Raw genomic sequence first — 114,897 nt, 5'->3', positions numbered from 1 at the left:
ACTACACACAACGCCTGCTCGATTTTTCGCTGGCCGCCGATACTGCATTTGAGCAAGCGGACACTACGTCAGTTCAGGATGGAAGTTCGGAGGTCATGGACACTGTGGACACAACGGAAGACCCGAGCGACATGCCGAGGGTACTCGATTTCCTGAATGCGGAAGGCCTGATCGAACACGAGTTTCCGGCAACGGACGATCCTGCGCCTGCCGATCTGACGCGCGATCCCTTGCGTTTTCCTGCAGCACGCGATACGCGGCTGCAAAATCTGGCACGCGGCGATGAAGGCTTTCTGCTGGCATTGGGTTATTCCACACAGCGCGGTTATGCGAACAACCATCCGTTCGCCGGTGAAATCCGTTTTGGCAGTGTACCGATTGAAGTCGTTCCAGAAGAACTCGGCTTCCCCATCGATATTGGCGACATTGAAGTGACCGAATGCCAGATGGTGAATCAGTTTTCCGGCTCACATGAGGAAGGCGCGAAATTTACGCGTGGCTATGGTCTGAGCTTCGGCCATGGAGAACGGAAGTCCATCGCCATGGCGCTGGTCGATCGTGCATTGCGGGCAGAGGACCTCGGCGAACAGGTCAACTCTCCGGCGCAAATGCCAGAGTTCGTGTTGTACCACTCGGACAATGTGGAAGCTTCCGGCTTTGTGCAGCATCTCAAGCTGCCGCATTACGTGGATTTCCAGTCGGAGCTTAACCTGATCCGCGCATTGAACCTTGAAGCCAGCCGCGCCAAACAGGCTCCCGCCGAAGAAGATGGCAACACAAAGCGTCCCCAGCAGAAAGCAGCATGATGCAGACAACGGTAGAGCACACAACAGGGCACAGCAGCTCGCAAGCCGATCCGGGCTACAACTTTGCGTATCTCGATGAGCAGACCAAGCGCATGATACGGCGCGCCATCCTGAAGGCGGTCGCGATTCCGGGTTATCAGGTGCCTTTCGGCGGGCGCGAAATGCCGTTACCTTATGGTTGGGGTACCGGTGGCATCCAGGTAACGGCAGCGGTGATCGGGCACGAAGATGTACTCAAGGTGATCGACCAGGGCTCCGACGACACGACCAATGCCGTCAACATCCGCCGCTTTTTCCGTCGGACTACCGGCGTAGCGACTACTGAAAAAACGCCTGAAGCGACGCTCATCCAGACCCGCCACCGCATTCCCGAGACGCCGCTGCGCGAAGGCCAGACCATCGTGTACCAGGTGCCCATTCCGGAGCCGCTGCGCTGGCTGGAGTCCAGCGAAGCGCAGACACGCAAGCTGCACGCAATGGCAGATTACGGGCTGATGAGTGTCAAGCTCTATGAAGACATCGCCCGCATGGGCAAGATCGTTACCGCCTATGACTATCCGGTGATCGTTAACGGACGTTACCTGATGCGTCCGTCGCCCATTCCAAAATTCGACAACCCCAAGATGCATTGCAATCCAGCGCTGCAACTGTTCGGTGCTGGTCGGGAAAAGCGGATTTATGCAGTACCGCCCTATACCTCAGTCAAAAGCCTCGACTTCGACGATCACCCGTTTCAGATCGAGCGCTGGGACCAGTGCTGCAGCCTGTGCGGCAGCAAGGAATCGTTTCTCGACGAAATCATCGTCGATGACAAGGGCGGCCGGCAATATGTGTGCAGCGACACCGATTTTTGCCAGGACAACCGGGATCAAGACCATCAACAGGAGCAGCCACAATGAATGCCGAGCAGACCCCTTTTCCTTTGCTGCAGGCGCAACAGGTTACAAGGCGCTTCGGTGCAAGAATAGCCTGCGATAAGGTGAGCCTGTCCTTGTATCCGGGTGAAGTGCTCGGTATCGTGGGTGAGTCGGGTTCCGGCAAGACCACCCTGCTGAACTGCCTTGCAGGTCATCGTGCGCCCGATGAAGGGCAAGTGCTGTTTTCCACGCGCCACGAGGGCGTGGTCGACTTGTACCAGATCAGCGAAGCAAGGCGGCGCCTGCTGTCGCGTACCGACTGGGGCTTTGTGCACCAGAGCGCCCGTGACGGCTTGCGTGCGGACGTATCGGCGGGCGCCAACGTCGGCGAGCGCCTGATGGCTGTAGGTGCCCGGCATTACGGCGACATTCGCAATGAAGCGACGATTTGGCTACAGCGTGTGGAAATCAATCCGGCGCGCATTGATGACCTGCCACGCGATTTTTCCGGTGGCATGCAGCAGCGTCTGCAAATCGCCCGCAACCTGGTTACGCGACCTCGTCTGATCTTCATGGATGAACCTACTGCCAGTCTCGATGTATCGGTGCAGGCCCGTCTGTTGGACTTGCTGCGTCAACTCGTCACGCAACTGCAGCTTGCCGCCGTTATCGTGACGCACGATCTCGCCGTTGCAAGGCTGCTCGCACATCGCCTGATGGTGATGCGCGAAGGGCAGGTTGTCGAAGAAGGCCTGACCGATCAGGTGCTGGACGATCCGCAGCATCCCTATACCCAGTTACTGGTTTCTTCCATTGTTCATGCTTAAGGACCACGCGATGTCGAATCAACTTGAAGCCCGTGGCCTCAGCAAGCATTTCACCCTGCACTTGCAGGATGGTTTGCACTTGCCCATTTTGTCCGACATTGCCCTTGATGTGGCGGCAGGCGAGTGTGTCGTTTTGCATGCCCCGTCGGGCGCGGGGAAAAGTACATTGCTGCGTTGCCTGTATGCTAATTACAAGGCGAGTGGCGGCAGTATCCGAATACGACATGCCGAAGAGTGGATAGACTTGGCTACCGCAACGCCGCGACAGGTGCATGCGGTGCGTCGCACGACACTCGGCTTCGTGACGCAATTCCTGCACGTCATTCCGCGAGTCGCGACGCTCGACCTCGTGGCCGAACCGTTGCTGTCGCGCGGGATCGATGAGCACGAGGCGTTGGACCGGGCCAGGGCCATGCTGACCCGGCTGCGCATACCGCCGCGGCTCTGGCAGATCCCGCCTGCGACGTTTTCCGGCGGCGAGCAGCAGCGCGTCAATATTGCAAGAACCATGATCTGCGATTATCCGGTGCTGCTGCTCGACGAGCCGACCGCCTCGCTGGATGAAGCCAATCGCGATACCGTCGTTGACATGATCAATGTGGCGCGCGAGCGCGGTGCGGCGATCGTGGGCATCTTTCATGATGAGCATGTACGCCATGCGCTTGCTACGCGTCTGTTTTCCATTCAACCGGCCCAGCCGGCCACTCTTGCCTGCATATCATGATAATTATTGCCAATGCACGTGTCGTTACCCGTGACGACGTGTTTACCGGCTCGCTCTCGGTTGATGGCGAACATATTGCCGAAATCTGGCCGGGACCCACGGCAGCCTTGGGCGCCGAGGACTGGGAGGGCGATTACCTGCTTCCCGGTCTGGTGGAGTTGCATACCGACAACCTGGAAAAGCACCTGATGCCCCGCCCCAAGGTAAGCTGGCCGGTGTTGCCAGCGATCCTCGCACATGATGCACAAGTGGCGACTGCCGGCATCACCACCGTGCTTGATGCATTGTCAGTCGGCGACATCGATACCGATTCCGTGCGAATACAGATGCTGGAGGCCTGCAGCGAAGGTTTGCGCACTGCTGCGCAGGCCGGTGTACTGCGTGCCGACCACCTGCTGCATATCCGACTTGAGCTTGCGGAAGAAAACCTGGTGGAGATGTTTGCGCCCTTCCTTGACGATGAGCGCCTTCGTCTGGTCTCGCTGATGGACCATACGCCAGGGCAGAGGCAATGGACGGATATTGGCCATTACCGGACTTATGTGACCGGCAAGCGCGGATGGAGTGAAGAAAAAGTCGAGTCCATGCTGGATCGCTTGCTGGAGCGGCAGGAGCGCTATGTCAACGCCAATCGCGCCGCTGTCGTTGCACAATGCACGCGCCGTGCGTTGCCGGTCCCGCTGGCGACCCACGACGACACGACGACCGACCATGTTGCCGAAGGCGTGGCGGAGGGTGTGTCGATTTCAGAGTTTCCGACGACACTGGCAGCTGCTCGTGCCGCACGGGCTCACGGACTTGGCATCATCATGGGGGCGCCGAACGTGGTGCGGGGTGGTTCACACTCCGGCAACGTGTCCGCCGCCGAACTGGCGCGTCACGATTTGCTGGATGTCCTGTCATCGGATTATGTGCCAGCCAGCCTGTTGCATGCGGCCTTCCTGCTGCAAGCCCAAGGCTTCAGTCTGCCCAAGGCGATTGCAACCGTGTCGCACAACCCTGCGCGCATGATCGGGCTGAGCGACCGGGGCGAAATTGCACCGGGACTGCGAGCCGACCTGGTGCGCGTCCGCATGATGGGTGGTGTGCCGGTCGTACTCGCGGCATGGAAGGCCGGACGAAGGATTGTGTAAAGCAGGCAAGCAGGAGGGCTACCGTTGTTAAGAAGGCGGCACCGGGACCGCCCGCACTAAATCAATAACAACCCGGTATCGATGGCCGGTCTTGACGCCGGCTTGAGCGCCGAAAGCGTCTCGACCGCAGCCTTTGCGTGCAGGAAGCGGGCGCGCATGTCGCGACAGGTCTCTTCCCGCCGTTGCAGTTCCTTGCCATGCAGACCAGGCGCGCCAAGTGCAGTAAGGCTCAATGCATATTCCTGCATCGCACTCCACATTAACGCAGTCATGCCATCCAGCCGTGCCTGACAAAATTGTTCCTTCATGAGCACAGGTTCCGCATGAAACCCGGATGCGTCCGCGGATCGGGTTTCGTCTGCAATCTTTACGTTCATTTTCTAACTCGTCTTCCTCTGCGGAATCCCTGCCGCAATGCGCAATGCGCAATGTGCAACGCGCATGGGGCAGGGCAATTGAGCCAATGAAGGCCATACTGTGCAGCCCTTTCTGCCCCGACCGAATATTGATGGTTCAAGCGGCCTTCTCTGTCAGGTAGCGTTTCGCATAACGGCTATCGAGGTTAGCCAAAGGCAACAGCAAAAGCAGGTCCGCGCAATGGAAGTCAGGATCCCAGGCGGGATCTCCGCAGATCCACGCGCCGCTTCGGAGATAACCTTTCAGCAACGGCGGAATGGCACGACGAGCATCGCTGCTGCATTGCTGCATGGGAAACGGGAGGTGCGGCGTCGCGCGGTATTCGGCCGGGGCGAGATGCTGGCTCGTCGCCAACTGCTGATAGACCGCCGAGGCATTCGCGCCGCCGTCGGCGAGACTGATGCTGGCGCAACCGATCAGATAATCGCATTGATGGCGGCGAAGATAGCTGGCCAGTCCCGCCCACAGCAACATGATCACCGCGCCGCTACGGTAATCCGGATGGATGCAGGCACGGCCGGCCTCGACCATGCGGCCGCGCAGATTTGCAAAGCGCAGCAAGTCAAATTCATTTTCACAATACAGCCGGCCGGTCTCACGTGCTGCTTCAGGCTTCAACAGACGGTAAGTGCCGACGACCTGCAGCGAGCCGGAGTCACGCACGATCAGATGATCGCAATACCGGTCGAATTCATCGCGATCCAGACGCTCCGCATTCATCAGCGAAGACAGCCCACCGGCCTCGATGAAAATCTTGTAACGCAGGCGCTGCACTTCCTCTACTTCTTCAATCGTGCTCGCCATGCTCAGCGTCAGTCTGGGATTATGTTGGTTGGATATGCTAGCGGTGTCCTGCGTGTCGAGTAATTGCATCTGCTATCCTTTCGTGAAAACAACTCCAGCCTAAACACTGATTGCTTCAGTCGTATTACGATTCAATGGCAGTTTCATGACATTGCAACGGCGAGGCGCCTGTCGCTATCACACACAATGCAATCTCAACATATGATCTGTCTGGAGCGAGGAATCAATAGGTCGCTTCATGGCAATGCGCGAAGCCCCTACCATCTCCTGCCATAGCAATATCGCTAGCAATAAGCGCTCATTCTTTGACGAAGTTTTCACAAGGTTTTACGAAACGGACCCGTGCACAAAACGATGCGGATGACCAGCTTGCCCGAAATGGATACTTTTGAACGATTGATCGAAAGCCATTCCTCTTTACTCCAGACGCGCGTCGTGCGAACAGTTCAGTGTGGCGACGTGCGCTATCCGATTTATGCGGCGTCACTCGGCAGTAGCGATCCGCAGGTCCCTGCAGTCGGTTTCTTTGGCGGTGTCCATGGGTTGGAACGCATCGGCACGCAAGTTCTGCTCGCGTTCCTGCAAACACTGCTCGAGCGCGTGCGCTGGGATGCCGTATTGCAAGAACAGCTATCCGCAATACGCTTGGTTTTCATGCCCCTGATAAACCCGATCGGCATGCTGAGAGGGACGCGCTCCAATGCCAGCGGGGTCGACCTGATGCGCAACGCACCAGTGGACTGCGACCAGGCTGTGCCTTTTCTGCTCGGTGGCCAACGCTTCAGTGCGCATCTGCCCTGGTATCGGGGCTCGGCCGTGATGGAAGCGGAAAGTCAGGCCTTGTGCGAACTGGTCGAGCAGGAATTTCTCGGCCGCCCTTTTAGCATCGCGTTGGATTGCCATTCTGGTTTTGGGCTGCGGGACCGCATCTGGTTTCCCTATGCGCACTCCCGCAAACCGGTGCCGCACCTTGCGGAACTGTTCGCATTGCATATGTTATTCAAGCGTGCCTATCCTAATCATGACTACGTATTTGAACCGCAAAGCAGGCAATACCTGACGCACGGCGATCTGTGGGACCATTTGTACCTGAGCGCGACACGATGTGACAACCATCCGGTGTTCCTGCCGCTGACATTGGAGCTCGGTTCATGGCGCTGGATCAAGAAACGCCCGATGCAGCTGTTTTCCAAAGCGGGCATCTTTAACCCGATCGCCAGCCATCGCCTGCAACGGGTACTACGTCGGCATCTGGTATGGCTGGAATTTCTGACGCTTGCAGCACGCGGCTGGCAACAGTGGCTGCCGGCCGGTGCTGCGAGGCTCGACCTCCAAGAACAGGCACTGGCGCATTGGTATGGGGTGGAAAAAACATGAGCGCCTGGATCTTTCTGCGCGGGCTGATGCGGGAAAGCCGGCACTGGGGCGATTTTCCCCAGGTGTTCCAGCATCATCTTCCTGAAGCCAGGGTAATTTTGCAGGATCTTCCCGGAAACGGCAGCCTGAACAAGTTGCAGAGTCCGCTGCACGTCAATGACATGATGGCCTGGTGCCGGCAACACCTGCATGCGCAAGGCCACCGTCCTCCGTATTACGTACTTGGGCTTTCCATGGGGGGCATGGTGGCCGCAGCATGGGCACAGGCCTATCCGGAAGATCTGCGGGGCTGCGTACTCATTAACTCCAGCCTGCGGCCATTCAGCCCTTTCTATTACCGACTGTACTGGCGCAATTATGGCAAGCTGCTGCAACTGTGTATCCAGGGCATGCAGAAGCACGATCTCATGCTGCGCGAACGGTTGGTATGGGAGTTGACCACCAATACCGGATCTGCGATCCCGTCATCCTTACTCGACGCCTGGATGTCATATCAGCACGACCACCCGGTCAGCATGGCAAACGCCTTACGACAGTTATGGGCAGCGAGTCGCTTCCGCGCGCAGGCTTCAGCGCCGAAGGTTCCAGTGCTGGTGCTTGCCAGCGCCGCAGACAGACTGGTGCACCCGAGTTGTTCATTGCGCCTTGCGGACGCATGGCAAGCGCCGTGGCACATCCATCCTGACGCCGGGCACGATTTGCCGCTGCAGGACGGCGCGTGGATTGCACATCAGGTCGCACGCTGGCATGCATGTCACGAAAATTACATCGAGACGTCATTTCGCTGAAGTAATACTTGCGTATTCTCCGGGACATGCTTGAATGCGGCCCATCGGGGAACCACGGCACCACGGCGAGTCTTTCTTCTTGGGTCCATGCAGATCAAACGTCGCTGGTTCTGGGACCAGACGCATAAACGTCGTTCAGAACGTGCTGAAAAAGGCAAGAAGGGCACCGAAGTGATCTTCGTACCCGGCAGTCACGACGAAGCAATATGTCAAGCTCAAGGTCAAGAACGCGGTCAGCTACATTACCTCTTTCGATACCATCATTCTGTATATGCCTGAAGCTTAGGCTACATTTTCAACCAATATAAAATCGCGACGACAATGACTGCGACCACGCACAAGCCCAAACCCGAAAACAACAGCGTCAAGACATCGGAAAGCATAAGTAATACCTTTACAACCAGCGCATAGGATACCAGTCGCGGCAACGGCCTGCACACTGCCTTGACACATGCATTTTGCCTTTAAGGCCTGTCAAACCAACGCATAGGACGGTGTCGATAATGGCTGATGAGCGGCAATGTTAGACTTCTTTAAGGCTTCACTTTATATGTTGGTAACTATCCACTGAGTATCACAGCCTGCTTTAAAAAGGAGAAAGACTGAAGTCTTCCTCCCCACTAGTTACTGAATCGCTTGACTCATTGCACGGTAGATGGCGCGACGTTTGCCAATCTCGTATTGCATTTCCGACGGCGCATCAGGCACACTGAGTTCGCCAAACGCCCGCATGATTTCCCTGTCACGAAAATGACGTTGTATCAACGTTAAAAAAGGCGCCCATCTGTCACGCAGTGGCAGGGCACCGAAGAGCGTGCATACTCCTCAAACTCCCTGCTGAGCTGCGACGCGCTTTAAGTTTCACATAAGGGAATCGCGGTACAGTCGCGGCCTGTTTTTAAAAATTGAGCGGGATGCAGTTTTATTTCTGCCGGCGCTTACCCATCGTGCCTCAAGCACTGTCAATGGAATCACCCAAGAACGCCACCGGCAAGAACGGCGAGTTCAGCGTTGACATCCTTCATACCTGTCAAGGTGCACTGACCTGTACATCGATCTTTATCTCGAACAGCAGGTAGCGGCATAAACGGCTTGGCTGCAGGGATGGCCATGCATATCAGCCGTCAAGCGGCATGGTAAAGATAAGCTTTCATTAAGGTGCCCCCGAGTTGCATTACAGCAGGCATGCGCTTGGGTAGGCTTGCCAAAGGCACGCGACTGCGCCATCGCAATCAGTTTCATCGACGGCTGCACGCTTCGCGCATCCCGTTCGCTACAGGAGATTTCATGCAACTTACTGTTTCTGTTGGATTGATCCTCAGCATCGTGCTTTGGGGCATCCTGTCACCGACTTCACTCTCCGCCGTATTTGATACGGCGCTCGTGTCGATCACAAAGAACTTTGGATGGCTTTATCTTTGGGCGGCCCTGGCACTCGTCATCTTCGCGGTCTACCTGGCATTCAGCCGCTATGGCAACCTCAAGCTGGGAAACGATGAGGACGAGCCAGAATTTTCTCTGGGAGCCTGGTTCGCAATGTTGTTTGCCGCCGGGATGGGGATCGGGCTGGTGTTTTGGGGCGTGGCAGAGCCGATCTCGCATTACAACGCTGCGCCGCCCGGACTCGTATCGGCGACGCCGGAAGCGGCCAATGCCGCAGTCCGCTACAGCTTTTTTCATTGGGGCCTGCACCCTTGGTCCATATATAGCGTCGTCGCGCTGTCCATCGCCTTCTTCCAGTACCGGCGGCAGCGCCCCGCACTGGTCAGCGAGTCCATCGGTACCCTGCCGTGGCGCCCGGTGCGACGTATGGCAGGCCTGTTCGACGGCTTGGCGGTGATCGCAACGGCATTCGGCGTGGCAGCTTCGCTCGGCATGGGTGCTCTGCAGATCAACAGCGGCCTGGAAGTGGTATTCGGGCTCCCGGTCAGCAAGAGCGCGCAGGTGGGCATCATCGTCGTGACCACCGCATTGTTCATCACCTCCGCTGTCACCGGCGTCAGCAAGGGCGTCAAGTGGCTGTCCAACTTCAACATGGTGGTGGCCGCGGTATTGACATTGGCCGTCTTCGTGCTGGGTCCTACCGTTGCCATTATCGATACGTTCACTAATACATTGGGTAGCTATCTCAGTGAATTCGTGCGCATGAGCCTGCGCATGACGCCCTTCCGCGAGAGCAGCTGGGTCAGCGGCTGGACAGTGTTCTACTGGGCATGGTGGGTGTCATGGTCGCCGTTCGTCGGGCTGTTCATTGCTCGCGTTTCACGCGGGCGCACTATCCGCGAATTTATTATCGGGACCGTGCTGGTGCCATCACTGCTTGCGTTTATCTGGTTCTCAGTGTTCGGCGGAACCGCGCTTCACATGGAGATCTGGCAGAACGTACCCATCGCGGCCGCAGTAAAAGAGGACGTATCCACGGCGCTGTTTACCATGTTCGGCGCCATGCCGATGGGATTGGCGATGTCGGTCGTCGCCACGCTGCTGGTGCTGGTGTTCTTCGTCACGTCCGGTGACTCGGCGACCCTGGTATTGGGAATGATGAGCACGCGCGGCGACCCCAATCCTTCAGCGCGGATTAAGATCGTCTGGGGCTCACTGGTCGCAGGCATCGCGATCAGCCTGCTGCTGGCTGGCGGCATCAAGGCGGTGCAGACGGCTACCATCGTCTTCGCCCTGCCGTTCACCCTGGTGATTCTCCTGATGGTGGTGTCGCTGTGGCGAGGGGTCCGCGAAGACTGGCAGCAAGAGCAGCGCAAGGAGCGCGAGCTGCGTCAGCGGCTGCGCCAGCTAATGGCGCAATGAAATAGCGCAGGAAGCATTCGTGAACAATGCACTGTCTGGACGCCGACGGCAGTGGCACGGAAGCAATGCAGGCCACAACAGCGAAAGCGTTTCGCAGGACAGAGTGTTTGATATCATTTAATACAACTTCCCGGCAGAAGCTTTTATATTTGAGATGACCCCTGGCCGGAATGAGTACTTCAACGCCCCTGCAGCCGCATCAGTGGATGCAACATCAGCTCCGGCGCACTGGACTGATTGCACCATAACAACGCATGCTGATCGAATTCAGTCAGAAGGCCTTCGGCTTGGGCACCGCTGATATTGAGCACCAGGTAGGCCTCATCTGAAGCGTCGTTACATCCTTCCCGTTCGGCAGGAAGAGCTGCCAGCTTAAGCCTTTTGATGGCGACAGCAAGCGCAGCATGGCGCGCTTTGTTTTTCGTTGCTGGAAGTTTTTGTCCCGCGGGATTATAGGCCGTTACCACAACCGCAGTTATGGCGTTATGGGTCCTAAGCAGTTGCGTCAGGTCAGAATTACGTACTCCGGCCTGGAGCCTGAGACGGCGTGGTGCGTGAACGGTGAACATTGTCGCGCGGCACACAGCACGCTGCTGGGCAGTCAGCTCTGCGTAGTCAGTGAACGAAATGGTAAGAGCCTTCATGAGCGCCGCTAGGCGGGTTAACGGGGGGAAAACGGAGTGTTAGTTTAATGCTTGTACTGTACAAGCATACAGTATTTTGACATGAATTTCCGTGTGCCGGAAGCGACATCTTTCTCTAAAAGTAGACGGTGGATAAAACGATGCGAGAGAGCCCACACTCTGCTAGGCTCCTACGTCTCGTTTACTTTTACAGGAGTTTGCATGAAGAAATTTTCCATACTGTTCGCCTGCTTCACCATGATGGCCGGCACCGCGGCGGTGGCCGATGAGGCGGTTGAAACACTCGATTCGGGTGTCAAAGTGCAGAAAATCAAGACCGCAAAAGGACCGAGTCCCAAGGCTTCGGATACCGTGAAGGTCCATTACCGGGGAACGCTGCAGAACGGTACCGAGTTTGATAGTTCGTACAAGCGCGGAGAGCCTATCAGCTTTCCTTTGTCGGGGGTCATCCCGTGCTGGACACAGGGCGTTCAGAAATTGAACGTAGGCGAGAAGGCAAAACTATTTTGCCCGGCAAAGACTGCATACGGTGCACGCGGAGCCGGTGGCGTGATTCCGCCAAACGCGGACCTCAACTTTGAAGTTGAACTCCTCGGAATTCAATAAAGTTCTTCGAATTTCGAAGCGATATGGACTACCGCTAAGGCAACGGAATCGAATGCACTGCGACGATGGCGAAACTGGCTTTAGTCACCGTAAGGCCTTTCGTATTGCCCATGGTTCAAGCGCTTGTGGCCGGTGATTGCCCGCCGCTACCGTGCCACAGTGCAGCACGACTACGTTGAATCCGTGCTGATGTGTGCTGCACGAACCGTTGCACATCAGTCCAGCTCATTGGCGACATCGAAAAACTACCTTTAACGCAATTTGAGCAGACCGTGTCTGCTCAAATACATGCGGGCGTTTTCCTGGCCCGACAGGCCAATACTGCAGAATTGCTCTTAGATCGTCTCAGCGATTGCACGTACTTTTCGCATGTCTTCTGCGCTTGGGCGATTGTGATGACTGGCTTTGGCCATTGCGACGGCTTTGTCCAGCGCATCAATGAAGGTTGCCAGGAATGTATAAGAACGGTTAGCGGCGTTGAGTGCGAGAGTTGTCATGGCTTTTTCCTTTAAATGTCTTGTGCTGTTGAAGACAATATAGGCTTCGCCCAACAACATTCCCAATTACAAGTGGTGATGTGAAGTTATTTGATTTGTGAATGGGTGCGAAAAATGCTATAGCGCAATTGCCTGCGGAGGCTGCACATAACAAAATCTTCATCAAGAACAAATGCGGTGAAGGTCATCTTCCGCATGCGAGCAGGTTTATTTGATGAATAACGGATTCTTTTGATACCAAGCCACTAATTTGAAAACCATTGGTCGAATAGTTTCTAAACGGTTTCTATCTAGTCAAACACCTTGTCTAACATGCCTAAGCTACCGAATTCTATTGTCGTTAATTCAACGTTGGCCACATGAAGGCAGAGTTTTGATCGGCAAACGCATTCGTAGGCAATAAGGATGATGACTTCTCCAGAGGAAACAGATGCTGGCGCCGGAAAGCCGGATAACGTTAAGCCAGGCTCCGCTGACAGGATGTTTCTGGCGCCGGAACTATTGGCTGCCCTCATTTTTTTGCTCGGCCTCCTTACCACCATAGGCCTGTGGAGAAATGCGCAAAATGACGCTCGAGGGGCGCTCCAGACAGAATTCGACTTCCAGGTTCGCCAAACATCCCGGCATATCGAAGAGCGCATGGCGACGTACGAACAAGTGCAGCGCGGTGCTCAGGCGTTCTTGCTTGGCTCACCAGATATCCGTCGTGAAGATTTTCGTTTGTACGTTGAATCGTTGCGCCTGCAAGATACTTACCCAGGCATTCAGGGCATCGCGATATCGCAGATCGTGCGCAGCGCCGATAGGCAAGCTCATGAAGAATCCGTGCGAAAAGAAGGATTTCCAAATTACAAAATTTTCCCGGTATCCGAACGTGCTGTTTACTCATCCATTACGCATATTGAACCGTTCTCAGGATTGAATCTGCGCGCCTTGGGGTTTGACATGCTGACCGATCCCATTCGCCGTGAAGCAATGGAGCGTGCCAGGGATACCGGTCAGGCTGCTGCATCGGGAAAGGTAAAACTGATTCAGGAGGATGGCAAAGATGAGCAAGCTGGACTGGTCATGTATTTCCCGGTCTATCGCCGTGGCGCCCCAACGATGACCATTGCGGATAGGCGAGCCAGTCTGTTTGCGTGGATAGGGGCGCCTTTCCGGATGAGGGACTTGATGGCAGGTCTGGGCGGCGAGCGCTCCAGCGACATTATCCTCGCCATCTATGATGGCAACGAAGTTTCAGAGCGTTCAAAACTCTACTATTCGCTTGAAAACGCCTCGGCGCCGACTGTAAGGTATCAGCCGTCCTTTTTTCATACGGAGCGCCGAATACTGGTCGGTGGCCGTCCATGGACGCTTGAAATAAGGTCAAGTCCATCGTTTGAAAAGCGCCTCGGAAGTGCCATGCCGACGATTATTGCACTGGGCGGCGTTCTGACCAGCGTTATGCTCTCTGCGCTGGTGTGGGCGCTCGCTTCAGGGCGTCGGCGTGCCCTCTCGCTGGCAAACATCATGACTCACCATCTAAGTGAAAGCGAGTTTCGCTGGAAGTATGCGCTTGAAGGCGCCGGTGATGGCGTCTGGGACATGAATACAGAAACGGGCGAGATGATGTATTCAAGGCGCTGGAAAGAGATGCTGGGATTTGCAGATACGGACATCGGGAGTCAGATATCTGAGTGGGAGCGGCTCATTCATCCTGACGACAAAGAGCGTGCATTGCGCGTTGTTAAGCAATTCCTTGATGGCAGGGACCAGGGATACTTCAACGAATTCCGGTTGCGTTGTAAGGACGGTAGCTGGAAATGGATATTGGCCCGAGGTACCGCGGTGAGTCGAAAGGCAGACGGTAAGGTGCTTCGTGCAATCGGGACGCATACCGACATCACGCCACGCAAACAGGATGAAGATGCGCTTCGCGAATCGAACAATCGGCTCGCGATCGAGCAACGCCGGATACAGGTGATTCTGGAAAATTCGCACGATGCTTTTGTTGCATGGGATGCTTCAGGTCGTGTCACGGACTGGAATGCGAAGGCTGAAAAGATTTTTGGCTGGACCGCCAGCGAAGCTATTGGCACCGAACTGCCAAAGCTCATCGTTCCACCAAACGCACGCGCGGCACACGGAGCTGAAATATTGCGCATTACCTCATCCGGAGTTGAAAGCGTGATTGGCCAGGTTATCGAAATGGATGCGGTCGATAAGTTTGGAAACCTCATTCCTGTCGAACTGGCAGTCGCCGGAATTCCACAGACTTCCGGCTATGCCGGCAGCGCATTTATCAGGGACATCAGAGAACGGAAGGCGGCGGAGAAAAACGAAGCTGAACGTGCCCGCGCCCTTGAAGAAGCCCGAACAGCACTTCAGCATGCGCAAAAGCTTGAGGCAGTGGGCAAGCTTACCGGTGGCGTTGCACATGACTTCAACAACGTACTTCAGACAGTCGGGGGCAACATTGAGTTGCTCAGACATATTCTGGCCGGCCAGCCCGCAATTGAGAAACGCTTGGATAGTGTTATGGCAGCAGTAGACCGGGGCGCCAAACTTTCATCGCAGCTTCTGGCATTTGCCAGACGTCAGCCACTACAGCCGATCGCGTTAAATCCTTTACGGGTAATACAGGCAATGGATGATCTGTTGCGGCGAGCGTTGGGCGAGACCATCGAACTCGAGACTAGAGCGACCAAAGAACTATGGAATATATTTGCCGACCGCGGGCAGTTAGAGAACGTTGTTCTTAACCTTGCTATAAACGCGCGTGACGCGATGCCGAACGGCGGCAGCTTGCTCATTGAAATGAAGAATGTTCACCACGGACATAAGGGAATATCTCTGTCGACATCTCTTCACTATGGCGAGTATGTGCAAATTGCTGTGACAGACAATGGTACCGGCATGGCGCCCGAAATAGCCGAACAGGCATTTGAGCCCTTCTTTACCACCAAGCCAACCGGTGAAGGCACCGGACTTGGGTTAAGCATGGCCTATGGCTTCGTCACCCAAAGCGGTGGACACATCCGGCTTGATAGTGAAGCAGGTAGAGGGACTACCATCACGATTTATCTGCCAAGGGTGCTACAGCAGGAAGAGCCGGACACGTCGCCAGACCAGGGCCTGATCATTGGAGGTCATGAGACCATCCTCGTGGTGGAAGATGATGCCGAAGTGCGGACGACAGTCGTTGGAATGCTTACGCGCCTCGGATACAAGGTGATGGAGGCCCATGATGGGAACGCCGGTTTGGAAATGTTAAAAAACAACCATAACGTGGATCTGCTATTTACGGATGTTGTTATGCCTGGTCCTGTATCCAGCACGCAATTAGCACAAGAAGCGAGCCGACTTTTGCCGGGGCTCGGAATTCTATTCACGTCAGGCTATACGCGCAATGCCCTAACTACCGGTGGTCGACTGGAAAAAGGTGTGCAGCTACTTAGCAAACCATACAATGAAGAACAGTTAGCCAAGAAAGTACGTCAGGTCCTGGCATCAAGATTCTCCTTATCCGCAGCCTCCACAAAATAGAGATGGCTGATAGAAAGAGAAAGACCTATTAGAGAACGATTAACATGACCTGCAATACCAATATTTTTACTTCGGATCCAAGTCTGAGCTTTCTATTGCGGGAAGGAGAAATGAGGGCGCGCATCAGGGAGTTCGATTGGAGCAAGACGGAGTTGGGCTGTCCGAGCGGTTGGTCGACCAGTCTTAAAATGGCCGTGTCCATCATGCTCGACTGCGCAGTACCGGTCTACATTGCCTTGGGACCGCGTTTCATCCAGCTGTATAACGATGCCTATATCCCTATTCTCGGCGAAGCCAAGCATCCGAAAGCACTCGGTATAACGACCGCCGAAACATGGCATGAGATCCGTGACTTTGTAGAGACGCAGTTCACCGCGGTCATGCGATCCAATCGAGCGGTGTCCATGCAGCACAAGCTATTCCCGATGCTGCGAAAAGGATTTCTGGAAGAATGCTATTTCACGTTTTCGTATAGCCCGCTGGCCGATGAAACCGGGCAAGTCATCGGCGTAATCGTCACGGTCTGGGAAACCACGGAAGAATTCGTCCACAAGCGGCGTGACCATGTCGCGCGGATGCTGGTCGACGATCTGTCAAACGCGGGCGACATGCATAGCGCCTACGCGGCGTTCGAAAAGACGGTGCTTGAATGTGCGGAGGACCTGCCGTTTGGGCTCTGGTATGAAATGAGGCCGGATTGCTCCAGTATGGAACTGGTCGCCGCCGCAGGCATCCAGCGCGGCTCGCCGCTTAGCCCCGAGCTTCTTGATCCGGAAGATGATGGTTTTTACAAAGGCCTGATAGACGTAACGACGCCCGTCAGGCTCACACAGCCCTTGCCAAAAGGCGTACTGCGCTGGGCCAGGGGCAGACTCCCCATGGCCCAGCCGACACAGGTTTGCATCATGCCGTTGTGCGATGTCCAATGTCGCCGTCCTAACGGATACATTGTCCTGGCGTTCAATCCAATGCGGCCAAGTGACGATACGCAGGCGGATTTTCATGAAGCATTGCGATCAAGACTTGAAGACACGGTCCGTCGCGTTAACAGGTTTGACATCGAAAAACGGGAAAGGGAGCATCAACTCCATACAGTCATGGAGGTGTTGCCTTGTATGGTATGGATGTCCGATACGGCAAAGTCATACATCTTCTTCAACCGCGCCTGGCTGGCCTTCAGGGGGCGCTCACTCGCGCAAGAAACCGGCACGGCCTGGATGCAAGGAATACATCCCGACGATATTGAAACAATGGAACGAGCGCAGGCAAATATCGATCAGCGCATCGCGTTTACGACCGAATATCGGCTCGTCGATGCGCAAGGCACTTACCGCTGGGTGCGGGAAGAAGCGACGCCGCGCTACGATATGAATGGCGAATTTCTCGGATATATCGGCACCTGCTTCGACATTTCCGAGCGCAAGCGCAATGAAGAAAATATGGTTGCTTCGCAAAGGGAATTGCGTAGTCTGTATGAACGTCTGCAATCGGCACGCGAGGAAGAGCGACGCGCATTGGCAAGGGAGGTGCATGATCAGCTGGGCCAGATTTTGTCTGCAGCGAAGATCGACATCAAACTGCTGGAGGATGACTTTGCTTCCGAAGCCAGTATCATGTCGCAGCAGGCAGTATTGCAGGAACTGCGGTCTGCCCGCCATACCATCGACAAGTCGATTCAGGTCGTCCGGCGCCTGGCGACAGAACTTCGCCCTCCTGAACTGGAAAGCCAGGGCCTCGCTGCAGCGATCGAGTGGCACACGCGTGACTTCGAACGACGCACGAAAATCCGCTGCAAGCTCGACGCATCGCTGGATGTGCATCAATTGAACGATGCCGGTACGATTGCGTTATTCCGCATATTTCAGGAAGCGATGACCAACGTTCTTCGGCACTCCAATGCATCCCGGGTACACATCATCATCGATTCCCGCGGTAACCGTGCGCGGCTTCATGTGATGGATAATGGGGTCGGTGTTGCGCTGGCCGAGGTGCGCAGCAAGAAGTCGATCGGATTAAAGGGCATGCGCGAACGAGCGACAATCGTGGGAGGGAAGTTGATAGTGGGAGCGCTAAAGAAGAAGCGCGGGACACTGGTCGCCGCGACGGTTCCTCTTGCAGAAAACGGGAACCAATGTTCCGAAGCGGGCACGCTGGATGTTTTGCGCGGAGGGCGAACTTGATACGCGTTGTCATAGCAGATGATCACGAACTTATTCGCGAGGGAATAAGAAAAATCATCCGTCCACAGAAAGACATTCAGATTGTTGCCGATGCTGCCGATCTTGCGCAGACCTTGCGGGTTACCAGCGAATATGCGCCTGATATGGTGATATTGGATATCAGCCTTCCCGAATGCGACGGACTCGAAGGTCTGGAAGAGCTGCGCCGACGGTTTCCACAGACTCCTGTGCTGATTCTGAGCATGTATGCGGAAGAGCGTTTTGCCATTCGAGCCTTGAAGGCCGGAGCTTCCGGCTACATTACCAAAGCCATGGCAGCCGAGGAACTGATCAAGGCGATAAAAAAAATCATGGCCGGCGGGACCTACGTCAGCTCGCGCCTGGCGGAGCTCCTGGCGCTGGATGTGCGACAGCCGGCAAGCGTGGTTCCACATCAGTCTCTCACCGGGCGTGAATTGCAGGTGATGGCGAAGCTGGGCGCCGGCAAGCCGATCAAACAGATTGCCGCGGAACTGGCGATCAGTATCAGTTCTGTCAATACCTATCGCCTACGCATTTTTGACAAGATCGGTCTGACTTCGAATGCGGCGATCATTCGCTATGCCATCGAACACGGAATAGTCGATGAATGCTTCTGAGTTTCCTCCGGCGACATGGCAAGCTTCACCGTGACGCGGCGACGTCTGAGCCAAGCCGATATCCTGTCGTAAAAAATGCGACAGAAGCACGTCACATAGACGACAACCGGTTCAGAAATCACTGATAGTGTATAGAGGCTGCATCTCATAATATTGCGTGGCAACTAGCGGTCAATTCGACGCGCAGACGATTTGTGACCGTCTGCGTGGCGATGCAAGATACTGATTCAACCTAACCATCGCAGTAAGCGTCCTTAGCCATATCGACGGCAGATCAAATTTGAATGCTCAAATGAAAAGAAAGTTGTCGATGGCGGAGGGCTGTTTCGATGAGCGATATGCCTCTCAAAAGCATCGGAGAATGTAGCATCGCATCTCGCGTCCATCCGTATTGCCCGGTTTGTGCTACACGCGTCGGCTTTCCACTATGGCGAAGCGGTTACAGCCGGCGATTATCAGATGCCTTTTCACTTTAACTTCATTCGACTCGATTTGATTGTTGGCATCGTCAGCCCGAAAGCTGGCCGCCCGTATTCATTCGCGGTCATAAAAAAATTCAACGGTATAGGAGACCGTCGTGTCTAACCGGTTTTCACGCATCCTCATTGTCGACGACGAACCTAAAAACATCCGGATGATCCAGGCCATGCTGGCTCCGGAAGGGTATATCCTCGAATCGGCGACCAGCGGACGGGAGGCCCTGTCCATCGTCGCGGAATCGCCGCCGGATCTGATTTTGCTCGATGCCCTGATGCCCGAAATGAACGGCTTTCAGGTGGCGCGCCAGCTCAAGCTGAATCCGGAGACGACATCGATCCCTGTCGTCATGGTAAGCGCGCTTGATGATCGCCAGTCCGGGATGCTAGGCCTGAATGCCGGCGCGATGGAATTTCTATCCAAGCCGGTAGATCGATTTGAGTTATCGACGCGGATACGTAACCTGTTGCGTTTAAAGGAGCACAGCGACATTGTCAGCAACAATAATCGCTTGCTGACACAACAGGTAAACGACCAGAAAGTCCTTCTTACGCATGCCGAACAGCGCTTTCGGGAATTTGCCGATTCCATGCCGCATATTCTGTGGACCGCGAAACCCGACGGATCGCTTGATTACCTGAATCGGGTCTACACAGACTATACCGGCGTGACCCTGGATGAGATCAGCCAAAGCTGGCTGGCGGCGCTGCATCCGGATGATGTTGAGCGCTGCGTGGGAGCGTGGAACGAGGCCGTGAGCACCGGTAATGTGTACGACATTGAATTCCGCGTTATCCATAGCGAATCGGGCCAATATCATTGGTATGCGGTCACAGCCAAACCAGTCATGGATGCAGCGGGAAAAATAACGAAGTGGTATGGCATCGCCACCAATATCCATGAGCGCAAGATCGCCGATCAACGAGCCCGGTCTCTAGCTCATCGCTTGAATACGACACTGGAGAATATGTCGGACGGCTTTGTGTTACTGGATCAGAAGTGGCGCGTCAGTTATATGAACGGCATGGCAGAACGCCTGCTGAAGAAGCCGAGAGCCAGCGTGCTCGGGAAAGTGGCGTGGGATGAATTTCCTGAATTGGTAGAAAGCAGGATATACCGTGAATGCCAACGCGCAGTAGCAACGGCCTGTGCAGTCGAATCGGAATTCTTTTCCCCCCTATTCGATTGTTGGTTTGAAGTAAAGGTCTATCCCTCGGAAGACGGCGTATCCGTCTACGTTCGCGACATTACTGAACGTAAGAACGCGGAATCTGAAATCCTGCGTCTGGCATTCTATGACCAGTTGACGGGGCTGCCTAACCGGCAACTGCTGCGCGACCGCTTGCAGCATGCCATGCTAAAGAGTAAGCGCACTCACCGTACGGGAGCGGTGATGTTTGTCGACCTGGATAACTTCAAGCTTCTCAACGATACGCAGGGCCATCAAAAGGGGGACATGCTGTTACAAGAGTCAGCCAGGCGATTGACCGCGTGCGTAAGGGAAATTGATACGGTGGCGCGTCTTGGCGGTGATGAATTTGTCGTGCTCCTCGAAGAACTGAGCGGTGATGGCATAGAGGCCGCGACGCAGGCTGAGTCGATTGGCGAAAAAATTCTTGCCGCGCTCGGCCAACCCTGTGAAGTTGGCGGATTCCAGCACACCAGTACGGCGAGCATTGGCATCACGCTGCTGGACAGCCAGGTTAGTAGCATCGACGAATTGCTCAAGCGCGCAGACCTCGCGATGTACCGAGCCAAGGCGGCCGGGCGCAATGCAGCCCGCTTTTATGACCCGGCAATGCAGGATGCCGTCAGCATGAAAATGGCGTTGGAAATCGGTTTGCGGGAAAGCATCCAGAACAACATGTTCGTCTTGCATTACCAACCCCAACTGAACAATCAGGGACAGGCTATCGGTGCCGAAGCACTGTTGCGATGGACCCATCCGGCATACAAGAACGTTCCGCCAAACGTGTTTATTCCGATCGCGGAAGACTGCGGGCTCATTCTCCAGTTGGGCCGTTGGGTGCTGGAAGCCGCCTGTTCACAACTGGTTAAATGGGCGCAGGCACCGCATACAGCGCAACTGACGCTCGCGGTGAACGTAAGCGCTCGCCAGTTCCATCAACCTGAATTTGTCAGCGATGTGCTGGATATAGTTCGTCGGAGCGGAGCCAATCCTGAAATGCTCAAACTGGAGCTGACAGAGACCGTTCTTGTAAAGGACATCGAGGATGCAGTCACCAAGATCTCTGCATTGAAAGAACATGGCATCAGGTTTTCCCTCGATGATTTTGGTACAGGATATTCGTCGCTATCCTACCTAAGGTATCTGCCACTGGAGCAGTTAAAACTTGATCGCTCCTTCATCGGCAGGATTCCCGACAATGCGACCGATGCCGCCATCGTGCAAGCCATTATTACAATGGGCCATAACCTTGGTTTGACCATTGTTGCGGAAGGTGTTGAAACCGAGCCCCAACTGGAATTCCTTTCCAGAAATGGCTGCAATGCCTATCAAGGCTTTTTGTTCTCTAAACCTGTCGTCATCGATGAATTCATGATGTACATCCAGAACGGCTCAACCGTGTGAAATCCGCTCTAGCGCTTTAGTACCTGCAGCGATCAGCCTCTCAGGCCCCTTTACGCCGGTTGAGCCACAAACCGGTTATTACCAGAAGCAAGGTGGCCGCTTGCAGGGATAATCCCTGCGAAGTGGGATGGATACCCAGCAGCGGCAGCGTGAAGAAGTTGACAAGGGTGGAGGGCAGCACGCCGGCTTCCTGCAGGGCGGCTACGCCGTTGCCGACAAACACGATCGCCATCAATGCCAGCAGCCCGGATGTCGCCGCAAAGAAGGGGCCGATTGGCAAGCGCACGCTGTAGCGCAGGATGCCGCCACCGAGCAGGACCAGAAGGATTGCCGCCGCGACGATGCCGCCGATGACCGCTCCCTGTCCGTCCGCACCGACCTGCGCCCACAAGGTTTCATAAAACAGGATGACTTCAAACAGTTCACGATAAACGGCAAGAAAGGAAATGCCAGCCATTGCCCATAGCGTCCGTTTGCCCAGTGCCGAGTTCACATGATTACGAATGAAGCTTTGCCACGCCTGCGCATTGGAGCGGCTATGCAGCCAGTAACCGACATATAGCAGCATGGCGGCCGCGAGCAGGGCGGTAAAGCCTTCCGTCAATTCACGGTTGGCACCCGAGATGCGGAGGACATAGCGTGCCACCAGCCACGTGACGACACCCAGCGCTACCGCGCCCATCCAGCCTGCGTGGATGTAGGGCAGCGCGTCACGTCGGCCGGTCTTGACCACAAATGCCGTGATCGCGGACAACACCAGGATGGCTTCCAATCCTTCGCGCAGCAGGATCAGCAGCGAGCTGACAAAGGCAGCGGTGGGCGACAGATTGCCTCTCGAAAGTTTTTCTTCTGCGCGTTCGAGTAATGCATTGACGCGTTTGACCTGCTCCGCAATGGTGTCTGCCGGCTTGCCATCGCCGACCGCGGCGCGAAGCGCCATCATTTCGCGCTCGATGTCCGTGCGTAGCGGTGCATCCACGTTGTCCAGCGCACTTTCTACCAGTTCGAAGCCTTCCAGATAAGCGGCAATTGCAAGTTGACGCGCCGCTTCGCGGTCGCCCGTGCGGTATGCCCGTTCGGTTTCTTCCAGCTTGGCACGCGTGAAGTCAAGCGGCGCCGGCCTGGCCGCTTGGACGGCATCCGGATGGCGCGTCAGATAAGCGCGTACAGCGTCCAGGTTGCCACCTTTGTCAGCGACCTCGTTTGGCGCCAGCGTCACAAGTGGTTGCATGCCCGTGAACAGCGTCTTGCCGTCGCCCTGACGCCAGGCTGCCTCGCCTTTTGCCACGCTGTCGTCACCGCTGCGCAAGCTGCCGACAAAGAACGCCAGCGCCCAGCGGTCAGCTTCGGAAAATTCACTGAATGCGCGCATTGGCGTACCGCCGACACCGAGGCTGATTGTGTTGTACAAGCCGTACAGACTGCGCTGCGTCATCCGTGCTTCGTCATGGAAGTCGCTGGGCGAAGGCTCCAAGCCTTTTGCCAGGGGACCGTCACCGCGACCCTGGGCGCCATGGCATGCCGCGCATTGTGCGGCGAACAGGCGAGCGCCTTGCGCCAGATCGGGCGTCTGCCTTGGGGCGACGCTCAGCTTATAAGCACGGATGATATCGGCACGCAGTTTGCCCGACAGTGCCGAGACTTCTGAACCCGCTGCCTTGGCGTCGATTTTCGCAAGTAGTTGCCGCGCGTCGTTCAGCAGCGCCGCATGGCCTGCCGCCGCCGGCAGTTGCTCAAGCAGCATGAGGGATTGTGTCGCAAATTCGCGCTGCTCCTGGTATTCCTCGGCGTTCATGACCTTGCCGTCCTGAACAAACTCGGGATAGTCCACACCGATATAGTCCAGCATGTGGACGACGGTTTGTGCTTTTTCGTTGTCGCTGGGTGCTGCAACGGCAGGCATGCTGATAACCACCATACAGGCCACGATAAACAGTAGCATGCAGGCTCGCAGCAAAAGCGCATTGCCCGGCAGCGCGCGTCGGACGGACCGGTTCATGGAATGACTTTCTCTGGGTTTGGGTTGACGTGATCTATCTGATCCAGGTAGACGCTCTGGTTGATGATGAACAGGAGGGCGCTTGTCGGAAACGATCCGGCTGTTGCAGGGTGTGCCGCAAGCGAAGTAATGAGCGAGATCATTCTTGCTCGTCCTTCAATGCGGTCGCGGTAATCGATAACTCGTCGAGGCTTTTCGATAGTTTTGACATGCTTGGATTATCAATGAACATGCAGCGCGTTCCCGTGCGCTTGCAATGCTCCTTGACCCGCCAGTACGCGTTGTGACTGATGCAGCCGGTCTGGCAAATGACAAGGTCGGCGGCCGCGAGGCTGTTATCGAGTTGCTTGAGATTGTCTTGCCTTCCACCGTCATGATGCGCGAACCGGCCACCCACGTGTTCGATCAGCTTGCGATAGCCGGCCACGTTGCCGTCGCGCCCACCGACGCATAGCACGTGCTTCCTGGCGAGCGCCACGGCGCCCGTCGCATCCTCATAGGTCGATGCTGGCGGCACGGTGACTTCGCTTTGGGCCGGATTGCTGTAGGCTGTTTCTCCAGGACTCATTGTGCAAGCCATTTTCGCCATCATGTTCTCGCGCTCGAACATGGCAACACGGTCCTGTAACCGTGCAATCTGCTGCTTAAGTTGCAAGCGAGGCAACAGGTCGGGAAGCGCTTGCTTCATGTCGTCGAGTTCCGCGCGCAGGCTGCCAATCAAGGTATCCTTGGCGATGTTGTCAGCTCGTGCACGTATCAATGCGGCATCGAGCCATGCCAGCTTTTCGAGTTTTTCCTTTTGCACACGCTTGCTTCGTTCCTGCGTGCGGCACAACTCATCGGCCAGTTCCTGATTGTCTTTCTTCATGGCGGCAAGCCGGGCACGGCTTTCGCGCATTTCCGCGCCGGCCTGGTGCTGAAGCATATGCATGTCACGACACAAGCGCTCTTCCAGCACCGCATGGCATTGGCCATGCGTAACAGCTGCCCAGAACGCGCCGGCGATATCGCCGGAATCAAGTGACTGCATCCACATGGCTTCCAGTTCTTCTGCCGTTTTCGCCGCTCTGAAGCGCACGATCGTCAAAGCATGCCGTTGGTCCAGTTCGCGCTGCAGAAGCTTGGTAAACGGGCTGCGGGCGGCGCAGGCGGCTACCGCCCTTGTATGCGCCTCGTAATCGGTCAATTCCCTGCACGGTCCCACGGCCTTCGCTAGCAATCTGTGCAGCGCCGCCAGCGGCAGGCACACGCCGATCAACGGACAATGACAATGCGACGACAACTCCCAAAGGCGACGCCGGGAAAATCCGGATGGCGTCGACTGCGGTTGAGGGCAGGAAGTGGAAAGAGTACGTTCTGTACTACACATGAATTGACTCCATTGCAAGGCGTCCAGGGAAAGGTGGCTGGAGGCTTCCTTTGGTATGTCATTATAAATGAGAATGATTCGCATTTGTTTCACTTTGCAGCACAAGTACTGTAAGGCGTTTCCATGAGAACAAGGATTTATACGTGATCGGGAGAGCGTGAGAGATCACGTACACCCCTATCATGAGCTTGCAGGTGCCCAGCGAACGTAAGTAGATAAGTAGAGGTAGAGGCCGGGAAGTCATTCTCGCCGTTCATGAACGGCAAGCATAACGTTCAGGTGATGGAGGATAAGGGCGGCGTCGCCAACATCACCACCTATGTTTTGTTAAGGTAAGGAAAATTGGCGGCAGACCCATGGCCGCGAATTTCCGGAATCAAGAATTGTTTTATAAACCCGTGGTCTATTGTTTCAATAGAAACTTCGTTGAGGTCCATGTATGTTCATTGAAATTGGTGATGGCTGGCATGTCAATCTGGCGCATATCGCGAAAATTCATGTTGTAGACCAAGGTGGTGCCGGCACCATTCTTAAGCTTTATTCGCTGACCAACGACCATCTTGGCGACTTCAATGCGACAAGTCCGGAAGAACTGATGCGGGTGCTTAACCTGGTACATTCCTACGGCAAAATACCGACGCCGGAATAGGCCCGCTCATGTAGACCTGGCATCGAAACCGCTCACTACACCACACGACGTCAGTCATGACAAACGATCTGCTACCGACCTGACGCGCAGCGATATGCGCCGTGATCGCCAAGCTAAGAACCACTAATGTTCACCGTAGGCGGAACTGATTAACGGTGTTGATAACCGATGTTGAAAATAAAAGTGGTGCTGGTATTCCTTCCGACCGCCAGCTCCGGTGGATGCGGCCTGTTCAATGAAGACGCCGGCTCACTCGTCGAGTTGCATGGCGTGGCATGTTACAGAAACGAACGCGGTTACATCCCTGCGCCCGCCGGTTTATTGTTATGAATCAAATATTGCAGAAATTGACAGGTATAAATATCAGGGCCAAAAGACAAGGGCAAAAGACAAGGGCAAAAGACAAGGGCAAAAGACAAGGGCAAAAGACAAGGGCAAAAGACAAGGGCAAAAGACAAGGGCAATGGCGTGTCGACGCTATGCGACGGTAAAGGTAACAAATTGGTACAAATGAGCGATTCCCGGGAATAGGCATCTAAGATAAATAAATTACCCGAGGTCTATGATGAAGCGTCTTTTGATTCCGATTTTGATTGTCATGGCACTTTCCGGATGTGCTGTTGTACCGTATGACCAGCCATACGGCGTTTACTCATCCGCTCCTGTCTATTCCCAACAATCTGCTTATCCACAAGCTTATCCGGTCGAGCCCGTTTATGCTGCGCCCGCGCCAGTCTACGGTGCCCCCGTTTACGTAGGGCCTCCCGTGTATTTTGGTTTCGGCCTGAACTTCCGCAGTGGTGGGGGACACCATCATGGCCATCGACATGGTTATGGACGCGGATACGGCGGCTGGCGGCGTTAAGCTCTATCGCCACGCTTGGCGGAGCACAGCGTGCTGCAGTGGTTCATCGCGCATGTTTGGGCTCAGCAAAACATCATGGCCACCATGGCCGCGTCGTCGGCGACCATGGGCGCAAGGCTCACCATCCAGAACAGTATGTAAGCTTGCAGGCGATATCTGAAATCTAGCATCGTCGAAATTAAATTTGGCAGTCAGGCGATTTTACAGCCTGTTGGCAGAAGACATGAACATGCCATAGGGACCGATTATCATCACGAAGGCTGAAGCGGGAAGTACGCAGGGTAATACCAATCCCAAGCCCATGAGATCGCGTCTTTTTCTGCCTGCCGGCGTTGCACTCGTCGTCAATAGCCCGCTATTGACTCCTCCTGCGCCTTGCCAGTCAAAAAAATCCATCAATCTCATTTGTCACGTTATAGCTTGGGATTGGTATAAGGGCGGAATAGCGCGCCTAAACACAGTCGAAACATGGGTCGAGCGTCCGGGCACGAGGTAAGACCGGCAGCCTCACGGTATGATTGCCGATTCCTATTCCTATTTTTCAGAGGACGGTCATGCAGCAAGCCTATATCGACGTACTGCACAAATACATGAAAGCGCTGGGAGAGAGCGACTACGGCACCATCGTCGGTCTCTTCTCCCCCGGCGGCAAAGTGCTGTCGCCGTTTCTCGGCGAAATGCACGCCGGCCCTTTCTTCGAACGCTTGCAGGGCGCATCCAATCGTAACGTCATCACACCCATCGACGTATTCACCAGTACGACGGGCGCCAACCGTGCCACCGCCTATTTCCAGTACGACTGGACTGTCACCGACGGCACCCTGATCACCTTCAAGGTCATGGACTTGTTCGAGTTTGACGAAGGGAGCGACAAGGTGAGTTACCTTACACTTATCTATGATACCCATCCGATTCGCGCTACCGCCGGCAATAAATATGAGGCAAGTTGAGAAATGCGCAATGATCTCTACCCTATTGCACCCGCCGATGTGCTCCCGGCCATGCCTGCATTATCGAGGTTAACACTGCTGCGTAATTCAGGAAATACTTTGGCTATTTTGCCAAGCAGATAATCGCCATAGGTCCCTGAAAATGCATGGACGTTCGCGCGGTCCCATCGCGCGGCACTATCGTCGGGTGCACCAGGCAGGCCCTCGATGGGACGGACCATGGCATCGAAGTTCGGATCGAAAAAGAAAGGAAGGGAAAGGCGATCCCGTCCGGAGTGGTTCAGCATCACGCGGTGGGGTGTCGAGCGGTAACGTCCGCCCGTAATGCGGTCGAGCATATCGCCGATATTGCAGACAAAGCTGTCGGGCACTGGCGACGCGTCGATCCAGCCTTCCGTGGTTTTTATCTGAAGTCCACCGACATCATCCTGCGCAAGAATGGTAAGCAAGCCGTAATCGGTATGCTCGCCAACACCCCAAAGCACCTCCATGTCCTCTGGCGCAGGGCGGCTCGGGTAATTAAAAATCCTGAACAAGATCAAAGGATCGGTCGTGTAGCGCGCCGCAAAATAATCAGCTGATAAGTCAAGGCTTAGTGCGATGCCTTCCATCAGTCGATGCGCGACGCTGGTGAGCGCGTCAAGGTAAGCCAGCACCGTTTCTCTGAAACCAGACAACGCGGGAAAAAGGTTCGGTCCATGCAGTGGTATGCCTGCGCGCACTCTCGCATCGGCTGGGCCTAGTTCACTTCCGAGGTACAGTCCTTCCTTCCAGTCCGGCCGGTTTGAGGTCAACTCGTTGCCCGCGGCAAAGTAACCTCGCCATGCCTTGCCGCCGAGTGCCATGCGCAAGAGCATCTTGTCATCCTCGCTCTGCGCGAAAAACACACGGCTGAGAGACTCAAGACGCGTCCGTAAAGCCGGGTCGACACCATGGCCAACGATATAGAAAAATCCGTGCAAGCGGCAGGCTGCGCCGATCTGTCGCGCGACGTCATCGCGACCGGATGACCTTGCGACCAAAGGCGAGATATCAATGACTGGAACCTGCATCAGAACTCCCTGAAAGAAACATACGGATATCGGAAAGAAACTGCGATGCGCACACGTTGCGATCGCATAAAAATCCCTGTCGGGAAATCCTCTGTATCTGAAGCTTTCAGTATCTTACCTTGATCCAAAAATAGGTGGCGCTTGCGTCTTCTGGCACAAGAAGCATTTAGCATTTCATGCTTCACGTGTCATTCTTCTGCGCATGATCTGGTATGCCATAAAGCACGCTGGCGTTGATGCTTCAGGACGATCCGGTGAATAGAGGTCAGGTACGTCACTTGCCGCAGACATTGACGAAAGGAGATTGCGTGGCACAAGTGCTCAGCGGAGACCAGATGATCAGGGCAGACGGCTTGCGCCTTTACGCGCTGGTCGGGACTGCGCAATACCATTTTTCTGGCCGTCATTGTCTTTTGTGAAGACCCGGAAGATGCGGCTTTGCCTCGACAATCGCGCCAAGCTTTCCCTAGGCTAAGCGGAACGATTGCGGTGCTTCGGGCATCGAAGATTTTTCCAATGTATTAACGAGGATGATATGAACGCAACTTGGATCGTTTCAGCAAATGCAAGCCGGGCAAGATTCTTTTCCCAGGCACAGTCTTCGGACTCTTTGGAAGAAATCAACGACATGGTCAATGAAGCTTCGCGCCTGCGCATGGTGGAAAGTACGGAAAGCGACAAGCGCGGCCCGACTTCCGCATCAAAGAGTATCCATAACACCGGGGCACCGACACCTGGCAAGACGTACGAACCGCCGCAGACTCCGGACAAGCATGAAGCAGAATTGTTTGCCAGGGATATCGCCGCTTACCTATTGCAGGCGCATCGTGATGGAAAGTTCCAGAAGCTTTCATTGGTCGTCTCGCCAAAGTTTCTCGGCATGTTGCGAACCTTGCTTGCTCCGGAGCTGGAATCGGCTGTGAGTTTTGAAATCGATAAGGACTATACGCAGTTCAGTCCGCAGCAATTGCTGGAGCAAATTCGTGCGCATAAAGCGAAGAGCTGATATGTCGGCTCTTGAATGTACTGGACGACCGACACAGCATGCCGGTCGCCGGGCAGCACAATTGCACTAACCGCAGAACGGCTTGATTGAATTGCGGAAATGCAAGAGATCGTAGCGCCAGACCCGTTCGGAAAACTGTCGTATGACTGCGACGGTTATCCTGAGGCCTTGTAGGACAATTCCGAAGAAAGGTTGCGCATCGTCAAGTGTGACGGAGGTGTGACAGGCGATACTCTGGTTTCCTTAAATCACTTTTAACCGAGTCCACGATGCATACCGAGTTCACCACTGCAGTCGCTATCGAGAACCTTGTAAACGCCACCCTGGGGGCAGACGCTACTGCACAAGAAGAATATGTACTGCGCCAATCGCTGCTCAATCTCGTGCGTCTGGCCAAAGCGGAATACAAGGTGGAAGTGCAGCACAGCATGGGTAAGGTATTACAGGTAATACCAGCCGATGCGACGCTTGTAATTTGATTTACGTTGACTGGCTTGCGACGGGGGCATGCAGGATGCCCCTGCATGCAGGGCAATAATTAATATAAATGCCTATTGCGCTTCGAACGGTGCATCATTTCCAACTTTTTTCTTGAAGACGCACGCAAATAAGCAAGTAAAAGAAACAACTATTGCCAGACTTATCCGCGATTACGCATGGACCAAAGCATTGCCCCGACAGAGCACGCGATATAAAAAAGGATGACCCACTGATCATGTGCTTCAAGTAATAATGTTTGCATTCCGGCCTCCTTGATAATAAACATAGGATGCCAGTGGAAAAGTAGCAAGCATTGTTCAATCGCAATTGTCGTGATTGTTGGTTGAATTGAGTGATAAAACGACAGTACATCGCCGATTCCCTGAGGAAACCTGGCGGTTTATCATCGCGTGTAGTTCTTGTTTGATTTTGTGCACGAACTCAGAGTTTTAATGCGAAGACAAAGCCTCAATGCGATGTGCTGCAGAACTAACAATAGATGTATTTCCGGGCTAAAACAAATTACCGTATTGTCATAAATCAATATCGCCGAGAAGCATGCATGATGAAATCATTGCGTGTATTTATAGGGGGAATGGATATGGTGACTTTGCTTGCAATTTTGCTGTTTGTGCTTGCCGGTGCGACATTCATTCATGCGTACGGATCCCTGTCTTATTTCACACGAGACGAAGGCGTGTCTGCGTATGCACCACCTACGTTGGAAGATCTTGAACTTTTGCTGCTCCGTAATTAAGAGTGTCAAAAACAAAAACACCGCGGCCGTCTTTATGACGGCCGCGGTGTTTTTTACTTCTGCCCTGCTTGTTTACTAATTCATTAATGCTTCATTAATGAAAAGATTTATAAGCCTTTCGAATCGTAGTGACTGCAACCGGTAATTCTTCATATCCCTCTAGATCGGCTGGCTGGTTGACCCGTGGCACATAGCCCCATTGAGAGGAGCGAACCATCTGGATGTACTTCATTTCAAGGTCGCCCGCCTGTTTAAGTGTCTCAAGAGCTTCCTTTTCAATTTCATGAATCAGGCGCCAGGTCAGCACGCGACCGGCAGTACGATGGCGTTCTGCGATGTTAGTGATGGCAACGTCCAGACGTGCTTTTACTGCGTTAAGTTTGTAGCCTTCAAACAAGTTCATCATGACAACAACTGCGATACTGTATGGGTGCACAGTATAAGCGAAAACGGGCCTTTACGGACGCAGGATTACCGTAGTTTTCACTCTGTATTGCCTGTCTGCGAGGGGGTATTTTGTGTTAGTGAACAAGCGGCTTTTCGGTGTGCGAAACAGCCGCTTGATTGATGAATAAAGAGGCAACATGACGGGCCTGACAAGTGAGCAATGCTGGCGGAATCAAGGATCTCATTGCCCGGCTTTTTATTCGTTAATTCATTACATCGCGGAAGGACTGACTTGTGTCGCGACGGTATTTCCGGTGCGTGTGCGATTCATCGCGATGATGCCTGCTCCCAGCGCGGCAAGGCCAAGTACCGTACGGAAAGAAGGTCGTGGCATCCAGCGTATTGCCTGCATCATCAGTTCAGGTGGCGCTTCACGCTGCGGATCGGAATGTGCAGCCTGTGCCATACCGGAAAAGATAGGCGCTTGCTCCATGAACAGCTCAGTCATGGCGCGCACAAAAGGAATGATGTCCTGCGGTCCACGACTGGTCACAAGGTTGCCGTCGCGGACCACCTCTGCATCGAGCCAGGTTGCACCGGCATTGACAATGTCGTCGCGAATACCCGGCCAGGATGTCATGGTGCGGCCAGCCGTCAGCCCGGCAGACGCAAGCACCCAAGGTCCATGACATAGCGTTGCAATCGGTTTGCGCCTTTCATCAAAGGCGCGTACGAAAGCTCGCGCCTCTGCCGACTGACGCAGCAGGTCCGGACTGATGAAACCGCCCGGTATCAGCAAGCCGTCATAGCGAGCCGCATCTGCCTTGCGCAGTGTTTTACTGACGCGCACCTTGCTCGCCGGTTCATGCAGGTTGACGCCACGGATACTGCCGGAATGCAATGACACAATGTCGACGATGGCGCCTTCCGCTTCCAGTGCCGCAACCGGTGCGGTCAGTTCGATTTTTTCAAAGCCGTCAGCTGCTAGCACGGCAATGCGACGGCCCTTAAGGGCGTTTGAATTCGGCATGGTTTCTCCTTGTTGGAAAGACAAACTGGATAACTGAAAACTAACGAAGGCAAAACTGCTGCAACGCAGCAGATATCAACCTCATATGGCCATTCTGATATCAATGCGCTGGCGAAGTTCTTTGCGGATGTCGAACTCGAACATCGGCAACATTCGATCGGCTTTCGTTCAGGTACGGCGAGATGGCATCCGGCTGCGAAGTGTTGCTTTTTAGTGCTAGTGCTGCAGATCTGTGCGATGTATCACATGTCGACGCTTAAACCGTCCTTATACTGAAGCTACAGTGCAACTTGCACTATTCGGATCTGGAACGTGGGACAAGTTATGGAAAATATGCTGCAAGACCAATCGCGGGCGGCCCGCCGTGCCGCATTGTTTCACCTGCGCCGCATGCAGACGGCAGCTTGTGTCGGTGCGACTATTAGCGCCGGTCTGGTAGTCCTGGTACTCAAAGCTATCTGACGCGGTAATGCATTGCACCGGTGCGGAAACCGCCGGTGCAATTTCAGGTCGTCAGCATGCTGGCCAGTCCTCCCGGGCTAATGTCCTAAAGTCCTTTCACGGGACGCTCTATTACATCAAAACAAGTTTCAGGAAGACATGAGAAAATGCCATCTTTGATGCATTTTCTGTAGCTTACTGTTTTGATAGCCCGTTATCGCTTTCTCGACCTGCTGAAGGTCGTTGCCTTTAATCTCATCGTTTTCCATCATTTGGTTTTTTATGGCCCGATGGCCGATCACGTCAAGCCTGTCCTGCCCGATCTGATGGCATGGCTGGAAGGGCCTGCACGCATCGCTGTCCAGGTATTTCTTGTTGTTGGCGGATTCCTGGCTGCCAAATCCCTGACCGCGCGCGGCGACGTCGACCGCATACAAGCCGTACAAATGGTGGTTCGCCGCTACATCAAGCTGGTTCCTCCCTTCCTGGTAGCCATGGTTGCAGCGGTGGCTGCTTCGCGTCTGGCATCGCTATGGATGGAACATTATTCGCTGACCGCCATGCCGACCTGGTTTCAGCTTGCCGCCCATGGCCTTTTGTTGCATGGCGTACTCGGCGTCGAGTCCTTGTCGGCCGGTGCCTGGTATGTCGCAATCGATTTCCAGTTGTACTTCGCGTTGGTCATGCTGCTCAAGTTGTCGGCATGGACGGGAAAAAACCGCAATGTGCGCCAGATGCAGCATGCGCTGGTTGCGCTGGGTGTGGCGGCCTCGCTCTTTTATTTCAATTGTGATCCGGCATGGGATAACTGGGCGCCGTATTTTTTTGGAAGCTATGGACTGGGTGCGCTTGCATGGTGGGCGTCGCAAGCGGCACGTGAAGGAAAAAGTGCAACGATGCTGGTTGGCGGAATGATCCTGTTAGGCGGTTTGGCGCTGGAAATCGATTTCCGTAGCCGCATCGCGGTTTCCCTGGCGATTTCGCTCGCACTGTTTGCGGTATATCGTTACCGGCCGTCAGTGGCAGGGTGGCACATTCCTTTGCTCAACTACCTGGCGCGTATCTCGTATGGTGTTTTCCTTATGCATTTCCCCGTATGCGTGCTGGTCAATGCCGTGTTCACGCATTGGGGCACTCCATCGCCGTTAGTGCAGGGAGGGGGGATGTTATTCGCATGGATGGCAAGCATTCTGGCAGGCGCGCTGTTCCATCATTTCATCGAAATACCGCTGGGCCGCCTGATTGCCCTACCACCAACGATGAATGGCAAGACCGGACATCGTCCGGAGGCCGCTTCCTGAACCTGGTGCGGATTTATCCTTCGTTACCTGTCGTCTTTCGCGATCCATGCGCCGACGAGGCCGGCGAAAAGAATTAGCGTACCGACCACCAGGGAAATGGCAGCGGCAAGTGTCGCATCCGCATACAGCGCGCTTGCTGCGCCGCACAGCACGACAATGCCAACAATCTGCATCAGCCGGTATTCCCTGCGTTCCATTGCAATTCACTTTCAACAAGCATAAAGATGCAATTAGACCTTGCTTTGGCGTCGCAGGGTACCCCATAAGCATGGGACAGAGTTTGTCCTACAACCGGCAGCCGTCATGCAGGCGGCTGCCGGTTACGCTTATGTGCGGATAGTCATCGCATCAGGGCTGGGCCGGGTCGTCCGGGTCCTGATCGGCGGGACGTAATTTCTCCATGTCTTCACGGTTGATACGATGCGGGCGGTGAGGATCCACGCCGGGTTCGTCTTGCGGGAGAATGTGCTGATCGCCCGATTGTTTTTGCTGCGTTCCGAAACGATCGGCTGCCTGGGTTCGATCGCGATTGGGATTGCTCATTTTCATCATGAACTCCTTCTGCTAGCGTGCATGGCGATGCAAATTCTCTGTGCCGCTCTCCGCCGTCACGCGTGAATTGCACGTTCAATCTTGAACGCGGGAGTGTTTAGAGGATGAGAAACCGACCAAGTTCTGTACGATTCAAGGCCGTGCCGATGTCGTTCGGATGTGGCACTGACCTGTGCCACAATGGAAGCTTGGCTGCAAACAAGATCGTCTGTCGCCAGAAACAACATACCGGGATAAAGGAGACCGCAGACCCATGGCTATCCATTTCGACCTGACCGACTTGCGCCTCTTTGTGCATATCGCCGAAGAGAACAGCCTGACGCGCGGTGCCGAGCGGTCACACATGTCATTGCCGGCGGCCAGCACCCGCATCAAGAATCTGGAAGACAGCGTCGGCTCCAAGCTGTTGATCCGCGCCAGCCAAGGCGTGACTCTGACACCGCCCGGCCAGGCTTTCCTGCATCATGCGCGGCTGGTGTTGCAGCAACTCGAATACCTGCGTAGCGAACTGCAGGAATATGCGCAGGGCATGAAAGGCCATGTACGCGTGTTTGCCAATACCACGGCCATCACGGAATTTCTTCCCGCAATCCTGTCGTCATTTCTCGCAAGCCATCCTGATGTCAGCGTGGACCTGCGCGAACGCCTGAGCCAGGATATCGTCCGGGCGGTCAGCGAAGGCAAGACCGATATCGGGATCGTTGCGGGTAATGTACGGACCGAGGGACTTGAGGTGCTGCCTTATCACGAAGACCGCCTGGTACTGGTCACGGCGATGAATCATCCTCTGGCAAAAACTGAAGTCATCGATTTCGAAAAAACGCTGGAATACGATCACGTCGGGCTGCATGAGTCGAGCGCTATCCATGCCTTCGTCAAACAGGCGGCAGGTGCCTTGAGCAAGACGCTCAAGACGCGAATACAGGCGGGTAACTTCGAGGCGGTGTGCCGCATGGTCGAGGCCAACGCCGGTATCGGCGTGCTGCCCGAAACCTCCGCGCGCCGCCATGCCAAAACCATGGCGATCCATATTGTGCAGTTGACCGATGAGTGGGCATTGCGGAAATTGCAGATCTGCATGCGCAGCCGCCACCTGCTGCCGCAGTTTGCGCGTGAACTGGTGGAGCTGCTTGAAGCGGATGCCGCTGCTTGATCAGACGGGATCGTACGACGTAACGATGTGGCGTTACCGTCATGATGAGACGCCAGCCGAGCATGCACTCGCAGTTCGGATAATTCCTACAAGTTAAGTACAGCAAAAGTCCTGCTTCCAAATTCAAGAATTGTCGTCCCGCCTGCTATGGCGCACACTAGCCCGGTAGCGAAATTCCGGGCCGGTGCTGCGCGACGTCTGACCATCCTTGTCGTCGTGACCGATTACGCAGCGCCCGGTCTTCTCCTGTTTTTGTCACCCGATCACAAAGCCGAGACCAGCATGGACATGCCTTACCTGCGCGAATGGCTGGGACGAACCGAATCGCGTTCTGACCAGGTAACAGCAACACCGATCGCCGCCCTGTCGGCGACGCTTGACCGTGATGATGCGGCACCGCAAAACGGCGACGTGCTTCCCGCGCTATGGCATTGGCTGTATTTCCTGCCGCTGCATCGGCAGTCCGAACTCGGACCCGACGGTCATGCGGCACGTGGCGGCTTCCTGCCGCCGGTGCCGTTGCCGCGCCGTATGTGGGCCGGCGGACGCTTGCAGTTTCACCAGCCCTTACGCGTTGGCGAAGCGATCTCGCGCGAATCGCAGATCGTTGATGTCAGCCACAAGGAAGGCCGCTCCGGTTCACTGGTGTTTGTCCTGGTACGGCATGAAATCAGTAATCCCGCCGGAATCGCCATTACCGAAGAACACGACATCGTATACCGCGATACACCCAGGCCCGACGATCCAGTGCCCAGGCCGCAGGCCGCGCCTGCGGATCATGCGTGGTCGCGCGAGATCCATCCTGACGATGTGCTGCTGTTCCGATACTCCGCGCTGACCTTCAACGGACATCGCATTCACTATGACCGTCGCTATGTCACTGAAGTCGAAGGCTATCCGGGACTGATCGTCCACGGGCCATTGATCGCAACCCTGCTGATGGATCTGTTGCGCCGCAATATGCCAGACCGCGCGGTACGACAGTTCTCATTCCGTGCGGTGAAGCCCGTCTTCGATATTGCCTCGTTCTCCGTCTGCGGACGCCTCGAAGACGACGGCAAGACCGTGCGCCTATGGGCAAAGGATGTCGACGGCTGGCTGACCATGGAAGCCAGCGCCACGCTGGCCTGACGTTTTTACAGAACACTACACAACAAACCGCCTTACAGGAAAGAACCCGCCATGCTGCATGCCCCGGACCAATACCAGGATATACGCGATGCCGTACGCGCGCTGTGCGCCGAATTCCCCGCCGACTACTTCCGCAAGATCGATGAAGTGCGCGGCTACCCGGAAGACTTTGTCAATGCACTGACCAAGGCAGGCTGGCTCGCTGCGCTGATTCCGCAGGAATACGGAGGCTCCGGCCTCGGCCTGACCGAAGCCTCAGTCATCATGGAGGAGATCAACCGTTCCGGCGGTAACTCGGGCGCCTGCCACGGTCAAATGTACAACATGGGAACCTTGTTGCGTCATGGTTCTCAACGCCAGAAAAGTGAGTACCTGCCGAAGATTGCCAGCGGCGAACTGCGTTTGCAATCGATGGCGGTGACTGAACCGACTACCGGCACCGACACCACCAAAATCAAGACCACCGCCGTCAAAAAAGGCGATCGTTACGTCATCAACGGGCAGAAGGTCTGGATATCGCGCGTGCAGCATTCCGACCTGATGATCCTGCTCGCCCGCACAACGCCGCTCGCCGACGTCAAGAAGAAATCGGAAGGCATGTCGATCTTCGTAGTCGATCTGCGTGATGCGATCGGCAAGGGCTTGTCGGTGCAGCCTATTCTCAACATGGTCAATCATGAAACCAATGAACTGTTCTTCGAGAATCTGGAAATTCCGGAAGAGAACCTGATCGGCGAAGAAGGAAAGGGATTCAAGTACATCCTCGATGGCCTGAATGCCGAGCGCACCCTGATCGCGGCCGAATGCATCGGCGACGGTTACTGGTTCATCGACAAGGTGACCAAATATGTCAATGAACGCATGGTCTTTGGCCGGCCGATCGGGCAGAACCAGGGTGTGCAGTTTCCAATTGCGAAGGCCTACGTCAACCTGGAGGCAGCGAACCTGATGCGCTTCAAGGCATGCCAGCTGTTTGACGCGCACCAGGCATGCGGGGCGGAAGCGAACATGGCGAAAATGCTTGCCGCCGATGCGTCGTGGGAAGCGGCCAATGCCTGCCTGCAGTTTCATGGCGGTTTCGGCTTCGCTTGCGAATACGATGTCGAACGCAAGTTCCGCGAGACGCGTCTCTATCAGGTTGCACCGATTTCCACCAACCTCATCCTCTCGTATGTGGCCGAGCATATCCTCGGACTGCCACGCTCGTTTTAAGGAGATTGCATGCGTCCACTGGAAGGCATTACCGTCGTCACGCTCGAACATGCGATTGCGGCGCCATTCTGTACCCGCCAGCTTGCCGATCTGGGCGCCCGTGTCATCAAGGTCGAGCGCCCTGGCGTCGGCGATTTTGCGCGTGCCTATGACACGCGCGTCAATGGACTGGCGTCGCACTTCGTGTGGACCAATCGTTCCAAGGAAAGCCTGACGCTCGACGTCAAGCATCCGGAAGCCGAAATCATTTTGCACAAGCTGCTGGAGACCGCCGATGTGCTGGTGCAGAATCTTGCTCCCGGTGCTGCGGAGCGACTCGGCCTGTCGTACAGTGCATTGAAGGAGCATTACCCGCGTCTGATCGTATGCGATATTTCCGGCTATGGCGCCGATGGGCCCTACCGTGACAAAAAGGCCTACGACCTCCTGATCCAGAGCGAGTCCGGATTTCTGTCAATTACCGGCACCAGCGATGACCCGGCGAAGGCAGGGTGCTCGATCGCCGATATCGCGGCCGGCATGTATGCGTATTCCAACATTCTTGCGGCGCTGATCCAGCGCGGCAAGACGGGGCAGGGGTGCAACATCGATGTCTCCATGCTCGAAAGCATGGTGGAGTGGATGGGCTATCCGCTGTACTACGCCTATGACGGCGCCGCGCCGCCAGCGCGCGCGGGTGCATCGCATGCGACGATCTACCCTTACGGGCCTTTCCCGGCTGGCGATGGCAAGACTGTGATGCTCGGCCTGCAAAATGAACGCGAGTGGGCAGCTTTCTGCAGCAAGGTCTTGCAGCGGCCGCAGCTCGCAACAGATGCGCGCTTCTCGACCAATTCAGCACGTAGCGCCGCCCGTGATGAACTGCGCGCCATCATCGTCGATGTCTTTTCCGCACTGAGCGGCGAACAGGTGATCGCGCGCCTGGATGACGCACAGATCGCCAACGCGCAGCTTAACGACATGCATGATGTCTGGCGGCATGCGCAGCTGAAGGCGCGCGAACGCTGGGTCGATGTCGCTACGCCCAATGGCCAGGTACCGGCCTTGCTACCCCCGGGGATACCGGACAGCTATAGCCCGCGCATGGATGCAGTGCCGGCGCTAGGCCAGCATACCGACGCCATCCTGAAGGAGTTGGGTTATGACGACAAGGCGCTCGCCGAATTGCGCGAAGGCAGGGCGATCTGATGATGCGTGAGCGTGTCCCCAAGCGTCAAAACGCGCCCCGCAACAAGCGTTCCATTCGCCATATCCATTGACCAGACAACCTATCGCACAGGAAGCCATCATGACATCACATTCGAGCGAAACACTCGCGGCCTTCGCCGCCACGCTGCGCTTTGAGGACATTCCCGAGGCCGTCGTGCGGCGCGCGGAAGATCTTTTCCTTGATTGGTTCGGCTCGGCACTGGCGGGCAAGGGCGCGCGTCCGGTAGAAGCCATAGAACGCTTCGCCACCACGATGGGACCGGGTGGTGACGCCGAAGTGCTGATATCGCGTCGCAAGACCACACCGCTGTTTGCGGCCATGGTCAATGCCGCGTCATCGCATTTTGCCGAGCAGGATGATGTGCACAACGGATCGGTATTTCATCCGGCGGCCGTGGTGTTTCCGCCAGTGCTGGCGGTGGCGCAAGCACTGGGCAGTTCCGGGCGTGACTTGCTGGTGGCTGCGGTGGCCGGCTATGAAGTCGGCATTCGCGTCGGCGAATTCCTTGGCCGTTCGCATTACCGGATCTTTCATACTACCGGTACGGCCGGCACAGTCGCCGCCGCCGCCGCAACCGGTCGACTGCTGAACCTGTCGCCGGAGCAGATGCTGCACGCATTCGGTTCGGCTGGCACGCAAGCAGCGGGACTGTGGGAATTTTTACGCGATGCGGCGGACTCGAAGCAGTTGCATACCGCGCACGCGGCTGCTGCCGGTCTGACTGCCGCCTATCTCGCGAAGGATGGCTTTACCGGCGCACGGCATATTCTCGAAGGCCCGCAAGGACTGGCAGCCGGCATGTCAAAGGATGCGGACCCCGCACGCCTGACTGATCGCCTGGGCGAGCGCTGGGCGCTGGCCGAGACCTCATTCAAGTTCCATTCCTCATGCCGCCACACGCATCCCGCTGCTGATGCCTTGCTGCAGGTCGTGCAGGAACACAAACTCAGGCCTGAGCAGATCGCACGCGTTACCGCGCATGTGCATCAGGGCGCAATCGACGTACTTGGGCCGGTAGTCGATCCGCAGACGGTGCATCAGGCAAAGTTTTCCATGGGTACCGTGCTGGGCCTGATCGCGGAGTTCGAACAGGCCGGCATGAAGGAATTTGAACATGCATTCAGGCAGCCCCCCATCGTCGCGTTCCGTGACAAGGTGAGCATGCAGCTCGACAGTGAAGTTGACACGGCTTATCCGGTACGCTGGATCGGCAAGGTAACGGTGGAGACCAACGATGGCCGCACCCTGAGCGGTCGCGTCGATGAGCCGAAAGGCGATCCCGGCAATACCTTGTCGCGTGAAGAACTGGAGCAAAAGGCGTTGCGACTGGCCGACTTTGGCGGTGCTGCCAGCGAGGCGGAAATGCGCGGCGCATTTTCACGGATATGGAATCTGGCGCGCACAGAACGTGTCGGTCGCTTCTTTGACTGACATTCGCTTGAGAGCCCCGATACCATGCCCTCCACATCGTTGATTGCACGTTCTTACCTGTTTGTACCCGGCAACCGTCCGGAGCGTTTTGACAAGGCTTGCGTCGCCGGTGCCGATGCCGTCATCATCGATCTGGAGGACGCCGTTCCCCCGGCCGACAAGAACAATGCGCGTGCCGCTATCGCGAGCTGGTTGTCACCAGACAGGAATGTGCTGATTCGACTCAACAGCGCGGATACCGAGTGGTTCGCAGCCGATCTGAGCTTGTGCGGAAAAGCCGGTGTCGCCGGCATTGTGCTGCCCAAGGCTGAGCGCACGGAAGACCTTGAGCGCGTTACCGCTCAGGGAGCAAAAGCGGTATTGCCATTGATCGAAACAGCACAGGGCTTCGCACATGCCGGTGCGTTGTCGAAGGTCGCAGGCGTACAGCGGCTGATGTTCGGCTCGATCGACTTCCAGCTCGACATGGGTATTGACGGCGAAGGGGAAGAGTTGCTCTATTTCCGTTCGCAACTGGTCTTGCTGTCGCGACTTGCCGGCATACAGCCGCCAGTGGATGGCGTGACCGTTGCCATTGATGATGCAGCTCAACTTCGCGCCGATACTTTGCGCGCGCGCCGCCTTGGATTTGGTGGCAAGCTATGTATTCATCCACGCCAGCTGCCGGTCGTGGGTGACGCTTTTTATCCCAGTGCCGATGATATTGCATGGGCAGAACGCGTGCTCGAAGCAGCATCGCGCGCCAACGGCGCTGCGGTAGCGCTGGACGGAAAGATGATCGACCTGCCGGTCATCCGCAAGGCGCAGGATATTGCTGCCGAGGCGGCACGCAGGTAGATTACCTGTTACGCAGATCGCGCAGCAGCGTCGCCAGTAAAGGCAGCGCTTGCTCGGAACGCTGCTCCACCTTCAATGACAGCAAAGCGTCGGCGCGCGTCTTGCCGATATTGATTGCTGCGATCGGTTTGCCTGCTTCCGCCGCCAGCTTGCACAGGCGATAGCCTGAGTGCACCATCAGCGATGATCCCACCACCAGGATGGCATCGGCATTACTTACGACCTGTTCGGCTTGTTCGGTGCGTGCACGCGGCACGCCATCGCCGAAGAACACCACATCCGGCTGTAATGTGCCTGCGCACGTCGGACAATGCGGCAGCACGAAATCCGCAAGGGTTTCCGGCTCCAGATGGGCATCGCCGTCCGGTGCCGGAAGCGCCGTTGTATTGGCAAGGCCGGGATTGTGCTGTTCCAGTTGCGATTGAATCAGACGCCGTTCATGGCACGCGCCGCAATCGAGGCAGGCAACACGATGTATGTTTCCGTGCAACTCGATCACCTGGGAACTGCCGGCCACGGAATGCAAGCCGTCAACGTTCTGGGTGACAATAACGGTATCTCTGGCTGGAGTTTCAAGTGCGGCAATCGCCAGATGGCCAGCGTTCGGTTCCGCCTTTGCCAATAGGCGCCAGCCGACCATGGCCCGTGCCCAGTAACGCTTGCGGATGAGTTCGGAACTTCGGAATTCAGGGCCTTGTATCGGCGCTCGTCCACGTCGGACACCTTCGCTGTCGCGGTAGTCGGGAATGCCGGACGCGGTGCTGATACCGGCGCCGGTGAGCAGGAGAAGGCGGGAGCATGGCGCAAGTAGTTGCGCCAGCTCACGTACGTCGTTATCGGGTAGGAATATTGGGCCATCAGCCATGACGGCTCCTGCCCGCATGCTGGCCCGTCATCCATGCGTATGCCATGACGCTGGAGCAATTCGGATGTGAAAGCGGATTCTGCATATCGCAGAAAGCTTACCCGAAGACCGATAGTCGCGCCGAGTGGAAGTGCACGACTATCCATTACATCACTCAATAAACCCTAGTGTCCTGTTCCGCAAATTCGTTGAAAAATAAATGCGGCGAAATTGTGTCGAGACAAGGAAAAAAGCACAGCAAGGCCGGGGCCTTGCGAGCATTTTTGACGCGGTATCGGCGCAATTGTCGTCGTCTTTTATTCAACGAATTTAGGAAACAGGACACTAGATATCAAAAAACACCGTCTCCTCCGGCCCTTGCAGTTGTATGTCAAACCGATACACCGCCTGCCCATCCTTCTCACTACGCTGCGCGATCAGGGTCTTGCGCCGTACTTCCCATTCAATCAGGTTCAGCACCGGGTCCTTCGCATTGGCATCGACCTCATCGGAAAAGTACATGCGCGTATTCAGTCCGATATTGATGCCGCGCGCCACGATCCAGAAGTTGATATGCGGTGCCATGGGCCGGCCGTTACGGCCTTCCACCACGCCGGGCTTGATCGTGTCGAACGTGTAGATGCCGGTTTCGAAATCCGAGCAGCCCCGGCCCCATCCCCGGAAATCCTTGTCCAGGTCCTTGTTCTGCCGATCAGCGGGATGCTGGTACTTGCCCTCCGCATTGGCTTGCCAGATTTCGATCAGCACGTCGCGTACCGGCGTGCCGGAGCCGTCGATTACCCGGCCTTCAACGCGGATGCGTTCACCCCGGGTATCCGGGCCGACCAGCACATTGGTGAAGTTCTTTTCAAAAATATCGAAGCCGGCCTGCTTTGGCGCCAGGCCGATATGGACGTATGGCCCTGCGGTTTGCGATGCGGTTTCCTTCAGCATCTCGATCTGGTTCGGCTTCATTTGCCGCCTCCCTGCACACGATTTTCAAAAAGCGTGGCGCGCGCTCCGCGTAACACGATGTCGAAGCGGTACGCCAGGCTGTCGAGCTGGATGAAGGCGCCGCGATCCAGCGGTGCGATCAATCCGCGCACCGATTCTTCATTGCCGATCGATTGCAGGATAGGACATTGCGCAATCAAGGGATCGCCTTCGAAATACATCTGCGTAATCAATCGTTGCGCCCAGCCCGAACCTGATACCGCATAGTGGATATGTGCCGGCCGCCAGTCGTTGACGCGGTTGCGCCATGGATAGGGGCCTGGTTTGATCGTGCGATAAAAGTAATAGCCGTTGGCATCGGTCAACATGCGGCCGCAGCCACCAAAATTGGGATCGATGGGGGCGATGTACTGATCCTTCTTGTGGCGGTAGCGACCGCCCGCGTTGGCTTGCCAGACCTCGACCAAAGCGTTCGGCACCGGGCGTCCGAATTCATCGAGCACATAGCCATGCACAACGATGCGTTCACCGATCGGCAAGCCTTCCTTGGCGTAATTCATGATCAGGTCGTTGTCGAGCGGACCGAGTTCGTCAGGACTAAAAACCGGACCGGTGATTTCGGACAGCGAATTCTGCAAGGATATCAGCGCATTCTTCGGCGAGCGCAGGACACTGGTCTTGTATTGGGGTGTATAAGCTGGCGGGTGCACGCTACGATCGCGCTGCAGGTATTCGCCGAACTGGTCGAGCAGACCGGGCATGGTTTTCTCCTTCTGGAAATTGGCCGTATGCGCGCCACGTCGCATATTGAACCCAAAAACGGTTCGCAGGTGAACGACAAAGCGACAATGTATTACTGAATATTTTTTATGTAAATTGAAAAATTTGCGTTGCTTCCATAAAATAAAGTTATGGATAAAAATACCTTTCGCCAGCGCGTCCGCTTGCGGCACATATACTGCTTTCTTGCTGTTGCCGAAGAGGGCAATCTCGGCAAGGCAGCCGAGCGTCTTACACTGACACAACCAGCCGTATCGAAAACTTTGTCGGAACTGGAAGACATTGCCGGCTGCAGACTCTTCGAACGGAACCGGCAAGGTGCGCGCCTGACTCCCGAAGGAGAAAATTTCCGTGTCCATGCACTGGGCGTGCTGGATGCCCTCGATGCGGTTGGCAGCGCCATCGGACTGGCGCCGCAGCAGGAGAATCCGGTGGTGCGTATTGGCATGCTGCCGAGCGTCGGTGCCGATCTCGTGCCGGCGGCGCTGCTCGCGTTTCGCAAGCTGCATCCGCATGCGCAGGTCGCCATCGACACCGCTGCCAACGCTGCCTTGCTGAATCAACTGAAGGCCGGAACCGTGGATCTGGTGATGGGACGCATGGCTGATCCCAATATGCTGATCGGCTTGTCATTCGAACTGCTGTATATCGAACCTTTGTGTCTTGTGGTTCGCACCGGTCATCCGCTGCTGGCAACGGCACCGCTCAAGCTCGCGGAAATCATGGCTTGTCCGATCGTGCTGTCGCCCAGGGGGACGATCCCACGCCACCATGCGGAAAGTTTTCTGCAATCGCGTGGCGCAACGATGCCATTGCACTACACCGAAACCTTGTCCGTATCGTTTGCGCGCCGCCTGGTGATGCAATCCGATACGGTCTGGCTGACGCCACTCGGCGCGGTGCGTCACGATATCGACGAAGGCATTCTGGCGCGCCTTGCACTGTCCACCGAAGGCACTGAAGAACCGGTCGGACTCTTTCATCGCAGCGATGCAAATTTGTCCATGGCAGCGCGCGACCTCATCAACATTTTGCGTGCCGCCGCGGCCGAGCGCAGGCCTTTACCTTACGCCTGAAACATCCATTGCTGCGCGTGTCGGGCGTGACTATCCGCTTGTATCGACCAGGTTAAACGGCGCGTTTCCTACCGCGTCGCTGTCTATCGGGATATAAGTTGTCAGCGTCGTCCCTTTGCCGGGCGCACTGGTAATGACAAACTTTCCATTGAGCGCATGAATGCGCTCCTCCACGCCGACCAATCCAAACGAATTGGCCGAATTGCGTGTTTCAGGATAGATGCCGATGCCGTTGTCGGTAATCTTCATGACCAGCTGTCCCGCCTCGCGATACAACTCAATGACGACGTGCGTGGCCTTGGCATGACGGATCACATTGGTGAGCGATTCCTGCAGGATGCGGAACAGCGAGGTTGCACGCGTATCGTCAAGATAAAACTCCTTCTCGCTCATCAGGAGATCGCAGGTGATGCCGCTACGGCGGCGGAACTCCGCGACCTGCCATTCGATTGCCGCTGTCAGCCCGAGGTCAAGTACGGCGGGCCGCAGATTGTTGATGATGGTGCGGATGGTCTTCACCGTCGCATCGAGGTGGTTGAGTGCGTCGCGCACCTTCTGATTGAGGCGCGGATGCGATTGTGCGGTGCGCGCATCCAGCATGGAAACATCGATGCGCAACGCCAGCAGGGTCTGGCCCAGTTCGTCATGAATCTCGCGGGCGATACGTTTGCGTTCATCTTCCTTGACGCGGTCCTGGTGCGCGGTCAGATCGCGCAACAACTCCTGTGAGCGCTTCAGCGCCTCCATCGTTTCCTTGCGGTCGGTGATGTCCATGATCGTTCCGCGCAGCAGGGCCTTGCCTTGCATATCGCTGCCGAAGCGGACGATCGACTGCACCCATCGGACTGTGCCATCAAGCTGCACGATGCGGTGCTCATGATTGAAACCTTCATCACCAGGCTGGCCATCGATCAATCCCTTGCGCACGCGATCCCGGTCTTCGGGATGAATCCGCGCAAGGAATTCCTGATAGCGCAGCCTGTCGCGGGACTGGCTCACGCCGAATATCCGGTACGTTTCCATGGACCAGATCATGGCTTCGGACGCAGGGTCCATGGTCCAGCTACCCAGACGCGCCATGTGCTGCGCTTCGGCGAGACTGGCCTCGCTGTTGCGCAAATCAGTCGTCATTTCCCGTGCCAGTTCCACCGCACGCCGGCGCGCGGTCAGTAACGAATAATAAATGCTGTACAGCAGTGTGCTGCCGAGCAGACCGCCGATCAGCACGATCCAGGACAAGGAAACATCGAAGCCGTTGATCAGGGCTGATCTGCGCGCCAGGATTTCCGCTTCCCATACGCGCGGGCCGACGGTCATTGAAACCCGCTTGACAAACAGATCATCGACGGAAGGATCGATCGCCGGAGACCGGTTCTCGGCGCTCGAAGAAGTCGCGCTATCGAACATCAGATGCTGCGGATCCATGGTCCCGGCGGCGCGCTTTTCATCATCGCGACCGGTATCGAATATCCGGACCCGCATGGTGCTCAGCACTTTCTTGTCGATGGCCCCCAGCATCAGGCGATTGATATCGAAACCGGCGCCGACCGAACCATAGTATGCGGCGCGCCGTTGCGCGACATTCTTCACAGGCATGCCAAGTCGATACAGCGGCACGCGCATGGCCAGGCCGATATGCTGATTCGGTCCCGTGATATGAATCAGCCTGCCGGAGGACACCAGTTGGCCGGTATCGCGCGACACCGCCAGTGCATTTGCCGCAATGCTGTTTGCCGCCATGTCGATCCCGAAGGAGACGGCGTTGGTTTCCATCGGTTCGATATAGGTCAGAACGTTGTATTCCTTGCGTTCGCCTGCCGGCTTGATGGCGAAGGCCGGATAGCCTACCGACGAAACGCTGGTATCGCGGCGTACCGATGCTTCAAAGGCGCGCTTGTCCGCCCCTGCGACGTACTGCGCAAAATTGAGATTGGTAATACCGGGGAAACTGCTTTCGAGTTTGAGTTCGCGGACATAGGCGCGGAACTGTTCGCGCGTGATCTTTTCGTCGGTCTGAAACAGCGCCGCCGTGCCGCGCAGAACATCGATGTACGAACGTACCCGGCTCTGCACCGCAGTCTGCGCATTGTCAGCGAGATAATCGAACTGGGACCTTGCTTTGTCATCCACAATCTGTACCACAAGCAGATGGAGCAAAAGCGAAATGGCAACGCCGAGCCACCAGACGGGAGACATGACGAGAGAAATCAGAAATCGGCGCGAAATGCTCATCTTGCTTTTTAATCCATTTGTTCGCCGTATCAGCCTTGCATGGCGCGATGACTACACGGCTGAACGCACAAGTCACGAATATCCGGCGACACGAGACTGATACGCATTAATGCAGTGTAACGGTTTTTTACAGCAAACCGTCATCAATGACACGCCTGGCCACGGCGGTTTTTCAAGCTCGTGCATATAACCAGAGCGTATATTGACACGAAGAAATAGGGTATGCAAAAAGCTTGCGCCAGCTCAATCAAGTTACATGATTGCAAGGTTGTCTGCGTGCTACATTTTCCACGTTGCAAGACGCGTTGTTCTTCTTGTAAAGATGAAGATCCAGACCTCCCGTTCACTCACCGAGAAAGGTGGCACAACATGCATAAGCAAGCACACAACAAGACCCCGGAACAAATGATTGATGCCGTATTTGCATTGGATCTCGATGCGATCAAATTCAAGCTGATGGATGCCAGGGAAGGTCACGGCTGGAGCCGCGAAGAAGCCGACCGCCACGAACTGGAATATCGCCGTTTTCTCGCACTGATCGCGAAGTACCCGGAGGAGGCGATCACGCCGAATAGCGAGGTTGATAAATTCTGGCATGGGCACATCCTCGATACCATGAAATATGCGGAAGACTGTGCGCATGTATTCGGCTACTTCCTGCATCATTTTCCGTATTTCGGCATGCGTGACGACGAAGATGCCGCCAACCTGGTGGAAGCTGCAGCGCAGACTCGCCGCTTGTATGAACAGGAATTTGGCAAGGCATCCAAGGCAGGGCAGAGCTATTGCGCGCGCGTGACAAGTGAAGAAGGGTCGTATTGCGCTCGTGTTGCCGGCCAGGGAGTTTCCTACTGCGCACGGGTGGCGCAGCCCGATGCGGCCTATTGTGCACGTGTGGCTACTCCCGTTGAGACATCCTATTGTGCACGTGTCGCTGCCCCGGTTGAGGACGCAACTTATTGTGCGCGTGTTGCGACAGGCTATTATGAATCCGCACAACCAGCGTATTACGCGAAGATAGTCGGCAAGGGGCGTCCGGGCCTGGGTAACGACCGGGCGTCGTAATCAATTCAATCAATATTCAGTGAGCAGTGCATAGGCTGCCTTGGTACGGTTCCTTCTCCGTGCAACGGAGTGGGAATCGGCCGGAGCTTGTGTCAAAGTTGACGCCGCATATGTTCGATCTTTTTACCTGATTACAACCAGATTTCACCCGCTCGCTTCCTCCTGATCATTACACGCTTCTTCTCCAGTATCCGGGCTGTGCATACACCGATTTCAGCATGTCAATAAAGAACCGTATCTTGGCGGGAAGATGACGTTGTTGAGGATACACCGCCATGATGTCGTAGTTGTCGAGCGCGTAGTCGTCGAGTACGGTGATTAGCTGTCCGGAAGCCAGTTCGCTCTGGATTTCCCAGGTCGAACGCCATGCCAGGCCCAGACTTTCGCAGGCCCAGCGGTGCAGGAGTTCGCCGTCATTGCAGTCCAGGCTGCCGCTGACCTTGATGGTGACCGGCTTGCCATGTTGCTGAAAATACCAGCCGCGCTGCTGACCGCCTTGCAGGTTGAATGCGAGGCAATTGTGGCGTTCCAGGTCGTCGAGTGTGCGCGGGATGCCATTGCGTTCAAAGTATTCCGGGGTGCCGCAGACGACACGGCGGTTGCTTGCCAGTTTAACTGCGACGAAGTTGGGATCGATTGCGCCGCCAATGCGGATGCTGAGGTCGTAGCCTTCGCGTACCAAGTCGACGACGCGGTCAGTTAGGTTGAAAGAGATCTGGACGTCGGGATTGGCAGCGATGAAGCCGGGGGCGTGCGGGGCGACGTGCTTGCGGCCGTAGGCGGCGGGGGCGGAGACCACCAGGTGGCCGGTGGCCTTGTGGCGGCCTTCCGAGATGATTTTTTCGGCGTGGTCGAGTTCATCCAGCAGTTTGCGGCAGTGGTCCAGGAAGACGGCGCCTTCTTCGGTGAGGGTGAGATGGCGGGTGGTGCGGTGCATCAGCTTTACGCCGAGGCGCTTTTCGAGGGCGTCTATGCGGCGGCCCAGCATGACGGGGGTGATGTTCTGTTCTAGCGCGGCGCGGGCCAGGCTGCCTTTTTCTACGACTTCTACGAAGGCTTCGATTTGTTTGAATTTGTCCATGGGGCTTTGGTTTGTTGCGTTGTTGAGGGGCTTTTCTTCGGTGAATCGGTGCTGTTTGTTCTTCGTGGATGCTAGCCGGGACTGCGCCGCCCTTCGGGTACCCAAAAGAGCGCGGGCCAAAACGGGAAGCGAAACAAACTCGCCTGCGGCTCAGACAGGTTTCGCTTCTTTATCCGTTTTGGTCCGCGCTCTTTTGGCGTCTGCACAGGGGGTTTTCAACCCATCCCCACCCTAGCCCTCCCCTTGAAGGGGAGGGAACCTCGGCTCGCTCGCTCGCTGCGCATCGCATTGCCAATGCCGATGCCGATGCCGATGCCAATGCCAATGCCAATTGCCGTTGTCGGCGCCTTGTTCGGACGGCACTTTCTTCCGATGGTGATACAAGTCAATCGCTCCCCAACATCAAGAACGTACCCTCCCCTTCAAGGGGAGGGCTAGGGTGGGGATGGGTTAAAACAACATCCTCTACCCACATCTCCTTCCCAATTAACCCAACCTCACCGTTCATACTTTGTTCCAACCAGCAACCCAGACACGCTGGCATACCCCGTCCCTCTCAACCAACCATTATTCCATACCCAAAGTATCGAATACAACGATCATTTGTCGTCTTATCAAACTATATTGTCGCCTATAGACTCGAGACATCAAAATTTCGACTGTGTACAGGAGGTTGTATGGCAAGGATGACCGCAGCGGAAGCGGCAGTGTATGTGCTGGAGAAGGAAGGCATGACGCAGGCCTTCGGTGTGCCGGGTGCGGCGATCAACCCGTTCTACGCGGCATTGCGCAAGCGGGGGAGCATCAAGCATATCCTCGCGCGCCACGTGGAGGGCGCTTCGCATATGGCTGAGGGCTATACACGTGCCAGGCCGGGCAATATCGGCCTGTGTATCGGTACCTCCGGACCCGCGGGCACCGACATGATCACCGGCTTGTATTCGGCCCAGGCCGACTCCATTCCTATCCTCTGCGTGACCGGCCAGGCGCCGCGTGCGCGTCTGTACAAGGAAGATTTCCAGGCTGTGGACATTGAATCCATTGCCAAGCCCGTGACCAAATGGGCGGTCACGGTGCGCGAGCCGGCGCTGGTGCCGCGTGTGTTCCAGCAGGCTTTCCACCTGATGCGCTCCGCACGTCCGGGTCCGGTGCTGATCGACCTGCCATTCGATGTGCAGATGGCCGAGATCGAGTTCGATCCGGATACCTATGAGCCGCTGCCGGTCTACAAGCCGTCGGCGACCCGGGCGCAAATCGAAAAAGCGCTGAACATGCTGAACGACGCTGATCGTCCATTGATCACGGCGGGTGGCGGCATCATCAACGCCAATGCGTCGGCGCTGCTGGTTGAATTCGCAGAAGTTACCGGCGTGCCCGTGATCCCGACCCTGATGGGATGGGGCGCGATTGCCGATGACCATCCGTTGATGGCCGGCATGGTCGGCCTGCAGACCAGTCACCGTTACGGCAACGCCACCATGCTCGAATCCGACTTCGTGCTCGGCATCGGCAACCGCTGGGCGAACCGCCATACCGGTTCGGTCGATGTGTTTACCAAGGGACGCAAGTTCGTCCACGTCGATATCGAACCGACACAGATTGGCCGCGTATTCGGTCCTGACCTGGGCATTGTCTCCGACGCCGGGGCAGCGTTGAAACTCTTCGTCGAAGTCGCGAAAGAATGGAAGGCCGCAGGCAAGCTGAAGGACCGCAAGCAGTGGGTATCCGCATGCCAGGAACGCAAGCGCACCATGCTGCGTCGGACCAGCTTCGACAACGAGCCGATCAAGCCGCAACGCGTCTACGAGGAAATGAACCGCGCCTTCGGCCGCGAGACCTGCTACGTCAGCACCATCGGCCTGTCGCAGATCGCCGCCGCGCAATTCCTGCATGTGTACAAGCCGCGCAACTGGATCAACTGCGGTCAGGCGGGCCCGCTGGGCTGGACGATTCCGGCTGCGCTCGGTGTCTGCGCTGCTGATCCGGATCGTCCGGTTGTCGCGATTTCGGGGGATTACGATTTCCAGTTCATGATCGAAGAACTCGCCGTCGGTGCGCAATTCAAGCTGCCGTATCTGCACGTGGTGGTGAACAATTCCTACCTCGGCCTGATCCGCCAATCGCAACGCGGCTTCGATATGGATTACTGCGTGCAGCTGGCATTTGAAAACGTCAACGCGCCGGAACTCAACGGCTATGGCGTCGACCACGTCGCTGTCGTCGAAGGCCTGGGCTGCAAGGCGATCCGTGTTACCCGTCCGCAGGATATCCAGGATGCCTTCGGCCAGGCCCGTGCGCTGATGCGGCAACATCGCGTGCCGGTCGTGGTCGAGATCATCCTCGAGCGCGTGACCAATATCTCGATGGGCACCGAAATCAATAACATCAACGAGTTTGAAGAACTGGCAGAGAAGCCGGAGCACGCTCCGACCGCGATTGCCTTGCTGGATTAAGAGGAAGAGGAGGATACATGACAAAGTTAGCGGCCAACCTGACCATGCTGTTTAATGAACAGCCGTTCATGGGTCGTTTCGAAGCGGCGGCGCGTGCCGGTTTCCGCGGCGTGGAATTTCTGTTTCCGTATGCGTTCCACGCCGACCAGATCGCCGACAAGCTCAATGCCTTCCAGCTTGACTTGGTGTTGCACAATCTTCCCGCAGGCAACTGGGACGCGGGCGAACGCGGCATCGCCTGCCATCCGGATCGTGTCGCTGAATTCCGGGAAGGTGTCGACGAAGCAATCCGTTATGCAAAAGTGCTTGGCACCAAGCAGCTCAACTGCCTGATTGGCAAAGTGCCGCAAGGCGTGAGCCACAAGCAGGCACGCGAGACGGTGGTCAGCAACCTCAAGTACGCCGCCGACATGCTCAAGGAAAACAAGCTGCGCCTGCTGATCGAGCCGATCAACCACTTCGATATTCCGGGCTTCTTCCTGACGCGCACGCAACAGGCCGTGGACCTGATCCGCGACACCGGATCGAGCAATATCTATGTGCAGTACGACATCTATCACATGCAGCGCATGGAAGGCGAAATCACCAATACCATCAAGGCCAACCGGGACATCATCAAGCATATCCAGCTTGCCGATAATCCGGGACGCTTCGAACCGGGCACGGGTGAAATCAACTATCGCTATCTGTTCAAGATGCTCGATGAAATCGGTTACGACGGCTGGATCGGTTGCGAATACAAGCCGCGCGCCGGCACCGTCGAAGGCCTCGGCTGGCGCGCTGCGCACGGCATATAAATCACACCTTAATCACACACGTAAAGCACGTTACAGAACACTAAAAACCTTGGAGAACACAATGGCAAAAGTAGGCTTTATCGGATTGGGAATCATGGGTGCGCCAATGGCGGGTCACTTGCAGGCCGGCGGACATAAGCTGTATCTGCACGATCAAAAAAATCCCCCGTTTGAACTGATCGAAGGCGGCGCGACCGTCTGCACATCCGGTGCTGAAGTCGCCAAGCGCGCCGACATCATCATTATCATGGTGCCCGACACACCGCATGTTGAAGCTGTACTGTTTGGCGAGAATGGTGTTGCCAGTGGATTGGCCGCGGGCAAGACAGTCGTGGACATGAGCTCGATTTCGCCGATCGCGACCAAGGGCTTTGCCAAAAAGATCAATGAACTTGGCTGCCAATATCTGGACGCCCCCGTCTCCGGCGGCGAAGTCGGTGCAAAAGCCGCATCGCTGACCATCATGGTCGGCGGATCGGAGAGCGCCTTCAACGATGTGAAGCCTTTGTTTGAACTGATGGGCAAGAACATCACGCTGGTCGGTGGCAACGGCGACGGCCAGACGACCAAGGTTGCCAACCAGATCATTGTTGCGCTGAACATCCAGGCCGTGGCGGAAGCGTTGCTGTTTGCCTCCAAGGCCGGCGCCGATCCGGCGCGTGTGCGGCAAGCGCTGATGGGCGGCTTTGCATCGTCGCGCATCCTGGAAGTGCATGGCGAACGCATGGTCAAACGCACCTTCAATCCGGGGTTCCGTATTGAGCTGCACCAGAAGGATCTGAACCTGGCATTGCAGGGCGCGAAGGCACTGGGCGTGTCGCTGCCGAACACCGCAACTGCGCAGGAATTGATGAATGCCTGTGCGGCGAACGGCATGAGCGGGCTGGATCACTCGGCGCTGTGCCGTGCGATCGAGTTGATGTCAAATCACGAGATTGCCAAAGGGTAAGAAGCGGAATCGAGCATCAAAAAGCCCATCAATTCCTTCACCCCCGTAATTGCGTAAAATAACTCACCATCCGCTCGTCAACGAACCACATCACGCTCATGCCTGACCTCAATCCTCGCCAGCTTCTGCTCGACATGTACACTGCGGCCGTCGACGCCGTCAGTGCGGAAAAATGTCTTCCTGCCTTCCTGCCGAAACCGTCTCCAAACGGCCGTACGCTGGTGATCGGTGCAGGCAAAGGCGCAGCGGCAATGGCAAGGACTGTCGAGCAGCATTGGGAAGGCGACATCAGCGGGCTGGTGGTTACCCGCTACGAGCACGGTGCGGAATGCAAACGCATCGAGGTGGTGGAAGCGGCCCATCCGGTGCCGGATGAAGCAGGACGCCGTGCCGCCGGGCGCATGATGGAGATGGTCAAGGGTCTGACTGAAAACGACCTGGTACTGTGCCTGATTTCCGGTGGCGGTTCGGCGTTGCTGGCCTTGCCGGGCGAAGGCATCACGCTGGAGCAAAAGCAGGCGGTCAACAAGGCCTTGCTCAAGAGCGGTGCAACCATTTCGGAAATGAATTGCGTGCGCAAGCATTTCTCTGCCATCAAGGGTGGCCGTCTTGCGCTCGCATGCGCGCCGGCACGCGTCGTGACCCTGTTGATTTCCGATGTGCCGGGAGACGATCCGGGCGTCATCGCCAGCGGCCCCACCTTGCCCGATCCCACGACCTGCGCGCAAGCGCTGGCCATCCTGCGCAAGTACGAGATCGCAATTCCTCCCAACATGGAAGACTATCTCGCCTCCGGCGCGGGCGAAACACCCAAACCGGATGACCCGCGCTTTGCACGCAATAGTCACCATGTGATTGCGACCGCCCAGCAGTCGCTGGAAGCGGCGGCCGATGTTGCCCGTAACGCAGGCATTACGCCTTATATTCTGTCCGACGAAATGGAAGGCGAAGCACGCGACGTCGGCATGGTGCATGCGGCCCTCGCACGCCAGGTCGCCTTGCGCGGCCAACCCTTCAGCAAACCATGCGTCATCATTTCCGGCGGCGAAACGACGGTCACCGTGCGCGGCAAGGGACGTGGCGGGCGCAATGCCGAATTCCTGCTCAGCTTTGCGGCCACCATGAACGGCATGCCGGGCGTCCATGCCATCGCCTGCGATACCGATGGCATCGATGGCTCCGAAGACAACGCGGGCGCGCTGTACAACCCGCAATCGGTCGCGCGCGCCGAAGCGGTCGGCATGCGCGCGCGCGCCATGCTCGACAACAACGATGGCTATGGCTTTTTCAGCGCACTGGGCGACCTGGTCGTCACCGGCGCGACGCGCACCAACGTCAATGACTTCAGGGCCATCCTGATTCTTTGAGTTTCCAGGGTGCCTATACCCTGACCTGATTCATTCTTAACCAACAGCGCGAGTCCCGTAAGCCGGGCTCGGTGGCGGCTTGCGCCTGTTCGAACTGCAAAGTGAACACTATGCGACGTCAACGCAAGGCAAAAATCGTAGCGACTCTCGGGCCGGCCACTTCGAGCAAGGAAGCCATACAGGCTTTGTTTGAAGCGGGTGCCGATGTCTTCCGTTTCAATTTCAGTCATGGCTCCCACGACGACCATCGCGCCCGTTACGACATCGTGCGTGAAGTCGAGCGTAGTGTTGGCCGTCCGATTGCCATCCTGGCCGACCTGCAAGGACCGAAACTGCGTATCGGGCAATTCGCTGAAGGCAAGGAAGTGCTGAAAGCCGGCCAGGAATTCACGCTCGATCGCAATACTGCGCCCGGAGACCGCAAGCGCGTCTGCCTGCCGCATACCGAACTGTTCGATGTCATTGCCGCAGGCCAGTCCCTGCTGATCGACGATGGCAAACTGCGGCTGGAAGTGATCGAGAGCGACGGATACACGATTCGCACCACCGTTGTCGCCGGCGGCACCATTTCCGACCGCAAGGGCGTCAATGTACCGGATGTCGTGCTGCCGATTCCCGCATTGACCGAAAAGGACAGACGCGATCTCGACTTCGCGCTGGCTCTCGGCGTCGACTGGATCGCCTTGTCTTTCGTGCAGCGGCCGGAAGACCTGCTGGAAGCCCGCGAACTGATCCGGGGACGCGCCGGCCTGCTGGCCAAGCTGGAAAAGCCCGCTGCGCTAGATCGTCTCGACGATATCGTGCGTGTGTCCGACGCCATCATGGTGGCGCGTGGCGACCTCGGCGTGGAGCTGCCGCCAGAACGCGTACCCGGTGTGCAGAAGCGTATCCTGCGCACGTGCAGCCAGCAGGGGAAACCGGTCGTCATCGCCACCCAGATGCTGGAGTCAATGATCTCGGCACAGGTACCGACACGGGCGGAAGCCTCCGATGTCGCCACCGCAATCTATGACGGCGCGGATGCCGTCATGTTGTCAGCCGAATCGGCAAGCGGTGCCTATCCGGTCGAGGCGGTTGCCATGATGGACCGCATCATTGTCGAAGTCGAACGTGACCCGCTCTACCGCGGCCTCATTGATGCGCAGCGCGGCGATCCATTGCCGACGCGTGGCGATGCGATCTGTGCGGCACTACGCAGCGTGACGCAAATTCTTGGTGCGCGCGTCACGATCACCTACACGACTTCCGGCCATACCAGCTTGCGCGCCGCACGTGAACGACCCGCGGCACCGATCCTGAGCATCACGCCGCATCTGTCCACAGCCCGCAAACTGGCGCTGGCCTGGGGAGTGCACACCACGGTCAGCCCGGATGTGCGTAGCGTCGATGAAATGGTCGCTGCAGCCTGCCGTACCGCACTGAGGGAAGGATTTGCACAGCCGGGCGACCAGGTGGCGATTGCCGCTGGCATGCCGTTCGCCGAATCGGGGACCACCAATCTGCTACGGATTGCCGAAATCTGGAAGCAGCCGGCATGATTGCGGAACTGCTTGGTTCCTCTTCATGTACCTACATACGTCGTGCACTCTCCGCAAGCTGAAGTGCCAGTTTTTGGTGCGTTGCGATCAGTGGCTCCGTTTCTACCGTGGTGCAACGACCTTCGCGCACGATGACGCGGCCATTGACGATGCTGTAGGCGACATTGACCGGCGTGCTGAACACGAGCGCGGCAACCGGGTCGTGAAGCGCACCGGCAAAGCCGATGTGGTTCAGGTCGAACAGTACGATATCCGCCGACATGCCGGGCGCCAGTGCACCGATATCGTCGCGGTTCAATACCTTCGCGCCGCCCAGCGTCGCGATCTCCAGGGCCTGACGTGCCGTCATTGCATCGGGTCCGTAACCCACGCGTTGCAGCAGCATCGCCTGTCGCACTTCACCGAGCATGTGACCTGAATCGTTGGATGCCGAGCCGTCGACACCCAGACCCACGGGTACACCGGCATCGATCATTTTACGTACCGGCGCAATGCCCGAGGCCAGGCGCATGTTCGAACAGGGACAGTGTGCAATGCCGGTGCCGCTATGCGCGAACACACGAATGCCGTCATCGTCCAGCTGTACGCAATGCGCGTGCCAGACGTCATGCCCTATCCAGCCGCAGTCTTCTGCGTACTGCGCCGGCGTCATGTTGAATTTTTCGCGGCTGTAGTCAATGTCGGTCACGCTCTCGGCGAGGTGCGTATGCAGGGAGACGCCGAAATGACGCGCCAAGGTTGCCGATTCGCGCATCAGGTCGCGCGATACCGAGAACGGCGAGCAGGGCGCAACGACAATGCGTTGCATCGCATGCCGCGACGGGTCGTGCCAGGTCTCGATGAGACGTTGCGTATCCCTGAGGATGGCATCTTCTTCTTCGACCACTCGATCGGGCGGCAAGCCGCCTTTGCTCTCGCCAACGCTCATCGAACCGCGCGCCGCATGAAAGCGCATGCCGATCTGATGCGCCGCTTCGATACTGTGATCAAGACGGCAACCGTTCGGATAGATGTAGAGATGATCGCTGGTCGTGGTGCAGCCTGACAGCAGCAGTTCCGTCATTGCGGTCTGTGTCGACACGCTGACCATCTCCGGTGTCAGATTGGCCCAGATAGGGTAGAGGTTCTGCAGCCAGTTGAACAGTTCGCCGTTCTGCGCCGCCGGAATGACACGCGTCAGGCTTTGATACATGTGGTGATGGGTATTGATCAGGCCGGGCATGACGACATGGCCGCGTGCATCGATGACTTCGTCCGCCACTGGCGGCAGCGAGTCGGTGGTGCCAACCTGTTCGATCACATTATCGCGGATGAACACGCCACCATCGGCGATTTCACGCCGGTCCTTGTCCATCGTTACCAGCACATGTGCGTTCTTGATAAGAAGGGTTTTGCTCATGATGTTTTAAGAGAGAGAGACCGGTCACGCCTTACGAGGGCAGGAGTGCCTGACCGGCTATTATGATGAACGATAGTAAAGCCCGCTGACTGTGGGAATATTGGCTCCCAATGATAGACGGCTTCAGCATGTCGATATGTGAGCCGGAGTTACGGGAAGTATCTAGAGCGGATTTCATCGTGTGTACTGTCGCTTGTCGCTTGTGTGGCCCGCCACACGGCACTTCGCGCGCCTTGTCCTGCACGCCAGGTCGACCCGATTCTCCGTACACCACGATGAAATCCGCTCTAATAGAACGCAGCCAGCCATACGGGCAAGCCGGCGACACAACGCCCGGCTTTGTTATTTACTCTCTATTTTGGCAATAGGGACTTCGCCGTTCCTGAAATCAGTTCGCGCAGCCATTTATGTTCGGGTGCATGGTGGACACGTTCATGCCATAGCTGATAGAAGCGCATGGCGGGAAACTTGATCGGCACGGTGAAGGTTTTCAGCGGTAGGTTCTTTTCATAGAAACGCATGAACTGCCGGCCGGTCGTCAGTACCAGGTCGCTGCGGGTCAGCATATACGGGATCAGGCCGAAATATGCCGACTCGACCACGACATTGCGGTGCAGGTTCTGGCGCGCGAGGAAGGACTCGATCACGCCGAAGTAGCCGGCCAGCATCTGCGATGGCGCGACATGCGGCAGAGACAGGTAATCTTCAACGGTCATCTCTTCGGGGCCGGTGCGCAGCGCATACGCACAGTCGGCGCGCATGATGCAGGCGATCTCATCTTCGAACAGCTTGGACATGTGCAGGTGCTGAGGCGGCTCTTCCCAGTTGGCGATGACAAGGTCGAGTTCACCATCCGACAGCAGTTTCAGGTAATCGATCTCCGGTCCCAGCCCGTGGATCACGATCCGGCTGCGAGGCGATTCACGGCGCACGCCGGCGACAATGTTGGGCAAAAACTGACTGTCGAGATAATCGGGCGCCGCGATATGGAAGGTGCGAGCCTCATGCTGCGGTGCGAAAGCCGCCTTGTGTGCAAACAGCTTTTCCGTTTCGTCGAGTATCTGCTTGGCCGGCTTCAGCAGGCTTTCGCCATGCTGGGTCGGCACCATCCCGCGCGCACCGCGTACCAGCAGAGGGTCGCCGGTCAGTTCACGCAGCTTGCGCAACGAGGCGGAAATGGATGGTTGCGGCTGATTGAGCTTCAATGCGACGCGCGAGACGTTCTTCTCTGACAAAAGCAGGTACAGAATGCGGATAAGATGTATGTCCAGGTGATCTGGCAAGCCTGCCATTACAGCCTCTATATTGGGTTCGGTATGCAAAATATACTTGATGCGCGATGCTTCGGGCTACAAAAAAGTCTATCTTGTAATGGGGGCGCATCAAACGGCATTGGGTGAATGCCGGGTATATCGGAAGTTCAACATTCCCGGCATGCGAAGCGTGCCTAATTCGTTCGATTTAATCGGGATGCCACTGCCGGGATCATGTCATCGTGCGATCCGGAAGGTCGCACGGGGTGTTAACAGAGTTCTGTAGTAACTCCCAAGGGAGTGTGAGTTGGAGGCAGGGAGACCTGCCTCCTTTTTTGTTGGTCGTGGGATTGGGGTAGTACAGGTAGTGCAAGTAGTACAGAGCGATTCCGGTCGCCCCGCATGACGGACGATCCGCTCAGGACGCGGTCGGACGGCCTAAGGCCAGCACGCGCTGCAGGAGTGCCCCTACCTTGAACTGGCGCTGTTTGCTGCGCAAACCCTGCAGGTAGGCAGAAGTCGACATAGGGACAACCCGCTCCGGCAAATTGGAGAGCACGCTTGCATGCTCGGCTTCTGCATCGCCGATCAGCAGCACGATTGCTTCCGTTCCGCGCGCCAGTTCCCTTCCGAGGATTTCTCCCGCCGCCTGCTCGTTCTGGTGGCGCTCCACCTCGTCGCTGTGCCTGCGCTTGAGCACAATGAATTCTTCGAACTCTTCGGTGCACTGCACACTGACACCGTGACCATCGTTTGTACGTATCCATTCAAGGGCATCCGGCACGCCGGGAATGTCGATGTGGGACAGCAGGGCATGCCTGACCATGTCGGGAATCAGAATGCGGATGTCAGGTGCAAGCGATAGCAAGGTATCGAGTTCGTCGACATCGGCCAGGTCGATCAGGGGTTGGGCATCGGTAACGATCAGGGAAGTAGTGTTCATGGCGGCTCTCCGTTCGCCATCCCGTTCAAGTCAGGATTAGCGACATGTCATCACGGTAAATGGACTGTATGTTTATACAGTATAAGCGTGATTCATAAAAAAGTACCAGAACCAACTACAAGGAAAATTACCTGGAAGCAATCTGCCCATAAACATTTCCCTTTTGTCCATTGGCACTTTGCCATCTAGTGCCCATGTCGATGGTGGATGTCCGGGTAATGCTTGTGCGAATGCCGGAGTACGCCATGGGAGTGCGGATGAACATGCGGTTCGCTGCCATCCCAGTCAAAATCGTGCTTGTGCTGGTGATGTGCGTCATGCCGGTGCGCGTGGGTATGGTCCATCGGCTCATGGGTATGCTCATGCTCATGCGATTCGGTCAGATGGATCCAGATACCTGCTCCCATCAACGCCGCCGCGATCCAGAACACCAGCTCCGGAGATTCACCCAGCATGAAGAGAGAAAGCGCCGCCCCGACAAAAGGCGCCGCCGAAAAGTAAGCGCCGGTCCTGGCTGTGCCCAGGTGGCGAAGTGCGAGCACGAACATGACCAGGCTCAGGCCATAACCACAAAAGCCGACGATGCCGGCGGCGACCGCTATGCTTGTTTCCGGCAGCTCGTACCCCAGAGCAAGGGCAAGCCCCAGGTTGACCGAACCGGCTACCAGACCTTTGATGCCGGCGGTCTGCACTGCATCGCTCGCGGAGACCTTTCTGGTCAGGTTGTTGTCAATCGCCCAGCAGAGGCAGGCGCCGACGATGGCAATCGCGCCCCAAGGAACGCCCAGCGTCGGACGTTCGCTCCAGGAAAGGAGAGCCCCTGCCACCACAATCAACACCATGCCGGCAAAAATCCGTTTATCGAAATTTTCCTTGAAGACAAACCAGGCCAGCAGCGCGGTAAGCACGCCTTCCATGTTGAGCAGAAGCGAGGCTGAAGATGCGGGTGTGAGGGTCAGGCCGGCCATCAAGAGCAACGGCCCGGCGATGCCGCCCGCGACAATCGCGCCAGCCAGCCATGGCAAGTCCGGCTTGGTCAAGGGAGCCACATCGGACTGCCGTTTTTTCCGGGTCGCTGTTTTTCTGAAAACAAACCAGGTCAGCAATCCGAGCCCGCTGCCTAAATACAACAGCCCCGCCAGGGTAACGGGCGCAATCTGGCCGACCAGTGTCTTTGCAAACGGCGTACTGGCGCCAAAAAGCACGGCAGCCATCAGCGCATAAAAGACACCACTATGCATAAAACTTCTCCATTCGAACCTTGCTATTCCGGTTTCGGAACACATCTAGAAGTCTTTAGTTGTACATGTACAATACCGCTTCGTTAACAACAGGGATCAACGGGATAACCGCGTAATCCTGCCTCAGTGGATATAGTAATTATCCTTGGACTCATTCTTCTCAATGGCGTTTTCGCCATGTCTGAACTGGCCGTCGTTTCTTCCAAACGTATCCGGCTCGAAAAACTCTCTGAAAACGGCAGCCGCGGAGCGCGCGCAGCCTTACAGCTCGCTGATAGCCCAAGTCGCTTCCTTTCCACCGTTCAAGTAGGCATTACCCTCATTGGCATCTTCAATGGTGCTTTCGGCGAAGCCTCCCTTGTCGCGCGTCTGACGCCACAAGTTGCAAGCATTCCGGCTCTGGCCGAATACGCACGCGAGATTGCACTTGGTATTGTGGTTGTCGGCATTACCTTTGCTTCGATTGTGCTTGGCGAACTCGTCCCGAAGCGAATCGCCATGCAATACCCGGAAGCAGTTGCCACAGTCATTGCCACGCCGATGCAGTGGCTGTCACGCATTGTCTCGCCTTTCGTAAAGATCCTTTCGGTCGCCACCGAGGCCATCATGCGCCTGCTTGGATTGCATAAGCATGAGGAGGCCAGGATGACAGAAGAGGAAATCACCGGCCTTATCAAGGAAGGCACACATGCCGGCGTCTTCGAAAAAACCGAGCATGACATCGTCACTCGTGCACTTCGCCTCGACGACCAGCGTCTTGGCGCGCTGATGACGCCGCGCACGGACCTTGAATTCATTGACCTCAACGACACGGTTGAACAAAACCTGACCAAGATTGCAGACAGTCCATTCAGCCGCTTCCCGGTCTGCCGCGGCAACCGCTCCGAAGTGATTGGCATTGTTCATGCCGGCGACTTGTTCGAGCAAGCGATCCGCGGCAAGGCCATGTCGAGTGTCGATATCGAGCAGGCCGTCAAACCACCGCTATACGTGCCTGAATCGGTCAGCGCGATGGATTTGCTGGAAACGTTGAAAAAGCATCGTTCCGAACTGGCTCTCGTCATTGATGAATATGGTGAAATCCAGGGCATGGTCACGTTAAGCGATGTGATGGGTGCGCTGGTTGGCGATGTGTCGGTCATCGATGATGACGAACACGAGGCCGATGCCGTACAGCGGGAAGATGGTTCCTGGCTGATTGATGCCGGAGTGTCGCTCGACCGCTTCCGTGACATTATGGATGCCGCTGTCCGCTTTCCTGAAGAGGCAAATGGGAACTACCATACGCTTGCAGGTTTTGTCCTGGCGCAGCTTGGCCATATCCCGGAAGCTTCCGAACACTTTGAATGGAATGAGTACCGGTTCGAAGTCATTGATATGGACCGCCAGCGGATTGACCGGCTTCTCATCTCGCGCATACCGAAAACCGGGACCACAACCACTGAACAGGCTCAGTAGGTAATCGACTTTCTGTACTGTGCAGGAATGCACACCACAACGTAAAACCCGCATGGACAAACGCCGCATGCGGGTTTTTTCCTGTAAGGGAAGTCGTCCCTAATAGGGCACTCTCACGGTGCCGTGAACGGTAATTCCTGGTTCGACGACCACGGGCGGAGGAGCCGGAACATAAACCGGCGCGGGCGCGTAGTGACCATGGCGTGCTCCCTTGCACTTGCGCTCCTCTTTGTATTCGCCACTCTTCTCGAGTTTACGCTCCACCTTACAGTTGCCATCCCAATACTCTTCCTTGTACTCGTGACGATCGTGGCCGCGACCACGTCCCTTGCCGTGCCCGCTTTCATCTTTGTCGGGGTCAGCGAAGACCGATATCGGGAAGAGAATTGCCGCAGAAAGTAAATATATCGAAAGTTTTTTCATAGTCAGTTAAAGGTTTTCTTTCTCATCATAGAGACATTGGCTGCAATGAGCCAAGCAGCAGGTGCAAAAACTGTAACGAAGTATTTCTTGGTTAAACGAATAGTTTACTTGTAACTATCTCTACTTTGTGTAGACTACGTTACATGATAAAAGATGAATTCCGTTGGCTCTTGCTTATTGCCTCGCTGCCTACGTCCGGTGCGACTGTGCGGATGCGCCTCTGGCGAGGTATCAAGGCGCTTGGCTGTGTCGCGTTGCGGGATGGTGCTTACCTTCTGGTTGACTGGCCGCAGCACGCAGACGCCTTGGCTGACTTGGCTGCCCAGACAAATAGTGAAGGCGGACAGGCATGGGTAGTGGACGTCGTGCCGCGATCCGTCGCCGATAATGAAGCATTCCAGGCACTTTTCGACCGGTCTTCCGAGTACGCGGAAATGAATGCCGGCTTGAACCAGGCGCGAAAAGCACTGCCTTCCCAAACACCGGCCGAAATTGCGAAAACTCTCAAGCGCCTACGCAAGGAACGGGATGCTCTTCTGCGCATCGATTTCTTCCCGAATCAGGCCTCACTTGATGCAGAGGCGGCCTGGGCAGATTTTGAAGAGGCTGTGAACGCATTGTTATCACCGGGTGAGCCCCAGGCACAAGAACGACCGATTCCACACCTGCTCCGTGCGGATTACCAGGGACGTACCTGGGCGACACGCCGCAATCTATGGGTCGACCGGGTTGCCAGCGCATGGCTGATACGGCGGTTTATTGACTCCGATGCCAAATTTCTTTGGCTTGATAGCCCCGCGCAATGCCCTCCAGATGCGCTCGGGTTTGATTTTAACGATGCGGCATTCACACACGTCGACGACAAGGTCACTTTCGAGGTACTACTCGACAGCTTCAATATTGAAATGACGCCGGGTATGGCAAAGCTTGCTGCTCTCATTCATGCACTTGACGTTGGCGGTGTTGTCCTGCCGGAGGCAGCGGGATTTGAGGCCATCTTGACGGGCGCGCGTGCCCGCCTCAACAGCGATGATGCCCTGCTGGCTGAAATCGGTGCTGTCCTCGATTCTCTCTATGTTCATTACAACAAAGAACAAGCAAAATGAGTAGGTTTGAAGATAAGCCAACCTATACCCTTTGGCAGATGGTGTTGTACATGCTGCGGCTCGGGACATTGGGATTTGGCGGGCCGGTCGCACTGGTTGTCTACATGCACCGGGACCTGGTCGAGGATCGGAAATGGATTACCGAAGCTGATTACAAGGAAGGGCTGGCCCTCTCCCAGTTGGCGCCAGGCCCTCTGGCTGCACAGCTAGGTATCTATCTGGGCTATGTCCACTACCGTATTCTCGGGGCGACCCTGGCCGGAATCGCTTTCGTTATTCCGTCATTCCTGATCGTGGTTGCATTGGGCTGGGCATATGTCCGCTTTGGCGGCATATCGTGGATGCAAGCTGTTTTCTACGGTGTTGGCGCGGCCGTTATCGGCATCATCGCCATGAGCGCCAAAAAGCTCACCGAAAAAAGCGTGGGCAAGGACAAAATGCTGTGGGCTATCTACCTGGTTCTCGCTGTTGTCACAATCATTACCGAGTCTGAAATTGCCTGGCTCTTCATTGCCGCCGGCGTTTTGGTGTGGTTGCTGCGCGCGCCACCCAAGTGGCTCAGCAGAGGTGGCCTGAATGCTGCTGCCATGACGCAAATTCCTATGGCTGGAAGCCTGTTCGGCTCCATGGACGTGTCGCTCCTGACCCAGATCGGACTGTTCTTTGCCAAAGCAGGTGCGTTTGTATTTGGCTCAGGACTTGCCATCGTACCGTTTCTCTATGGCGGAACCGTGACCGAACACCAGTGGCTTACCGAAAAGCAATTCGTTGATGCCGTCGCCGTTGCCATGATTACCCCTGGGCCAGTGGTTATTACGGTCGGCTTCATCGGTTACCTCATCGCGGGCTTGCCAGGGGCGGTCGTAGCATCGCTCGCCACATTCATTCCTTGCTACCTCTTCACAGTCATCCCGGCACCTTACTTCAAAAAATACGGGAAGCTACCCGGTGTAATTGCCTTCGTTGACGGCATCACCGCGGCTGCGATCGGTGCTATTGCCGGCTCCGTCATCGTGATCGCCAAGCGCTCCATCATTGACATCCCGACCGTGCTCATTGCCCTGGTCACGGTCGCATTGCTTTGGAAATTCAAGAGACTGCAGGAGCCGGTCATCATTGCGGCCGCTGCAGTCGTTGGACTGGTTCTCTACCCGCTGCTGAAAGGTTAAGGCGCAATTATGAAATGGGTTACCCGCGAACGTCCGAAGATTGATCGCATTGCCTGTCCATGGCTCATCGCAAAATTCATCGACGAGGAACCGGAATTTCTTTACGTGCCAGCCAAGGAGGTACTTGCGGTGGCTCAGGAGAGGGGGGCGATACCCTATGACATTCCCGATGTTGAGATGTCGCATGTTGGGGATCTCTGCAGTTTCGACGCCTTCTTGAAAAAGTACGAACTGAAAGAGCCGGCTCTCCTGCAGCTGGCCGAGATCGTCCGTGGTGCCGACACCTCAAAGCTGGATCTGACGCCGCAATCGGCCGGCCTGTTTGCCATATCGCTTGGTCTCTCCGCCACTTTTGCTGACGACCATGAAATGCTTAAGCATGGGATGGTCATGTACGACGCACTTTACGCCTGGTGTCAACATTGCCAGGCAGAGACACATAATTGGCCGCCCCGAACAAATGACAGTGGCCAGCTTTGAACGAGAGGTTGCCATGAAAACCCTGCTTCTGGGTATAAGCATCCTCACCGTGGCGCCAACAGTGCTCGGTGAAACCATCAACTTTGACTCTGACACTACCGGCCAGCCCCCGACTGGCTGGAATTGCGGCACTACAGGTGCAGGCAATCCCTATTGGGTTGTGGAGAAAGACGCCACAGCCCCCAGTCAGCCCAATGTATTGAAGCAAGGCGGCGTCGCGCCTTTTCTCTGGTGCGTACGGGGTAATTCCGGATCCGAAGATGGCTCGGTAGAGGTGAAATTCAAGCCCCGGGCAGGAAAGGAAGACCAGGCAGGCGGGTTGGTTTGGCGATGGAAGGATGGAAAAAATTATTATGTCGCCAGGGCCAACGCACTGGAAAGTAACGTCTCGCTGTATTACACCGTTGATGGAGTTCGCAAGACGATCAAGTATGTCGACGCGCCAGTAACTTCAAATGTCTGGCATACCTTGCGGGTGAGCTACAAAGGGAACAGCATCCAAGTTTTACTGAATGGTAAAGCGTACATCGACACGAGGGACAGTCACATTTCCGGTCCAGGCAAAGTAGGCGTCTGGACCAAAGCCGACAGCGTGACCGTCTTTGATGATTTCACCTACAACGCTACGGACAGTAAATGACAGCAACAATCATTTGTTGTGTCGGACATCAACTTTCGGAAATCGCAAGGGTCCCTGGCAGGAGTCGTTTTCCGAAGCCCGCAATGAGCGCTTAATCAACGCCAGCGTCGATCCGATTACGCCCTTGGCTTTTGCCTGATAGAGCCTGCGATCGACGAGTTCGGCGAATTTGCTTAATTCATCCTGCGGGTCAGGCACAACCGTTCCAAGGCCCATGCTGACAGTCACGCTACTGGCGACATGTGATTGGGCATGGGGAATTTCGCGAATCCAAATGTACTCTCCATCTGCCGTAATGGCGTGGTAGTCAGCCTCGTGGTCAACCCTTGTTGGGATTGCGAAACGCAGAAATCTACAGTCTTTTGGCGGTCTTCAGGATGAATACGGTCGGCCCAGTCGTTGACGGACACTCAGCTAGCCTGGGTCCAAAATAGATGCAAGGTAACAACGATAACAAATCGTATTACTTACCTTGTTGTGCGAACTTTGTTGCTCACGGTATATTGCTTGTCCACTCAATGCCTTGCCCTGTCTGAAACGCCACGGGCATGCTTTTTTGTCATCATGAAATTTTTCAAGTATTGCGCTGCAGTTCTTCTCCTTCCACTCGTACTTTCAGGTTGCGGCGTCCTTGCAGCGCCTTGCCGGGTCGCTTCGGCCGGTATCAAGATGGTGCCGATTGTCGGGCATGTGGCCGCCGTACCGACCGACGCCTGCGCCGCCGTGATCGACCCCTGAGCCCATCCCGCTCACTCCGCATGGCTTTCGCGGCGAGAGAGCTCTATGTGCTAAAAGACATCTTCGGCCGTATAAGGCTTATACTCTCGGTCCCCGTCGTTTCGGCTGACGGGGACATCGACGTTTGCGGCATAACAAGTTCAGTGGCTAACGGCATGCGAATCCATGAAACCTGCATGTCATTGTCAAATGAATTCGATGTTGGACCCTGCGCGATCAAAACGCGCGCTTCCCCGACACAGTAAACTGGTATGTAGCCGCCGCGCAGCCGCGTGATCTGTTGCGTAGCTTTGCCCGCAGCCGCGCTGCATGCTTTTTCATTGTCAACACTTTAGGATTGATAGCAGATTGAATACCACACGAAACAAGCGCTGGAATGGACATCTTGACAGCCTTCCGCGCGACTTCCTGAAGGAAGTACAGACGAAAATGGAAGCCTACGGCGACAAGGTTCAGTTTTCCCTGGTCAGCGGTGGCGGGCATCCAAGCTACCAGGTGACAAATACACTTGGGAAAAAAATGGCGTTCGACCGCAATCATCATTTGTTGAATGCGGACGAAGCGGACTTTGCAGGCGCCAATGCAACCGGCATGTTGACGATTGACCAGATCAAGGCGGCCATTGCAGGCGTAGGCCTCAACTCTGGATCGACGGCGAAATCAGTGCGGGTCACCCGCGCCAGTCCGGGAACCAAGCGCACGTCGGCAGCCAAGGCGAACGAGCTGTTCGCGGTAGAACGCTACGAATACTTCAAGAACAACCGGCAAACCCTGCCGCCAACGATCTCTGAACACAGCGATGAAATTACCGCGCTGATGCAGAACGGTAAGTCGGCCGCCGATGCGTTTAATGAAGTGGTTGCCAAGTACTATTCCTGATCACCTGTAAAGAAGGCTTGCAGCTGGTGTCGTAGGCAGCATGTTCACCGAATCGATGTTGCCGGCATTCCCTGCGGGCCGTCTTTCTTTTAAACCGATGGCGGCACAGCCCTCTCGATGGACTGTTTGAGGGTCGCGTCATCTTGCGTCGACTCTGGCAGCGGGTCAGCGGTCTCGGGGGATTTTTTCCTGACGGTTTTTGCAACGGCTTCCGAAGGGCTTGCCTGTGTCGTCAGTCCTTCCGCGCCGACATTCTGCGGCATGCGGCCGACGCGTCGCGCTTCATCGGATTGCTCGTCGAAATTTTGTTCCTCTGCGACCGAATAGCGGCCGTCCTGCGGATTGTTCTCGGAAGACTGCGACAGCGAGTGCTCCGACTGCGTACTCTCATCAAGCTGCGGGTAGCCTTGCGGCATTGCCTGGCCACTATTGCCCTTGCCTGCCGATTGCTGGTTGCTTGCCATGATGAATCTCCTGGTTGAATAATTGTCCATGTTGAATGAGAGCGTGCAGGGCGCTACAAGTTGCGCAACAATTCGACATAAGGATTTGCGATGATCGATGGCATGTGCATCTACCTACGCACATGCGGTAATGAAGGGAAATGACATGGGAATGAACGATAAATATGCCGCGCAGGAGCCGGACCGGTCGGAAATCGATGCGCTGGAGGGCCCGGCGGTGGTGGAATTCGGCGCACCCTGGTGTGGCTTCTGTCTCGCGGCGCAGGTACCGATTGCGTCTGCGTTTGCCACGCATCCGGACGTACGCCATATCAAGATTGAGGACGGCAGCGGGCGTCGACTTGGACGCTCGTTCAAAGTCAAACTATGGCCAACGCTCGTGTTCCTGAATAATGGTCAGGAAGTGGCACGGCTGGTCAGGCCGACTGATGAAAAATCGATACGGGACGCGTTGCGGCAGATCGATCCACGCGGTCAGTAAACGAGGCTTACGCAAGGTGTAAGTGTGCAGCTCGGAAAAGATGCGCGAAAAAACGCGGACAGCGATGCAAATGCATACAGTCCGCACTGGTACTGAATACAGCGGGGTGGCGACACCCCGCTGTATTCGTTTCGACTACGCGGCTCAGTAACTCAGCGATTGAGAAACCGAGAACCGGACCTTAGTGACGACGATTGCCGGTCACGCGTTCGGCACCGTAACGAACAGCGTCCTTCACCTTGTCCCAGGTGCTGCCGGGATGGTTGGATTCCCAATCGCTACGCAGTTGCGGTTCTACGTCGTTCCACTGGTAGTTCTTGTAGCGATCGCTGCCCGCCATGGTCGAGCCATAACGATAGGCAGCATCATAGTCTTCATAGCGTCCGCCTGAAGTGCCATAGGCAGTTTGCCAATGACGACGGAAGTCCGCATCGTCGCCAGTCAGTGTACTGCCTGTTGTGCCGCTGGTCGCAGTGGTTCGTCCGGCACCAAGCTGCTCGACTTCAACGTCGGTACGACGCACGGTGTCGTTGATGTTTTCAGTACGTTGCGAGACTTCCTTGCCGACGACCACTTCTTCAACGACCCGGGCGGTCTTGGAGACGACTGCTTCCTCGGAGGTTTCGCGCAGTTCGATCGAGCCCTCCTTGAATGCGGCGAGATCAGCCTCACTAGCTGGCTTGTCGACCGCATGACGTTCAACCTTTACATGCTCCTGGCGCAATTGCACGGATTCATGTACCGGTGTTTCACGAACGCGCTGGAACACGCGCACACCGCCACGCTGGACCTGGCGCTTGCCGATCTTCAGTTCTTCCTCGATCACCGGGATGCGGGACGATCCTTTGGTATCGGTTGTTTTGGTCATGCCGGTGGTGCCGGTGGTGCCACCGGCTTGTGCATAGGTGGCGCGCTCCCTGTCGATTTCATCGCGGGAATAGCGCGGTGCGCTGTCATCGTAGCCGGACCAGCCCTGCTGCTTCCAGTGGCTGCTGCGCTCATCGACATCGACCGGATTGAAGCGGTTCATGATATCAGCGGCGCGGTCCTGCTCCTGCTCGCTGTCGACATCGACGGTCAGCACATAACTGCCACGGCGCACCGATTCGGCGTAGACATCATGATGTTGCGTGTTGTCGTCACCACCGAACAAGGAGCGGAAGAAACCGCTGATACCGCTCGCACCGTGTGTGTCGGCAGTCGACGTGCCGGTGGCCGTGGCCGTCGTGCCGACATCGTCACGATCCGGGTTGAGCTGAACTCGGGAACGTTCGAAACCTGCTGTCAAAAGCGCTTGCACCGCATTTTCCGCATCGGTGAAGTTATCGTAGACACCGACCACGGTGTCACTGCTTCCGCCGTCAATCGAGGTGCTGCCTTCGCGATAGATCTGCTGGCCGTTACTACTCCGCCAGTGCTGCTCGAAATGCGCTGCGTCTTCATCCGAACGGGGTTTCACGCCCATCAGGATGCCGCCTTCCTTCAGGCCGCTTTCGTAGCGCTTGACACGCTCTTCCGGAATACCCCAGCCGATCAGTGCGCCGAGCAAGCCGCCCGTTGCCGCACCTGCACCCGCGCCTGCAGCCGCTGCTGCAAGTGGGCCGGCAATCACCAGGCCAAGACCTGGGAGTGCCAGGCTTGTCCCTGCGGCAGTCATTGCTGCCAGCACGGCACCGAGGGTGCCGCCGACCGCCCCGCCTACACCGGCACCTTCGGCGGCCTTGTTGCCCAATTCTGTCGTTGCCGCATCGCCGTCGGCGAAATGGCGTTTGCGGGTATCGTCCGACATGACGACGTTGATATCGTCCTTGCCGTAGCCGCGCTCCGTCAGACCTTGATATGCGCGTTCAGCGCTATCCCTATCGTAGAACAGGCCAGTTAGCATTCCCGGATTCTTCTTGGTCGAGGTTGTTTCCATTTTCTATCTCCTAATCAGATTACGTATGAAGCACGGGTTCGCATTCAACAGTGCGCTTCGACTAAACTTTCAAGCCTGAAAGACTCCTCGAAGGCGTACGTCTGAACTCCTTTAGACCGACCCATGCATTGCCAAAGCGTCCTGCGCAAGATTCCTGTCAGCTATTCAGTTACCGGTTGACGAATCCACAATGGTTTTATAAGAAGCCGATAATCCCATGAAGTTCCTTAATCAATTGCTATCAAAAAACGCAGAGATGCAATTAGTTTGAATGGGAAACGAAAGGGAGAGTGCTGTGCTGCCAGGTGAGGCAGTCGCCATCACTGTGTGGCCGCCCATTAAGGTTTCCGCGGTATGGTTTTCCTCCGCCGAGCGACCAGTCGATAATGAGATGCAGTCACCCTGATTAGCGAAAGGGGAAGGTAATTGGGAGCATGCCGGAGCACGCGCCCTTGGTTTACGCGAATAGCCAGTAAGCGATAGTTACGGCCACAATTGCGAATAACACATTCGCAACGACATCCTCGGCAATCATCCGACACCCCGTATCTACGAAAGTACGAAAGCTCTTTCGAGGCAGGACCTGCGCAGAAAGTTTGCGCTGCAATGCGTACCGTCGACTTTGCTCAATAGGGTAACGAAGTGTTAACAGTCGAGGATACGCGGTGATGCGCGCACATTGACACAGCCGCAGGGAGACAACTATTGCCATGTGCGAGCCGGGCTTGTCGTCAAGCCACGTACAACCAGTCCGGCACCGAATGCGGCATATACAAGGAAAAGGGACGCGGAGGAAAGTCGTTTTTCGTAGCCGGGATGCAGGCGCCGCGGTGTCAGGTGATAGTCGGTGAAGCAGGCCAGCGCCGCAACGGTCGCTCCACCTGTCAATGCCGTTGGCAAGTCGCGCCTGTCGGCACGTTCTCCGAACCAGCGTTCGTAGATCACTGCCCATAAGGTCGATGAGGCATGGTGGATCGCATAGCCGGTTCCGGTGTAACGCAGTGTCCGCCCGTTACGATAGAAGGCGTGATCGCCAAAGAACCAGTGGCTGATCGCATTCGTGGGCGCATAAGGCGTACCTTCTTCATGCTCTCCTCGCACGCTCAGGACAATTGTCGATAGCACGCTGGCGACGCTTCCCGAAATGAGACCATCCCGCATCGCCTGACGCCATGACTTCATGCTTCCTCCGTGCAATAAGGCGCTGGCACGCAGGTTGGCGTGCGCGCAATGAACTCCCGGTGGCCGGCACCGGTCGTATTTACCATGCATTTGTGACGTGCAAAAACAAGGCTGGTTCCCCGCAGCGAAATGCAACCAGACAGAAAGTGACAAGCACGTATTGCCCATACGGTGTGGCGCTGCCACCCATAACAAAGGAGTTGCAATTGGTCGTGCTGCTGACCGGAGCAAGCGGATTCATAGGAAGCCATCTGGCAAATGCGCTCGCCGCCGCCGGACATCGCGTACTATGCGCCGTTCGCAATCCGGGCGCGCATCACGATCCGCGCTTTGGCTACATCGCCGCCGACTTCACCCGTGACTTTGACAGCAATGCATGGCTGCCCCGTCTGTCCGGTGTTGACGTCATCATCAATGCGGTAGGCATCATCCGCGAGACGGGCCGGCAAAGCTTTGACGCGATCCATGTACGCGGACCGGTCGCGCTGTTCAAGGCAGCCGCCGACAGCAAGGTAAAGCTGGCCGTGCAGATTTCCGCGCTGGGCGCTGACCAGCATGCGCAGAGCCGCTATCACCTCAGCAAAAAGCAGGCGGACGATTTTCTGGCAAGCCTAGACCTGCCGTCGGTCATCGTGCAGCCGTCCCTGGTCTATGGACCGGGCGGCACCAGCGCCCGCTTATTCACCACGCTGGCGAGCCTGCCCTTGATTGCCTTGCCTGGAACGGGGAAGCAGCAGGTACAGCCGGCGTATATCGACGACGTGGTTGCAGCGATCCTGGCCTTGCTGGACAATGCGACGCGGCCACATATGCCGAAAGGCACGCGTATTGCGCTGGTTGGTTCGGAGCCGATTTCATTGCGCGATTTCATTGCGACCCTCCGTACCGCGATGCGGATGGGGCGCTTACATTGCATCCCCATGCCGATGCCGCTGGTGCGATTGGGCGCGCGTCTTGCCAACCTTCTTCCGGGGAGCCTGCTCGATCCCGAAACCTTGCAGATGCTTGAACGTGGCAACACCGGCAGTGCATCGGCAATTACTTCGCTACTCGGTCGCGCACCGCGTGCGGTTCGTGACTTCATTGCGCCGGGAAACGTTGCGGACACCCGACTGCATGCCAAGCTGAACTGGCTGCTGCCGATGCTGCGTATCAGCATTGCGATGGTATGGATTGTCACCGGCATCGTGTCCATGGGTTTATATCCGGTTGCCGACAGCTATGCCTTGCTGGAACGCGTAGGCATCAGCGGCATGCTTTTGCCGCTGATGTTGTACGGCGCGGCACTGATGGACTTCGCCTTCGGCGTGACTACGCTGCTGATGAAGCGTAGTCGCTGGCTGTGGCTGGCACAGATTTCCGTCATTCTTTTCTATACCGCCATCATCACCTGGAGGCTGCCCGAATTCTGGCTTCACCCTTATGGACCATTGCTAAAGAACCTGCCCATGCTGGCAGCGATCTGGTTATTGCTTGAACTTGAGCCCGAACTGAGGGAGCGCCGATGAGTTATGTCGTTCTCAAATGGCTGCATATCATGTCGTCCACCTTCCTGTTCGGAACCGGGGTGGGCTCGGCATTCTATCTGCTGTTTACCACCATGAGCCGCGACGTTCGCGCGATTGCGGTGGTGGCGCGTATCGTTGTGCTTGCCGACTGGCTGTTCACCTCGACCACCGTCATCATTCAGCCGCTCACCGGCTATCTGATGATGCGAACGGCGGGATTTCCCATGAGCAGCCGCTGGATCATGTGGTCCGTCATTCTCTACGTCATCGCCGTTGCCTGCTGGCTGCCAGTGCTGTGGCTGCAGATGCAGCTCAAGCAGCTTTCCCGCATCGCGGCGGATTCCGGTACGCCGCTACCCGATGCCTACTGGCGTTATTTCCGTTACTGGGTATTGCTCGGTATCCCGGCCTTTTTCACCTTCATCGCAATCTTCTACCTGATGGTCGCCAAGCCGTCCTGATAACAAGGAGTGTTCCATGGCCAGACGTCCCGGCATCTTCCCCACGTTTTTCATTTCCGGTTTCGAGTGCTCGACCTTTTTATGGAAGGATAAGCGCAGGCGCAACCTGGTCGCGGAAACCCAGCATGACTGCCGTGCCATGGAGGACTATCACATCCTGCGTGAACTGGGCATTGCCGTCGCCCGTGAAGGAATACCCTGGCCGTTGGTGGACAAGGACAGGCATTATGATTTTTCCATGATCGATCCTTATCTCGAGGCAATGGACAAAGCGCAGATCCTGCCGATCTGGGACCTGTGTCATTACGGTTATCCGGAAGATACGGACCCCTTCTCGGATGACTTCACCAGTCGCTTTGCCGACTACTGCAGGGCGGCGGCAGAATACGTGGTGCCAAGGACCCGTGGACCGCATTGCTTTACGCCGATCAATGAAATCACCTTCTTTTCCTTTTGCGGCGGCGAATGGGGATGGGTTGCGCCGTATCTCAACAGCAGGGAAGATCGATTTGCGTTTCGCCTGGCGCTTTGCAAGGCAGCCATCGCCGGCGTCAAGGCCATCCGCGAGGTGGACCCGGACGCCCGGATGATTCATATTGATCCACTGGTACAGGTCGTTGCGCCGCGTGACCGGCCCGACCTGATCGAGGCAGCGCGTCATGAGACCTGCGTCGATACATTTCTGGCGTGGGACATCCTGTTCGGCAAGGAATATCCGGAACTCGGCGGTACGCCGGAGGTGCTAGATATCGTCGGCGCCAATAACTATTCCTTCGGCCAGATGGAATACCGAGAACACGGACCGCATGCCGCGCTGCCGCCTGACGACGACCGCATCGTGCCGCTATGCGATCTGCTCGGCACTGTCTGGGAGCGTTACCGGCGACCGATGATCATTGGCGAAACCAGCGGCATGGGAAAAGGGCGGGACGCATGGCTCAAGGACGTGATGGAAGAATCGCTTGCTGCCGTCGATCGCGGCATGGACCTGCAGGGCGTCTGTTTGTTTCCGGCGGTTGACATGCCGGACTGGCATACCGGTGAATGGCTGCATAACGGCATCTGCGATATGCAGGATACGGATGGCGTGCTCAGGCCGGTAGCCGACCGCGACTATGTCAATGAACTGCGCCGCTGGCAAAAAGAATTGAATCGCGTCACCAAGCTGGATGCTGACCCGTTTAGCGATCCCGTCGACCTGCAGGATGTCGTCGAAGCGGCACATCGGCTGCAACATCGACCCGATGCCAACTGGTGCTGAAAAACGGGCGCTGAATCATAGTCATAGTCGAAGCGGCAGGCGGCGGTATTTCAGGACGCCGACAGCGCATCAAGCCACAAATCTTGCGTCTGCTCAACTTCGCGTAATATGGTGCAAGAGTGACATGCGAGGCATGGCACGCCCTATATAACTATTTGCACCGATTTCACATGAGCGATTTCCCGAAAGACATATTTACCGAGCCGTCCATGGACGTGCTTACCCTGAACAACCTTGGCCCTCTGCGCGCAATGGCCGGTGTATGGGAAGGCACCCGTGGCCTGGATATCAAACCCAAGGCGGACGGCGCGCGCAAGCAGGCTTTTGTGGAACGCATTGAATTGCAGCCCATCGATCCTGTCACTAACGGACCACAGCTATTTTACGGACTTCGCTATCATACCCATGTCACCAAACCGGATCAGGTAAAGACCTACCACGATCAGGTCGGCTACTGGCTCTGGGAGCCGGCTACCGGCACGGTCATCCAGACGCTAGCTATTCCACGCGGGCAAATTGCCATGGCAGTGGGTAAAGCCAGCGCCGATGCGACCAGTTTCGAACTACTGGCAACACGTGGCGACGACAGCTACGGCATCCTGTCCAACCCGTTCCTGGAATACGCATTCAAGACGATAGAATACCGGATTCAGGTCAGCATTCACGCCGACGGAACATGGTCCTATGACGAAGATACGGTAATGATGATCAAGGATCAGGAGGAACCCTTTCATCACCGCGACCGCAATACGCTCACCAGGATCGCCGAGCCGACACCCAATCCACTGGCACGGTGATTGAATGAAATAAAGCTGGCTGCTCTGCTGAAATCCACCGTCCGGCAGCACGAATGAAGTGCAGCCTGGAACAGGTATAATGCGCGGAACAGTAGTAGCACGCTTGTCATGACGACACCTTGATGGCCCGTATTTCCCGGGTAGCAGTCAATGGTCAATGGTTGCAGTTGCCTTTACCTGTTCCGGGAATTTGCCCGGAAATGAATGACCGTAACTCTGTGTCAGCGCAGTTGGTTCAAGCGGTGTTGACGCAGTAAATGCACTTTTCATCTGCTACGCATGCACAATAGAGACGACGAGCGTAAGCCATTGCTCACCGATGCGCCAGCCGGTTCGGCGGCGGACGGCGACAACGATCCGCCAGGCGCTGCACTAAGATGCTGGCGCAAGCTTGAAAGCCAGCTTACTCCTCTTATCGGGGACGCCGGTTTTTCCGCGCTGTATGGCCGTGCATTGCGGCTAACCCAACCTCATTTCTCGTGGCTGACGGCACCTGTCGCCGGACAGCCTTTCCGTACCGCACTGGAGCGTTTGCTCCTGGATTTGCGCGCAGCCGACCCACACAGCGCCAGCCAGGCCCAGCACGTTTTGCTGGCCACCTTCAAGAGACTTATGTCCACGCTGATCGGCGAGGTCCTTACCACTCAAATCTTAAACTCGGCATCGATCGACGAGTCTTACGGCATGAACATTCAGGAGAAAAGTAAATGAGCGACAAAGTGACCCTCGGGAAACTGTCGACGGGTGTTCCAGGGCTGGATACCTTGCTGGGAGGTGGACTCACCGAGTTTTCATTCAACCTGATTGCCGGGGCGCCGGGTAGTGGCAAAACCACGCTGGCGCACCAGATCATGTTCGCGCTCACCCAGTCCGGTCGCAAGGCGATTTTCTTTACTGTCCTGGGCGAGCCGCCGATCAAGATGCTGCGCTATCAGCAGCAGTATGCGTTTTTCGATGTCAGCCAGGTAGGCAAGAATATTCAATACATCAATCTCGCCGAAGATTTGCGCATGGGGGACTTCAGCGGTGTGCTTGAACGTATCTCACGCGAAGTAGAAGCCTTTTCCCCTGATCTGGTATTCGTCGATTCCTTCCGCTCGGTGGTGCAGACTGCCCGGACCGGTACCGAGGGGGTGGCTGACCTGCAGTACTTTGTGCAGGAGCTCGGCACCCGAATGGCAAGCTGGCAGGCGACCACCTTCCTGATTGGCGAATACGCACATCCGGAAGCCGAAGCGAACCCGATTCTGACCGTGGCCGACGGACTGATTTCATTGTCGCAAAACGTTGCGGTCAATTCAGTCACGCGCAAGATACGCGTCGTCAAGATGCGCGGTCAGCACCATATGGCCGGCTACCATATCTTCCGCATCAGCGACCGTGGCGTCCATGTCTATCCCCGTCTGTTGCCGCCGCTCGCCGGTGAAAGAACCCACGGTGATCCGGTCGAAACGAATGTGCCGCGTGTACCAACCGGCGTGGCGGGCATCGACCGCATGATGGAAGGCGGCCTGCCTGCCGGACATTCGCTGCTTGTGGTTGGCCCGACCGGCGTGGGTAAAACCATCCTGTCGACGGCCTTTCTCAAAAACGGTGTCGATCACGGTGAAAAAGGCGTGATCGCTTCCTTTGAAAAAGGCACCTCCCGACTTCGCAATGCCGCCCTCGAGCAGATGGTGCAGGCCGGCAATGTTGCCGTGCTTGAAAACAGATCGCTGGATTTGTCAGTCGAAGAGGTTCTCGAAAGCTTGCTCGATACGATAGCGCGTACGGGCGCAACGCGCGTCGTGATCGATTCGCTGTCGGAGTTCAGCCTCTACCTTGCGCCGGAATTCAGGCAGGATTTCAGGGAATCGGTGTTCCGGATACTGACCGCTCTGGCCAAGACTGGCGTGACCGTCATGCTCACGCTTGGCATGGAAGACCGGTTTACTGAAATGCGCTTCAGTCGTTCCGACCTGTCGTTTTTAACCGATGCCGTAATGGCCATGCGCTATGTGGCGGTTGAAGGCAAGCTGACCAAAGTGCTTGCGATCGTGAAGGTCAGGGGCAGCAACCACAGCCGGGAACTCAGGCAGTTCGAGATTACGGACCAAGGCATAGAAGTGGGGGAAAGTATGGTCGCTTATGAAGGTGTGCTGTCGGCACATCCTTCTGCGGCCGGCACCGATATTCGCCATGACTTCTGACAACAGGCCATCCGCTCCCGACAGCAACGAAGACCTGACTGACCTGGTCCGGCAACTGCGTAGCGCAAACGAGAATCTCGTGCTCGCCGCCGTGCATGCGCAGACCATGAAGGATGAGGCGGAAGCCGCCAATCGCCGGCAAAACGAATTTCTCGCCATGCTCGCGCATGAGTTGCGCAATCCGCTGGCACCGATCAGCATGGCGGCGACCCTGCTGGAGGGGATTGCAGACGCCCATCCTGACTTGCCAAAGCTGCATACGGTTATTCAGCGTCAGACCGAGCAAATGGCAAGTCTGCTCGATGACTTGCTCGATGCGGCAAGGATCAGCAGCGGCCGTATCGTGCTCAAGAAAAAACCGATTCTGCTATCGGAAATTATCGAGCGGGCAACAGAGGCTAGTCAGCCAAATCTGCAAAAACGCAAGCAGACCTTGCGTCTTGATATGCCTGCTGTCGACACCATGCTGGAAGGCGACCCGGTACGCCTCGCGCAGGTGTTCTCCAACCTGCTGCTGAACGCGTCCAAGTTCAGCCCTGACCATAGCGTGATCAGCCTCGCGGTAAAGACGCGGGATGACGAGCATGGCGACGGCCAGCTGTCCGTCGTCATCTCCGATCAGGGTGTCGGCATTCCGGCTGATGTCTTGCCGGGCATTTTTGATCTATTTGTGCAAGGGCCGCGTTCTCTGGCGCGCTCCGAAGGTGGCCTTGGCATTGGCCTGAGCGTCGTGCGCAGCCTGGTACAAATGCATGGAGGCACCGTCGCCGCGCACAGCGACGGCGAAGGGCGCGGCAGCAGCTTTACCGTGATATTGCCGAATACGGCATCCACGACTTCGGGCAACGATGTCACGCCCAATAGCCATGGCGTGTCAAGCGCACGCCGGATACTCGTCATCGAAGATAACGTGGACGCCAATCAGACGCTGGTTGACTTCCTTTCCCTGCAAGGCCACGTGGTCCGTGCCGCTTATGACGGCTTGAGCGGACTGGCAATGGCAAAGGCGGAAATCTACGATGCGATCATTTGCGATATCGGCCTGCCGGGTATTGATGGATTTGCCGTCGCCAGGGAAATGCGTGCGCTTTCCGGCATCGCTGGTCCGCTACTCGTTGCTCTTACCGGTTATGGTCAGCCTGAAGATCGGAAGCGCGCCATCGAAGCGGGTTTTGACGAACTGATGGTCAAGCCGATCAACGTGCAATCACTGCTTTCGCTCATCGCGGAGTACGTAACCACCGAATAAAAAAGCGGCCGGACATCACAGGCAATTTACCTGCGGTGTCCGGCCGCCTTGCAACGCGCCAGAGTCATCATGGGAGGTTGCGATCCCGCGTACGAGATCGCAGCCTCACGTGAATATACGCGCGTGGTTGACCTTTAATCGCTTTCCAGGAAGGTCTTCAGGCGATCCGCACGCGATGCGTGACGCAGCTTGTTCATCGCCTTGTTCTCGATCTGGCGAATACGCTCACGCGTTACATCGAACTGCTTGCCTACCTCTTCCAATGTCGCATCGCTGGTCATGTCAATGCCGTAACGCATGCGCAATACTTTTGCTTCACGCGGCGGCAGTGAATCGAGCACGTCACGGATGACGCTGCGCATCGATGCATGCATCGCCGCATCGGCCGGCGCCAGCGTCGTGCTGTCCTCGATGAAATCGCCAAGCTGCGAATCGCCATCGTCGCCCATCGGCATGTCCATCGACACCGGTTCCTTTGCGATCTTCATGATCTCGCGCAGTTTTTTCTCCGGCAGATCCATCTTCGCGGCCAGTGTCGGCAAGTCCGGCTCCGAGCCCGTCTCCATCAGGATTTGGCGCGAAATACGGTTCATCTTGTTGATCGTTTCGATCATGTGCACCGGAACGCGAATGGTGCGGGCCTGGTCCGCAATCGCGCGGGTAATCGCCTGGCGGATCCACCACGTCGCATACGTTGAAAACTTGTAACCGCGACGGTATTCGAACTTGTCGACCGCCTTCAGCAGGCCGATATTGCCTTCCTGGATCAGGTCGAGGAATTGCAGGCCGCGATTGACGTATTTTTTGGCGATCGAAATGACCAGGCGCAGATTGGCCTCGGTCATTTCGCGCTTGGCCTGACGCGCCCGCATTTCGGCCGTCGTCATCTGCTTGTTGATCTTGCGCAGCTCTGACAAAGGCACGCCTGCGGACTTTTGCAGTTCCAGCAGCTTTTTCTGGTATTCCTTGATGGCCGGGCCGTTGCGGCGCAGGATCGGCGCATAGGCCTTGTCGCTGTCCGCTTCACGATCGACCCACTCAAGATCGGTTTCCTTGCCTGGGAAAACGCTGATGAAATGGCCGCGCGGCATACCGCATTTGTTGACGGCGATGTCGAGAATCTGCTTTTCGATCTGGCGTACTTCATCGACGCGCGAGCGCAGCATGTCACACAGCTTCTCGACCAGCTTGGCAGTAAAGCGCATGCTCAGCAGCTCCTGGGAAATCACTTGCTGCGCACGCACATAGGCCGGCGAATTGTACCCGTCGCTCTCGAGCGCGGTCTGCATGTTGCCGAATTCGGTTGCCACCAGCGCAAACTTCTCCAGCGCCTGCCTGCGCAGTTCGCCCAGCTGCTGCTCAGACATGTTGGCTGCGCCACCACCGCTGGAGCTGCTTTCCTCTTCCTCGTCGTCCTCGATCTCGTCGTCCAGGTCTTCTTCTTCCTCGTCGTCGGAAGCCGCTGCTGCCGCCACGACCATGGGAGCGTCGTCCAGCGTAGTCGGATCGACCAGGCTGTCCACCAGTTCATCGATCGGCGCTTCCTCATTGCGGATTTTTTCCGCATGGGCGAGGATCTCGGCAATCGTTGTCGGGCAGGCGGAGACGGCCTGCATCATGTCCTTGAAGCCGGCTTCAATACGGCGAGCGATGTCGATTTCGCCTTGGCGGGTCAGCAATGGTACCGACGCCATTTCACGCATGTACATGCGCACCGGGTCGGTGGTACGACCAAAATCGGCATCGACGGTCGACAGCGCGGTTTGCACGGCGGCTTCGGCATCTTCGTCGCTGGTGGCGTTGGCAACATTATCGGACAACAGCAGTGTCTCGGCGTCGGGTGCCTGCTCGTATACAGTGATACCCATGTCGCCAAGGGTCGAAATCAAGCCTTCGATGACTTCCTGGCTGGTCGACTCTTCCGGCAGGTGGTCATAGATCTCGGCATGTGTCAGATAACCGCGCTCCTTGCCGGCACGGACTAGTGCAGAGACCTTCTGGCGGCGTACGGCGAGTTCCTCGTCGCTCATACCGGATTCCGCATCCTTGCCGGTGCGACGGTCGCGTGCCTTGCGCGCGGCATTGATTTCCGCGCGTTCGACGGCATTGAGCGCCGCGACTTCATCCTGCTCAGGGCGGTATTCGGACGGACGGCGTCCACGACGTGCCGGCACCTTGACGGCCGGCAGTTCATAGCCCGAGGTGTCGATTTCAGCGATGGACGGTGCTGGAGCAGCAGCAGCGGCAGGTACAGCGGTAGCCGCAGCACGCGACGCGCTTGTGCCGGAACTGCTTTTCGGTGCCGGTGTCGCATCGGCCGCCGGTTTGCGGCGCACTACCCTGGCTTTGGGCGCGGGAGCGCTGTCGGCTGCGGGCAGTGATGCACTTGCCGTCGGTGCGGTTTCAGTCGCTACCGGAGCATCGGCGGAAACAGATGCAGATGCAGATGCCGTCGGCGCCGGTTCAGGCGTCTGAACATCGGTCGGCACCGGCGCTGCCAGCACCTTCGGCGCCTTGCGTACGACGACGGTAACCTTTGGTGCGGGCGCTGGCGACGTCGATTCGGCCGGCAGCTCCGTATCCGGAGCGGCATTGGTTTCCGGTGCCACATAAACGGCGCTGGCATCGGGGGCGGCCTGAACGGCCGTGGACACCAGGCGTGAGCGCTTGGTCAGCACTTTTACCGTAGTGGGCGTCTGTTCCGGATCGAGCGCGTGCGTTACCGTCCTCACCAGTCCGGGGGAAGATGCAGCATCAGTACGAGGTTTTGCAGTCAGAGTCAGGGTCTTGGCAGGCTTTGTCATTGCGTAATCAATGGGCAACAAAGTAGACATCACGGACGCGCGACCTGGGTCGGCGCGACATTGGCAGGTAGAATCGGCGCGCTGGCAAACCGCACGCTAACAATTCCGCCATGCCTTCATGAATGCGCTAGGCTTTCTTGTCGATGTTCAGGGTATTCAAATTCGGATGAAAGATCAGTGATACTGCAGCTGTGAAAACTAGCCCGGTTCTCGACGGCGGGCTGAGGGTGAACTCGATGCAGTCGGTGGAGCAGGGGGCGTATTATATTGTTGTTTTAGGAAATCTTCACGGCGCACCATCAAATTTAAAATCATCCGATCACACAGCGCCGCGCTGGTTCCCCTCGCAACGTCAAAGGACGTCACTTGGAAGAGATTCTCGTTTCAAACTGGAATGAATTTGTCGGTCTATCATCCGAACTGGATGGGTGGGCGTTTCGTGGACAGGAAGAAGCAGGCTGGCCCTTGCTGAGTTCCCTGTCGCGCTATCTGAATTCTTTTATTCCGGACCGGACGACATGGCGCAGCCGCGAAGAGCGGGCAATCCGCATTTTCCGGCGTAAAGCGCACAACTATCTGCCCGATCCACGTGTTCTTGACAATGATTTACGCTGTCTCGCCCTCATGCAGCATCACGGCGCGCCAACCCGTTTGCTGGATTTCACCAAATCGCCGTTTGTCGCGGCGTTTTTTGCGCTGGAACAAGCCGACTCGGATGCTGCCGTATTTGCACTCAATACGCCGAAACTCTGGCATGCCACGCCGGCAAGCAATCCCGGGCTCAGCCGCGATGCGATCGATCCTCGCATCGACGGGAACTTTGACCGCTATTTCCTGCAAAACAATAGCGATCTTCTGTGGATCGGCGAACCGGAAGAAATGGACCGACGGCTGGTTGCGCAGTCCGGCACCATGGTGGTTCCGGGCGTGGTCGACAAATCCCTCGATAAGATTCTCAATGAATACCACGCCGGAACCTGTCTGATCAAAAAGCTTGTGCTATCGCAAACCATGCGAGAGCAGGCAATGAAAGCCTTGTACCGGATGAACATCACCAATGCGACGCTTTTTCCGGATCTTGACGGACTGGCGCGCTCGATCCGGGTCGAGCTGGAAGTGGTCTGGCAGGCGGAACCCGGTCCGGGCAACCTCTGACCTCCGGCCTCTGGCCGGGATTGGCAGTCGCGCATAGCCATAGAACCAGCGACGCATCGTGATGTCGTCTTCTTTCCACTGCAACCATACGGAACGACATGACTGATACCAAATCCACCATGGATGCGCAATTGCGCGAAGCGGCGCTGGAATACCATCGCAGTCCCACCAGGGGCAAAATCCAGGTCAATGCCACCAAGGCGCTATCTAACCAGCGCGACCTGTCGCTAGCCTATTCCCCTGGCGTCGCCTATGCCTGCGAAGAAATCGCCCGTGATCCCGCAACGGCAGCAGAATACACGTCGCGCGCCAACCTGGTGGCGGTGATCACCAATGGCACCGCGGTGCTTGGTCTCGGCGATATCGGCCCCCTTGCCGGCAAACCGGTGATGGAGGGTAAAGGTTGCCTGTTTAAAAAATTCGCCGGCATCGATGTCTTCGACATCGAACTGGCCGAACACGATGCCGACAAACTGGTTGATGCGATCGCCATGCTGGAGCCGACGGTAGGCGGCATCAACCTCGAGGACATCAAGGCGCCCGAGTGTTTCTATATCGAAAAGAAACTGCGGGAGCGCATGAATATCCCGGTGTTTCATGACGACCAGCATGGCACCGCCATCATTTCGGCGGCGGCGCTATTGAATGGGCTGAAGGTTGTTGGCAAGCAGATTGCCTCGGTCAAGATCGCGGTCTCCGGTGCCGGCGCGGCAGCCATCGCCTGCCTCGACACCATGGTTAGCCTGGGCGCAAAGCACGAAAACATTTATGTTGCGGATTCGCGCGGGGTCATCCATGTCGGCCGCGATGCACGCATGGAAGAAAACAAGGCGCGTTACGCGCAACAGACCGACGCGCGGACGCTGGCCGATATCGTTGCGGGAGCGGATGTCTTTCTTGGCTGTTCGACGTCCGGCGTACTGAGCGGCGACATGGTCAAGACCATGGCTGACCGGCCGATCATCCTGGCGCTGGCCAACCCGGAGCCGGAAATCCGCCCGGAAGTTGCCAAAGCTGCGCGTCCGGATTGCATTATCGCGACCGGGCGCTCGGATTATCCAAACCAGGTGAATAACGTGTTGTGCTTCCCGTATATTTTCCGCGGGGCGCTCGACTGCGGTGCGACCAAGATCACCGAGGAAATGAAACTGGCTTGCGTGAAGGCCATCGCGGAACTCGCTGAAGCCGAAACCAATGATGCGGTGGCTACCGCCTATGCCGGCCAGGAATTGAGCTTTGGCCCCGAATATATTATTCCCAAGCCCTTCGATCAGCGCCTGATCGAAAAGATCGCTCCAGCGGTTGCCCGTGCCGCGCAGGAATCCGGCGTGGCGACCCGGCCGATCCAGGATCTCGATGCTTATCGCCAGCAGCTCAGCCATCTTGTGTACTACACCGGCCTGATGATGAAGCCGGTTTTCTCCGCTGCGAAGGCCGCGCCGCAGCGCGTGGCGTTCGCGGAAGCGGAGGAAGAGCGCGTCTTGCGCGCTGTCCAGACGGTGGTCGACGAGGGGCTGGCAAAACCCATCCTGATCGGCCGGCCGCATGTCATTGACATGCGTATCAAAAAGGCTGGCCTGCGCCTCAAAACCGGGACGGATGTCGAGATTGTTGATCCGGAAAACGACCGGCGTTACCGTGCCTATCACGAGGCCTACCATGAGCTGCGCGGACGATACGGCGTCACGCCCGATATGGCCAAGACCGCATTGCGCCGCTCCAATACCCTGATCGGCACGATGCTGGTTCATATGGGCGACGCCGACGCCTTGCTATGCGGTACGGTGGGACGCTTCGATGCCCACCTTGAGCATGTGCGCAATGTGATCGGCCTGGCGCCTGACGCCGGCGTGTTTGCCACAATGAATGCGCTGATGCTGGAAAAATACACCTTGTTCATTGCCGATACCTATGTAAACGACGACCCGAGTGCGGCGGAGCTCGCCGCCATTACGCGACTGGCCGCTGCAGAAATACAGCGTTTTGGCATCCAGCCCAAGGTCGCGATGCTGTCGCACTCGATGTTCGGCTCATCCGACCGCCCATCTGCCCGCAAGATGCGGGCGGCGCGCGATATCCTCGCTGACATTGCACCGCAGCTGGATGTGGAGGGGGAATTGCAGGGCGATGCCGCGCTGGTGGAAGACGTCCGGCGTCATTTCCTGCCAGGCACCAAGATGAGCGGCAGCGCCAACCTGCTGATCATGCCGTCCCTCGATGCGGCCAACATCGCGTTCAACCTGCTCAAGATTACCGGCGGTTATGGTGTCACCGTAGGCCCGATTTTGCTTGGCGCTGCCAAACCGGTCCACATCTTGAATCCGGCCGCCACGTCGAGGCGGATCGTCAATATGACGGCAGTAGCCGTCGCGGACGTATCGGCGCTGCGTTCACAAGTCAACGCGTAGCGCTGCTGTGGCATTGGTGCGCGGCGGAAGGCATGCGGAATGTCGAAGGGTTGAAGGGGCAATACTTCGACCCGCGAACATTTTCGCTATAAGCACGTCCAATCGATGTATAAAAAACATCGCCGTTGCCGTTACGCGATATAGCGCATGGTTGCATGGCGCGCTATCAAGCTGCGTGCGGCTCCCCCGCCACATTCCGGACATTCTATGAATCATCACCTTGAGAGCGTTGTTCATTATCTTGAAGAAAACCGTCTTAAACTCGTTACTGCCGAATCTTGTACCGCCGGCATGATTGCGTCTACGCTGGGGGACATTCCCGGCTGCGGAAGCTGGCTTGAATGCGGATTCGTGACTTATTCTCCCGATGCAAAAATACGCTGTCTTGGCGTCAAGCGCGAAACCATTGACACCTATAACCTGACCAGCGAAGAAGTCGCACGCGAAATGGCGGAAGGTGCACTCCGCATCAGCAAAGCTAACGTCGCGATATCGGATACGGGTGTCGCCGGGCCGGATAATGGCGATGGCGATATCCCGGCGGGAACGATCTGCTTCGCATGGTCATTTCAGACCGATGGCAACATGACGACTTTCTCGGAAACACGTCGATTCAACGGCGATCGCAACGAGGTGCGGCAAGCCGGTAGCGAATATGCACTCAGCCGCATCTGGCATTACCACAACCAAGTGCCCGCGCCGGTCGTTGAAAGCAATGATTAGGGTGTGGTGATGGTGCCTGTGATGTGGCACCGCTGACTGGCCTGACGAAACGACGCGTCCGTGCAACCGCTCACAAGCGAGCATTGCCGGCCACGTCGCCGGGTTAAATGCGAGGGATCGCCGTATCAGGTCGCTGTGGCGCCACGCTGCTTGCGGGCACGCCAGGCGGCCAGGGCCTTGCGCATCACATTCCAGCCGGCGCCGCTGTCACGCTCTATCTTGTCGAGCAGCCATCGGCTTCCTTCGACACGATATCCGGATAACGCGATTCCCAGCGCGCGGCGACCGTCGCGCAACTGTTGCAGGCGCGAGCGATACAGCACCAGGTGGTCATAAGTTTCATGGGCGCCGAGCAGGGCGGTCTTGTAGTCGTACCGCCCGTGTCCGAAATGAAATCGGCGAGCCCCGGCCTCGATAGCCGCGCATACCGTCAGATAGCAGCACAGCATGCCAAGTCGATAATCGTCATAGCGGGAGTCATGCGCATTGACCTTGGATATGACACTGTCACCAATCCGGACCGCGATTGCACCCGCCGCGAGTTCTCCGCCGATCGTCACGATGGAAACCGTTCCGCATGTTTTTACAAGCTGCAGGATGCGCTGCGTTTCTTCTTCGTCAATGAAAGACGCTTTCTGCTTCTGCGCCATGCGCACGCGGTTGAATGCGATGATGCGACGCACATCGTCTTCACGGATGGCGTCTTTTTCATCAACCCGGAACGAGAAGTCGGGGAATGCTCGCTCGAGCCGGTTGCGATGACGTTTGAGATTCTTCCGCGTCGCATTGCCCAGCATGGCGAGATAAGCTTCAGCACTGTCCGGCAGATCGGCGACGAAGTCTTCGGCACAAAAGAAGCGCTGCTGCACGCAGGAGATGCGTCGCTCGGTATTCACGATGCGAACCGCATGGAAAGTGACTGAAGTCACCAGGGGGTAGCGCTGAAACAAATTGACGCAAAACCGCTCGACGTCTTCGGCGCGCAGACGCATGCCTTCATTGATCACCCTTGCGTTTCGCCGCTCGATACGAAACAAAAGAATAACAGCTGGCTTTCCGTTTCTTTCTGAAATGTAGGTGCTGGCATCTTCCAGCCCGCCGTTGATGCGGAAGTGTGACAGCGACGAATACAACGACCCATACAGACGGTCCAGTTCGGACCCGGCGAAGTCGGGAATGTCGGCGTCGTAAATCCGCGAATCAACTATTTCAGCGGCAGCCGATGGAAGCGGTGACGATGATTCATCATAGACAAATTGTCCATGGTTCACATTGATCTCTGCATCCTGTCGCATAGGTATTTCTCGCTCGACAATTCGTGTTCACCTCCTGACAACATAAGGCTTGTCCGGTTGCCGGTGTAGAGATGGATCAAGGGGCGCGGCATCATTCGGCGTATCTTCGTCACAAGCGTGGCAAGGTTCACAATGACAGCTTGCAAAGCTTGTTGTACGGCTCTAACGATTCAACAAACTGTTACACACAACTCTTGAATTCAGGCACGCCGCGCAGGTAAAGTTGATTACGGCGCGCGTCGATGCAAGCACCGCACGTTCAACGAATTCTTCTAGTCTGATATTGGGAAACAAAATGCAACCGAAGTTAGTTCATCGCGACGAATCCGCATGGGACAAAGGCGACCTTGCGTACGACCTCGACGACACGTTCGAGATGGGGATTGTCAAAGCGGCACAGGAGGGGATCAGGCCGGGATCGAATGGCTATGCTGCATTCATCACTGCATTTTCCCGTCGCGTGCGTAGCCGCCAGGTGTCGCCGCACAAGGCGGCGGCAAAAGGTATGGACCCTACGCAAGGTGGCTCCGCTATGGTTTTTACACCGGACTTCATGCGTTCGGGATCTTGAGCTGCAGGCCATACTGCACGTCAGATGATTTGCACTGCTAGGGTGTCAGTGCGAAGTAACGTTGTTGCGTCCTGTAAACCGATGCGATAAAAAAACACAAAGGCCGCCGAAAGGCGGCCTTTGTGTTTGTGCTTTGTGTTTTGGCCATTTGAAAAACTTAAATGTTCTTTGAATGCCCTCTATTATTTGCCTTGCACTTTTTGTAGAAAAGTCGGCTCAATATCATCATGTCTGGATGTTAATTGTGCCAGCGCCGGTGCCCGGCACGGACATCAATAAAACGCATAGGCACAATGAAAAGGAAAAGCACATGACGCTATCGCAACGACCGAAGCTCCAGGTATTTCTTGACCTCGATGGTGTATTTGCCGACTTTGACGCACGGGTCAAGCATCTCACCGGAAAGCACCCCAGCGAACTCGATCGTAACCGTCTATGGAGGATGGTGAATTCTGACAAGCGATTTTTTGCGGAACTGGAACTGATCGAAGGTTGCATGGTGCTGTGGGAAGCAACGCGAGACCTGGAGCCAATATTTTTGACTGGGGCGCCTTCCTCAAGAATTTTTCAGGAACAGAAACGTGAATGGGTCGCTCGCATATTTGGCCCTGAATTCACAGTGCATGTCGTTCCAAAAAAACTCAAACAGGAATTTAGCGGCCCGCACAAGGTGCTGATCGACGATACACCGGAAAACATCGAGCGCTGGATTGAGCACGGTGGCTATGGAATTCTCCATACCGGTGATCATGCGTCGACCGTCAAGGCCTTGCAGGAACTGCTGGATTTATATGTGCATGAAAAATAGCCCGAGCACCGACCGTGATGTGGAAGGCGAATGAAAAGGCCGAGATGACGAAACAGCGTGGAGGGGAAATACGACAGGCAGAAATGAAGATGGTGATGCTGCTCCGGCATGCTGCTCTAACCAAACCCTGGTCAGAGCAGCATGCCGGTATTGCGAAGAAATGCTCCGCAGCGAGGAAATGCTCCGCACGCTTACTCGGCGAGTTCCTTGAGCTTATCCTTGACGTCTTTCCAGTCATCCGCGTCTGGCAGCGGATCCTTGGTCTTGGTAATCGAAGGCCACTTGCGGGCAAGGTCGACGTTCAGTTTGATAAAGTGCTGCTGATCGGCCGGCACGTCTTCTTCGGCATAGATTGCATTGACCGGGCATTCAGCCACGCACACCGCGCAGTCAATGCATTCATCGGGGTCGATCGCCAGAAAGTTCGGGCCTTCGCGGAAGCAATCTACCGGGCATACATCCACGCAGTCGGTATAACGGCAGCGGATGCAGGATTCGGTCACAACGTGGGTCATAACAGTCCTATCTGAAAATTTTTAAACCTGATCTGTCTTGAAGACGGGGCGGCTGGTTGAAAAGCGCCAGTATGACGCACCAAATAATGCGGCCCGCTGCAAAGCCTTGTATTTTAAGATATTTGACTGTTTCTAACAAACTTCTAACAAACGGGACTTAGACAGATTACAAATAAGCAAATGCGAAGCCTGTTCGGCGCCAATGGAGCAAAAAGGCTTAAGCCGGCCGTTACAGACATTCTGGTCATTGTCGGGCATGCAACAAAAGCGTAGGACAAGTGTGCCGGAATGGCCGGCGCTTGCGCACCACGTCAAGTGACATGTGAGGTCTTAACCCGGATTCGCCTTTGGCGAAGCGGGAAATCGTGTTGAAAACCAGCCGCCGGTACGTATCACTACGTAGGGTTCCACCACCAGATCGGCGGTTTTTCCGAGATAAAATGGCCCCCATTAAAAATAGGGGGAGACAGAAAGTGCGCATAAAGATCCTGATCGGTTTGGCTGGACTGCTGCCGGCATTGAGCCAGGCGGCCGAGTTCAATGGCAGTGGCGTGTCCGCGCTATGGGGTGTGCCGTTCGCAGGATTGCTGCTGTCGATCGCGCTTTGCCCGCTACTGACGCCGATGTTCTGGCATCACCACTTTGGCAAGATCGCTCTCGGCTGGTCGCTGGCTTTTCTGTTGCCTTGCGCCTTCATTTACGGTGCCGGCACTGCCGGCGGCGGGGCGCTGCATGCTTTTGCCGGCGAATACATTCCCTTCATCATCCTGATCACATCGCTGTTCGTCGTGGCAGGCGGTATCTGCGTCTATGGAAACCTGCATGGAACGCCGGCCTTGAACACCGGCCTGCTCGCACTGGGGACGATTCTAGCCAGCATCATGGGGACGACCGGTGCATCAATGCTGCTGATCCGACCGCTGATCCGTGCCAACGATAACCGCAAGCACGCGGTGCATATCGTGGTCTTTTTTATTTTCCTGGTGGCCAATGCCGGCGGCTCACTGACGCCACTTGGCGATCCGCCGCTTTTCCTCGGATTCTTGAAGGGCGTTGATTTCTTTTGGACAATGCAAAATATCTTCCCGGAAACGCTGTTCCTTTGTACGGCGCTACTGGCAATCTTTTACCTGCTTGATGGGTATTACTACCGCAACAAGGAAGAAGTCAAGCCGGTTTCGCTTGACCCCACGCCCGACGCCCCCCTTCGCTTCGAAGGCAAGGCAAACTTTATCTTGCTGGCGGTCATCGTCGGCCTGGTGCTGATGAGCGGTTTCTGGAAGTCCGGGGTGATGTTCAACGTATTCGGTGTCGAACTGGAATTACAGAATATGGTGCGCGATATCCTTCTGATCGCGGTCATTTTCATTTCCCTCAAAATTACGCCGAAGTCCGCACGCGAAGGCAATGAATTTAGTTGGGGCCCCATTCAGGAAGTCGCAAAACTGTTTGCCGGTATCTTTATCACCATCATTCCTGTGATCGCCATGTTGCGTGCCGGTGAGGCGGGCGCTTTTGCATCCGTCATCCGTGCAGTGACCGACGGCAATGGCCAGCCGATCAACGCCATGTATTTCTGGGCGTCAGGGGTGCTTTCGTCCTTCCTCGATAACGCACCGACCTATCTGGTATTCTTTAATACGGCCGGCGGCGATGCAGGCGTGCTGATGACCAAGCTTGCGGGCACGCTGGCCGCAATCTCCTGCGGTTCGGTATTCATGGGCGCCAACAGCTACATCGGCAATGCGCCAAACATGATGGTGAAAGCGATCGCGGAAGAGCGTGGCATCAAGATGCCTTCCTTCTTCGGATACATGGCATGGTCGTGCATGGTGCTGGTACCCTTGTTCATTGTGATGACCTTCATTTTCTTTCGTTGAGGCTGCATGACCAAACCTGAAATCCTCGTAACGCGCGCTGTCTTTCCCGACGTGGTTGAACGTCTGTCCCAATACTTCGAAGTCGAAGCGAATCCGGACGATCAACTCTATTCGAAGGACGAACTGATCGCGAAACTGCAAGGCAAGGCAGGTGTGTTCACCACGCCAAGTTCCAGCATCACGGCCGAAGTCATCGCAGCCTGCCCGTCGCTCAAGGCCATCTGCAACATGGCTGTCGGCTTCAATAACATTGATGTGGCAGCCGCTACGCAGGCAGGCATCCTGGTGACCAATACCCCTGATGTGCTAAATGAAACTACCGCGGATTTTGCGTGGGCGTTGCTGCTGGCGGCCGCCCGGCGCGTAACCGAATCCGAACACTGGCTGCGCGCCGGAAAATGGCAGAAGTGGCGTTACGACACCTTGCTCGGCGCCGATATCCATGGCGCTACCCTCGGCATCATTGGCATGGGCCGCATCGGTCAGGCGATTGCACGACGGTCCATGGGTTTCGACATGAACGTGATTTATCACAATCGGTCGCGTGTACCGGAACAACTGGAAGCGCGTGCCAATAATGCCCGCTATGTGAGCAAGGAAGAGTTGCTGCGCACAGCCGACCATGTGATGTTGGCCTTGCCTTATTCGCCGGAAGCGCATCACACCATCGGTGCGGCCGAACTTGCGCAGATGAAGCCCTCTGCCACCTTGGTCAATATTGCGCGCGGCGGTATTGTCGATGATGCGGCCTTGATCGTGGCCTTGCGTGCGGGCCGCCTCGCAGCGGCCGGGCTCGATGTGTTTGAAAATGAGCCGGCATTCGATCCTGGCTTCCTGACCCTGTCAAATGTGGTGCTGACACCGCATATCGCGAGCGCGTCCGAACCGACACGCCGCGCAATGGCCAACTGCGCCGCCGACAATCTGATTGCAGCGCTGGGCGGGATAAGTCCGCCGAATCTTCTCAATCCCGAGGCGATGGCAAAGATACAGGGAATGGCAAAGGGTTAGACGAATGGCAGATATCAGCATCATCCAGCGACATACGCTTCCACACCATCATGCCAGGGCCGCCGCGCAACACATCGCAGACCAGCTGGCGCAGGAATATGACATGACATCCGAATGGGATGGCGACGTATTGCTGTTCAACCGCGCCGGCGTAACCGGCTCACTCACGCTGGCGGAACGGGAAGCGCATGTGGAAATCAGCCTCGGTTTTCTGTTCAAGGCGTTTGCGGCGGCGATTGAGGAAAAGGTGGCGGCAAAGATGCGGAAGGTCTTTGCGGCCCACGCCTGAAATCTGAAATCTGAGATCGGAGGGAGTCGGACCCACCAGCCTGCGCATGCCGGCGGTGTGAGCTCACTCCGCCGGTCAAGCAACAATCAGAAAAACGCCAAAAAATCTGACAATCAGCCCTTCAGATCGGTAATCAGATCGACATATTGCTGCATGGCGTCTTCCTTGGAAGTGCCTTTCAGCGCATCCCATGCATCGTACTTCGCGCGGCCGATCATGTCGGTGAAACCCGGACGATCACCGTTGGCGTCGCCGGTGCTTGCCTGCTTGAAGAGTGCATAAATTTTGAGCAGGGTCATATTGTCCGGACGTTCCGGCAGGTTCTTTGAATCGAGGACAGCCTGGTCGAACTGGGCTTGAAGGCTCATGCATGCTCCTTTGGAAGTGGAATCGGAATGGAATCGGTATGGTTCGCTTGCGAGATGCCCGGATGCGCCAATGTATACAGGGCGTTCGCGCGGTGGTGTGCGACCAGGACGGTGCCAAAATAGCATAGAAAAACCTGCTGCCAAAGCGATCCTCTAGAGGACATGCTCAAGTGGGATGTCAATGGACAGCACGGTAGCGCGAACCGGTACGCAGCGACCGGTTCTTGCGAAATTTCATCCGCGCAGGACGTCTATTCGTCGTCCCCGACTACAGCGCCGCCAACCGCAACGGCCCCTTTGGCGACAGTGGTCGCTGCGCCAACGGCGACTGAGCCCGCCGTCACGCCGACGCTTACGGCGGTGCCGGCAACCGAGACTGCAGTGCTAGCCACGGTGACGACCGCACAACCGGTACAGAGAATAAGAAGAACGACGGAGGTAAGGCTGATAAGCAGGTGTTTCAAACGCAATCCCGGTCGGAAGAGCGGCCATGCGGGGATGGCCGCCGGTTGGAAAATCGCACCGTCCGCGAGGAAAGCGGACAAGACTTACGTTTATCCAACCACCGATTCGGGGAAATGATGCTCTTGAGAAAGAGTCGTCAGACGCCGAGAAGTTCCACTTCAAAAATAAGTGTTGCATTCGGGGGAATCACGCCACCCGCGCCACGGGCACCGTAACCAAGCGAAGCCGGAATGATCAGCTTACGAACGCCGCCGACCTTCATGCCCTGTACGCCTTCATCCCAACCTTTGATGACATGGCCGGCACCCAGCGGAAAATCGAAAGGATCATTGCGGTCCTTGCTGGAATCAAACTTTTTGCCTGCACTGCCATCGCTGTTTTGCAACCAGCCGGTGTAATGCACCGTCACTTGCTGGCCGGCTTGGGCCTCCTCGCCGGAACCGACGGTAACGTCTTCATATTGCAGTCCGGATGCGGTCATTGTGGTGGACATGAGTTTTCCTTTGTCGTTTGTTCAAGATTGGCGAAATTGTAGCAGTTGTCGCCAATATCATCCCGAACGCAGAAGTTCGGTTTATATCGCAGCCAGAACTGGTATCACACCAAATCAATCCACTGCACCCGGATCAGGATGGTGTCCTGGCTGAACCGGTGTTCGAGCTGATCCCGGTAGTGCCGCCACCATGCCATATCCAACGGCTCCGTCATGACTTCATAGATGACAAGATCGTCATGAACAGTCTTTCCGTCGTCCTGCCAAAGGCCGCTGGCCGGCACGCGGTTATACGATGTCATTCCACCAAAGCGTTCCATCATCTCGTCTCGGGTGGTCGTAAACAAGTAAGGCGGTAGGCGATTGCCGACGTTGTCATAAAGAGGTAAAAAAATCTGGACGAGGTGCATGGGAAGATCAGAATGGAATTCACACAAAATGCGACTTAGTTGACTCGGCGCGGTCAACGCCCGCACGACCCTGTTCGTTAGTGCAGTGTTTGCTGCCCGGTATTCGCCGCAAGTCTTTGCAGTTCGTCATGATGCAAGGCGCCGGTCAGCACTGCAGATCCTGTCGCTTAGACCAATGAAAGGAGCGAATGCTCCAATTGACGCAACATCCGGTCGATATTGTTCCAAGGTGGGAGTTTCTGGGCGTTAAAATAAGCGGCGTCCTTTCACTAACTGGTTCCCATGCTCCGTCCTTCAGCCTTTCTTCTATCAGTCCTGCCATCCTTGTTGCTGGCGACCGCCGCTCATGCGAATGTGGTTGTCGTACTTAATTCGCGCGACGCCAGCATTAGTCTGCTGGACCAGACCTCGCACAAGGAAATCGGCACGATCACCGTCGGTAAAGAGCCGCATCACCTGATGGCCACGCCCGACAATAAGTCACTGATCGTCGGTAGCGCCCTCGGAAACGAACTGGTTTTTCTCGACCCCAGGACTGGACAGGTCCAGAATCGTGTCAAGGACATCATCGATCCTTACCAGATAGGTTTTTCGCCTGACCAGAAATGGTTTGTGTCGAATGCACTACGACTCGACCATGTCGACATCTATAGCTATGACGGCAAGGACTTCAAGCTCGCCAAGCGTATGCCGCTCGCGAAACTGCCCAGCCACATGGCCTTTAGCGCAGACAGTAAAACCGTTTTCATTACCCAGCAGGGTTCCGATCAAGTCAGTGCGATTGACCTTGCTACCCAGACCGTGAAATGGACCATCCCGGTTGGCAAGCTTCCCGCAGGGATTTCCATGACGCCCGACGACAAGTATCTGTTAGTTGGCATCATGGGCAGCGATTATGTTGAAGTTATCGACTGGCGCGCGCAAAAGACGGTCAAGAAAATCAAGGCTGGCGAAGGCGCGCACAACTTCCGCTCAATGGGTGACAAGCGGCATATCTTCGTGTCGAATCGGGTGTCCAACACGATCAATATCATTGACCAGCAGACCCTGGAAAATGTCGGCACCATTAATGTACCCGGCGGTCCCGATTGCATGGAGCTGACCGATGACGGCAAGACACTGTGGACAACGCTGCGCTGGGTGAAAAAGGTCGCCGTCATCGATGTCGCAACGAAGAAAGTGGTCAAGACTATTCCCGTCGGCCGTTCGCCGCACGGTGTATATTTTGCCAACCACGCTCCGCGGATGTGATGAAAAACCTGCTGGTCGTCGCCAGCCTGATGACGGTGGCCGTTCCCGTACATGTCAGCGCCGGTCCTGCGGATGCGGTTTGCAAGGGCACCATTTACCTGACCTTCGACACCGGTAGCCAGTCGCAGGCCGACCATATCGCCAGCACACTGAACAAGCATCATGTCAAGGCGACATTCTTCCTGGCCAACGAGAAGACCGTCAACGGCGACTATTCCCTGGACCCGTCCTGGGCACCTTACTGGAAGGCGCGGGTAGCGGAAGGGCATGCATTCGGCACCCATACTTTTGATCATGTCTATGTCCAGCGTGACCTGCCGGACGGGCGGCTTGCCATGAAGCCTCAGTTTGGTCCGAACGCCGGCAAGCAGCAGGTGTGGACAGCGCAACAATACTGCAACGAATTGCGACGGGTCGAACAGCGATTTACCGATCTTACCGGCGCCAGGCTCGATCCGCTATGGCGTGCCCCGGGTGGCCGGCTTACCCCGGGACTGCGCGCTGCGGGCGAATCCTGCGGTTATGCCCATGTGGGGTGGACGGATGGCGCCGGCTTTTCCGGCGACGAATTGCCCAGCGAGACGTGGCCGAACAGCCGTTTGCTTCAGCGTGCGTTGAATGGATTGAAAGACGGTGATATCTTCGTCGCGCATCTTGGCATCTGGTCGCGCAAAGATCCATGGGCGCCCGCTGTCCTTGATCCCCTGATCACGGGGCTGAAGGAAAAGGGCTTTTGCTTTGCCACCTTGCGAGACCATCCCGCCTACCGCAGGAAACGCTGACAGTTGCCGCATAGTCCGAGATGGGCGTGCACCCGCGGGCATTCACGCATCGGCCCGATGCATGAGTGATGCATGAGTGTATTAACGTATTAACCTTCAGACACTGACAACATGACCCACACCCTTGTCGAATGGTTTTCGGATATCCATGGCTGGTTATTCCAGAGCGTCGTGCAGCCCTTGCTGTACATGCTGACACTTGGCGACGTCACTGAAGAAGCGTTTGACGGCACCGAATGGTTTTTACTCGGCCTGCTTGAGCTTGCCATACTCTTCATTGTCCTGCGCCCGCTTGAAGCGTGGATTCCGGTCAAGAAAGATATTGACCCGTCAGCCCGGCGGATCGATTTTCTTTACAGCTGCATCCACCGCCTCGGCGCCTTTACGCTGGTCGTGTTTTTTCTTCTGGACCCGCTATTCGACCTGATTGCCGGACATTTGCGCCTGCTGGGCGTCGTTCACTTCAATCTGGAAACGCTGTGGCCAAGTGTGACGGATGTTCCCGTAGTCGCTTTCCTGATTTATCTCGTGGTGCTCGATTTCTTCGATTACTGGTATCACCGCGCCAGCCATCAGTTCGGATGGTGGTGGGGCTTGCACAGTTTGCACCACAGCCAGCTGGATATGAACCTGTGGTCGGATAACCGCAACCATCTACTCGACGACTTGCTGCGTGACATTTATCTGGCGGTCATCGCGCTGGTCATTGGGGTCGAACCGTCGCAATATGTATTACTGGTCGCCGCCTCGCGCATGTTGCAGAGTTTGCAGCATGCCAATGTACGTGTTCACTTCGGTGCAATCGGTGAGCGTTTGCTGGTTTCTCCGCGCTTCCATCGCACTCATCATGCGATTGGGATCGGACATGAATCAAAAGGCGGCGGAACCTTGGGTGGCTGCAATTTCGCGGTCCTGTTCCCGGTATGGGACATCGTGTTTCGTACTGCCCGCTTCAGCAGGGAATTTGCCATGACAGGTATTCGTGACCAGCTGCCGCCACCTGAAGGTAAAGGACGTGATTACGGACGTGGCTTCTGGGCACAGCAGTGGCTGGGGCTGAAGCATATGCGTGAGTTCGCGCGCAGGAAAACATCTTGATGAAAAAGGTTCTGGTCGCCTTTGGCAAGGCGCTGCTGTCACAGCTGCATTTCCGCATGCTATTGTTGACCATCCTTCCCTTCGTGCTGTCGGTCGCGCTTTGGGGTGTTCTGCTGTGGTTGGGGCTGCAGCCGATGATCGATTGGCTGCATGCCTATTTTGCCGACAACAATGGTTTTCAGGTAGCCGGCGAGATGCTCGGCTGGTTCGGACTTGGCGCCATCAAAACGGTCATTGTCCCGCTGATCGCAATGTGGGTGCTGCTGCCATTGATGATCCTGACCGCGCTGGTATTCGTTGGCGTTTTTGCCATGCCCATCATCGCGCGTCACATCGGCAGCCGTCATTACCCGCTACTGGAACAACGCAAGGGCGGGACCGTGCTGGGCAGCCTGTGGATTGCGACTTATTCCTTCCTTATCTTTGCGGTGTTGTGGGTGATCACTTTGCCGCTATCCATGTTTCCGCCATTGACGTTTATTGTGCAGCCTGCACTCTGGGGCTGGCTGACTTACCGGGTCATGGCCTATGACGCATTGGCCGACCATGCGGATGCCTCGGAAATAAAGCTCGTCCTCAGGCAGCATCGCTGGCCGCTGCTAGCCATCGGCGCCATCACTGGCGCCATGGGCGCGGCGCCTACCTTGCTCTGGCTCGGCGGCGCCCTGTCGGTCATTTTCTTTCCCCTGCTGGCCGCGGGTGCGATCTGGCTCTACGTGCTGGTATTCGTGTTTACAGGCCTGTGGTTCGAGCACTATTGCCTTGATGCGCTGGCGCAATCTCGTGGCGCGGCCAATATGCCGGTAACCACTTCGCCGCCCATGAAGGATATCAACTGAGAACCATCAAAGGTGGCGACAGGATGAATTTCAGTGGCTGAGGCATAATGTCCTTTTGCCAATCAACTTGCTGCCATGGCCATTGGACTGATTATCATCGGTGACGAAATCCTTTCCGGAAAACGTACCGACAAGCATTTTCCCAAAGTCGTCGAATTGTTGAACGCACGCGGCCTGCAGCTTTCCTGGGCCGAATATGCCGGAGACGACCGTGCGCGTATCACGAATGTCCTGACGCGTGCGTTTGCCACTGACGACATCGTATTTTCTTGCGGCGGCATCGGTGCGACGCCGGACGATCACACGCGTCAATGTGCGGCGGCAGCGTTGAACCTGCCACTTGTCTTGCATCCCGAGGCAAAGGCAAAGATCGAGGAACGTATCGCGGATGTGGCGCGAGAGGCCGGCAAGGCGCCTGACTATAACGCGGCGGACAACGCGCACCGATTGAAGATGGGCGAGTTTCCCGAAGGCGCGTCGATCATTCCAAATCCCTACAATAAAATTCCCGGGTTCTATGTCGAACACGGTGTGGGCGGGGCGACGTATTTCGTGCCGGGCTTTCCGGTAATGGCGTGGCCGATGATCGAGTGGGTGCTTGATAACAGGTATTCGCACCTGTTCCAGAAAGTGCCGCGGCTGGAAAAGGCAGTGCTGGTGTTTGAGCAGGCGGAGTCGAGGTTGACGCCTTTAATGGAGGCGCTGGAAAGCGAATTCCCGCTGGTGAAGGTGTTTAGTCTGCCAAGTGTGGGTGATGCGACTATTCGCCGGCATATTGAGCTGGGGGTGAAGGGTGAGCCATCGCAGGTGGAACTGGCCTTTGCGAAGATGGTGGGCGAACTGGATCGCCTGGGGGCCGAGTATCAGGGATGCTGAAGGGGACCAACGCAGGTGGCCTGTAATACCTTCCGGATTTCGGCCGGGTAGTCGAAGAAAGACGTCAACCCTGGCCGCTCATTCAGCGTTCCCTTAATGCGTCCGGCGGACGCAAATCCATTTGCGTGCGCCGATGGTATCGCCCACGAGCGACCGCCATCGTGAACGTCATTTTCTTCGACACACAAAGAAGTTTCGCTCGTTTCGCTTAAGAGTTCCTTTGGCATCATGCAAAGTGCAGCAGAGATTGAAATTCTTGATGTGTGCTAAGGACTAGCGATGCACCCTCAAGATAAAGTCTCGAGGTTTTCAAAATGACATACAGACACAGAAGTAGAAACGGCAGCGCCGCGCACGGCGCATGTGTCTTACCTCTGTCTGTCCAAGGAACTCCTCACGATGAAGCCCAATCCTGCCAACAGCGACAACGCTGCAGTGCCCGCCAACAAGATGGAACTGATTTGTCCGGCGGGAAGCCTTCCAGCGTTGAAGGCAGCTGTTGAACATGGTGCCGACTGCGTGTACATCGGCTTTCGCGATTCGACCAATGCACGCAATTTTGCCGGATTAAACTTTGACGATGACGCCATTGCCAAAGGCATTCGCTACGCTCACGATCATGGCAGCAAGGTGCTGGTTGCGCTGAACACGTATCCGCAAGCCGCTTCATGGGTGCAGTGGCGGGATGCTGTGGACCGTGCGGCGGATCTCGGTGTGAGCGCCGTTATCCTGGCCGATCCCGGCCTGATGCAGTACGCATCGGAAAAGCACCCGCAATTGCGGTTGCATCTGTCCGTGCAGGGGTCGGCGACCAATGTTGAAGCGATCAACTTTTACCGTGAACGCTTCGGTGTCGCGCGGGCGGTGCTGCCTCGCGTCCTGTCGCTACAGCAGGTTGAACATGTGGTGCAACATACGCCGGTCGAGATCGAAGTCTTTGGCTTCGGCAGTTTGTGCGTCATGGTGGAAGGACGCTGCGCGCTATCTTCCTATGTTACCGGTGAATCACCAAACACCCATGGCGTTTGTTCGCCTGCCAAGGCAGTGCGCTGGAATCAGACACCTCAGGGACTTGAATCACGCCTGAACGGCGTTCTCATCGACCGTTACCAAGACGGAGAAAACGCCGGATATCCAACGCTCTGCAAGGGACGGTTTGATGTCAATGATGAAAACTACTACGCGATCGAGGAGCCGACAAGCCTCAATACCCTGGAGCTGCTTCCACGCCTTGCCGAAATTGGCGTACGGGCAATCAAGATCGAGGGCAGGCAACGCAGCCCTGCGTACGTGGCGGAGGTGACAAAGGTATGGCGTGCTGCGATCGACACCTGCAACGCCGCCGGGCAGCGTTACTCGATCAAGCCCATCTGGATGAATACCCTCGATGCGGTTGCCGAAGGTCGGCAGCACACGCTTGGCGCTTACCACAGGCCCTGGAAATAGATGAGGGCCTGTCTTCAACACGCATTGGGGAGAATATCTTGAAGCTCGCATTGGGTCCCATTCAATACTACTGGCCACGTGATGCTGTTTTCCGGTTTTATAAATCCATCGCGGCAACGCCGGTGGATATTGTCTATCTAGGCGAAACCGTATGCTCGCGCCGGCATGAACTGCGCCTTGCAGACTGGACGAACATTGCTGAAAAACTGCGCGACGCAGGAAAGGAAGTGATTCTTTCAACCCAGGTATTGCTGGAGTCGAAGTCCGACGTCACCGTACTGAAGGCAATTACCGGTAATGGCGGTTTTCTGGTGGAAGCCAATGACTTCGGCGCCGTTCGCTTGCTCGCCGACGTTGCTCCCTTCATTGCCGGCTCTCAGCTCAACATCTACAACGCGCAAACACTGCAGCTTATGGCTAAACTCGGCGCCCGGCGCTGGGTCGTTCCTCTCGAGACAAGCCGACAGTCGCTTGCCTGTGTCCTTGAGGATAAGGTGCAGATCGAAACCGAACTCTTTGCTTATGGCCGCATGCCCCTCGCCTATTCGGCCCGATGCTTCACCGCTCGTCATCACAATTTACCCAAGGACGACTGTCAGTTCAAATGCCTTGAGTATCCGGACGGCCTGTTGATGAAAACCCGTGAGTCGGAACATTTCCTCACATTGAATGGCATCCAGACGCAGTCGGCGCTTGTCTATAACCTGGTAAGGGAAATGGATGCGTTTCGCGAACTGGGTGTCGGCGTGCTCCGTATCAGTCCGCAGGCGAACCATACCGACGAAATCGTGACGCTCTTCCATGCCGCGATGAACGGCGAAAAGACGGTCTCAAAGGCTCTTGCGGACATGGAAGCCCTGGCGCCCGACCGGTTCTGCGACGGCTACTGGCATGGCCAGCCCGGTCTGAACCAGATCGCTGCATAGGAAGACATGCGGCATGGTCCATGGCGAAAGACTCAACGTCGTTACGCACCTTGCCGGTACGGTGTTGGCGCTCTGCGGCAGCGCAATACTCATCCTGCTCGCGGCCCGTGGCGGTGATCCATGGAAGGTGGTGAGCGTCAGCGTGTATGGCGCAATGTTGTCCGCCTTGTACGCCATTTCGGCGCTTTATCATGGCACCCGCGGCCCGGCCAAAGACATCATGCGCAAGATGGACCACTGCGCAATATATTTGTTGATTGCCGGTTCCTACACACCATTCACCTTGGTCACTTTGCGAGGTGGGCTCGGTTGGAGCCTGTTTGGCACTATATGGGGGCTGGCTGCAGTCGGCATTGCGCAGGAAATCTGGCTTGCCAGGGGGCCTCGCATTTCGTCTCTCGTCATCTATCTGGCGATGGGCTGGCTTGCATTGGGAGCGATCGTGCCGCTGAGCGCGTTGTTGAGCCGGACCGGGCTGGCCTGGTTGATCGCCGGCGGGGTGGTCTACACGATTGGCATCGTGTTCTATGCACTGGACAAACGCATTCCTCATGGCCATGGCGTCTGGCACCTTTTTGTTCTTGGCGGCAGTGCCTGCCATTATTCGGCAATTGCTTTCCACGTTCTATGAGCCGAGCTGGCAAGCGCCACATCCTGATACTTAACTGAATGAAAGAACGCGAGATGGAACAGGCTTATGTTCTGCCCGGCCCAGTAGGCCGGCTGTTGTCGTTGCTACCTTCTTACCCTGGCTCTGTATTGTTCACCATCGGCCTTAATATTGGGTTGACCCGACATTTGCCGGGCGACCTGTGTGAAGCATTGCAGGGAAAGACCTTACGTATCGGCGTGATCGATGCAGGCGCTAATTTCGCTTTCCGATGGAATAACGGCCACTTCTCGGCGTGTGCTCCCACCCCGGAGGTTGATCTCACCATCAGCGCAAATGCACACGACTTCTTGTTGCTTGCGCGCCGCCAGGTGGATCCGGACACGCTGTTCTTTTCCCGCAGGCTGTTGATCACCGGGGATACCGAACTTGGTTTACGGGTGAAGAATGCCCTCGATGGCCTTGACCTTACCGCACCCGAGTTCCTTAGGCTGGCGCCAAGGCATATGTTGTCCTTACTGAAAAATCGCGGAGGTTTTACAGAAGGACAGCCTTAGAGTAACCCACCAGATAGCGCCATCGCTTCTTGCTGCCTTTTACAAAAGACGGAGGAGCAACTGACAGAGAGGTAGGTTAATGCAAGACTTCTGAATCAAGTAGCGTCGTTCCCTATCGAGCCTTCACCTCATCCAGCAATCCTTGCCTGCGAATGAACTCCACGACCTTTTCCACGCCTTCACCACTGCGCAGGTTGGTAAAGATAAACGGCCGATCGCCGCGCATCCTCTTCGCATCACTCGCCATCACGTCCAGGTTCGCTCCCACATAAGGCGCAAGATCCGTCTTGTTGATGATCAGCAGGTCCGACCGCGTAATGCCCGGTCCGCCCTTGCGTGGAATCTTTTCCCCACCCGCCACGTCGATCACATAGATTGTGAGGTCCGACAATTCCGGGCTGAAGGTCGCTGCAAGATTATCCCCGCCCGATTCGACCAGGATCAGATCCAGGTCCGGAAAATCCGCGCTCATTCGTGCAATCGCTTCAAGATTGATCGAGGCATCCTCGCGGATCGCCGTGTGCGGGCAGCCACCGGTTTCCACGCCCATCAGGCGCTCCGCCGGCAAGGCATCAGCACGCAGCAGGATTTCCATGTCTTCCTTGGTATAGATGTCATTGGTGATGACCGCCATGTCGTAATGGTCGCGCATGGACTTGCAAAGCATTTCACAAAGCGCCGTCTTGCCCGATCCGACAGGACCGCCGATGCCGACACGCAAAGGATTGGAGGATGGTTTCATAGTCATCAGAAATAAAAATTCAGGAACGATAAAGTCGGCTGTACTGTACTTCGTGCTGCATGGACATCAGCGACAGGCCGGGCGACCAATTGGACAGCTCATGATCGGGTAACTGTTCGGCATACCGCGCCGCCGCTTCCAGCTCAGGCTGCAGCGAAAGAAGCAGCTTCTGTCCGGCGACCTGACCGAGCGGAACGGACTTGACGCATACCAGCACCTGATTCTCCGCCCATGAAAACAGCATGCCGAGCAGGGCGGCATCATGCGGAACCTGCAGAGCCACGGCAGCAAAAGCCAGCGCAGTTGGCAAGGGAATTTCAGTCTGCGCCTGGAGAATGTCACGCAGCGCTTCATCGCCCAGTCCGAGCTCCAATGCCAGCTTCGACAGCGAGTAGCCCATCTGTATGGTTTCGGCACGAAACTCGGCGGTGTCGCGCGCCGCGATAAAACGTTCATTCCATTCAGCCACAGCCTGCGCGTCGCGTGCCGCGAAAGCCTGCATCAGACGGCACAGCACCGGCGCTTCAAAACGCGCGATGACATGATGCAGGGCATCCACGATCCACTGCCGCGCCGTCGCATCATTACGCACGATGCCGGATTCCAATGCTGCTTCCAGCCCTTGCGAATAGCTGTATGCGCCGATCGGCAACGACGGGCTAGCTAACTGCAGCAGATGGAGCAAGGCGGTGGCCTGCATGTCAGCTCTTGTCGGAAGGACGATGAATCTTCTGGCGCAACGGAATCGGCGCCAGTGGATGATGGTCGTCGCCATGGTGATGGTGGCCGCCGCCATAGGCACCGGATTCCGGTTCGAACGCGGCAAGTTCTTCAGTTACTTTTGCACCGAGACCTTCGAGCATTTCCTTGAGTACGGGATCCTTCCGGATACGCAGGAAGCCCTTTCCATCGTCACCATCCACCTGTGCCTGCGTATGACGATTGCCAAGGTGGAAGGCACAACGGAGCAGCGTGCGTGGCGTATTGCACTCCACGCGATACGTGGACTCCTTTGCCGCCACGATCCGGACGACTCGTCCGTCGTCGCCTTTGAGCAAATCGCCGTTGCGAAGCACCGTTCCACGCACGGTGAATACAGCAACTTCTTCGCCGGAGGCAAGTTGCGCGCGCAGGCGGCTCTTTTCGCGAAGCTCGAAAGGGAGGATCAGTTCGCCGCTGACTTCGGCAGCGGTCTCAATTTTGGTATGAAGTGTAAGCATCGATAAATGTCAGAACAGGAAGTAACGTTGTGCCATCGGCAAGACCTTCGCCGGTTCGCACACCAGCAGTTCACCATCGGCGCGTACTTCATAGGTCTCGGGGTCGACTTCCATGCGCGGCGTCAATCCGTTATGGATCATGTCGGCCTTGCGCACCTGGCGGGTGTTCTTTACCGCGATCAAGGACTTGCTGAGCTTGAGCGCATCGCCTATTCCCGCATCGATTGCCGCCTGCGAAACGAAGGTGAAGGAAGTGCGCAGCGCCCCGCCGAAGGCACCGAACATCATCCGGTAGTGCACCGGCTGCGGCGTCGGAATCGACGCATTCGGATCGCCCATCTGTGCAGCGGCAATCATGCCGCTCTTCAGGATCATCGACGGCTTTACGCCGAAGAATGCTGGCTTCCACAACACGATGTCGGCAATCTTGCCGACTTCCAGCGAGCCAACCACATGCGAAATTCCGTGCGTGATCGCCGGGTTGATCGTGTACTTGGCGATGTAACGCTTGACGCGGAAGTTGTCGCTGCGCGAGCTGTCTTCAGCGAGGGAGCCGCGTTGCACTTTCATCTTGTGTGCGGTCTGCCAGGTGCGCATGATGACTTCGCCCACGCGGCCCATTGCCTGGGAGTCGGAAGACATCATCGAAATCGCACCGAGGTCATGCAGGATATCTTCGGCGGCAATGGTTTCACGTCGGATGCGTGACTCCGCGAATGCAACGTCTTCCGCAATCGCCGGATCCAGATGGTGACAGACCATCAGCATGTCGAGATGTTCATCCAGCGTATTGACCGTGTACGGTCGCGTCGGATTGGTTGAAGATGGCAGGACATTGCCTTGCCCCACTGCCGCAATGATGTCAGGCGCATGACCGCCGCCCGCACCTTCGGTATGGAAAGTGTGGATGGTTCTATCCTTGAATGCCGCCAGCGTGTGCTCGAGAAAGCCGCCTTCATTCAGCGTGTCGGTATGGATCGCTACCTGCACGTCCATACGGTCGGCGACCGAAAGGCAATTGTCGATGGCGGCCGGCGTCGTGCCCCAGTCTTCATGCAGTTTGAGCCCAATGGCACCGGCGCGGATTTGCTCTTCCAGCGGTACTGGCAGGCTGACATTGCCCTTGCCGAGAAAGCCAAGATTCATGGGAAAGGCATCGGCTGCAGCCAGCATCGAATGAATATGCCAGGGACCCGGCGTGCATGTGGTCGCCGCCGTACCAACCGCCGGGCCGGTACCTCCGCCGAGCATCGTCGTGACGCCCGACATCAGTGCTTCTTCGATCTGTTGGGGACAGATAAAGTGAATGTGCGAATCGATGCCGCCCGCTGTCACGATCATGCCTTCGCCGGCAATGATTTCCGTGGCGCCGCCAATGGCCATGGTGACGTCCGGCTGAATATCGGGATTGCCAGCCTTGCCGATGCCGGCGATGCGTCCGCTTTTCAATCCAATGTCGGCCTTGACAATGCCCCAATGGTCGACGATCAGCGCATTGGTAATCACGGTGTCCATCACATCCTTGTGATTGCGCTGCGACTGGCCCATGCCGTCACGGATCACCTTGCCGCCGCCGAATTTCACTTCTTCGCCGTAGGTGGTGAAATCCTTCTCGACTTCAATGAACAGTTCGGTATCGGCGAGCCTTACCCGGTCACCCACGGTTGGCCCGAACATTTCGGCATACGCCTGACGAGAAATTTTTGTCATTTGAGTTTCCCCATCACTTTGCCGTTAAAACCGTACACGGTACGATCCCCTCCCAGGGCGAGCAGCTCGACCGTGCGCTGCTGTCCGGGTTCAAAGCGGACCGCCGTGCCGGCGGCGATATTGAGCCGCATGCCATAGCCAAGCTGACGGTCGAATTGCAGTGCCGGGTTGACTTCAAAAAAATGGAAGTGCGAGCCCACCTGGATCGGGCGGTCGCCGCTATTGGCGACCGTCACGGTGACTGTCGCGCGGCCGGCATTGAGTTCGATGTCGCCGGGTTCAACCAGCATTTCTCCTGGAATCATGTGGCCTCCTATGGGATCGGATGGTGGACAGTCACCAGCTTGGTGCCGTCGGGGAAGGTGGCTTCGACCTGGATATCGGGAATCATCTCGGCCACGCCGTCCATGACGTCATTGCGTGTCAGGATGCGTGTGCCTTCGGACATCAGTTCGGCGACAGTCCTGCCATCGCGCGCTCCTTCCATGATGGCGGCGGTGATGAGCGCGACCGCTTCGGGATAATTCAGTTTCAGGCCGCGTGCCTTGCGCCTTTCAGCAAGCAGGGCAGCAGTGAAGATGAGGAGTTTGTCTTTTTCGCGTGGAGTCAGCTCCATCCATTTTCTCCTAGTAGGTTAATCCGATCCCGGATCCGGTAATCAGGCATATCAGGTCAGGTGTTCCAGATACGCGGTACGACGGCTTCCCGGCCGGTAAGGGCCGGGCGCAGTCGCTGCCAGGTGTGCATCATCAGTCGCCTTGCGGTCTGGCTCGAGTGTCCGAGATAGCGCGCGACGATGACGGATTTCATTTGCGTGACACCAAATGCGCCGTCGCTCACGTCGGCTTCACGCAGCGTTGCCATCATGCTGGCGGCAAGCGGTTTGCCTACCGCGATCAGTGTCGCGCACACGGTATTGCCTGCCAGTCCGAGCGGGCTCGTCATTGCCGCACTACCGGCTGCCAGCATGCCTTGCTCAAACCACAGCAGCTTGCCGTCGCGACGGATGCTGGTCTTTTGCTCGACCATGCCGCTATCGAAGGATTCGCCGGAGGCGGTGCGTCCAAAGCAAAGGATTTCAGTTCCGATATACGTCGCGTCCGTTCCAAGTTCTATCGCCGTGTCCAGCCGGACATGCGCGGCGTCGAAGAATATCGTCTCCTGTGGCAGCCATTCCAGCGTGGCGCTGTCGCCCGCTTGCAAGTGCACGTCCTGTCGAGAGATGTGACCGTTGGCCTTGTACCATTTCGCTGCGCCGGGCGTGGTCAACAAGGCGCCGGCATTCTGGCCGACGCTGGCATCAATGCGGAGTTCATCGCCGCCTACCACGCCGCCGGGCGGGTGCACGACGATCGCATGACAAACCTGCCCACCTTCGGGATACAGTGGCTTCTGCACCCGCAGCGGACCCCTATGCGTGCGTTCCATCAGGCGCGTGGTATCGCGGTCGGATACGAACCCGAGCGTTAGCTGGGCTTGCCACCGGGCATGCGAAGGTGGAGCAAGAACTGGATCTGTAGCGATGCGCTTCATCGGCAAGACTATACCGCCAAGTGACGCTTGACGTCGTCCCCGTTCATCTCGGCTTGTGTGCCTGCGGCGACGACTTCACCGCGTGACATGACAAGAAACTTGTCCGCCAACTCATGTGCAAAGTCGAAGTATTGCTCGCACAGCAGGATGGCCATATCGCCGCGTTCGCGCAGCAAGCGGATGACGCGGCCGATGTCCTTGATGATGGAGGGCTGGATGCCTTCGGTTGGCTCGTCGAGGATGATGAGTTTGGGATCGGCAAGCAGGGCACGTGCGATCGCTAACTGTTGCTGTTGGCCGCCCGATAAATCGCCGCCACGCCGGTGCAGCATTTCCTTCAGCACCGGAAACAATTCAAAGACTTCGCTGCGAATCTTTGACGCCTGCCTGCCCGGCTTGATTGCCATTCCCATCAGCAGGTTTTCTTCGACCGTCAGGCGCGCAAAAATCTCCCGCCCTTGCGGCACATAAGCGATACCGAGTTTAGCGCGTTCATGCGGCGTCAGTCTGGTGATATCGCGGTTTTCCAGCTTGACCTGTCCGCCCGCCACTGGCAGCACGCCCATCAGGCATTTCAGCAGGGTAGTCTTGCCGACACCGTTGCGGCCGAGCAGCGCAAGGCATTGTCCTTTTTCCAGTTCCAGCGAGACACCGCGCAGCGTATGGGAAGAGCCGTAATACTGATTCAGTTTTTCGACGTTGAGCATGAGAGAGATTCCGTCAGGTTGATGGATGGCGACGTGCGTGCTTCATACGCCGCTATCGGCCCAGATACACTTCGATGACCCTTTCGTCGGCCTGCACCTGCTGCATCGTGCCTTCGGCAAGCACCGAGCCTTCATGCAACACCGTGACCTTGCCGTCGCGCGCGATCTCGTTGACGAAGGCCATGTCATGTTCCACCACCATGATGGAATGCTTGCCGCGCAATTCGTTGAGCAACTCCGCGGTACGCGCGGTCTCGGCATCCGACATGCCGGCGACCGGTTCATCGAGCAGCAAGAGCTTGGGTTCCTGCATGAGCAGCATGCCGATCTCCAGCCACTGCTTCTGGCCATGAGACAGCAGGCCGGCGAGGCGATGCTCCTGGCCGTTGAGACGTATCAGCTTGAGGATCTCTTCGATCTTGCCTTTCTGCTCGGACGTAAGGCGGAAGAACAGCGTCGGCTTGACTCGCTTATCCATCTTCATCGCAAGTTCAAGATTCTCGAACACCGTGTGCTGCTCGAATACGGTCGGACGCTGGAACTTTCGGCCGATACCCGCGTGCGCGATGTGATATTCGGTCATCTTGGTCAGATCCATGGTCTGGCCGAAGTAGGCGGTACCCGATGCCGGCCGCGTCTTGCCGGTAATGACATCCATCATCGTCGTCTTGCCGGCACCGTTGGGCCCGATGATGCAGCGCAGTTCGCCTACCGAGATATCCAGGTTCAGCTTGTTGATCGCCTTGAAGCCATCGAACGAGACGGTGATGTCTTCCAGGTACAGGATCGCACCGTGCGTCGTATCGACGCCTTCCTGCTTGATACGGCCGTACGAGGTGCCGTGTTCAGCATGCCCCGTCTGTACCGGGAACTCGACGTTTTTCGACAGGTCGTTCATGCTGCCTCCCGTGTCTTCTGGAGTTTTCGTGTCAGGCCGAGTATGCCTTGCGGCATGAACAGCGTGACAAGAATAAAGATCAGGCCCAGGGCATACAGCCAGAGGTCCGGGAAGGCGGCGGTGAACCAACTCTTCAATCCGTTGACCGAGAACGCGCCGATGATCGGACCCAGCAGTGAACCACGGCCACCCACCGCGGCCCAGATCACCATCTCGATGGAATTGCCAGGGGACATTTCGGACGGATTGATGATGCCGACCTGCGGCACATACAAGGCGCCTGCGATTCCGCACAATACGGCGGACAGGGTCCACACGAAGAGCTTGAACCACAGCGGGTTATAACCGATGAACATCAGTCGCGATTCGGCATCGCGCACGCCCTGCAATACACGACCCAGCTTGGAGGTGACAATCCAGCGGCACAGCAACAATGCGCCAAGCAACACCGCCAGCGTGATGATGTACAGCGCCGCCTTGGTTGTCGGCTCGGTAATCGAGAAGCCGAGAATCCGCTTGAAGTCGGTGAAGCCATTGTTGCCACCAAAACCCGTATTGTTACGGAAGAACAGCAGCATGAAGGCAAAGGTCATCGCCTGGGTGATGATGGAAAAATACACGCCCTTGATACGCGAACGGAAAGCGAAATAACCGAACACGAAGGCAAGCACGCCCGGAACCAGCACCACCAAGGCCATGCAATACCAGAAGCTGTCGGTAAACGACCAGTACCAGGGATAGGTTTTCCAGTCGAGGAAAACCATAAAGTCCGGCAGGTTGCTCTGGTACACCCCGTCCTTGCCGATGGCACGCATTAGGTACATGCCATGTGCATAACCGCCGAGTGCAAAGAACACGCCATGGCCGAGCGAAAGGATGCCGGTATAGCCCCAGACCAGGTCGAGAGCCAGTGCCGCCATCGCGTAGCACATGAACTTGCCGATCAATGCGACGGTATAACTCGACACATGCAACGCGTGCCCGGAAGGAAAGGAAAGATTCAGGATGGGTAGCAGTGCCAGCAACGCGGCGCACACTACGATACCGGCCCAGGCCGGACGGGAAAAGAGGGAAGAAGTCATTCTGCGCTCCGGCCTTTCATGGCAAACAATCCTTGCGGACGTTTCTGGATGAAAACGATGATGAAGACAAGGATGGCAATCTTCGCCAGCACTGCGCCCGCGACCGGTTCGAGGAACTTGTTGACCTCGCCGAGGCCGATCGCCGCGATTACGGTGCCGGCAAGTTGACCGACGCCGCCCAGCACGACCACCATGAAGGAGTCGACGATATAGCCTTGTCCAAGATCCGGACCGACATTGCCGAGCTGCGACAACGCGACGCCACCAAGGCCGGCGATACCGGAACCGAGGCCGAAGGTCATCATGTCGATCTTGCCGGTGGAAACGCCGACACAATCCGCCATGCGGCGATTCTGCGTCACCGCACGCACGAACAAACCGAGCCGTGTCTTGTTCAAAATTACCCAGACAGCGGCAACGACAAACATCGCAAAGAAAATAATGACGATGCGGTTATACGACAGCACCAGCGAACCCATCACCGTGACGCCGCCTGACATCCACGAGGGATTGGCAACCTCGACGTTCTGCGCACCGAAGATCGAACGCACGAGCTGCATCAGCATCAGGCTGATGCCCCAAGTGCACAACAGCGTTTCCAGCGGACGCCCATACAGCCAGCGGATGACGGTGCGTTCCAGGATGATGCCGACCCCGCCGGCCACAAGAAAAGCGGCAGGCAGTGCCACGAGCAGGTAATAGTCGATTGCACCCGGCATGTAATGGCGGAACAGTGACTGGCATACATACGTGGTGTACGCGCCAATCATCAGCAGTTCGCCGTGTGCCATGTTGATGATGCCCATCAGACCAAACGTAATCGCAAGGCCGAGTGCCGCAAGCAGCAGCACGCTGCCAAGCGAGACGCCATAGAACAGGTTGCCGACAAACTCGGTGCGGGCCAGCCGCGCATTGATTGCGCTGATGGTGCCGACGGCGGCAACACGCACTGATTCATCCGGTTCGATATAGGTGCCGTCCGGATTTTTTTCCAGCATTTTTTCCAGCGCGGGTTTAAGGCTGGCGTTCGAGCTGCCCTTGAGCGCTTCGACCGCGGCCTTGCGCGTTGCGGCATCCGGAGACTGCAGGTTCGCCGTTGCGGCGACCATCTGCAGCACCGATTTGATTTCTGGATCGGTTTCCTTTTCCAGCGCCTTGGTGATCAGCGGCAGCTGACCGGGATCAGCGCCTTTTTGCATCGCCAGTGCGGCGGCCAGCCGTTCCGAATTGTCAGGGGAGAGCAGACGGAAGCCTGACAGCGCGCCTTCCACGGCACCACGCAGGCGGTTATTCACGGTAATGCCGTCGATGCCATCCGGCATCGGTACCGGATTACCGGTTTCGGGATCGTAGGCTTTTTTATCTTCCACGATGAAAACATGTCCATCGGGGTTGGCATACAGGCTGTCATTCTTCAGTGCGTTCAGCAGCTTGAACGCATCGTCATTGGCGAGCGCCGCAATCTTGTTGACGGCTTCGATGCGCGCATCGGGATCGTCACCTGCCAGCGGATTCAGCAGCGCCGGATCAATCGCCGCATGGGCCGTGAGCGCCGTTGCGCACAACCATCCAATAGCGAATAAGTGTTTGATAGATTTCATTTGCGATGTCTTGGCAAGCAACTCACAAAAACGACAGGCGTAAAAAGGCCGGAGTGTGGAACAAGGAGCCACGCTCCGGCCCGTAGTACGGCTTCCCTTACATGCCCTTTAGTTCGTCAAGGACACAGGGATGTAGTCAAGGCAAATTACATCTTTTGCTTGGCCTCATTACCTGCAATGAACGGGCTCCATGGTTGCGCGCGGATCGGGCCCTTTGTCTTCCATACGACGCTGAACTGGCCGTCCGGCTTGATTTCGCCGATCATCACCGGCTTGTGCAGGTGGTGGTTGGTCTTGTCCATGGTCAGTTCAAAGCCGGAAGGTGACTTGAAGGTTTGGCCGCCCATCGCTGCGATCACCTTGTCGGTATCGGTCGACTTGGCCTTCTCGACAGCCTGCTTCCACATATGGATGCCGACGTAAGTGGCTTCCATCGGATCGTTGGTGACAACGGTGCTGGCATTCGGCAGCTTCTTCTCTGCGGCGTAAGCTTTCCATTGCTTGATGAAGGAATCGTTGACCGGGTTCTTCACCGACTGGAAATAATTCCATGCAGCGAGGTGGCCGACCAGCGGCTTGGTGTCGACGCCACGCAATTCTTCTTCACCAACCGAGAACGCAACAACCGGTACGTCGGTTGCCTTCAGGCCTGCATTGCCGAGTTCCTTGTAAAACGGTACGTTGGAATCACCGTTGATCGTGGAGATCACCGCGGTCTTGCCGCCGGAAGAGAACTTCTTGATGTTGGCAACGATGGTCTGGTAGTCCGAATGACCGAACGGTGTGTAGACTTCATCGATATCGGATTCCTTCACGCCCTTGGACTTCAGGAAAGCGCGCAGGATCTTGTTCGTGGTACGTGGGTACACGTAGTCAGTGCCGAGCAGGACGAAGCGCTTGGCGCCGCCGCCGTCTTTCGACATCAGGTATTCCACTGCGGGGATCGCTTGCTGGTTCGGCGCTGCGCCGGTGTAGAACACGTTCTTTTCCAGCTCTTCGCCTTCATACTGGACCGGATAGAACAGCAGGCTGTTGAGCTCCTTGAAGACCGGCAGCACGGACTTGCGCGAAACCGACGTCCAGCAGCCAAACACCACCGCCACCTTGTCCTGTGTCACCAGCTGTCGTGCCTTTTCGGCAAACAGGGGCCAGTTCGATGCCGGGTCGACGACGACCGCCTCGAGCTTCTTGCCCATCACGCCGCCCTTGGCATTGATCTCGTCGATCGTCATCAAGGCCACGTCTTTCAACGACGTTTCGGAAATCGCCATCGTGCCTGACAGCGAATGAAGGATACCGACCTTAATGGTGTCGGCGGCCAGGGCTTGCGGCATCCAGGCGGACGCGGTAAGCATCAAAGCGCCGGCTGCGGTCGCTTTCAAGAGGGTGCGACGAGACATTTTTGCTCCTACTGTAATTAATGGGGTCGATGGTGTGCGATAGCTCGCAAGCAATCTTTAGCAGTTTGCGTGCCAAGCATGACCCGGAGGAGTGCCCCGTGTTGCATGTTGAATATGCGCGATAAGAGTGCGCTGGATGACAGTGCAGCCGCCGGCAGCGCCCTCTTTTCGGGATTGTGCTTACTGTATTGGTGCGTAAACCGTGTGTCGCACGTCTGCCGTGCGGCGAGGTTTGATTTCGCTCATGCGCAAAGCGGTGTCGTGGTGCATGGAAGACCTGCTTGTCTTTTATTTAGATTTCACGACGCTTCAGGCTCGGCAGGGAAGGTCACCACGTGATCAGCGCCTAATCGTATGCCGATCTTCTCCCCGATCGCATGGTCATGATGCGAAGGCACCAACGCCAGCAGCGCCTGTCCGCTTGGGAGTTTGAGGGTGTACAAGAACTCGGCACCGCGGAATGCCTTGCGTACAACCTCTGCCTGCAGCGAACTTGCGTCGTCATGAATGACGTCGTCGGCCCTCAGCAAAACATC

The 114,897-nt window shown here is 56.5% G+C and carries 110 protein-coding genes and 1 pseudogene (2 of these 111 running past the window's edge); 67 read left to right on the top strand and 44 right to left on the bottom strand.

Going from position 1 to position 114,897, the window contains the following annotated elements; all coding sequences use genetic code 11:
• The 5 genes in view from ASE07_RS04390 to ASE07_RS04370 are tightly spaced (at most 10 nt apart) and all read left to right on the top strand, a layout consistent with a single transcriptional unit that may run on beyond the window.
• Nucleotides 1–806, top strand: the 3' portion of a protein-coding gene (locus ASE07_RS04390) for a carbon-phosphorus lyase complex subunit PhnI (protein ID WP_057289585.1). 367 nt of this gene lie to the left of the window's left edge; the window shows 806 of its 1,173 coding nt (coding positions 368–1,173); the start codon falls outside the window, past its left edge; its stop codon occupies nt 804–806.
• Entirely contained in the window at nt 803–1,705 is a 903-nt protein-coding gene (locus tag ASE07_RS04385) for an alpha-D-ribose 1-methylphosphonate 5-phosphate C-P-lyase PhnJ (RefSeq protein WP_156396373.1), read from the top strand. Before ASE07_RS04390 ends, ASE07_RS04385 begins: the two co-directional genes overlap by 4 nt.
• Entirely contained in the window at nt 1,702–2,490 is a 789-nt protein-coding gene (phnK, locus tag ASE07_RS04380) for a phosphonate C-P lyase system protein PhnK (RefSeq protein WP_057289584.1), read from the top strand. Before ASE07_RS04385 ends, phnK begins: the two co-directional genes overlap by 4 nt.
• A gap of 10 nt (nt 2,491–2,500) precedes the next feature.
• Complete coding sequence (gene phnL, locus ASE07_RS04375) at nt 2,501–3,214, top strand: phosphonate C-P lyase system protein PhnL (RefSeq protein WP_057289607.1); 714 nt, start codon at nt 2,501–2,503, stop codon at nt 3,212–3,214.
• Complete coding sequence (locus ASE07_RS04370) at nt 3,214–4,347, top strand: alpha-D-ribose 1-methylphosphonate 5-triphosphate diphosphatase (protein WP_057289606.1); 1,134 nt, start codon at nt 3,214–3,216, stop codon at nt 4,345–4,347. The genes phnL and ASE07_RS04370 overlap by 1 nt, the downstream gene beginning before the upstream one ends.
• Before the next feature lie 56 nt (nt 4,348–4,403).
• On the opposite strand, the gene ASE07_RS04365 is transcribed toward ASE07_RS04370, so the two are convergent.
• Nucleotides 4,404–4,724 carry a hypothetical protein gene (locus tag ASE07_RS04365; protein ID WP_057289583.1) on the bottom strand — a complete coding sequence of 107 codons (321 nt, stop codon included), beginning with the start codon at nt 4,722–4,724 and terminating at the stop codon, nt 4,404–4,406.
• 136 nt (nt 4,725–4,860) lie between these two features.
• A complete protein-coding gene (locus tag ASE07_RS04360; RefSeq protein ID WP_057289582.1) occupies nt 4,861–5,637 on the bottom strand; it encodes a GNAT family N-acetyltransferase in 777 nt (258 codons plus the stop codon).
• 309 nt (nt 5,638–5,946) lie between these two features.
• On the opposite strand from ASE07_RS04360, the gene ASE07_RS04355 reads away from it, so the two are divergent.
• From ASE07_RS04355 to ASE07_RS04340, 4 genes and pseudogenes are all read left to right on the top strand, one after another.
• Nucleotides 5,947–6,945 carry a M14 family zinc carboxypeptidase gene (locus ASE07_RS04355; protein WP_442946050.1) on the top strand — a complete coding sequence of 333 codons (999 nt, stop codon included), beginning with the start codon at nt 5,947–5,949 and terminating at the stop codon, nt 6,943–6,945.
• Nucleotides 6,942–7,733, top strand: coding sequence for an alpha/beta fold hydrolase (locus tag ASE07_RS04350; RefSeq protein ID WP_057289580.1), 792 nt, complete (start codon nt 6,942–6,944; stop codon nt 7,731–7,733). The genes ASE07_RS04355 and ASE07_RS04350 overlap by 4 nt, the downstream gene beginning before the upstream one ends.
• A 90-nt stretch (nt 7,734–7,823) precedes the next feature.
• Nucleotides 7,824–7,946 (top strand): annotated as a pseudogene (locus ASE07_RS30620) (UDP-2,3-diacylglucosamine diphosphatase); the annotation flags it as partial.
• Nucleotides 7,947–9,020: 1,074 nt separating this feature from the next.
• Entirely contained in the window at nt 9,021–10,538 is a 1,518-nt protein-coding gene (locus ASE07_RS04340) for a BCCT family transporter (RefSeq protein ID WP_057289578.1), read from the top strand.
• Between the two features lie 179 nt (nt 10,539–10,717).
• Here ASE07_RS04340 and ASE07_RS04335 read toward each other — a convergent pair whose 3' ends face one another.
• Nucleotides 10,718–11,182, bottom strand: coding sequence for a DUF3293 domain-containing protein (locus tag ASE07_RS04335; RefSeq protein WP_057289577.1), 465 nt, complete (start codon nt 11,180–11,182; stop codon nt 10,718–10,720).
• A 201-nt stretch (nt 11,183–11,383) separates the two neighbouring features.
• Between ASE07_RS04335 and ASE07_RS04330 the strand changes: the two genes are divergently transcribed.
• Nucleotides 11,384–11,788 carry an FKBP-type peptidyl-prolyl cis-trans isomerase gene (locus ASE07_RS04330; RefSeq protein ID WP_057289576.1) on the top strand — a complete coding sequence of 135 codons (405 nt, stop codon included), beginning with the start codon at nt 11,384–11,386 and terminating at the stop codon, nt 11,786–11,788.
• 335 nt (nt 11,789–12,123) lie between these two features.
• Here the strand turns inward: ASE07_RS04330 and ASE07_RS04325 are convergent, their stop codons facing one another.
• The gene (locus ASE07_RS04325; protein WP_156396369.1) at nt 12,124–12,285 is read right to left on the bottom strand and encodes a hypothetical protein; all 162 of its coding nucleotides are present in this window, start codon (nt 12,283–12,285) and stop codon (nt 12,124–12,126) included.
• Nucleotides 12,286–12,690: 405 nt separating this feature from the next.
• Between ASE07_RS04325 and ASE07_RS04320 the strand changes: the two genes are divergently transcribed.
• The 4 genes from ASE07_RS04320 (at nt 12,691) to ASE07_RS04305 (ending at nt 21,701) form a co-directional block, all read left to right on the top strand.
• Nucleotides 12,691–15,813 (top strand): CHASE domain-containing protein, encoded by a 3,123-nt coding sequence (locus tag ASE07_RS04320; RefSeq protein ID WP_057289574.1) that lies wholly within the window; start codon nt 12,691–12,693, stop codon nt 15,811–15,813.
• Between the two features lie 44 nt (nt 15,814–15,857).
• Entirely contained in the window at nt 15,858–17,993 is a 2,136-nt protein-coding gene (locus tag ASE07_RS04315) for a sensor histidine kinase (RefSeq protein ID WP_082583950.1), read from the top strand.
• Complete coding sequence (locus tag ASE07_RS04310) at nt 17,990–18,631, top strand: response regulator (RefSeq protein WP_057289572.1); 642 nt, start codon at nt 17,990–17,992, stop codon at nt 18,629–18,631. Before ASE07_RS04315 ends, ASE07_RS04310 begins: the two co-directional genes overlap by 4 nt.
• 577 nt (nt 18,632–19,208) lie before the next feature.
• Entirely contained in the window at nt 19,209–21,701 is a 2,493-nt protein-coding gene (locus ASE07_RS04305) for an EAL domain-containing protein (RefSeq protein ID WP_082583948.1), read from the top strand.
• A gap of 40 nt (nt 21,702–21,741) precedes the next feature.
• On the opposite strand, the gene ASE07_RS04300 is transcribed toward ASE07_RS04305, so the two are convergent.
• Nucleotides 21,742–23,700, bottom strand: a complete 1,959-nt coding sequence (locus ASE07_RS04300; RefSeq protein ID WP_057289571.1) for a cytochrome c/FTR1 family iron permease — start codon at nt 23,698–23,700, stop codon at nt 21,742–21,744.
• A gap of 139 nt (nt 23,701–23,839) precedes the next feature.
• Entirely contained in the window at nt 23,840–25,069 is a 1,230-nt protein-coding gene (locus ASE07_RS04295) for a DUF2325 domain-containing protein (RefSeq protein ID WP_162256859.1), read from the bottom strand.
• A gap of 439 nt (nt 25,070–25,508) precedes the next feature.
• Here ASE07_RS04295 and ASE07_RS04290 point away from each other — a divergent pair, with 439 nt between their 5' ends.
• From ASE07_RS04290 to ASE07_RS04285, 3 genes are all read left to right on the top strand, one after another.
• Nucleotides 25,509–25,718, top strand: coding sequence for a hypothetical protein (locus tag ASE07_RS04290; protein WP_057289570.1), 210 nt, complete (start codon nt 25,509–25,511; stop codon nt 25,716–25,718).
• Between the two features lie 168 nt (nt 25,719–25,886).
• A complete protein-coding gene (locus ASE07_RS28645; RefSeq protein WP_156396367.1) occupies nt 25,887–26,048 on the top strand; it encodes a hypothetical protein in 162 nt (53 codons plus the stop codon).
• A 1,089-nt stretch (nt 26,049–27,137) separates the two neighbouring features.
• On the top strand, nt 27,138–27,533 hold the full coding sequence (locus ASE07_RS04285; protein ID WP_057289569.1) for a nuclear transport factor 2 family protein: 396 nt from the start codon (nt 27,138–27,140) through the stop codon (nt 27,531–27,533).
• A 17-nt stretch (nt 27,534–27,550) separates the two neighbouring features.
• Here ASE07_RS04285 and ASE07_RS04280 read toward each other — a convergent pair whose 3' ends face one another.
• Complete coding sequence (locus ASE07_RS04280; protein WP_057289568.1) at nt 27,551–28,585, bottom strand: isopenicillin N synthase family dioxygenase; 1,035 nt, start codon at nt 28,583–28,585, stop codon at nt 27,551–27,553.
• 535 nt (nt 28,586–29,120) lie between these two features.
• On the opposite strand from ASE07_RS04280, the gene ASE07_RS04275 reads away from it, so the two are divergent.
• From ASE07_RS04275 to ASE07_RS28640, 3 genes are all read left to right on the top strand, one after another.
• Nucleotides 29,121–29,591, top strand: a complete 471-nt coding sequence (locus tag ASE07_RS04275; protein WP_057289567.1) for a host attachment protein — start codon at nt 29,121–29,123, stop codon at nt 29,589–29,591.
• A 269-nt stretch (nt 29,592–29,860) separates the two neighbouring features.
• Entirely contained in the window at nt 29,861–30,070 is a 210-nt protein-coding gene (locus tag ASE07_RS04270; protein WP_057289566.1) for a hypothetical protein, read from the top strand.
• A gap of 563 nt (nt 30,071–30,633) precedes the next feature.
• The gene (locus tag ASE07_RS28640) at nt 30,634–30,828 is read left to right on the top strand and encodes a hypothetical protein (protein WP_156396366.1); all 195 of its coding nucleotides are present in this window, start codon (nt 30,634–30,636) and stop codon (nt 30,826–30,828) included.
• Between the two features lie 94 nt (nt 30,829–30,922).
• On the opposite strand, the gene ASE07_RS04265 is transcribed toward ASE07_RS28640, so the two are convergent.
• Both ASE07_RS04265 and ASE07_RS04260 read right to left on the bottom strand, forming a co-directional pair.
• On the bottom strand, nt 30,923–31,234 hold the full coding sequence (locus tag ASE07_RS04265; protein WP_057289565.1) for a DUF2471 family protein: 312 nt from the start codon (nt 31,232–31,234) through the stop codon (nt 30,923–30,925).
• A 252-nt stretch (nt 31,235–31,486) separates the two neighbouring features.
• Nucleotides 31,487–32,245, bottom strand: a complete 759-nt coding sequence (locus ASE07_RS04260) for a type 1 glutamine amidotransferase domain-containing protein (protein ID WP_057289564.1) — start codon at nt 32,243–32,245, stop codon at nt 31,487–31,489.
• 333 nt (nt 32,246–32,578) lie between these two features.
• Here ASE07_RS04260 and ASE07_RS30355 point away from each other — a divergent pair, with 333 nt between their 5' ends.
• Entirely contained in the window at nt 32,579–32,707 is a 129-nt protein-coding gene (locus tag ASE07_RS30355) for a hypothetical protein (protein WP_268793403.1), read from the top strand.
• 182 nt (nt 32,708–32,889) lie between these two features.
• Nucleotides 32,890–33,987, top strand: coding sequence for an acyltransferase family protein (locus ASE07_RS04255; protein WP_057289563.1), 1,098 nt, complete (start codon nt 32,890–32,892; stop codon nt 33,985–33,987).
• A 23-nt stretch (nt 33,988–34,010) separates the two neighbouring features.
• Here the strand turns inward: ASE07_RS04255 and ASE07_RS28635 are convergent, their stop codons facing one another.
• Both ASE07_RS28635 and ASE07_RS04250 read right to left on the bottom strand, forming a co-directional pair.
• The gene (locus ASE07_RS28635; RefSeq protein ID WP_156396364.1) at nt 34,011–34,184 is read right to left on the bottom strand and encodes a hypothetical protein; all 174 of its coding nucleotides are present in this window, start codon (nt 34,182–34,184) and stop codon (nt 34,011–34,013) included.
• A 151-nt stretch (nt 34,185–34,335) separates the two neighbouring features.
• Complete coding sequence (locus ASE07_RS04250) at nt 34,336–34,539, bottom strand: hypothetical protein (RefSeq protein ID WP_156396362.1); 204 nt, start codon at nt 34,537–34,539, stop codon at nt 34,336–34,338.
• Between the two features lie 253 nt (nt 34,540–34,792).
• Here ASE07_RS04250 and ASE07_RS04245 point away from each other — a divergent pair, with 253 nt between their 5' ends.
• The 6 genes from ASE07_RS04245 (at nt 34,793) to ASE07_RS04220 (ending at nt 41,513) form a co-directional block, all read left to right on the top strand.
• Complete coding sequence (locus ASE07_RS04245; protein WP_057289561.1) at nt 34,793–35,692, top strand: LysR substrate-binding domain-containing protein; 900 nt, start codon at nt 34,793–34,795, stop codon at nt 35,690–35,692.
• 282 nt (nt 35,693–35,974) lie between these two features.
• Nucleotides 35,975–36,823 carry an FAS1-like dehydratase domain-containing protein gene (locus ASE07_RS04240; protein ID WP_057289604.1) on the top strand — a complete coding sequence of 283 codons (849 nt, stop codon included), beginning with the start codon at nt 35,975–35,977 and terminating at the stop codon, nt 36,821–36,823.
• A gap of 51 nt (nt 36,824–36,874) precedes the next feature.
• Complete coding sequence (locus tag ASE07_RS04235; RefSeq protein ID WP_057289560.1) at nt 36,875–38,035, top strand: acyl-CoA dehydrogenase family protein; 1,161 nt, start codon at nt 36,875–36,877, stop codon at nt 38,033–38,035.
• A 9-nt stretch (nt 38,036–38,044) separates the two neighbouring features.
• Nucleotides 38,045–39,223 carry a CaiB/BaiF CoA transferase family protein gene (locus ASE07_RS04230; protein ID WP_057289559.1) on the top strand — a complete coding sequence of 393 codons (1,179 nt, stop codon included), beginning with the start codon at nt 38,045–38,047 and terminating at the stop codon, nt 39,221–39,223.
• 100 nt (nt 39,224–39,323) lie between these two features.
• Nucleotides 39,324–40,676, top strand: a complete 1,353-nt coding sequence (locus ASE07_RS04225; protein ID WP_057289558.1) for an MmgE/PrpD family protein — start codon at nt 39,324–39,326, stop codon at nt 40,674–40,676.
• A 24-nt stretch (nt 40,677–40,700) separates the two neighbouring features.
• Entirely contained in the window at nt 40,701–41,513 is an 813-nt protein-coding gene (locus ASE07_RS04220; protein WP_057289557.1) for an HpcH/HpaI aldolase/citrate lyase family protein, read from the top strand.
• 1 nt (nt 41,514) lies between these two features.
• Here ASE07_RS04220 and ASE07_RS04215 read toward each other — a convergent pair whose 3' ends face one another.
• The 3 genes from ASE07_RS04215 to pcaH all read right to left on the bottom strand — a co-directional run bounded on the left by ASE07_RS04215 (nt 41,515) and on the right by pcaH (nt 44,072).
• Complete coding sequence (locus ASE07_RS04215) at nt 41,515–42,378, bottom strand: NAD-dependent protein deacetylase (protein WP_057289556.1); 864 nt, start codon at nt 42,376–42,378, stop codon at nt 41,515–41,517.
• 324 nt (nt 42,379–42,702) lie between these two features.
• Nucleotides 42,703–43,332, bottom strand: coding sequence for a protocatechuate 3,4-dioxygenase subunit alpha (pcaG, locus tag ASE07_RS04210; RefSeq protein ID WP_057289555.1), 630 nt, complete (start codon nt 43,330–43,332; stop codon nt 42,703–42,705).
• On the bottom strand, nt 43,329–44,072 hold the full coding sequence (pcaH, locus tag ASE07_RS04205; protein ID WP_057289554.1) for a protocatechuate 3,4-dioxygenase subunit beta: 744 nt from the start codon (nt 44,070–44,072) through the stop codon (nt 43,329–43,331). The genes pcaG and pcaH overlap by 4 nt, the downstream gene beginning before the upstream one ends.
• Before the next feature lie 150 nt (nt 44,073–44,222).
• Here pcaH and pcaQ point away from each other — a divergent pair, with 150 nt between their 5' ends.
• Entirely contained in the window at nt 44,223–45,167 is a 945-nt protein-coding gene (pcaQ, locus tag ASE07_RS04200; protein WP_057289553.1) for a pca operon transcription factor PcaQ, read from the top strand.
• 30 nt (nt 45,168–45,197) lie between these two features.
• On the opposite strand, the gene ASE07_RS04195 is transcribed toward pcaQ, so the two are convergent.
• Nucleotides 45,198–47,399, bottom strand: coding sequence for a CHASE domain-containing protein (locus ASE07_RS04195; RefSeq protein ID WP_057289552.1), 2,202 nt, complete (start codon nt 47,397–47,399; stop codon nt 45,198–45,200).
• Between the two features lie 369 nt (nt 47,400–47,768).
• Between ASE07_RS04195 and ASE07_RS04190 the strand changes: the two genes are divergently transcribed.
• Nucleotides 47,769–48,464 carry a glycine-rich domain-containing protein gene (locus ASE07_RS04190; protein WP_057289551.1) on the top strand — a complete coding sequence of 232 codons (696 nt, stop codon included), beginning with the start codon at nt 47,769–47,771 and terminating at the stop codon, nt 48,462–48,464.
• A gap of 169 nt (nt 48,465–48,633) precedes the next feature.
• Here the strand turns inward: ASE07_RS04190 and ASE07_RS04185 are convergent, their stop codons facing one another.
• Complete coding sequence (locus ASE07_RS04185) at nt 48,634–49,545, bottom strand: LysR family transcriptional regulator (protein ID WP_057289550.1); 912 nt, start codon at nt 49,543–49,545, stop codon at nt 48,634–48,636.
• A 677-nt stretch (nt 49,546–50,222) separates the two neighbouring features.
• On the opposite strand from ASE07_RS04185, the gene gcl reads away from it, so the two are divergent.
• The 5 genes from gcl to pyk all read left to right on the top strand — a co-directional run bounded on the left by gcl (nt 50,223) and on the right by pyk (nt 56,649).
• The gene (gene gcl, locus ASE07_RS04180) at nt 50,223–51,998 is read left to right on the top strand and encodes a glyoxylate carboligase (RefSeq protein WP_057289549.1); all 1,776 of its coding nucleotides are present in this window, start codon (nt 50,223–50,225) and stop codon (nt 51,996–51,998) included.
• A 17-nt stretch (nt 51,999–52,015) separates the two neighbouring features.
• On the top strand, nt 52,016–52,795 hold the full coding sequence (gene hyi / locus ASE07_RS04175; protein ID WP_057289548.1) for a hydroxypyruvate isomerase: 780 nt from the start codon (nt 52,016–52,018) through the stop codon (nt 52,793–52,795).
• Nucleotides 52,701–53,744, top strand: a complete 1,044-nt coding sequence (glxR, locus tag ASE07_RS04170) for a 2-hydroxy-3-oxopropionate reductase (RefSeq protein WP_268793402.1) — start codon at nt 52,701–52,703, stop codon at nt 53,742–53,744. Before hyi ends, glxR begins: the two co-directional genes overlap by 95 nt.
• Nucleotides 53,745–53,842: 98 nt before the next feature.
• Nucleotides 53,843–55,111, top strand: a complete 1,269-nt coding sequence (locus ASE07_RS04165) for a glycerate kinase type-2 family protein (protein ID WP_057289546.1) — start codon at nt 53,843–53,845, stop codon at nt 55,109–55,111.
• Between the two features lie 110 nt (nt 55,112–55,221).
• Nucleotides 55,222–56,649 (top strand): pyruvate kinase, encoded by a 1,428-nt coding sequence (gene pyk / locus ASE07_RS04160; RefSeq protein WP_057289545.1) that lies wholly within the window; start codon nt 55,222–55,224, stop codon nt 56,647–56,649.
• 31 nt (nt 56,650–56,680) lie between these two features.
• Here pyk and ASE07_RS04155 read toward each other — a convergent pair whose 3' ends face one another.
• From ASE07_RS04155 to ASE07_RS04140, 4 genes are all read right to left on the bottom strand, one after another.
• Nucleotides 56,681–58,048 carry an 8-oxoguanine deaminase gene (locus ASE07_RS04155; protein ID WP_057289544.1) on the bottom strand — a complete coding sequence of 456 codons (1,368 nt, stop codon included), beginning with the start codon at nt 58,046–58,048 and terminating at the stop codon, nt 56,681–56,683.
• Nucleotides 58,049–58,401: 353 nt separating this feature from the next.
• Nucleotides 58,402–59,340 (bottom strand): LysR substrate-binding domain-containing protein, encoded by a 939-nt coding sequence (locus ASE07_RS04150; protein ID WP_057289543.1) that lies wholly within the window; start codon nt 59,338–59,340, stop codon nt 58,402–58,404.
• A gap of 379 nt (nt 59,341–59,719) precedes the next feature.
• Nucleotides 59,720–60,244 carry a hypothetical protein gene (locus tag ASE07_RS04145; protein WP_057289542.1) on the bottom strand — a complete coding sequence of 175 codons (525 nt, stop codon included), beginning with the start codon at nt 60,242–60,244 and terminating at the stop codon, nt 59,720–59,722.
• 185 nt (nt 60,245–60,429) lie between these two features.
• Entirely contained in the window at nt 60,430–61,485 is a 1,056-nt protein-coding gene (locus tag ASE07_RS04140) for a DMT family transporter (RefSeq protein ID WP_057289541.1), read from the bottom strand.
• A 126-nt stretch (nt 61,486–61,611) separates the two neighbouring features.
• Between ASE07_RS04140 and ASE07_RS04135 the strand changes: the two genes are divergently transcribed.
• Nucleotides 61,612–62,943: a hemolysin family protein gene (locus tag ASE07_RS04135; RefSeq protein ID WP_082583945.1), complete on the top strand. Its 1,332-nt coding sequence runs from the start codon at nt 61,612–61,614 to the stop codon at nt 62,941–62,943.
• 99 nt (nt 62,944–63,042) lie between these two features.
• Here the strand turns inward: ASE07_RS04135 and ASE07_RS27925 are convergent, their stop codons facing one another.
• A complete protein-coding gene (locus ASE07_RS27925; protein WP_082583944.1) occupies nt 63,043–63,366 on the bottom strand; it encodes a hypothetical protein in 324 nt (107 codons plus the stop codon).
• Between the two features lie 143 nt (nt 63,367–63,509).
• On the opposite strand from ASE07_RS27925, the gene ASE07_RS04125 reads away from it, so the two are divergent.
• The 6 genes from ASE07_RS04125 (at nt 63,510) to ASE07_RS04100 (ending at nt 68,378) form a co-directional block, all read left to right on the top strand.
• Nucleotides 63,510–64,472: a chromate resistance protein ChrB domain-containing protein gene (locus tag ASE07_RS04125; protein ID WP_057289538.1), complete on the top strand. Its 963-nt coding sequence runs from the start codon at nt 63,510–63,512 to the stop codon at nt 64,470–64,472.
• The gene (locus ASE07_RS04120; RefSeq protein ID WP_057289537.1) at nt 64,469–65,641 is read left to right on the top strand and encodes a chromate transporter; all 1,173 of its coding nucleotides are present in this window, start codon (nt 64,469–64,471) and stop codon (nt 65,639–65,641) included. The genes ASE07_RS04125 and ASE07_RS04120 overlap by 4 nt, the downstream gene beginning before the upstream one ends.
• Nucleotides 65,642–65,650: 9 nt before the next feature.
• Nucleotides 65,651–66,121, top strand: coding sequence for a chromate resistance protein ChrB domain-containing protein (locus ASE07_RS04115; RefSeq protein WP_057289536.1), 471 nt, complete (start codon nt 65,651–65,653; stop codon nt 66,119–66,121).
• A 13-nt stretch (nt 66,122–66,134) separates the two neighbouring features.
• Complete coding sequence (locus ASE07_RS04110; RefSeq protein WP_057289603.1) at nt 66,135–66,761, top strand: hypothetical protein; 627 nt, start codon at nt 66,135–66,137, stop codon at nt 66,759–66,761.
• 564 nt (nt 66,762–67,325) lie between these two features.
• Nucleotides 67,326–67,499, top strand: coding sequence for a DUF6726 family protein (locus ASE07_RS29390; protein ID WP_200960880.1), 174 nt, complete (start codon nt 67,326–67,328; stop codon nt 67,497–67,499).
• Between the two features lie 348 nt (nt 67,500–67,847).
• A complete protein-coding gene (locus tag ASE07_RS04100) occupies nt 67,848–68,378 on the top strand; it encodes a hypothetical protein (RefSeq protein WP_057289534.1) in 531 nt (176 codons plus the stop codon).
• An 89-nt stretch (nt 68,379–68,467) separates the two neighbouring features.
• Here the strand turns inward: ASE07_RS04100 and ASE07_RS04095 are convergent, their stop codons facing one another.
• Entirely contained in the window at nt 68,468–68,842 is a 375-nt protein-coding gene (locus ASE07_RS04095; protein ID WP_057289533.1) for a hypothetical protein, read from the bottom strand.
• A 145-nt stretch (nt 68,843–68,987) separates the two neighbouring features.
• Between ASE07_RS04095 and ASE07_RS04090 the strand changes: the two genes are divergently transcribed.
• The gene (locus tag ASE07_RS04090; RefSeq protein WP_057289602.1) at nt 68,988–69,323 is read left to right on the top strand and encodes a thioredoxin family protein; all 336 of its coding nucleotides are present in this window, start codon (nt 68,988–68,990) and stop codon (nt 69,321–69,323) included.
• Between the two features lie 181 nt (nt 69,324–69,504).
• Here the strand turns inward: ASE07_RS04090 and ASE07_RS27915 are convergent, their stop codons facing one another.
• Complete coding sequence (locus ASE07_RS27915; RefSeq protein ID WP_235548348.1) at nt 69,505–71,241, bottom strand: YsnF/AvaK domain-containing protein; 1,737 nt, start codon at nt 71,239–71,241, stop codon at nt 69,505–69,507.
• A 702-nt stretch (nt 71,242–71,943) separates the two neighbouring features.
• Entirely contained in the window at nt 71,944–72,423 is a 480-nt protein-coding gene (locus tag ASE07_RS04080; protein ID WP_057289532.1) for a hypothetical protein, read from the bottom strand.
• Between the two features lie 212 nt (nt 72,424–72,635).
• Here ASE07_RS04080 and ASE07_RS04075 point away from each other — a divergent pair, with 212 nt between their 5' ends.
• The 7 genes from ASE07_RS04075 to ASE07_RS04045 all read left to right on the top strand — a co-directional run bounded on the left by ASE07_RS04075 (nt 72,636) and on the right by ASE07_RS04045 (nt 79,888).
• Nucleotides 72,636–73,931 carry an SDR family oxidoreductase gene (locus ASE07_RS04075; protein ID WP_327196041.1) on the top strand — a complete coding sequence of 432 codons (1,296 nt, stop codon included), beginning with the start codon at nt 72,636–72,638 and terminating at the stop codon, nt 73,929–73,931.
• Nucleotides 73,928–74,392 carry a DUF2269 family protein gene (locus ASE07_RS04070; RefSeq protein WP_057289531.1) on the top strand — a complete coding sequence of 155 codons (465 nt, stop codon included), beginning with the start codon at nt 73,928–73,930 and terminating at the stop codon, nt 74,390–74,392. Before ASE07_RS04075 ends, ASE07_RS04070 begins: the two co-directional genes overlap by 4 nt.
• A 16-nt stretch (nt 74,393–74,408) precedes the next feature.
• The gene (locus ASE07_RS04065) at nt 74,409–75,653 is read left to right on the top strand and encodes a hypothetical protein (protein ID WP_057289530.1); all 1,245 of its coding nucleotides are present in this window, start codon (nt 74,409–74,411) and stop codon (nt 75,651–75,653) included.
• Nucleotides 75,654–75,823: 170 nt separating this feature from the next.
• A complete protein-coding gene (locus ASE07_RS04060) occupies nt 75,824–76,450 on the top strand; it encodes an FABP family protein (protein ID WP_057289529.1) in 627 nt (208 codons plus the stop codon).
• Between the two features lie 279 nt (nt 76,451–76,729).
• The gene (locus tag ASE07_RS04055) at nt 76,730–77,161 is read left to right on the top strand and encodes a hypothetical protein (protein ID WP_057289528.1); all 432 of its coding nucleotides are present in this window, start codon (nt 76,730–76,732) and stop codon (nt 77,159–77,161) included.
• A complete protein-coding gene (locus ASE07_RS04050; RefSeq protein WP_057289527.1) occupies nt 77,158–78,639 on the top strand; it encodes an ATPase domain-containing protein in 1,482 nt (493 codons plus the stop codon). Before ASE07_RS04055 ends, ASE07_RS04050 begins: the two co-directional genes overlap by 4 nt.
• Nucleotides 78,629–79,888, top strand: a complete 1,260-nt coding sequence (locus tag ASE07_RS04045) for a hybrid sensor histidine kinase/response regulator (protein ID WP_235548347.1) — start codon at nt 78,629–78,631, stop codon at nt 79,886–79,888. The genes ASE07_RS04050 and ASE07_RS04045 overlap by 11 nt, the downstream gene beginning before the upstream one ends.
• Before the next feature lie 134 nt (nt 79,889–80,022).
• Here ASE07_RS04045 and rpoD read toward each other — a convergent pair whose 3' ends face one another.
• The gene (rpoD, locus tag ASE07_RS04040; RefSeq protein ID WP_057289526.1) at nt 80,023–82,692 is read right to left on the bottom strand and encodes an RNA polymerase sigma factor RpoD; all 2,670 of its coding nucleotides are present in this window, start codon (nt 82,690–82,692) and stop codon (nt 80,023–80,025) included.
• Between the two features lie 366 nt (nt 82,693–83,058).
• Between rpoD and ASE07_RS04035 the strand changes: the two genes are divergently transcribed.
• From ASE07_RS04035 to ASE07_RS04025, 3 genes are all read left to right on the top strand, one after another.
• The gene (locus tag ASE07_RS04035; RefSeq protein WP_057289525.1) at nt 83,059–83,847 is read left to right on the top strand and encodes an FRG domain-containing protein; all 789 of its coding nucleotides are present in this window, start codon (nt 83,059–83,061) and stop codon (nt 83,845–83,847) included.
• A gap of 98 nt (nt 83,848–83,945) precedes the next feature.
• Nucleotides 83,946–86,255, top strand: coding sequence for an NADP-dependent malic enzyme (locus ASE07_RS04030; protein ID WP_057289524.1), 2,310 nt, complete (start codon nt 83,946–83,948; stop codon nt 86,253–86,255).
• A gap of 207 nt (nt 86,256–86,462) precedes the next feature.
• The gene (locus ASE07_RS04025) at nt 86,463–86,978 is read left to right on the top strand and encodes a CinA family protein (RefSeq protein ID WP_057289523.1); all 516 of its coding nucleotides are present in this window, start codon (nt 86,463–86,465) and stop codon (nt 86,976–86,978) included.
• Between the two features lie 125 nt (nt 86,979–87,103).
• Here ASE07_RS04025 and ASE07_RS04020 read toward each other — a convergent pair whose 3' ends face one another.
• On the bottom strand, nt 87,104–88,273 hold the full coding sequence (locus ASE07_RS04020; protein WP_057289522.1) for a GNAT family N-acetyltransferase: 1,170 nt from the start codon (nt 88,271–88,273) through the stop codon (nt 87,104–87,106).
• Nucleotides 88,274–88,568: 295 nt separating this feature from the next.
• On the opposite strand from ASE07_RS04020, the gene ASE07_RS04015 reads away from it, so the two are divergent.
• Complete coding sequence (locus ASE07_RS04015; RefSeq protein ID WP_057289521.1) at nt 88,569–88,844, top strand: hypothetical protein; 276 nt, start codon at nt 88,569–88,571, stop codon at nt 88,842–88,844.
• 310 nt (nt 88,845–89,154) lie between these two features.
• Nucleotides 89,155–89,652 (top strand): hypothetical protein, encoded by a 498-nt coding sequence (locus ASE07_RS04010; protein ID WP_162256858.1) that lies wholly within the window; start codon nt 89,155–89,157, stop codon nt 89,650–89,652.
• 191 nt (nt 89,653–89,843) lie between these two features.
• Here the strand turns inward: ASE07_RS04010 and fdxA are convergent, their stop codons facing one another.
• On the bottom strand, nt 89,844–90,167 hold the full coding sequence (gene fdxA / locus ASE07_RS04005) for a ferredoxin FdxA (RefSeq protein ID WP_057289519.1): 324 nt from the start codon (nt 90,165–90,167) through the stop codon (nt 89,844–89,846).
• A gap of 473 nt (nt 90,168–90,640) precedes the next feature.
• On the opposite strand from fdxA, the gene ASE07_RS04000 reads away from it, so the two are divergent.
• Genes ASE07_RS04000 through ASE07_RS03990 form a run of 3 tightly spaced genes read left to right on the top strand, consistent with a single transcriptional unit; the run spans nt 90,641 to nt 93,347 of the window.
• Nucleotides 90,641–92,047: a sodium:proton antiporter gene (locus ASE07_RS04000; RefSeq protein ID WP_235548346.1), complete on the top strand. Its 1,407-nt coding sequence runs from the start codon at nt 90,641–90,643 to the stop codon at nt 92,045–92,047.
• 6 nt (nt 92,048–92,053) lie between these two features.
• Nucleotides 92,054–93,058, top strand: a complete 1,005-nt coding sequence (locus tag ASE07_RS03995; RefSeq protein ID WP_057289517.1) for a 2-hydroxyacid dehydrogenase — start codon at nt 92,054–92,056, stop codon at nt 93,056–93,058.
• Between the two features lie 4 nt (nt 93,059–93,062).
• Entirely contained in the window at nt 93,063–93,347 is a 285-nt protein-coding gene (locus ASE07_RS03990) for a polyhydroxyalkanoic acid system family protein (protein WP_057289516.1), read from the top strand.
• Between the two features lie 113 nt (nt 93,348–93,460).
• On the opposite strand, the gene ASE07_RS03985 is transcribed toward ASE07_RS03990, so the two are convergent.
• The 4 genes from ASE07_RS03985 to ASE07_RS03970 form a co-directional block, all read right to left on the bottom strand.
• Complete coding sequence (locus ASE07_RS03985; protein WP_057289515.1) at nt 93,461–93,715, bottom strand: acyl-CoA-binding protein; 255 nt, start codon at nt 93,713–93,715, stop codon at nt 93,461–93,463.
• 251 nt (nt 93,716–93,966) lie between these two features.
• Entirely contained in the window at nt 93,967–94,179 is a 213-nt protein-coding gene (locus ASE07_RS03980) for a hypothetical protein (RefSeq protein WP_200960879.1), read from the bottom strand.
• A 137-nt stretch (nt 94,180–94,316) separates the two neighbouring features.
• Entirely contained in the window at nt 94,317–94,673 is a 357-nt protein-coding gene (locus tag ASE07_RS03975) for an FKBP-type peptidyl-prolyl cis-trans isomerase (protein WP_057289514.1), read from the bottom strand.
• A gap of 104 nt (nt 94,674–94,777) precedes the next feature.
• Entirely contained in the window at nt 94,778–95,083 is a 306-nt protein-coding gene (locus ASE07_RS03970; protein ID WP_057289513.1) for a hypothetical protein, read from the bottom strand.
• 282 nt (nt 95,084–95,365) lie between these two features.
• Between ASE07_RS03970 and ASE07_RS03965 the strand changes: the two genes are divergently transcribed.
• The 9 genes from ASE07_RS03965 (at nt 95,366) to ubiT (ending at nt 103,468) form a co-directional block, all read left to right on the top strand.
• On the top strand, nt 95,366–96,334 hold the full coding sequence (locus tag ASE07_RS03965) for a YVTN family beta-propeller repeat protein (protein WP_057289512.1): 969 nt from the start codon (nt 95,366–95,368) through the stop codon (nt 96,332–96,334).
• A gap of 29 nt (nt 96,335–96,363) precedes the next feature.
• Nucleotides 96,364–97,116 (top strand): polysaccharide deacetylase family protein, encoded by a 753-nt coding sequence (locus ASE07_RS03960; RefSeq protein WP_235548349.1) that lies wholly within the window; start codon nt 96,364–96,366, stop codon nt 97,114–97,116.
• Between the two features lie 111 nt (nt 97,117–97,227).
• Nucleotides 97,228–98,214, top strand: a complete 987-nt coding sequence (locus tag ASE07_RS03955; protein WP_057289510.1) for a sterol desaturase family protein — start codon at nt 97,228–97,230, stop codon at nt 98,212–98,214.
• The gene (locus ASE07_RS03950; protein WP_057289509.1) at nt 98,214–99,053 is read left to right on the top strand and encodes an EI24 domain-containing protein; all 840 of its coding nucleotides are present in this window, start codon (nt 98,214–98,216) and stop codon (nt 99,051–99,053) included. The genes ASE07_RS03955 and ASE07_RS03950 overlap by 1 nt, the downstream gene beginning before the upstream one ends.
• A 75-nt stretch (nt 99,054–99,128) precedes the next feature.
• Nucleotides 99,129–99,929: a competence/damage-inducible protein A gene (locus tag ASE07_RS03945; protein ID WP_057289508.1), complete on the top strand. Its 801-nt coding sequence runs from the start codon at nt 99,129–99,131 to the stop codon at nt 99,927–99,929.
• A 399-nt stretch (nt 99,930–100,328) separates the two neighbouring features.
• Nucleotides 100,329–101,375: a ubiquinone anaerobic biosynthesis protein UbiU gene (ubiU, locus tag ASE07_RS03940; RefSeq protein ID WP_057289507.1), complete on the top strand. Its 1,047-nt coding sequence runs from the start codon at nt 100,329–100,331 to the stop codon at nt 101,373–101,375.
• 38 nt (nt 101,376–101,413) lie between these two features.
• Complete coding sequence (locus ASE07_RS03935; protein ID WP_082583942.1) at nt 101,414–102,301, top strand: U32 family peptidase; 888 nt, start codon at nt 101,414–101,416, stop codon at nt 102,299–102,301.
• A 13-nt stretch (nt 102,302–102,314) separates the two neighbouring features.
• The gene (gene trhA / locus ASE07_RS03930; RefSeq protein WP_057289506.1) at nt 102,315–102,932 is read left to right on the top strand and encodes a PAQR family membrane homeostasis protein TrhA; all 618 of its coding nucleotides are present in this window, start codon (nt 102,315–102,317) and stop codon (nt 102,930–102,932) included.
• A 38-nt stretch (nt 102,933–102,970) separates the two neighbouring features.
• Nucleotides 102,971–103,468: a ubiquinone anaerobic biosynthesis accessory factor UbiT gene (gene ubiT / locus ASE07_RS03925; protein ID WP_235548345.1), complete on the top strand. Its 498-nt coding sequence runs from the start codon at nt 102,971–102,973 to the stop codon at nt 103,466–103,468.
• 112 nt (nt 103,469–103,580) lie between these two features.
• Here the strand turns inward: ubiT and ureG are convergent, their stop codons facing one another.
• The 13 genes from ureG to ASE07_RS03860 all read right to left on the bottom strand — a co-directional run.
• The gene (gene ureG / locus ASE07_RS03920) at nt 103,581–104,210 is read right to left on the bottom strand and encodes an urease accessory protein UreG (RefSeq protein ID WP_442946048.1); all 630 of its coding nucleotides are present in this window, start codon (nt 104,208–104,210) and stop codon (nt 103,581–103,583) included.
• Nucleotides 104,211–104,229: 19 nt separating this feature from the next.
• Complete coding sequence (locus tag ASE07_RS03915; protein WP_057289504.1) at nt 104,230–104,910, bottom strand: urease accessory protein UreF; 681 nt, start codon at nt 104,908–104,910, stop codon at nt 104,230–104,232.
• Nucleotide 104,911: 1 nt separating this feature from the next.
• Nucleotides 104,912–105,430, bottom strand: coding sequence for an urease accessory protein UreE (gene ureE / locus ASE07_RS03910; RefSeq protein WP_057289503.1), 519 nt, complete (start codon nt 105,428–105,430; stop codon nt 104,912–104,914).
• A 9-nt stretch (nt 105,431–105,439) separates the two neighbouring features.
• Entirely contained in the window at nt 105,440–107,140 is a 1,701-nt protein-coding gene (gene ureC, locus ASE07_RS03905) for an urease subunit alpha (protein ID WP_057289502.1), read from the bottom strand.
• Nucleotides 107,137–107,445, bottom strand: a complete 309-nt coding sequence (locus tag ASE07_RS03900; protein WP_057289501.1) for an urease subunit beta — start codon at nt 107,443–107,445, stop codon at nt 107,137–107,139. Before ASE07_RS03900 ends, ureC begins: the two co-directional genes overlap by 4 nt.
• Before the next feature lie 8 nt (nt 107,446–107,453).
• Nucleotides 107,454–107,756, bottom strand: coding sequence for an urease subunit gamma (locus ASE07_RS03895; protein WP_057289500.1), 303 nt, complete (start codon nt 107,754–107,756; stop codon nt 107,454–107,456).
• Nucleotides 107,757–107,812: 56 nt separating this feature from the next.
• Nucleotides 107,813–108,673 (bottom strand): urease accessory protein UreD, encoded by an 861-nt coding sequence (locus tag ASE07_RS03890; protein WP_057289499.1) that lies wholly within the window; start codon nt 108,671–108,673, stop codon nt 107,813–107,815.
• An 8-nt stretch (nt 108,674–108,681) separates the two neighbouring features.
• Nucleotides 108,682–109,380: an urea ABC transporter ATP-binding subunit UrtE gene (gene urtE, locus ASE07_RS03885; protein WP_057289498.1), complete on the bottom strand. Its 699-nt coding sequence runs from the start codon at nt 109,378–109,380 to the stop codon at nt 108,682–108,684.
• Nucleotides 109,381–109,432: 52 nt separating this feature from the next.
• Nucleotides 109,433–110,278: an urea ABC transporter ATP-binding protein UrtD gene (gene urtD, locus ASE07_RS03880; protein ID WP_057289497.1), complete on the bottom strand. Its 846-nt coding sequence runs from the start codon at nt 110,276–110,278 to the stop codon at nt 109,433–109,435.
• Nucleotides 110,275–111,360, bottom strand: a complete 1,086-nt coding sequence (gene urtC, locus ASE07_RS03875) for an urea ABC transporter permease subunit UrtC (RefSeq protein ID WP_057289496.1) — start codon at nt 111,358–111,360, stop codon at nt 110,275–110,277. Before urtC ends, urtD begins: the two co-directional genes overlap by 4 nt.
• A complete protein-coding gene (urtB, locus tag ASE07_RS03870) occupies nt 111,357–112,961 on the bottom strand; it encodes an urea ABC transporter permease subunit UrtB (protein WP_057289495.1) in 1,605 nt (534 codons plus the stop codon). The genes urtC and urtB overlap by 4 nt, the downstream gene beginning before the upstream one ends.
• 146 nt (nt 112,962–113,107) lie before the next feature.
• The gene (gene urtA / locus ASE07_RS03865) at nt 113,108–114,361 is read right to left on the bottom strand and encodes an urea ABC transporter substrate-binding protein (protein ID WP_057289494.1); all 1,254 of its coding nucleotides are present in this window, start codon (nt 114,359–114,361) and stop codon (nt 113,108–113,110) included.
• 299 nt (nt 114,362–114,660) lie between these two features.
• Nucleotides 114,661–114,897, bottom strand: partial view of an ABC transporter ATP-binding protein gene (locus ASE07_RS03860; RefSeq protein ID WP_057289596.1) — the end only. The gene runs 900 nt beyond the window's last position; 237 of the gene's 1,137 nt are visible here — the last part of the coding sequence; its start codon lies beyond the right edge, outside the window — the gene reads right to left on this strand; its stop codon occupies nt 114,661–114,663.

Origin of the sequence: Noviherbaspirillum sp. Root189 (assembly GCF_001428545.1) — a bacterium.
GTDB lineage: Bacteria > Pseudomonadota > Gammaproteobacteria > Burkholderiales > Burkholderiaceae_D > Noviherbaspirillum.
Note: the sequence above shows the minus strand (reverse complement) of the source record. Positions and strands in the feature narration are given on the sequence as shown.

Bases quoted from the DNA above. Each gene is read 5' to 3' on its own strand.
- ASE07_RS03915 (WP_057289504.1), bottom strand. From the start codon at position 104,910: ATGCAGGCCACCGCCTTGCTCCATCTGCTGCAGTTAGCTAGCCCGTCG.
- ASE07_RS04190 (WP_057289551.1), top strand. From the start codon at position 47,769: ATGCATAAGCAAGCACACAACAAGACCCCGGAACAAATGATTGATGCC.
- ASE07_RS04025 (WP_057289523.1), top strand. From the start codon at position 86,463: ATGAATCATCACCTTGAGAGCGTTGTTCATTATCTTGAAGAAAACCGT.
- ASE07_RS04095 (WP_057289533.1), bottom strand. From the start codon at position 68,842: ATGGCAAGCAACCAGCAATCGGCAGGCAAGGGCAATAGTGGCCAGGCA.
- ASE07_RS04300 (WP_057289571.1), bottom strand. From the start codon at position 23,700: ATGAACCGGTCCGTCCGACGCGCGCTGCCGGGCAATGCGCTTTTGCTG.
- ASE07_RS04020 (WP_057289522.1), bottom strand. From the start codon at position 88,273: ATGCGACAGGATGCAGAGATCAATGTGAACCATGGACAATTTGTCTAT.
- ubiT (WP_235548345.1), top strand. From the start codon at position 102,971: ATGAAAGAACGCGAGATGGAACAGGCTTATGTTCTGCCCGGCCCAGTA.
- ASE07_RS03900 (WP_057289501.1), bottom strand. From the start codon at position 107,445: ATGATTCCAGGAGAAATGCTGGTTGAACCCGGCGACATCGAACTCAAT.
- ASE07_RS04275 (WP_057289567.1), top strand. From the start codon at position 29,121: ATGAACGCAACTTGGATCGTTTCAGCAAATGCAAGCCGGGCAAGATTC.
- ASE07_RS04115 (WP_057289536.1), top strand. From the start codon at position 65,651: ATGAAATGGGTTACCCGCGAACGTCCGAAGATTGATCGCATTGCCTGT.
- pyk (WP_057289545.1), top strand. From the start codon at position 55,222: ATGCGACGTCAACGCAAGGCAAAAATCGTAGCGACTCTCGGGCCGGCC.
- ASE07_RS04220 (WP_057289557.1), top strand. From the start codon at position 40,701: ATGCCCTCCACATCGTTGATTGCACGTTCTTACCTGTTTGTACCCGGC.
- ASE07_RS04320 (WP_057289574.1), top strand. From the start codon at position 12,691: ATGATGACTTCTCCAGAGGAAACAGATGCTGGCGCCGGAAAGCCGGAT.
- ASE07_RS04335 (WP_057289577.1), bottom strand. From the start codon at position 11,182: ATGAAGGCTCTTACCATTTCGTTCACTGACTACGCAGAGCTGACTGCC.
- ASE07_RS03965 (WP_057289512.1), top strand. From the start codon at position 95,366: ATGCTCCGTCCTTCAGCCTTTCTTCTATCAGTCCTGCCATCCTTGTTG.
- ASE07_RS04120 (WP_057289537.1), top strand. From the start codon at position 64,469: ATGAGTAGGTTTGAAGATAAGCCAACCTATACCCTTTGGCAGATGGTG.
- ASE07_RS03955 (WP_057289510.1), top strand. From the start codon at position 97,228: ATGACCCACACCCTTGTCGAATGGTTTTCGGATATCCATGGCTGGTTA.
- ASE07_RS04140 (WP_057289541.1), bottom strand. From the start codon at position 61,485: ATGCATAGTGGTGTCTTTTATGCGCTGATGGCTGCCGTGCTTTTTGGC.
- urtA (WP_057289494.1), bottom strand. From the start codon at position 114,361: ATGTCTCGTCGCACCCTCTTGAAAGCGACCGCAGCCGGCGCTTTGATG.
- rpoD (WP_057289526.1), bottom strand. From the start codon at position 82,692: ATGACAAAGCCTGCCAAGACCCTGACTCTGACTGCAAAACCTCGTACT.
- glxR (WP_268793402.1), top strand. From the start codon at position 52,701: ATGAAATCGGTTACGACGGCTGGATCGGTTGCGAATACAAGCCGCGCG.
- ASE07_RS04055 (WP_057289528.1), top strand. From the start codon at position 76,730: ATGCACAATAGAGACGACGAGCGTAAGCCATTGCTCACCGATGCGCCA.
- ASE07_RS04280 (WP_057289568.1), bottom strand. From the start codon at position 28,585: ATGCAGGTTCCAGTCATTGATATCTCGCCTTTGGTCGCAAGGTCATCC.
- ASE07_RS04290 (WP_057289570.1), top strand. From the start codon at position 25,509: ATGTTCATTGAAATTGGTGATGGCTGGCATGTCAATCTGGCGCATATC.
- ASE07_RS04165 (WP_057289546.1), top strand. From the start codon at position 53,843: ATGCCTGACCTCAATCCTCGCCAGCTTCTGCTCGACATGTACACTGCG.
- ASE07_RS04265 (WP_057289565.1), bottom strand. From the start codon at position 31,234: ATGATGAACTTGTTTGAAGGCTACAAACTTAACGCAGTAAAAGCACGT.
- ASE07_RS03945 (WP_057289508.1), top strand. From the start codon at position 99,129: ATGGCCATTGGACTGATTATCATCGGTGACGAAATCCTTTCCGGAAAA.
- ASE07_RS04240 (WP_057289604.1), top strand. From the start codon at position 35,975: ATGGACATGCCTTACCTGCGCGAATGGCTGGGACGAACCGAATCGCGT.
- ASE07_RS29390 (WP_200960880.1), top strand. From the start codon at position 67,326: ATGAAATTTTTCAAGTATTGCGCTGCAGTTCTTCTCCTTCCACTCGTA.
- ASE07_RS04245 (WP_057289561.1), top strand. From the start codon at position 34,793: ATGGCTATCCATTTCGACCTGACCGACTTGCGCCTCTTTGTGCATATC.
- ASE07_RS04330 (WP_057289576.1), top strand. From the start codon at position 11,384: ATGAAGAAATTTTCCATACTGTTCGCCTGCTTCACCATGATGGCCGGC.
- pcaQ (WP_057289553.1), top strand. From the start codon at position 44,223: ATGGATAAAAATACCTTTCGCCAGCGCGTCCGCTTGCGGCACATATAC.
- ASE07_RS27925 (WP_082583944.1), bottom strand. From the start codon at position 63,366: ATGAAAAAACTTTCGATATATTTACTTTCTGCGGCAATTCTCTTCCCG.
- ureE (WP_057289503.1), bottom strand. From the start codon at position 105,430: ATGCTTACACTTCATACCAAAATTGAGACCGCTGCCGAAGTCAGCGGC.
- ASE07_RS04250 (WP_156396362.1), bottom strand. From the start codon at position 34,539: ATGATGAAAATGAGCAATCCCAATCGCGATCGAACCCAGGCAGCCGAT.
- ASE07_RS04360 (WP_057289582.1), bottom strand. From the start codon at position 5,637: ATGCAATTACTCGACACGCAGGACACCGCTAGCATATCCAACCAACAT.
- ASE07_RS03960 (WP_235548349.1), top strand. From the start codon at position 96,364: ATGACGGTGGCCGTTCCCGTACATGTCAGCGCCGGTCCTGCGGATGCG.
- ASE07_RS03950 (WP_057289509.1), top strand. From the start codon at position 98,214: ATGAAAAAGGTTCTGGTCGCCTTTGGCAAGGCGCTGCTGTCACAGCTG.
- ASE07_RS04365 (WP_057289583.1), bottom strand. From the start codon at position 4,724: ATGAACGTAAAGATTGCAGACGAAACCCGATCCGCGGACGCATCCGGG.
- ASE07_RS04230 (WP_057289559.1), top strand. From the start codon at position 38,045: ATGCGTCCACTGGAAGGCATTACCGTCGTCACGCTCGAACATGCGATT.
- ASE07_RS04065 (WP_057289530.1), top strand. From the start codon at position 74,409: ATGGCCAGACGTCCCGGCATCTTCCCCACGTTTTTCATTTCCGGTTTC.
- gcl (WP_057289549.1), top strand. From the start codon at position 50,223: ATGGCAAGGATGACCGCAGCGGAAGCGGCAGTGTATGTGCTGGAGAAG.
- ASE07_RS04225 (WP_057289558.1), top strand. From the start codon at position 39,324: ATGACATCACATTCGAGCGAAACACTCGCGGCCTTCGCCGCCACGCTG.
- ASE07_RS04285 (WP_057289569.1), top strand. From the start codon at position 27,138: ATGCAGCAAGCCTATATCGACGTACTGCACAAATACATGAAAGCGCTG.
- ASE07_RS04325 (WP_156396369.1), bottom strand. From the start codon at position 12,285: ATGACAACTCTCGCACTCAACGCCGCTAACCGTTCTTATACATTCCTG.
- ASE07_RS04045 (WP_235548347.1), top strand. From the start codon at position 78,629: ATGACTTCTGACAACAGGCCATCCGCTCCCGACAGCAACGAAGACCTG.
- ASE07_RS04350 (WP_057289580.1), top strand. From the start codon at position 6,942: ATGAGCGCCTGGATCTTTCTGCGCGGGCTGATGCGGGAAAGCCGGCAC.
- urtC (WP_057289496.1), bottom strand. From the start codon at position 111,360: ATGACTTCTTCCCTCTTTTCCCGTCCGGCCTGGGCCGGTATCGTAGTG.
- ASE07_RS28645 (WP_156396367.1), top strand. From the start codon at position 25,887: ATGTTGAAAATAAAAGTGGTGCTGGTATTCCTTCCGACCGCCAGCTCC.
- ASE07_RS03995 (WP_057289517.1), top strand. From the start codon at position 92,054: ATGACCAAACCTGAAATCCTCGTAACGCGCGCTGTCTTTCCCGACGTG.
- ASE07_RS04030 (WP_057289524.1), top strand. From the start codon at position 83,946: ATGACTGATACCAAATCCACCATGGATGCGCAATTGCGCGAAGCGGCG.
- ubiU (WP_057289507.1), top strand. From the start codon at position 100,329: ATGAAGCCCAATCCTGCCAACAGCGACAACGCTGCAGTGCCCGCCAAC.
- ASE07_RS04050 (WP_057289527.1), top strand. From the start codon at position 77,158: ATGAGCGACAAAGTGACCCTCGGGAAACTGTCGACGGGTGTTCCAGGG.
- ASE07_RS04070 (WP_057289531.1), top strand. From the start codon at position 73,928: ATGAGTTATGTCGTTCTCAAATGGCTGCATATCATGTCGTCCACCTTC.
- ASE07_RS04060 (WP_057289529.1), top strand. From the start codon at position 75,824: ATGAGCGATTTCCCGAAAGACATATTTACCGAGCCGTCCATGGACGTG.
- ASE07_RS04260 (WP_057289564.1), bottom strand. From the start codon at position 32,245: ATGCCGAATTCAAACGCCCTTAAGGGCCGTCGCATTGCCGTGCTAGCA.
- ASE07_RS04270 (WP_057289566.1), top strand. From the start codon at position 29,861: ATGCATACCGAGTTCACCACTGCAGTCGCTATCGAGAACCTTGTAAAC.
- hyi (WP_057289548.1), top strand. From the start codon at position 52,016: ATGACAAAGTTAGCGGCCAACCTGACCATGCTGTTTAATGAACAGCCG.
- ASE07_RS04145 (WP_057289542.1), bottom strand. From the start codon at position 60,244: ATGAACACTACTTCCCTGATCGTTACCGATGCCCAACCCCTGATCGAC.
- urtE (WP_057289498.1), bottom strand. From the start codon at position 109,380: ATGCTCAACGTCGAAAAACTGAATCAGTATTACGGCTCTTCCCATACG.
- ASE07_RS04155 (WP_057289544.1), bottom strand. From the start codon at position 58,048: ATGAGCAAAACCCTTCTTATCAAGAACGCACATGTGCTGGTAACGATG.
- ASE07_RS03970 (WP_057289513.1), bottom strand. From the start codon at position 95,083: ATGCACCTCGTCCAGATTTTTTTACCTCTTTATGACAACGTCGGCAAT.
- ASE07_RS28635 (WP_156396364.1), bottom strand. From the start codon at position 34,184: ATGGAACGCAGGGAATACCGGCTGATGCAGATTGTTGGCATTGTCGTG.
- urtD (WP_057289497.1), bottom strand. From the start codon at position 110,278: ATGAACGACCTGTCGAAAAACGTCGAGTTCCCGGTACAGACGGGGCAT.
- trhA (WP_057289506.1), top strand. From the start codon at position 102,315: ATGGTCCATGGCGAAAGACTCAACGTCGTTACGCACCTTGCCGGTACG.
- ASE07_RS03890 (WP_057289499.1), bottom strand. From the start codon at position 108,673: ATGAAGCGCATCGCTACAGATCCAGTTCTTGCTCCACCTTCGCATGCC.
- ASE07_RS04125 (WP_057289538.1), top strand. From the start codon at position 63,510: ATGATAAAAGATGAATTCCGTTGGCTCTTGCTTATTGCCTCGCTGCCT.
- ASE07_RS03975 (WP_057289514.1), bottom strand. From the start codon at position 94,673: ATGTCCACCACAATGACCGCATCCGGACTGCAATATGAAGACGTTACC.
- ASE07_RS03985 (WP_057289515.1), bottom strand. From the start codon at position 93,715: ATGAGCCTTCAAGCCCAGTTCGACCAGGCTGTCCTCGATTCAAAGAAC.
- phnL (WP_057289607.1), top strand. From the start codon at position 2,501: ATGTCGAATCAACTTGAAGCCCGTGGCCTCAGCAAGCATTTCACCCTG.
- ASE07_RS04340 (WP_057289578.1), top strand. From the start codon at position 9,021: ATGCAACTTACTGTTTCTGTTGGATTGATCCTCAGCATCGTGCTTTGG.
- fdxA (WP_057289519.1), bottom strand. From the start codon at position 90,167: ATGACCCACGTTGTGACCGAATCCTGCATCCGCTGCCGTTATACCGAC.
- ASE07_RS27915 (WP_235548348.1), bottom strand. From the start codon at position 71,241: ATGGAAACAACCTCGACCAAGAAGAATCCGGGAATGCTAACTGGCCTG.
- ASE07_RS28640 (WP_156396366.1), top strand. From the start codon at position 30,634: ATGATGAAATCATTGCGTGTATTTATAGGGGGAATGGATATGGTGACT.
- ASE07_RS04080 (WP_057289532.1), bottom strand. From the start codon at position 72,423: ATGAAGTCATGGCGTCAGGCGATGCGGGATGGTCTCATTTCGGGAAGC.
- ASE07_RS04295 (WP_162256859.1), bottom strand. From the start codon at position 25,069: ATGTGTAGTACAGAACGTACTCTTTCCACTTCCTGCCCTCAACCGCAG.
- ASE07_RS04010 (WP_162256858.1), top strand. From the start codon at position 89,155: ATGACGCTATCGCAACGACCGAAGCTCCAGGTATTTCTTGACCTCGAT.
- ASE07_RS04385 (WP_156396373.1), top strand. From the start codon at position 803: ATGATGCAGACAACGGTAGAGCACACAACAGGGCACAGCAGCTCGCAA.
- ASE07_RS04015 (WP_057289521.1), top strand. From the start codon at position 88,569: ATGCAACCGAAGTTAGTTCATCGCGACGAATCCGCATGGGACAAAGGC.
- ASE07_RS04215 (WP_057289556.1), bottom strand. From the start codon at position 42,378: ATGGCTGATGGCCCAATATTCCTACCCGATAACGACGTACGTGAGCTG.
- phnK (WP_057289584.1), top strand. From the start codon at position 1,702: ATGAATGCCGAGCAGACCCCTTTTCCTTTGCTGCAGGCGCAACAGGTT.
- ASE07_RS04110 (WP_057289603.1), top strand. From the start codon at position 66,135: ATGAAAACCCTGCTTCTGGGTATAAGCATCCTCACCGTGGCGCCAACA.
- ASE07_RS04090 (WP_057289602.1), top strand. From the start codon at position 68,988: ATGGGAATGAACGATAAATATGCCGCGCAGGAGCCGGACCGGTCGGAA.
- ASE07_RS04150 (WP_057289543.1), bottom strand. From the start codon at position 59,340: ATGGCAGGCTTGCCAGATCACCTGGACATACATCTTATCCGCATTCTG.
- ASE07_RS04355 (WP_442946050.1), top strand. From the start codon at position 5,947: ATGGATACTTTTGAACGATTGATCGAAAGCCATTCCTCTTTACTCCAG.
- pcaG (WP_057289555.1), bottom strand. From the start codon at position 43,332: ATGAAGCCGAACCAGATCGAGATGCTGAAGGAAACCGCATCGCAAACC.
- ASE07_RS04195 (WP_057289552.1), bottom strand. From the start codon at position 47,399: ATGAGCATTTCGCGCCGATTTCTGATTTCTCTCGTCATGTCTCCCGTC.
- ASE07_RS03895 (WP_057289500.1), bottom strand. From the start codon at position 107,756: ATGGAGCTGACTCCACGCGAAAAAGACAAACTCCTCATCTTCACTGCT.
- ASE07_RS04185 (WP_057289550.1), bottom strand. From the start codon at position 49,545: ATGGACAAATTCAAACAAATCGAAGCCTTCGTAGAAGTCGTAGAAAAA.
- ureC (WP_057289502.1), bottom strand. From the start codon at position 107,140: ATGACAAAAATTTCTCGTCAGGCGTATGCCGAAATGTTCGGGCCAACC.
- ASE07_RS30355 (WP_268793403.1), top strand. From the start codon at position 32,579: ATGCTGCAAGACCAATCGCGGGCGGCCCGCCGTGCCGCATTGTTTCAC.
- urtB (WP_057289495.1), bottom strand. From the start codon at position 112,961: ATGAAATCTATCAAACACTTATTCGCTATTGGATGGTTGTGCGCAACG.
- ureG (WP_442946048.1), bottom strand. From the start codon at position 104,210: ATGAAACCATCCTCCAATCCTTTGCGTGTCGGCATCGGCGGTCCTGTC.
- pcaH (WP_057289554.1), bottom strand. From the start codon at position 44,072: ATGCCCGGTCTGCTCGACCAGTTCGGCGAATACCTGCAGCGCGATCGT.
- ASE07_RS03990 (WP_057289516.1), top strand. From the start codon at position 93,063: ATGGCAGATATCAGCATCATCCAGCGACATACGCTTCCACACCATCAT.
- ASE07_RS04235 (WP_057289560.1), top strand. From the start codon at position 36,875: ATGCTGCATGCCCCGGACCAATACCAGGATATACGCGATGCCGTACGC.
- ASE07_RS04315 (WP_082583950.1), top strand. From the start codon at position 15,858: ATGACCTGCAATACCAATATTTTTACTTCGGATCCAAGTCTGAGCTTT.